The 114515-nt window shown below is 56.9% G+C and carries 103 protein-coding genes, 2 tRNA genes, 1 other RNA gene, 3 pseudogenes and 1 other annotated feature (1 of these 110 running past the window's edge); of the genes and pseudogenes, 75 read left to right on the top strand and 34 right to left on the bottom strand.

What is annotated here, in order from left to right; all coding sequences use genetic code 11:
- From ACESQ2_RS11365 to ACESQ2_RS11350, 4 genes are all read right to left on the bottom strand, one after another.
- A tRNA-Tyr gene (locus tag ACESQ2_RS11365) sits at window positions 1-21 on the bottom strand (it extends 64 nt beyond the left edge of the window).
- A 35-nt stretch (window positions 22-56) separates the two neighbouring features.
- Window positions 57-141 (bottom strand) — tRNA-Tyr (locus ACESQ2_RS11360).
- Window positions 142-297: 156 nt separating this feature from the next.
- Window positions 298-1140: a formyltetrahydrofolate deformylase gene (gene purU / locus ACESQ2_RS11355; RefSeq protein WP_004121732.1), complete on the bottom strand. Its 843-nt coding sequence runs from the start codon at window positions 1138-1140 to the stop codon at window positions 298-300.
- A gap of 42 nt (window positions 1141-1182) precedes the next feature.
- The gene (locus tag ACESQ2_RS11350; RefSeq protein WP_014229741.1) at window positions 1183-1641 is read right to left on the bottom strand and encodes a YchJ family protein; all 459 of its coding nucleotides are present in this window, start codon (window positions 1639-1641) and stop codon (window positions 1183-1185) included.
- A 112-nt stretch (window positions 1642-1753) separates the two neighbouring features.
- Here ACESQ2_RS11350 and rssA point away from each other — a divergent pair, with 112 nt between their 5' ends.
- The 3 genes from rssA (at window position 1754) to galU (ending at window position 4856) form a co-directional block, all read left to right on the top strand.
- Entirely contained in the window at window positions 1754-2662 is a 909-nt protein-coding gene (gene rssA, locus ACESQ2_RS11345) for a patatin-like phospholipase RssA (protein ID WP_025108236.1), read from the top strand.
- Window positions 2663-2742: 80 nt separating this feature from the next.
- On the top strand, window positions 2743-3756 hold the full coding sequence (gene rssB / locus ACESQ2_RS11340; protein WP_025108235.1) for a two-component system response regulator RssB: 1014 nt from the start codon (window positions 2743-2745) through the stop codon (window positions 3754-3756).
- Window positions 3757-3953: 197 nt separating this feature from the next.
- Complete coding sequence (gene galU / locus ACESQ2_RS11335) at window positions 3954-4856, top strand: UTP--glucose-1-phosphate uridylyltransferase GalU (protein WP_004851836.1); 903 nt, start codon at window positions 3954-3956, stop codon at window positions 4854-4856.
- 134 nt (window positions 4857-4990) lie between these two features.
- Here galU and hns read toward each other — a convergent pair whose 3' ends face one another.
- Window positions 4991-5398: a histone-like nucleoid-structuring protein H-NS gene (gene hns / locus ACESQ2_RS11330; protein WP_004121719.1), complete on the bottom strand. Its 408-nt coding sequence runs from the start codon at window positions 5396-5398 to the stop codon at window positions 4991-4993.
- 557 nt (window positions 5399-5955) lie between these two features.
- On the opposite strand from hns, the gene tdk reads away from it, so the two are divergent.
- Entirely contained in the window at window positions 5956-6573 is a 618-nt protein-coding gene (gene tdk / locus ACESQ2_RS11325; protein WP_014229739.1) for a thymidine kinase, read from the top strand.
- Between the two features lie 177 nt (window positions 6574-6750).
- Here tdk and adhE read toward each other — a convergent pair whose 3' ends face one another.
- Complete coding sequence (adhE, locus tag ACESQ2_RS11320; RefSeq protein ID WP_004132197.1) at window positions 6751-9426, bottom strand: bifunctional acetaldehyde-CoA/alcohol dehydrogenase; 2676 nt, start codon at window positions 9424-9426, stop codon at window positions 6751-6753.
- A 480-nt stretch (window positions 9427-9906) separates the two neighbouring features.
- On the opposite strand from adhE, the gene ACESQ2_RS11315 reads away from it, so the two are divergent.
- The 7 genes from ACESQ2_RS11315 to ACESQ2_RS11285 all read left to right on the top strand — a co-directional run bounded on the left by ACESQ2_RS11315 (window position 9907) and on the right by ACESQ2_RS11285 (window position 17771).
- Window positions 9907-10554: a YchE family NAAT transporter gene (locus ACESQ2_RS11315; protein WP_004851832.1), complete on the top strand. Its 648-nt coding sequence runs from the start codon at window positions 9907-9909 to the stop codon at window positions 10552-10554.
- Window positions 10555-11299: 745 nt separating this feature from the next.
- Window positions 11300-12931, top strand: coding sequence for an oligopeptide ABC transporter substrate-binding protein OppA (gene oppA, locus ACESQ2_RS11310; protein WP_025108232.1), 1632 nt, complete (start codon window positions 11300-11302; stop codon window positions 12929-12931).
- 88 nt (window positions 12932-13019) lie between these two features.
- Complete coding sequence (oppB, locus tag ACESQ2_RS11305; RefSeq protein WP_004851825.1) at window positions 13020-13940, top strand: oligopeptide ABC transporter permease OppB; 921 nt, start codon at window positions 13020-13022, stop codon at window positions 13938-13940.
- A 14-nt stretch (window positions 13941-13954) separates the two neighbouring features.
- Window positions 13955-14863, top strand: a complete 909-nt coding sequence (gene oppC / locus ACESQ2_RS11300; RefSeq protein WP_004121697.1) for an oligopeptide ABC transporter permease OppC — start codon at window positions 13955-13957, stop codon at window positions 14861-14863.
- A gap of 11 nt (window positions 14864-14874) precedes the next feature.
- The gene (locus ACESQ2_RS11295; protein WP_004851823.1) at window positions 14875-15888 is read left to right on the top strand and encodes an ABC transporter ATP-binding protein; all 1014 of its coding nucleotides are present in this window, start codon (window positions 14875-14877) and stop codon (window positions 15886-15888) included.
- A complete protein-coding gene (gene oppF / locus ACESQ2_RS11290) occupies window positions 15885-16889 on the top strand; it encodes a murein tripeptide/oligopeptide ABC transporter ATP-binding protein OppF (RefSeq protein ID WP_004851821.1) in 1005 nt (334 codons plus the stop codon). Before ACESQ2_RS11295 ends, oppF begins: the two co-directional genes overlap by 4 nt.
- Before the next feature lie 45 nt (window positions 16890-16934).
- Entirely contained in the window at window positions 16935-17771 is an 837-nt protein-coding gene (locus tag ACESQ2_RS11285) for an ion transporter (protein ID WP_032720585.1), read from the top strand.
- Between the two features lie 70 nt (window positions 17772-17841).
- Here ACESQ2_RS11285 and ACESQ2_RS11280 read toward each other — a convergent pair whose 3' ends face one another.
- Both ACESQ2_RS11280 and cls read right to left on the bottom strand, forming a co-directional pair.
- On the bottom strand, window positions 17842-18171 hold the full coding sequence (locus ACESQ2_RS11280; RefSeq protein WP_004103097.1) for an HI1450 family dsDNA-mimic protein: 330 nt from the start codon (window positions 18169-18171) through the stop codon (window positions 17842-17844).
- Between the two features lie 34 nt (window positions 18172-18205).
- Window positions 18206-19666, bottom strand: a complete 1461-nt coding sequence (gene cls, locus ACESQ2_RS11275) for a cardiolipin synthase (RefSeq protein WP_009653730.1) — start codon at window positions 19664-19666, stop codon at window positions 18206-18208.
- A 143-nt stretch (window positions 19667-19809) separates the two neighbouring features.
- Between cls and ACESQ2_RS11270 the strand changes: the two genes are divergently transcribed.
- Together ACESQ2_RS11270 and ACESQ2_RS11265 are read left to right on the top strand one after the other, a co-directional pair.
- The gene (locus tag ACESQ2_RS11270; protein WP_004851815.1) at window positions 19810-19983 is read left to right on the top strand and encodes a YciY family protein; all 174 of its coding nucleotides are present in this window, start codon (window positions 19810-19812) and stop codon (window positions 19981-19983) included.
- A gap of 282 nt (window positions 19984-20265) precedes the next feature.
- Window positions 20266-21366, top strand: a complete 1101-nt coding sequence (locus ACESQ2_RS11265) for an NADH:flavin oxidoreductase/NADH oxidase (RefSeq protein WP_046877619.1) — start codon at window positions 20266-20268, stop codon at window positions 21364-21366.
- Between the two features lie 211 nt (window positions 21367-21577).
- Here the strand turns inward: ACESQ2_RS11265 and ACESQ2_RS11260 are convergent, their stop codons facing one another.
- The gene (locus ACESQ2_RS11260) at window positions 21578-21874 is read right to left on the bottom strand and encodes a YciI family protein (RefSeq protein ID WP_004103089.1); all 297 of its coding nucleotides are present in this window, start codon (window positions 21872-21874) and stop codon (window positions 21578-21580) included.
- Between the two features lie 211 nt (window positions 21875-22085).
- On the opposite strand from ACESQ2_RS11260, the gene tonB reads away from it, so the two are divergent.
- Entirely contained in the window at window positions 22086-22823 is a 738-nt protein-coding gene (tonB, locus tag ACESQ2_RS11255) for a TonB system transport protein TonB (protein WP_038424648.1), read from the top strand.
- A 19-nt stretch (window positions 22824-22842) separates the two neighbouring features.
- Here the strand turns inward: tonB and ACESQ2_RS11250 are convergent, their stop codons facing one another.
- From ACESQ2_RS11250 to pfkB, 3 genes are all read right to left on the bottom strand, one after another.
- The gene (locus ACESQ2_RS11250) at window positions 22843-23715 is read right to left on the bottom strand and encodes a fructosamine kinase family protein (protein WP_004851808.1); all 873 of its coding nucleotides are present in this window, start codon (window positions 23713-23715) and stop codon (window positions 22843-22845) included.
- Window positions 23716-23821: 106 nt separating this feature from the next.
- Window positions 23822-24106, bottom strand: coding sequence for a type V toxin-antitoxin system endoribonuclease antitoxin GhoS (gene ghoS / locus ACESQ2_RS11245; RefSeq protein ID WP_009653733.1), 285 nt, complete (start codon window positions 24104-24106; stop codon window positions 23822-23824).
- 94 nt (window positions 24107-24200) lie between these two features.
- The gene (pfkB, locus tag ACESQ2_RS11240) at window positions 24201-25130 is read right to left on the bottom strand and encodes a 6-phosphofructokinase II (RefSeq protein WP_014229733.1); all 930 of its coding nucleotides are present in this window, start codon (window positions 25128-25130) and stop codon (window positions 24201-24203) included.
- A 289-nt stretch (window positions 25131-25419) separates the two neighbouring features.
- Here pfkB and ACESQ2_RS11235 point away from each other — a divergent pair, with 289 nt between their 5' ends.
- Window positions 25420-26178, top strand: coding sequence for a YdiY family protein (locus tag ACESQ2_RS11235; protein WP_004851801.1), 759 nt, complete (start codon window positions 25420-25422; stop codon window positions 26176-26178).
- A gap of 270 nt (window positions 26179-26448) precedes the next feature.
- On the top strand, window positions 26449-26682 hold the full coding sequence (locus tag ACESQ2_RS11230; protein WP_004851800.1) for a hypothetical protein: 234 nt from the start codon (window positions 26449-26451) through the stop codon (window positions 26680-26682).
- 20 nt (window positions 26683-26702) lie between these two features.
- On the opposite strand, the gene ACESQ2_RS11225 is transcribed toward ACESQ2_RS11230, so the two are convergent.
- The gene (locus tag ACESQ2_RS11225) at window positions 26703-26900 is read right to left on the bottom strand and encodes a hypothetical protein (RefSeq protein WP_071889107.1); all 198 of its coding nucleotides are present in this window, start codon (window positions 26898-26900) and stop codon (window positions 26703-26705) included.
- Between the two features lie 229 nt (window positions 26901-27129).
- Here ACESQ2_RS11225 and thrS point away from each other — a divergent pair, with 229 nt between their 5' ends.
- The 9 genes from thrS to btuC all read left to right on the top strand — a co-directional run bounded on the left by thrS (window position 27130) and on the right by btuC (window position 35480).
- Window positions 27130-29058, top strand: coding sequence for a threonine--tRNA ligase (gene thrS / locus ACESQ2_RS11220; protein WP_004102966.1), 1929 nt, complete (start codon window positions 27130-27132; stop codon window positions 29056-29058).
- Window positions 29059-29061: 3 nt separating this feature from the next.
- Window positions 29062-29604 (top strand): translation initiation factor IF-3, encoded by a 543-nt coding sequence (infC, locus tag ACESQ2_RS11215; RefSeq protein WP_052746887.1) that lies wholly within the window; start codon window positions 29062-29064, stop codon window positions 29602-29604.
- A gap of 96 nt (window positions 29605-29700) precedes the next feature.
- Complete coding sequence (gene rpmI / locus ACESQ2_RS11210) at window positions 29701-29898, top strand: 50S ribosomal protein L35 (protein ID WP_001124225.1); 198 nt, start codon at window positions 29701-29703, stop codon at window positions 29896-29898.
- Window positions 29899-29948: 50 nt separating this feature from the next.
- Complete coding sequence (gene rplT / locus ACESQ2_RS11205) at window positions 29949-30305, top strand: 50S ribosomal protein L20 (protein ID WP_004102963.1); 357 nt, start codon at window positions 29949-29951, stop codon at window positions 30303-30305.
- Window positions 30306-30423: 118 nt separating this feature from the next.
- Window positions 30424-30549 (top strand) — a sequence feature (Phe leader region).
- Entirely contained in the window at window positions 30429-30473 is a 45-nt protein-coding gene (gene pheM / locus ACESQ2_RS11200; RefSeq protein WP_001386830.1) for a pheST operon leader peptide PheM, read from the top strand. (Overlaps the previous feature by 45 nt.)
- Before the next feature lie 153 nt (window positions 30550-30702).
- The gene (gene pheS / locus ACESQ2_RS11195; RefSeq protein WP_004851795.1) at window positions 30703-31686 is read left to right on the top strand and encodes a phenylalanine--tRNA ligase subunit alpha; all 984 of its coding nucleotides are present in this window, start codon (window positions 30703-30705) and stop codon (window positions 31684-31686) included.
- A 15-nt stretch (window positions 31687-31701) separates the two neighbouring features.
- Entirely contained in the window at window positions 31702-34089 is a 2388-nt protein-coding gene (gene pheT, locus ACESQ2_RS11190; RefSeq protein WP_046877616.1) for a phenylalanine--tRNA ligase subunit beta, read from the top strand.
- A 4-nt stretch (window positions 34090-34093) separates the two neighbouring features.
- Window positions 34094-34393, top strand: coding sequence for an integration host factor subunit alpha (ihfA, locus tag ACESQ2_RS11185; protein ID WP_004851790.1), 300 nt, complete (start codon window positions 34094-34096; stop codon window positions 34391-34393).
- A gap of 100 nt (window positions 34394-34493) precedes the next feature.
- Window positions 34494-35480, top strand: a complete 987-nt coding sequence (gene btuC, locus ACESQ2_RS11180) for a vitamin B12 ABC transporter permease BtuC (protein ID WP_009653750.1) — start codon at window positions 34494-34496, stop codon at window positions 35478-35480.
- A 26-nt stretch (window positions 35481-35506) separates the two neighbouring features.
- Here the strand turns inward: btuC and ACESQ2_RS11175 are convergent, their stop codons facing one another.
- Entirely contained in the window at window positions 35507-36307 is an 801-nt protein-coding gene (locus tag ACESQ2_RS11175) for a MetQ/NlpA family ABC transporter substrate-binding protein (RefSeq protein WP_014229729.1), read from the bottom strand.
- A 224-nt stretch (window positions 36308-36531) separates the two neighbouring features.
- Here ACESQ2_RS11175 and ACESQ2_RS11170 point away from each other — a divergent pair, with 224 nt between their 5' ends.
- The 4 genes from ACESQ2_RS11170 (at window position 36532) to selO (ending at window position 39982) form a co-directional block, all read left to right on the top strand.
- Complete coding sequence (locus tag ACESQ2_RS11170; RefSeq protein ID WP_025108225.1) at window positions 36532-37083, top strand: glutathione peroxidase; 552 nt, start codon at window positions 36532-36534, stop codon at window positions 37081-37083.
- Complete coding sequence (gene btuD, locus ACESQ2_RS11165; protein WP_373170459.1) at window positions 37083-37832, top strand: vitamin B12 ABC transporter ATP-binding protein BtuD; 750 nt, start codon at window positions 37083-37085, stop codon at window positions 37830-37832. The genes ACESQ2_RS11170 and btuD overlap by 1 nt, the downstream gene beginning before the upstream one ends.
- 81 nt (window positions 37833-37913) lie before the next feature.
- Window positions 37914-38378, top strand: a complete 465-nt coding sequence (locus tag ACESQ2_RS11160; protein ID WP_004134084.1) for an NlpC/P60 family protein — start codon at window positions 37914-37916, stop codon at window positions 38376-38378.
- A 161-nt stretch (window positions 38379-38539) separates the two neighbouring features.
- Window positions 38540-39982: a protein adenylyltransferase SelO gene (gene selO, locus ACESQ2_RS11155; RefSeq protein WP_368762968.1), complete on the top strand. Its 1443-nt coding sequence runs from the start codon at window positions 38540-38542 to the stop codon at window positions 39980-39982.
- Between the two features lie 34 nt (window positions 39983-40016).
- On the opposite strand, the gene hemP is transcribed toward selO, so the two are convergent.
- The 3 genes from hemP to ACESQ2_RS11140 form a co-directional block, all read right to left on the bottom strand.
- Window positions 40017-40196 (bottom strand): hemin uptake protein HemP, encoded by a 180-nt coding sequence (gene hemP / locus ACESQ2_RS11150; protein ID WP_160741222.1) that lies wholly within the window; start codon window positions 40194-40196, stop codon window positions 40017-40019.
- 165 nt (window positions 40197-40361) lie between these two features.
- Window positions 40362-41408, bottom strand: a complete 1047-nt coding sequence (gene aroH, locus ACESQ2_RS11145; RefSeq protein WP_025108222.1) for a 3-deoxy-7-phosphoheptulonate synthase AroH — start codon at window positions 41406-41408, stop codon at window positions 40362-40364.
- A 153-nt stretch (window positions 41409-41561) separates the two neighbouring features.
- Window positions 41562-42395, bottom strand: coding sequence for a pyruvate, water dikinase regulatory protein (locus ACESQ2_RS11140; RefSeq protein WP_004851771.1), 834 nt, complete (start codon window positions 42393-42395; stop codon window positions 41562-41564).
- Window positions 42396-42737: 342 nt separating this feature from the next.
- On the opposite strand from ACESQ2_RS11140, the gene ppsA reads away from it, so the two are divergent.
- Window positions 42738-45116, top strand: a complete 2379-nt coding sequence (gene ppsA, locus ACESQ2_RS11135) for a phosphoenolpyruvate synthase (protein ID WP_373170456.1) — start codon at window positions 42738-42740, stop codon at window positions 45114-45116.
- Window positions 45117-45199: 83 nt separating this feature from the next.
- On the opposite strand, the gene rprA is transcribed toward ppsA, so the two are convergent.
- An RNA gene (gene rprA, locus ACESQ2_RS11130) (antisense sRNA RprA) lies at window positions 45200-45307 on the bottom strand.
- A gap of 212 nt (window positions 45308-45519) precedes the next feature.
- On the bottom strand, window positions 45520-46641 hold the full coding sequence (ydiK, locus tag ACESQ2_RS11125; protein ID WP_032749896.1) for an AI-2E family transporter YdiK: 1122 nt from the start codon (window positions 46639-46641) through the stop codon (window positions 45520-45522).
- A gap of 203 nt (window positions 46642-46844) precedes the next feature.
- Between ydiK and ACESQ2_RS11120 the strand changes: the two genes are divergently transcribed.
- The 3 genes from ACESQ2_RS11120 (at window position 46845) to ACESQ2_RS11110 (ending at window position 50847) form a co-directional block, all read left to right on the top strand.
- Entirely contained in the window at window positions 46845-49901 is a 3057-nt protein-coding gene (locus ACESQ2_RS11120; RefSeq protein WP_257198948.1) for an FAD-binding and (Fe-S)-binding domain-containing protein, read from the top strand.
- Window positions 49898-50308 carry a 1,4-dihydroxy-2-naphthoyl-CoA hydrolase gene (gene menI, locus ACESQ2_RS11115; protein ID WP_032749885.1) on the top strand — a complete coding sequence of 137 codons (411 nt, stop codon included), beginning with the start codon at window positions 49898-49900 and terminating at the stop codon, window positions 50306-50308. The genes ACESQ2_RS11120 and menI overlap by 4 nt, the downstream gene beginning before the upstream one ends.
- Before the next feature lie 290 nt (window positions 50309-50598).
- Window positions 50599-50847 (top strand): GlsB/YeaQ/YmgE family stress response membrane protein, encoded by a 249-nt coding sequence (locus ACESQ2_RS11110; protein ID WP_004102935.1) that lies wholly within the window; start codon window positions 50599-50601, stop codon window positions 50845-50847.
- 534 nt (window positions 50848-51381) lie between these two features.
- Here the strand turns inward: ACESQ2_RS11110 and ACESQ2_RS11105 are convergent.
- Window positions 51382-52011 (bottom strand): helix-turn-helix domain-containing protein, encoded by a 630-nt coding sequence (locus ACESQ2_RS11105; protein ID WP_025108218.1) that lies wholly within the window; start codon window positions 52009-52011, stop codon window positions 51382-51384.
- 78 nt (window positions 52012-52089) lie between these two features.
- Window positions 52090-52749: a helix-turn-helix domain-containing protein gene (locus ACESQ2_RS11100; protein WP_373170450.1), complete on the bottom strand. Its 660-nt coding sequence runs from the start codon at window positions 52747-52749 to the stop codon at window positions 52090-52092.
- 433 nt (window positions 52750-53182) lie between these two features.
- On the opposite strand from ACESQ2_RS11100, the gene ACESQ2_RS11095 reads away from it, so the two are divergent.
- The 12 genes from ACESQ2_RS11095 (at window position 53183) to ACESQ2_RS11040 (ending at window position 65566) form a co-directional block, all read left to right on the top strand.
- Window positions 53183-53713: a fimbrial protein gene (locus ACESQ2_RS11095; RefSeq protein ID WP_049069685.1), complete on the top strand. Its 531-nt coding sequence runs from the start codon at window positions 53183-53185 to the stop codon at window positions 53711-53713.
- A 57-nt stretch (window positions 53714-53770) separates the two neighbouring features.
- A complete protein-coding gene (locus ACESQ2_RS11090) occupies window positions 53771-54448 on the top strand; it encodes a molecular chaperone (RefSeq protein ID WP_046877609.1) in 678 nt (225 codons plus the stop codon).
- A gap of 43 nt (window positions 54449-54491) precedes the next feature.
- Window positions 54492-57035, top strand: a complete 2544-nt coding sequence (locus ACESQ2_RS11085; RefSeq protein ID WP_049069686.1) for a fimbria/pilus outer membrane usher protein — start codon at window positions 54492-54494, stop codon at window positions 57033-57035.
- A gap of 2 nt (window positions 57036-57037) precedes the next feature.
- Entirely contained in the window at window positions 57038-57985 is a 948-nt protein-coding gene (locus ACESQ2_RS11080; RefSeq protein WP_224260758.1) for a fimbrial protein, read from the top strand.
- Between the two features lie 11 nt (window positions 57986-57996).
- Window positions 57997-58509, top strand: coding sequence for a fimbrial protein (locus ACESQ2_RS11075; protein ID WP_025108212.1), 513 nt, complete (start codon window positions 57997-57999; stop codon window positions 58507-58509).
- 444 nt (window positions 58510-58953) lie between these two features.
- Entirely contained in the window at window positions 58954-59331 is a 378-nt protein-coding gene (gene sufA / locus ACESQ2_RS11070) for a Fe-S cluster assembly scaffold SufA (RefSeq protein WP_046877605.1), read from the top strand.
- Between the two features lie 2 nt (window positions 59332-59333).
- A complete protein-coding gene (sufB, locus tag ACESQ2_RS11065) occupies window positions 59334-60821 on the top strand; it encodes a Fe-S cluster assembly protein SufB (protein WP_004851745.1) in 1488 nt (495 codons plus the stop codon).
- Window positions 60822-60837: 16 nt separating this feature from the next.
- Window positions 60838-61584, top strand: a complete 747-nt coding sequence (sufC, locus tag ACESQ2_RS11060; protein WP_004851743.1) for a Fe-S cluster assembly ATPase SufC — start codon at window positions 60838-60840, stop codon at window positions 61582-61584.
- Complete coding sequence (gene sufD, locus ACESQ2_RS11055; protein WP_373170443.1) at window positions 61559-62833, top strand: Fe-S cluster assembly protein SufD; 1275 nt, start codon at window positions 61559-61561, stop codon at window positions 62831-62833. Before sufC ends, sufD begins: the two co-directional genes overlap by 26 nt.
- Window positions 62830-64050 (top strand): cysteine desulfurase SufS, encoded by a 1221-nt coding sequence (sufS, locus tag ACESQ2_RS11050; protein ID WP_048262473.1) that lies wholly within the window; start codon window positions 62830-62832, stop codon window positions 64048-64050. The genes sufD and sufS overlap by 4 nt, the downstream gene beginning before the upstream one ends.
- 11 nt (window positions 64051-64061) lie before the next feature.
- Window positions 64062-64478: a cysteine desulfuration protein SufE gene (sufE, locus tag ACESQ2_RS11045; RefSeq protein WP_004851737.1), complete on the top strand. Its 417-nt coding sequence runs from the start codon at window positions 64062-64064 to the stop codon at window positions 64476-64478.
- A gap of 101 nt (window positions 64479-64579) precedes the next feature.
- Window positions 64580-65566 carry a L,D-transpeptidase family protein gene (locus tag ACESQ2_RS11040; protein WP_004851735.1) on the top strand — a complete coding sequence of 329 codons (987 nt, stop codon included), beginning with the start codon at window positions 64580-64582 and terminating at the stop codon, window positions 65564-65566.
- 64 nt (window positions 65567-65630) lie between these two features.
- Here the strand turns inward: ACESQ2_RS11040 and lpp are convergent, their stop codons facing one another.
- On the bottom strand, window positions 65631-65867 hold the full coding sequence (lpp, locus tag ACESQ2_RS11035) for a murein lipoprotein Lpp (protein ID WP_003029373.1): 237 nt from the start codon (window positions 65865-65867) through the stop codon (window positions 65631-65633).
- Window positions 65868-66179: 312 nt separating this feature from the next.
- Window positions 66180-67592, bottom strand: a complete 1413-nt coding sequence (pykF, locus tag ACESQ2_RS11030) for a pyruvate kinase PykF (protein WP_004119183.1) — start codon at window positions 67590-67592, stop codon at window positions 66180-66182.
- Window positions 67593-68101: 509 nt separating this feature from the next.
- Between pykF and fumD the strand changes: the two genes are divergently transcribed.
- Entirely contained in the window at window positions 68102-68314 is a 213-nt protein-coding gene (fumD, locus tag ACESQ2_RS11025) for a fumarate hydratase FumD (protein WP_004851729.1), read from the top strand.
- Window positions 68315-68340: 26 nt separating this feature from the next.
- Here fumD and ACESQ2_RS11020 read toward each other — a convergent pair whose 3' ends face one another.
- Window positions 68341-68979 (bottom strand): TetR/AcrR family transcriptional regulator, encoded by a 639-nt coding sequence (locus tag ACESQ2_RS11020; protein ID WP_014229708.1) that lies wholly within the window; start codon window positions 68977-68979, stop codon window positions 68341-68343.
- Window positions 68980-69105: 126 nt separating this feature from the next.
- Between ACESQ2_RS11020 and ACESQ2_RS11015 the strand changes: the two genes are divergently transcribed.
- The 4 genes from ACESQ2_RS11015 (at window position 69106) to ACESQ2_RS11000 (ending at window position 74026) form a co-directional block, all read left to right on the top strand.
- Window positions 69106-70959, top strand: coding sequence for a bifunctional sugar phosphate isomerase/epimerase/4-hydroxyphenylpyruvate dioxygenase family protein (locus tag ACESQ2_RS11015; RefSeq protein WP_373170430.1), 1854 nt, complete (start codon window positions 69106-69108; stop codon window positions 70957-70959).
- Window positions 70960-71038: 79 nt separating this feature from the next.
- Entirely contained in the window at window positions 71039-72358 is a 1320-nt protein-coding gene (locus ACESQ2_RS11010) for an MFS transporter (protein WP_004851724.1), read from the top strand.
- 31 nt (window positions 72359-72389) lie between these two features.
- Window positions 72390-73226 (top strand): shikimate dehydrogenase, encoded by an 837-nt coding sequence (locus ACESQ2_RS11005; protein WP_286116056.1) that lies wholly within the window; start codon window positions 72390-72392, stop codon window positions 73224-73226.
- A 59-nt stretch (window positions 73227-73285) separates the two neighbouring features.
- Window positions 73286-74026, top strand: a complete 741-nt coding sequence (locus ACESQ2_RS11000) for a substrate-binding domain-containing protein (protein ID WP_046878601.1) — start codon at window positions 73286-73288, stop codon at window positions 74024-74026.
- Here the strand turns inward: ACESQ2_RS11000 and ACESQ2_RS10995 are convergent.
- The 4 genes from ACESQ2_RS10995 to ACESQ2_RS10980 form a co-directional block, all read right to left on the bottom strand.
- On the bottom strand, window positions 74010-74759 hold the full coding sequence (locus tag ACESQ2_RS10995) for an ABC transporter ATP-binding protein (protein WP_046878602.1): 750 nt from the start codon (window positions 74757-74759) through the stop codon (window positions 74010-74012). The two genes, ACESQ2_RS11000 and ACESQ2_RS10995, sit on opposite strands and share 17 nt — an antisense overlap.
- Window positions 74759-75763: an iron ABC transporter permease gene (locus ACESQ2_RS10990; RefSeq protein ID WP_286116060.1), complete on the bottom strand. Its 1005-nt coding sequence runs from the start codon at window positions 75761-75763 to the stop codon at window positions 74759-74761. Before ACESQ2_RS10990 ends, ACESQ2_RS10995 begins: the two co-directional genes overlap by 1 nt.
- The gene (locus ACESQ2_RS10985) at window positions 75756-76814 is read right to left on the bottom strand and encodes an ABC transporter substrate-binding protein (RefSeq protein WP_373170426.1); all 1059 of its coding nucleotides are present in this window, start codon (window positions 76812-76814) and stop codon (window positions 75756-75758) included. Before ACESQ2_RS10985 ends, ACESQ2_RS10990 begins: the two co-directional genes overlap by 8 nt.
- Window positions 76815-76911: 97 nt before the next feature.
- Window positions 76912-77718, bottom strand: a complete 807-nt coding sequence (locus ACESQ2_RS10980; RefSeq protein ID WP_224260751.1) for a DNA-binding transcriptional regulator — start codon at window positions 77716-77718, stop codon at window positions 76912-76914.
- A 190-nt stretch (window positions 77719-77908) separates the two neighbouring features.
- Between ACESQ2_RS10980 and ACESQ2_RS10975 the strand changes: the two genes are divergently transcribed.
- The 9 genes and pseudogenes from ACESQ2_RS10975 (at window position 77909) to ACESQ2_RS10935 (ending at window position 87828) form a co-directional block, all read left to right on the top strand.
- On the top strand, window positions 77909-79573 hold the full coding sequence (locus ACESQ2_RS10975; protein ID WP_032720598.1) for a bifunctional 3-(3-hydroxy-phenyl)propionate/3-hydroxycinnamic acid hydroxylase: 1665 nt from the start codon (window positions 77909-77911) through the stop codon (window positions 79571-79573).
- Window position 79574: 1 nt separating this feature from the next.
- Window positions 79575-80519, top strand: a complete 945-nt coding sequence (gene mhpB, locus ACESQ2_RS10970; protein ID WP_004851708.1) for a 2,3-dihydroxyphenylpropionate/2,3-dihydroxicinnamic acid 1,2-dioxygenase — start codon at window positions 79575-79577, stop codon at window positions 80517-80519.
- A gap of 17 nt (window positions 80520-80536) precedes the next feature.
- On the top strand, window positions 80537-81403 hold the full coding sequence (mhpC, locus tag ACESQ2_RS10965; protein ID WP_046878606.1) for a 2-hydroxy-6-oxonona-2,4-dienedioate hydrolase: 867 nt from the start codon (window positions 80537-80539) through the stop codon (window positions 81401-81403).
- Window positions 81404-81412: 9 nt separating this feature from the next.
- Window positions 81413-82219 (top strand): 2-keto-4-pentenoate hydratase, encoded by an 807-nt coding sequence (mhpD, locus tag ACESQ2_RS10960; RefSeq protein ID WP_014229697.1) that lies wholly within the window; start codon window positions 81413-81415, stop codon window positions 82217-82219.
- Complete coding sequence (gene mhpF, locus ACESQ2_RS10955) at window positions 82212-83162, top strand: acetaldehyde dehydrogenase (RefSeq protein WP_025108198.1); 951 nt, start codon at window positions 82212-82214, stop codon at window positions 83160-83162. Before mhpD ends, mhpF begins: the two co-directional genes overlap by 8 nt.
- Window positions 83159-84173, top strand: a pseudogene (mhpE, locus tag ACESQ2_RS10950) (4-hydroxy-2-oxovalerate aldolase). Before mhpF ends, mhpE begins: the two are co-directional and overlap by 4 nt.
- Window positions 84174-84247: 74 nt before the next feature.
- Window positions 84248-85444: a 3-(3-hydroxy-phenyl)propionate transporter MhpT gene (gene mhpT, locus ACESQ2_RS10945; protein ID WP_025108197.1), complete on the top strand. Its 1197-nt coding sequence runs from the start codon at window positions 84248-84250 to the stop codon at window positions 85442-85444.
- Window positions 85445-85606: 162 nt separating this feature from the next.
- Window positions 85607-86344, top strand: a complete 738-nt coding sequence (locus tag ACESQ2_RS10940) for a polyphenol oxidase family protein (protein WP_014229693.1) — start codon at window positions 85607-85609, stop codon at window positions 86342-86344.
- A gap of 80 nt (window positions 86345-86424) precedes the next feature.
- Window positions 86425-87828: a DUF1996 domain-containing protein gene (locus tag ACESQ2_RS10935; protein ID WP_224260749.1), complete on the top strand. Its 1404-nt coding sequence runs from the start codon at window positions 86425-86427 to the stop codon at window positions 87826-87828.
- Window positions 87829-88025: 197 nt separating this feature from the next.
- On the opposite strand, the gene ACESQ2_RS10930 is transcribed toward ACESQ2_RS10935, so the two are convergent.
- Window positions 88026-89606: a rhodanese homology domain-containing protein gene (locus tag ACESQ2_RS10930; protein ID WP_373170421.1), complete on the bottom strand. Its 1581-nt coding sequence runs from the start codon at window positions 89604-89606 to the stop codon at window positions 88026-88028.
- A 1-nt stretch (window position 89607) separates the two neighbouring features.
- Window positions 89608-90204, bottom strand: coding sequence for a cysteine dioxygenase (locus ACESQ2_RS10925; RefSeq protein ID WP_049069698.1), 597 nt, complete (start codon window positions 90202-90204; stop codon window positions 89608-89610).
- A 254-nt stretch (window positions 90205-90458) separates the two neighbouring features.
- Here ACESQ2_RS10925 and ACESQ2_RS10920 point away from each other — a divergent pair, with 254 nt between their 5' ends.
- The 7 genes and pseudogenes from ACESQ2_RS10920 to ACESQ2_RS10890 all read left to right on the top strand — a co-directional run bounded on the left by ACESQ2_RS10920 (window position 90459) and on the right by ACESQ2_RS10890 (window position 97494).
- Window positions 90459-91352 carry a LysR family transcriptional regulator gene (locus tag ACESQ2_RS10920; protein ID WP_032694743.1) on the top strand — a complete coding sequence of 298 codons (894 nt, stop codon included), beginning with the start codon at window positions 90459-90461 and terminating at the stop codon, window positions 91350-91352.
- A gap of 145 nt (window positions 91353-91497) precedes the next feature.
- Window positions 91498-92602: pseudogene (locus ACESQ2_RS10915) on the top strand (LLM class flavin-dependent oxidoreductase).
- 34 nt (window positions 92603-92636) lie between these two features.
- Complete coding sequence (locus tag ACESQ2_RS10910; protein WP_049071118.1) at window positions 92637-93725, top strand: acyl-CoA dehydrogenase family protein; 1089 nt, start codon at window positions 92637-92639, stop codon at window positions 93723-93725.
- Window positions 93726-93736: 11 nt separating this feature from the next.
- The gene (locus ACESQ2_RS10905; protein WP_025108190.1) at window positions 93737-94711 is read left to right on the top strand and encodes an ABC transporter substrate-binding protein; all 975 of its coding nucleotides are present in this window, start codon (window positions 93737-93739) and stop codon (window positions 94709-94711) included.
- A complete protein-coding gene (locus ACESQ2_RS10900) occupies window positions 94708-95736 on the top strand; it encodes an ABC transporter substrate-binding protein (RefSeq protein WP_086544272.1) in 1029 nt (342 codons plus the stop codon). Before ACESQ2_RS10905 ends, ACESQ2_RS10900 begins: the two co-directional genes overlap by 4 nt.
- Window positions 95717-96712, top strand: coding sequence for an ABC transporter permease (locus ACESQ2_RS10895; protein WP_049071109.1), 996 nt, complete (start codon window positions 95717-95719; stop codon window positions 96710-96712). Before ACESQ2_RS10900 ends, ACESQ2_RS10895 begins: the two co-directional genes overlap by 20 nt.
- Window positions 96706-97494 carry an ABC transporter ATP-binding protein gene (locus tag ACESQ2_RS10890; RefSeq protein WP_064378105.1) on the top strand — a complete coding sequence of 263 codons (789 nt, stop codon included), beginning with the start codon at window positions 96706-96708 and terminating at the stop codon, window positions 97492-97494. Before ACESQ2_RS10895 ends, ACESQ2_RS10890 begins: the two co-directional genes overlap by 7 nt.
- 145 nt (window positions 97495-97639) lie before the next feature.
- Here ACESQ2_RS10890 and ACESQ2_RS10885 read toward each other — a convergent pair whose 3' ends face one another.
- Window positions 97640-99712: a TonB-dependent siderophore receptor gene (locus tag ACESQ2_RS10885; RefSeq protein ID WP_102076007.1), complete on the bottom strand. Its 2073-nt coding sequence runs from the start codon at window positions 99710-99712 to the stop codon at window positions 97640-97642.
- Between the two features lie 506 nt (window positions 99713-100218).
- Between ACESQ2_RS10885 and ACESQ2_RS10880 the strand changes: the two genes are divergently transcribed.
- From ACESQ2_RS10880 to ACESQ2_RS10845, 8 genes and pseudogenes are all read left to right on the top strand, one after another.
- Complete coding sequence (locus ACESQ2_RS10880) at window positions 100219-101040, top strand: ABC transporter ATP-binding protein (protein ID WP_014229681.1); 822 nt, start codon at window positions 100219-100221, stop codon at window positions 101038-101040.
- Window positions 101037-102062, top strand: coding sequence for a FecCD family ABC transporter permease (locus ACESQ2_RS10875; protein ID WP_373170416.1), 1026 nt, complete (start codon window positions 101037-101039; stop codon window positions 102060-102062). The genes ACESQ2_RS10880 and ACESQ2_RS10875 overlap by 4 nt, the downstream gene beginning before the upstream one ends.
- Entirely contained in the window at window positions 102059-103099 is a 1041-nt protein-coding gene (locus ACESQ2_RS10870; protein WP_373170414.1) for a FecCD family ABC transporter permease, read from the top strand. Before ACESQ2_RS10875 ends, ACESQ2_RS10870 begins: the two co-directional genes overlap by 4 nt.
- Window positions 103090-104063, top strand: a pseudogene (locus ACESQ2_RS10865) (iron-siderophore ABC transporter substrate-binding protein); the annotation flags it as partial. The gene ACESQ2_RS10870 and the pseudogene ACESQ2_RS10865, both read left to right, overlap by 10 nt.
- The gene (locus ACESQ2_RS10860; protein WP_014838722.1) at window positions 104060-104959 is read left to right on the top strand and encodes a MurR/RpiR family transcriptional regulator; all 900 of its coding nucleotides are present in this window, start codon (window positions 104060-104062) and stop codon (window positions 104957-104959) included. The pseudogene ACESQ2_RS10865 and the gene ACESQ2_RS10860, both read left to right, overlap by 4 nt.
- A 95-nt stretch (window positions 104960-105054) precedes the next feature.
- On the top strand, window positions 105055-105822 hold the full coding sequence (locus ACESQ2_RS10855; protein ID WP_004851663.1) for a basic amino acid ABC transporter substrate-binding protein: 768 nt from the start codon (window positions 105055-105057) through the stop codon (window positions 105820-105822).
- A gap of 65 nt (window positions 105823-105887) precedes the next feature.
- A complete protein-coding gene (locus ACESQ2_RS10850) occupies window positions 105888-106655 on the top strand; it encodes an amino acid ABC transporter permease (protein WP_004102832.1) in 768 nt (255 codons plus the stop codon).
- Entirely contained in the window at window positions 106639-107361 is a 723-nt protein-coding gene (locus tag ACESQ2_RS10845) for an amino acid ABC transporter ATP-binding protein (RefSeq protein WP_042946213.1), read from the top strand. The genes ACESQ2_RS10850 and ACESQ2_RS10845 overlap by 17 nt, the downstream gene beginning before the upstream one ends.
- Before the next feature lie 100 nt (window positions 107362-107461).
- Here ACESQ2_RS10845 and ACESQ2_RS10840 read toward each other — a convergent pair whose 3' ends face one another.
- Window positions 107462-108667 carry an MFS transporter gene (locus ACESQ2_RS10840; RefSeq protein ID WP_049076259.1) on the bottom strand — a complete coding sequence of 402 codons (1206 nt, stop codon included), beginning with the start codon at window positions 108665-108667 and terminating at the stop codon, window positions 107462-107464.
- A gap of 282 nt (window positions 108668-108949) precedes the next feature.
- Here ACESQ2_RS10840 and ACESQ2_RS10835 point away from each other — a divergent pair, with 282 nt between their 5' ends.
- Complete coding sequence (locus ACESQ2_RS10835) at window positions 108950-110101, top strand: M20 aminoacylase family protein (RefSeq protein WP_032749828.1); 1152 nt, start codon at window positions 108950-108952, stop codon at window positions 110099-110101.
- Between the two features lie 271 nt (window positions 110102-110372).
- Here the strand turns inward: ACESQ2_RS10835 and fdhF are convergent, their stop codons facing one another.
- Together fdhF and ACESQ2_RS10825 are read right to left on the bottom strand one after the other, a co-directional pair.
- Window positions 110373-112523 (bottom strand): formate dehydrogenase subunit alpha, encoded by a 2151-nt coding sequence (gene fdhF / locus ACESQ2_RS10830; RefSeq protein ID WP_004851653.1) that lies wholly within the window; start codon window positions 112521-112523, stop codon window positions 110373-110375.
- A 237-nt stretch (window positions 112524-112760) separates the two neighbouring features.
- A complete protein-coding gene (locus ACESQ2_RS10825; protein ID WP_042945327.1) occupies window positions 112761-113843 on the bottom strand; it encodes a malate/lactate/ureidoglycolate dehydrogenase in 1083 nt (360 codons plus the stop codon).
- Between the last annotated feature and the right edge of the window lie 672 nt (window positions 113844-114515).

Raw genomic sequence — 114515 nt, 5'->3', positions numbered from 1 at the left:
TGGCCGCTCGGGAACCCCACCAGGGGTAATTCAAATTTTGAGGTCAAGCTGAGAGATGGTGGTGGGGGAAGGATTCGAACCTTCGAAGTCGATGACGGCAGATTTACAGTCTGCTCCCTTTGGCCGCTCGGGAACCCCACCACGGGGTAATGCTATTTACTGGCCTGCTTCCTGCTGGAAGCGGGGCGCATCATATCAAATGAGACGCCCCTGTAAAGCATTCCTTTAGGGAAATGAAGCTGTTTGCCTGCTTTTTATCCGTAAAGGTGCAAAGCTAATCAATTCATTTCCCTGAGATTAAAGAATAATCGTCCGGTTACCGTAAACAAATACCCGCTGAGCAAGAACCTGATACAGCGCACGGCTCAGAACGTTTTTTTCGACGTCGCGGCCAGCGCGCATCATATCTTCCGCGGTGTAGGTATGATCGACGTGAATGACGTCCTGCATAATGATTGGGCCTTCATCCAGATTATCGTTCACGTAGTGTGCGGTGGCGCCAATAATCTTCACCCCGCGGTCATAGGCCTGGTGATACGGACGCGCGCCGATAAAAGCCGGCAGGAATGAGTGATGAATATTAATAATTTTATTCGGGAAACGAGAGACAAACTCTGGGGTCAACACCCGCATGTATTTCGCCAGCACAACGTAATCCGGCTCAAGGGCGGCGATCGCGTCGCCCATCTGTTTATCATGCTCTTCGCGAGTTAAACCCTCATGGCTCACCAGCTGGAAGGGGATATCAAACCGTTCAACCAGCGAGCGCAGCGTTTCGTGATTGCCGATGACGGCGGCGATTTCTACGTCCAGGCCGCCGTAGTTAGCTTTCATCAGCAGATCGCCGAGGCAGTGCGCCTCTTTGGTGACCAGAATGACGACCCTGCGGCGCCCTGCTGGATTGAGTTCACGAATTGAACCTTCCGGCAGCGCGCTGTCGAGGTCTGCCAGCAGGATTGAATCATTGAAAATACCCTCGAGCTCGGTGCGCATAAAGAAGCGGCCGGTTCGGTGGTCAACAAACTCATTGTTCTGCACGATATTCAGTTCGTGCTTGTAGCAGATATTAGTGATACGCGCGATGAGGCCTTTCTGATCAGGGCAAATAGTGCGCAGTACTTTACGTTGTTGTGAATGCATCGCGGGGAAAATCCTGTAGTGTTTGCTATTTCTGCTGCTGGTTTACTGACCGCAGCATTTTTTAAATTTTTTACCTGAACCGCAAGGGCAGGGATCGTTACGACCGATTAGCGGTCGCGTGCCGTCAATATAATACCACTGTCCGTTTTCTTTTAAGAATCGGGATCGTTCAATAATGGCTCCGGAGCGGTTATCGTCAGCGTAACGAGCGATAAAGCTGACAAAGCCTTCATCCGGGTTCTTGCCCGTCTCGGCGGCAAAGACGGTGAGACCCTGCCACTGTGTGCGGGTAAAACCGTTTTCCAGGTCTGCGCGAAACTGCTGCGCTTGACAGGAGGGGTGCCAGGTTTTAATCAGATAGTCGGCGTCTTTCATAACAAACGCGCTATAGCGGGAGCGCATCAGCTGTGACGGATCTGGCGCCAGCTGCGCGCCAGCCAGATAAGGCTGACAACATGAGCTATACTCCAGAGCGCTGCCACAGGGGCATAATGGCGACAAAACGGCCTCCACAGGAAAAAGAAAGACGGCGCTACGCCGCCAAAGCGCATTATGTTAACTGAGGTATGGCGATGATGCCATGCCCGGAGTGGAAGGATATGTTTCGGTACTCATGAGAAAGCTTAAAATTGGCCTGGCGTTAGGGGCTGGCGCCGCTCGCGGCTGGTCGCATATCGGTGTGATTAATGCCTTACGGCGGACGGGTATCGACGTCGATGTTATCGCAGGGTGCTCCATTGGCTCGCTGGTCGGAGCGGCGTACGCCTGCAATCGGCTTCCGGCCCTGGAGAAATGGGTATGCTCCTTTAGCAACTGGGACGTACTGAAGTTAATGGATCTCTCCTGGCAACGGGGTGGCCTGCTGCGGGGCGAGCGCGTGTTTAGTCAATACCGCAAACTCATGCCCGTCAGCGAGATCGAGCGCTGCGAACGTCCTTTCGCGGCGGTCACAACGAATTTAAGCACCGGTCGTGAACTGTGGTTTACGGAAGGGGATCTGCATCTGGCGATCCGTGCGTCCTGCAGTATGCCCGGTTTGATGGCGCCGGTGATGCATAATGGCTACTGGCTGGTGGATGGCGCGGTGGTTAACCCCGTGCCGGTGTCTCTGGCTCGCGCCATGGGCGCGGATATCGTCATTGCCGTTGATTTGCAGCACGATGCGCATCTGATGCAGCAGGATTTGCTGTCAATGGAGGTGCCTCGTCCGGAGAGCGAGGAAGATTTTTCGTGGCATTCACGGCTGCGCACGCGCCTGGCGCGTATGACGTCACGTCGGGCGACGAGGGCGCCAACGGCGATGGAAATCATGTCGACGTCAATTCAGGTTCTGGAAAATCGCCTCAAGCGAAATCGTATGGCGGGCGACCCGCCTGATATCCTGATTCAGCCCTTTTGCCCACAAATCTCCACGCTTGATTTCCACCGGGCCGGCGAAGCTATCGCCGCCGGACATCTGGCAGTGGAAAAGAAAATGGATGAACTATTACCTTTAGTGCGTACCCCCGTGGAGCGCATTTGATGCATACTTAAGTAAATTCTGACAGGCGGTAGCGTGAATATCATGCCACTATTAAATTATCGTCAGTCAGGGGAGAGATCATGACGCAGCCATTGGCGGGAAAACAGATTCTGATAGTTGAAGACGAACCCGTTTTCCGCTCTCTTATGCACACCTGGTTAGCTTCACTTGGTGCGACCATCGTACAGGCGGAAGATGGTATAGATGCACTGCAAAAAATGGCGGAGTCAAAACCTGATTTGATGATTTGCGATATCTCCATGCCGCGAATGAACGGACTGCAGCTGGTAGAACATGTACGTAACCAGGGCGAGCAGTTGCCGATTCTGATGATTTCAGCGACGGAAAACATGGCGGACATCGCCAAAGCGTTGCGCCTGGGCGTTCAGGATATCCTGCTCAAACCGGTTAAAGATTTCGATCGCCTGCGAGAAACCGTGTATGCCTGCCTCTATCCCAATATGTTTAATTCGCGTGTCGAAGAAGAAGAGCGCCTGTTTGAGGACTGGGATGCGCTGGTAAGCGATCCTAGCGCGGCGTCGAGGCTGCTTCAGGAGCTCCAGCCGCCGGTGCAGCAGGAGATGTCGCGTTGCCGTATTCACTATCGCCAGCTTGTCTCTGTCGATAAGCCAGGGCTCGTGCTCGATATTGCGCCGCTATCAGAAAACGATCTGGCGTTTTATTGTCTGGATGTCACACGAGCAGGTGATAATGGCGTTCTGGCGGCCCTATTGCTGCGCGCGCTGTTTAATGGGTTACTGCAGGAGCAGCTCGCTCATCAGGGGCAGCGTTTGCCGGAGATGGGCAGTCTGCTAAAACAGGTTAACCAATTGCTGCGGCAGGCAAACTTACCCGGGCAATTCCCATTATTGGTAGGGTATTACCACAGCGGTTTGAAAAATTTAATTTTAGTCTCCGCGGGTTTGAATGGCACCTTGAATACGGGAGAACATCAAATTCAGATTAGTAATGGCGTTCCGTTAGGCACTTTAGGTAATGCATACCTCAACCAAATTAGTCAACGCTGCGCATCATGGCAGTGCCAAATTTGGGGGGCTGGCGGACGTTTACGCCTGATGTTGACCACGGAGTGAACAATCGTGCTTATTTTTAGGCTCGTGGGATTACCACGCGATCTTTTGTGGTGGTACTATCGCCGGGTTTAATGCGTAAAATTCCTAATTCGAAGATATCTAATCCTTTTCGGAACAGCTTTGACTGAGCAGGCTGATATACTCGATACCATATTATTAACGAGAAGTTTAAAAAACGAACAGTCCAGGAGATTTCAATGGCTGCGCTTAATTCAAAAGTAAGAAAAGCTGTCATCCCGGTTGCGGGATTAGGCACCAGGATGTTGCCCGCTACTAAGGCTATTCCGAAAGAAATGCTGCCGCTGGTAGATAAGCCATTAATTCAATATGTTGTTAACGAATGTATTGCCGCCGGGATTACTGAAATTGTTCTGGTTACGCACTCTTCGAAAAACTCGATTGAAAACCATTTCGATACCAGTTTTGAACTGGAAGCGATGCTGGAAAAACGCGTAAAACGCCAGCTGCTGGAAGAAGTCCAATCTATTTGTCCGCCGCACGTGACTATTATGCAGGTCCGTCAGGGGCTGGCTAAAGGTCTGGGCCACGCTGTGCTGTGCGCGCACCCGGTAGTGGGTGATGAGCCGGTCGCGGTTATTTTACCGGACGTTATCCTTGATGAATATGAATCCGATCTGTCTCGCGACAACCTGGCCGAAATGATCGCTCGTTTCGATGAGACCGGCGCAAGCCAGATCATGGTTGAACCGGTTGCTGACGTTACCGCATACGGCGTTGTCGATTGCAAAGGCCTGGCCCTGCAGCCGGGTGAGAGCGTACCGATGGTTGGTGTCGTCGAGAAACCGAAAGCGGACGTAGCGCCTTCTAATCTGGCGGTTGTCGGTCGTTACGTGCTGAGCGCGGATATTTGGCCACTGCTGGCGAAAACCCCTCCGGGAGCCGGCGATGAGATTCAGCTGACCGACGCCATCGATATGCTGATCGAAAAAGAAACGGTAGAAGCCTATCATATGAAAGGCAAGAGCCACGATTGCGGTAATAAGCTGGGTTATATGCAGGCTTTTGTTGAATATGGCGTACGCCACAAGTCCCTGGGCGCTGAATTTAAAGCCTGGCTGGATAAAGCCGTAGCGAAGTAATCGTACGCGGTAGAATGCGAAACCGGGAGCGAGATTCGTTTCCCGGTTTTTTTATGCCCGCCCGGAACCGGTCCCGAATAACGGATAAAAAAAATCCCGCCGCAGCGGGATTTTTAAACGGACACGATAGCTTATTACAGCAGGAAATCGTCCAGAGATTTACCTTGCTCATCCATCGCTTTCTTGATCACTGCCGGAGTACGACCCTGACCAGTCCAGGTTTTAGTTTCGCCATTTTCGTCAACGTAGCTGTATTTAGCCGGACGTGCAGCGCGCTTGGTTTTAGTTCCCGCTTTAACTGCCGCCATGGTGCTCAGCAGTTCATTAGGATCAATACCGTCAGCGATCAGCATTTCACGGTATTGCTGCAGTTTACGAGTGCGTTCTTCAATTTCCGCAGCCGCAGCGCTTTCTTCTTCACGACGTTCGTTAACGACAACTTCTAATTTTTCCAGCATTTCTTCGAGCGTTTCAAGGGTGCATTCTCTTGCCTGCGCACGAAGAGTACGGATGTTGTTCAAAATTTTAAGTGCTTCGCTCATTGTAGTAATCTCAAACTTATATTGTGGGGTGGTTTGTTGGACTAATAATAGAGCGATAAATTCAGATGTGCAATAGGGGAGAATGTAAGGAAGTCAAAATAACTTGTTATTTGTCTCGGGAATTAATTCATTTAACTTAAATTTTATGTGCGGGTTCACATCTTTTTCGCTTATAGGATGATGGAGAGGATAAGCTAAAACCCTGAGATAGTATGCTTTTTCCGATGCGCGGTGGGAAAAATTATACTTTGCATGGATAAATATCATTGTGGGTATTAGCGCAGCAGCGACGATGATGTTTAATATAAAACACTTGTCCAGGGTGGTTATAGCTATCCGAAAAATGGCAGATAAGCACAAAAGGGCAATAGTGGCGCCTGCGTGGCCGCCTGGGTCGTACGAATAGCAGGCATTACCATTCAATTAACAGGCTTAATCTTTCAGGTCTCCGCCGAGTGAGCGTTCCCGACAATACCCACACGGCGAGGGCTGATAGCGCGTGAATATATGATACAATTTTACTGCTAAAAAACACATTGATTGGGGTTACGCGGCCGATGGCACAACTTTATTTCTACTATTCAGCAATGAATGCAGGCAAGTCCACCGCTCTGTTGCAGTCATCATACAATTACCAGGAGCGAGGGATGCGCACGGTGGTTTATACGGCAGAGATTGATGACCGCTTTGGTTCCGGGAAAGTGAGTTCAAGGATCGGTCTCTCATCGCCGGCGCGGTTGTATAATACCCAAACTGCCTTATTTGCCGACATTGCAGACGAACATAAGCGTCAACCCATCCACTGCGTATTAGTTGATGAGAGCCAGTTCTTAACGCGGGAACAGGTGCGCGAGCTGTCTGAGGTGGTGGACCAGCTCGATATTCCCGTATTGTGCTATGGATTGCGGACAGATTTTCGCGGCGAACTATTTACGGGCAGTCAATATTTGCTCGCGTGGTCCGATAAGCTGGTTGAATTAAAAACTATCTGTTTCTGCGGCCGTAAGGCGAGTATGGTTTTGCGTCTCGATCAGGAAGGGCGGCCGTACAATGAGGGGGAACAGGTGGTGATTGGCGGTAATGAGCGCTATGTATCCGTATGCCGTAAACATTATAAAGAGGCGCTGAGCGAAGGCTCTCTGACCGCTGTGCAGAACAAACAGCGCAGCTGCTAATACCCACCCTTTAAATCGTCTCAGGCGCTTTTACAGCGCCTTTTTTCATTTGCTAAGCCTTTGGCCCTTGATGATACGTTTCGGCTGTCTGAGGCGTTTTGTCGGCTGCTGAACGACAGAGACAAAAAGCCCCATCAAAAGATGGGGCTCAGCGTCACTGACTTTACGGCTGTGGAATTAAGCGGATTTTTTCGCTTTCTTCTCAGCTTTAGCCGGCGCGGCTTCTTTTTTCTCTTCCACGCCGCCTTCAACGTAATTACGTCCGTAGAAGGTATCCAGCAGAATCTGCTTCAGCTCGGCGATCAGCGGGTAGCGCGGGTTAGCGCCGGTGCACTGGTCGTCAAATGCGTCTTCAGACAGCTTGTCAACATGGGCCAGGAAGTCGGCTTCCTGCACGCCAGCTTCGCGGATAGACTTAGGAATACCCAGCTCAGCTTTGATTTCGTCCAACCAGCCAAGCAGTTTTTCGATTTTCGCTGCGGTGCGGTCACCCGGTGCAGTCAGACCCAGATGGTCCGCGATTTCAGCGTAGCGACGACGTGCCTGCGGGCGGTCGTACTGGCTGAATGCTGTCTGTTTAGTCGGGTTGTCGTTCGCGTTATAGCGAATAACGTTGCTGATCAGCAGGGCGTTCGCCAGACCGTGAGGAATGTGGAACTGAGAGCCCAGCTTGTGCGCCATTGAGTGACATACCCCGAGGAAGGCGTTCGCAAACGCGATACCGGCGATGGTCGCAGCACTGTGCACACGCTCACGCGCTACCGGGTTCTTAGAACCTTCGTGGTAGGACGCTGGCAGGTTTTCTTTCAGCAGTTTCAGAGCCTGCAGCGCCTGGCCGTCAGAGAACTCGGAAGCCAGTACGGAAACGTAAGCTTCCAGGGCATGAGTCACCGCATCCAGACCACCGAAAGCACACAGTGACTTCGGCATTTCCATGACCAGGTTGGCATCAACAATCGCCATATCCGGAGTCAGGGCATAGTCTGCCAGCGGGTATTTCTGACCGGTTGCGTCATCAGTAACAACGGCGAACGGCGTAACTTCAGAACCGGTACCGGAAGTCGTGGTGATGGCGACCATCTTGGCTTTCACGCCCATTTTCGGGAACTTGTAGATACGTTTACGGATATCCATAAAGCGCAGCGCCAGTTCTTCGAAGTGGGTTTCCGGGTGCTCGTACATAACCCACATGATTTTCGCCGCATCCATCGGGGAACCGCCGCCCAGCGCGATAATCACGTCTGGTTTGAAGGAGTTCGCCAGCTCAGCGCCTTTACGGACGATGGTCAGCGTCGGGTCAGCTTCTACTTCAAAGAAAACTTCAGTTTCAACGCCAGCCGCTTTCAGCACAGAGGTGATCTGGTCAGCATAGCCGTTGTTGAACAGGAAGCGGTCGGTCACGATCAGCGCGCGTTTGTGACCATCAGTAATCACTTCATCCAGCGCGATTGGCAGTGAGCCACGACGGAAGTAGATAGATTTCGGAAGTTTGTGCCACAACATGTTTTCAGCTCGCTTAGCAACGGTTTTCTTGTTGATCAGGTGCTTAGGACCAACGTTTTCAGAGATGGAGTTACCACCCCATGAACCACAACCCAGAGTCAGGGAAGGTGCGAGTTTGAAGTTATACAGGTCACCGATACCACCCTGAGAAGCAGGGGTGTTGATCAGGATACGTGCGGTTTTCATCAGCTGACCGAAGTAAGCAACGCGTTCTGGCTGGTTGTCCTGGTCGGTATACAGGCAAGAGGTATGACCGATACCGCCCATTGCCACCAGTTTTTCAGCTTTATCAACCGCGTCTTCGAAGTTCTTCGCACGGTACATTGCCAGCGTCGGAGACAGTTTTTCGTGGGCAAACGGTTCGCTTTCATCAACGTCGGTGACTTCACCAATCAGAATTTTGGTGGAAACAGGGACGGTGAAGCCAGCCAGTTCAGCGATTTTATACGCCGGTTGACCTACGATCGCGGCGTTCAGGGCGCCGTTTTTCAGGATGATATTCTGAACAGCCTTCAGCTCCTGGCCCTGCAGCAGATAGCCGCCGTGGCTGGAGAAACGTTCGCGAACGGCATCGTATACGGAATCCACAACCACAACGGATTGCTCAGAAGCACAGATAACGCCGTTATCGAAGGTTTTAGACATCAGGACGGAAGCAACGGCACGCTTGATATCAGCCGTTTCGTCGATAACAACAGGCGTGTTACCTGCGCCTACGCCGATGGCAGGTTTACCGGAGCTGTACGCCGCTTTAACCATGCCCGGACCGCCGGTCGCAAGGATCAGGTTGATATCCGGATGGTGCATCAGCGCATTTGACAGTTCAACGGAAGGCTGGTCAATCCAACCAATCAGATCTTTCGGCGCACCGGCTGCGATAGCTGCCTGCAGTACGATATCAGCCGCTTTGTTGGTCGCATCTTTAGCACGCGGATGCGGAGAGAAGATGATGGCGTTACGGGTCTTCAGGCTAATCAGAGATTTAAAGATAGCGGTTGAAGTTGGGTTAGTGGTCGGGACGATACCGCAGATAATACCAATCGGCTCAGCGATGGTGATGGTACCGAAGGTGTCATCTTCAGACAGGACACCGCAGGTCTTTTCATCTTTATAGGCGTTATAAATGTATTCGGAAGCAAAGTGGTTTTTGATCACTTTATCTTCGACGATGCCCATGCCGGATTCGGCAACGGCCATCTTGGCGAGAGGGATTCGAGCATCTGCAGCGGCCAGAGCGGCGGCGCGGAAGATTTTGTCTACTTGTTCTTGAGTGAAACTGGCATATTCACGCTGGGCTTTTTTTACGCGCTCGACGAGTGCGTTAAGTTCAGCGACATTAGTAACAGCCATAATGCTCTCCTGATAATGTTAAACTTTTTTAGTGAATCAGTAGCTCGATTCGACAGTATAGACAGTGTGTTAACGGCTTGCATTTAAATGTTAACGTAAAGAATTTTGTGCTTCTGACTTCACCGATTGACTAAAAAAGCTTTTGTTTTTTCTTTCAGGTACCGCTGCTTTGCCTCCTCTTCTGTGTGTAAACAAGGTTACTCACTTCTGAGTACAATTTATGTGATCTAAATCAATAATCAGCCAAGCTGATACCTTTCAGCAGTTCATTTTTTGACCTGTTTGATCAAGTGTAATGATACGGTATGCTAATTAAGGACTTAAATAGCATTGCAGAAACAAATAACTAACATCCGAGCTTAAATTATGCACTTATGCGTCAACAGGGATGAATTATGCTTTCAAACAGCGTATCTTCTCGCGGATATTTTATGCTGGTAACTGTCAACAGCCATTTTTAATGATGCTGCGGAGCACCCTGTGATTCAATCATTGTTTGATTTTTCAGCCTACTTTAAATTTTTCATTGGGCTATTTGCGCTGGTAAACCCGGTTGGCATTATCCCGGTTTTTATCAGTATGACCAGCTACCAGACGGCGGCGGTGCGTAATAAAACCAATCTGACAGCCAACCTGTCGGTCGCCATCATCTTGCTCACGTCGCTGTTTTTAGGCGATGCGATCCTCCAGATCTTCGGTATTTCCATTGACTCCTTCCGTATTGCGGGTGGGATTCTGGTGGTCACCATCGCCATGTCGATGATCAGCGGCAAGCTCGGCGAGGATAAACAGAACAAGCAAGAAAAATCAGAAACGGCCATTCGTGAAAGTATCGGCGTCGTGCCGCTGGCGCTGCCCCTGATGGCGGGACCCGGGGCCATCAGTTCAACCATTGTCTGGGGCACGCGTTACCATAGCATCGCCCATTTTGTGGGATTTTCAGTTGCGATTGCGCTTTTCGCGCTGTGCTGCTGGGGCATTTTCCGTATGGCCCCCTGGCTGGTTCGCCTGCTTGGGCAAACAGGCATTAACGTGATTACCCGTATTATGGGGCTGTTGCTGATGGCTCTCGGCATCGAGTTCATCGTTACCGGAATAAAGGCGCTCTTTCCTGGCCTTGTGAATTAACCTGTGTTGCCGCGCGGAACAACGTGTTCCGCGTTTGCGCATTATCAGCAAAACATATCAAAAAAAGTGATTTATCGACCTGCAATACTATTTTCTAATGTTTTGATATTGTTATTTATTATCAATAAGTTATCCATTTCATTTGCCACGAGCGCGGCCTTTTACCCACATTAATCACTGTTATTTTCCTCACACCATTCTCTGGTGCTTGCCGTCTGATAATCGAAATGATATTAGTAATTTCACTCATGAAGCAGATGAATGTGCTAAATAATAAGCGATTGTTAATTTTTCGTACAAAAAAGCATCTATTCGGCGATGCAGGGCACATAGCGCGAGACATTTATACTAATTGATTGATAAATAGAATATTAATCATTTTTGGCATGCGCGAGGGGTGATAAATCTTCGCCGCCAGAAGGCCACAAAAGAGAATCCGGTAACATATTTGCAAATTGCATTGGCGGACAATAAAGCGTTTTGGTACTTTCCGGCGTGATCTTTAGCGGAATATGTACGCAAATGAGAATTTTTATTATATAGCCCATCGGGACTAGATCGCCCCCGGACAGGGGGGCAAGAATCGACGTCAAGACTGCCGTTTGAGCGGTCGTAATAAATAAGTCGGTGATAGCAAGCAGTACTCTCTGACAGCAGCATAAACTCCTGCACTGTTCAGAATCCAGAAAAGAGAAAACAGGCTGGTTAAATAGCCAGTAATTATAATGATTGGAGTAACAAACACATGACCATCATCACGAAAAAAAGCCTGGTTGCCGCAGGAGTCCTCTCTGCGTTAATGACCATCAACGCCGCCGTTGCGGCAGATGTACCGGCAGGGGTACAGCTGGCGGACAAACAAACGCTGGTACGTAACAATGGCTCCGAAGTGCAGTCTCTCGATCCGCACAAAATTGAAGGCGTGCCGGAGTCCAATATTAACCGCGATTTGTTTGAAGGGCTGCTGGTGAGCGACCTCGACGGCCATCCGGTCGCGGGCGTTGCGGAAAAATGGGACAACAAAGATTTTAAAGTCTGGACCTTCCATCTGCGTAAAGATGCAAAGTGGTCCGACGGCACGCCGGTCACGGCACAAGATTTCGTTTATAGCTGGCAGCGTCTGGCGGATCCGAAAACCGCGTCTCCTTATGCAAGCTATCTGCAGTATGGCCATTTAGCCAACGTTGATGACATTATCGCCGGGAAAAAACCCGCGACCGATCTGGGCGTAAAAGCGCTGGACGATCATACCTTTGAAGTGACCCTCAGCGAGCCGGTGCCGTATTTCTACAAACTGCTCGTTCACCCATCCGTTTCACCCGTACCTAAATCCGCTATTGAGAAATTTGGTGACAAATGGACCCAGCCGGCCAATATCGTCAGCAATGGTGCGTATAAATTAAAAGATTGGGTTGTTAACGAACGCATTGTTCTGGAGCGTAATACCAACTACTGGGATAACGCCAAAACCGTGATTAATCAGGTCACCTTCCTGCCGATTTCTTCTGAAGTCACCGACGTCAACCGCTACCGCAGCGGCGAAATCGATATGACCTATAACAACATGCCGATCGAACTGTTCCAGAAACTGAAAAAAGAGATCCCGAAAGAAGTTCACGTCGATCCGTATCTGTGCACTTATTATTACGAAATCAATAACCAGAAGGCGCCGTTTACCGACGTTCGCGTGCGTACTGCGCTGAAGATGGCGCTGGATCGCGACATTATTGTCAATAAAGTGAAGAATCAGGGCGACCTGCCAGCCTACAGCTATACGCCGCCGTACACCGATGGCATGAAGCTGATTGAGCCTGAATGGTTCAAGTGGTCGCAGGAAAAACGTAATGAAGAAGCGAAAAAATTGCTGACCGAAGCTGGCTATAGCGCTGATAAGCCGCTTACTTTCAATCTGCTCTATAACACGTCCGATCTGCACAAAAAACTGGCTATCGCGGTGGCGTCTATCTGGAAGAAAAACCTCGGCGTAAACGTGAAGCTGGAAAATCAGGAATGGAAAACCTTCCTCGATAATCGCCATCAGGGCACCTTTGATGTTGCGCGCGCCGGCTGGTGTGCGGACTACAACGAACCGACCTCCTTCCTTAATACGATGCTGAGCGACAGCTCAAACAATACCTCGCATTATAAGAGCCCGGCTTTCGACAAGATTATCGCTGAAACGCTGAAAACCAGCGATGACGCGAAACGCGCGGACCTTTACGCGCAATCTGAGCAGCAGCTGGATAAAGACTCCGTCATCGTACCGGTCTTCTATTATGTCAACGCCCGTTTGGTTAAACCGTGGGTCGGTGGCTATACCGGCAAAGATCCGCTGGATAATACGTATACAAGAAATATGTACATTGTGAAGCACTAATGGCAATACGTGGGGCAGGCGTTACCGCTTGCCTCACAGTGTCTTATTTCATCGCACTATTGAAGGCACACGCCAGAAGGTACGGGCAATGTTAAAATTTATCTTACGTCGCTGTCTGGAAGCGATTCCGACGCTATTTATTCTTATTACTATCTCTTTCTTCATGATGCGTCTTGCGCCGGGAAGCCCCTTTACCGGTGAACGCACGCTGCCGCCAGAAGTCATGGCGAATATTGAAGCAAAATACCATTTAAATGACCCCATCATGACCCAGTACTTCAATTATCTGAAGCAGCTGGCGCACGGTGATTTCGGTCCTTCCTTTAAATATAAAGATTACTCGGTCAACGATCTGGTGGCGTCCAGCTTCCCGGTGTCCGCTAAATTAGGCTTCGCCGCATTTTTTCTCGCGGTGGTGCTTGGCGTGAGTGCCGGGGTGATTGCGGCATTGAAGCAAAATACGAAATGGGACTTTGCCGTAATGGGGGTGGCAATGACCGGGGTTGTGATACCGAGTTTCGTGGTCGCGCCCTTACTGGTCATGATATTTGCCATTACGCTGCACTGGCTGCCGGGCGGCGGATGGAACGGTGGGGCGCTGCAATATATGATTTTGCCTATGGTGGCTCTGTCCCTGGCCTATATCGCCAGTATCGCGCGTATTACCCGCGGCTCGATGATCGAAGTGCTGCACTCTAACTTCATTCGCACCGCCCGGGCAAAAGGCTTACCGATGCGCCGCATTATTCTGCGTCACGCGTTAAAGCCCGCGCTGCTGCCGGTGCTTTCCTATATGGGACCCGCGTTTGTCGGCATTATTACCGGCTCGATGGTCATTGAAACCATTTATGGCCTGCCGGGAATTGGTCAACTGTTCGTCAACGGCGCGCTGAACCGCGACTACTCGCTGGTACTCAGTCTGACCATTCTGGTTGGCGCATTGACCATTCTTTTTAATGCGATCGTTGACGTGCTGTATGCCGTTATCGATCCGAAGATCCGTTACTAACGCTGGGGTTCGCCATGATGTTAAGTAAGAAAAACAACGAGGCGCTGGAAAACTTCAGTGAAAAGCTGGAAGTCGAGGGGCGCAGCCTCTGGCAGGACGCCCGCCGCCGCTTTATGCATAACCGCGCTGCGGTTGCCAGCCTGATTGTGCTGGTGATCATCGCGCTCTTTGTCACCATCGCGCCGATGGTATCGCAGTTTTCCTATTACGATACCGACTGGGGCATGATGTCCAGCGCCCCCGATATGGAGTCCGGACACTACTTTGGGACCGACTCTTCGGGCCGCGACCTGCTGGTGCGGGTGGCGATCGGCGGACGTATCTCGCTGATGGTCGGCGTGGCTGCAGCGCTGGTGGCGGTGATTCTGGGGACGCTTTACGGGTCGCTTTCCGGCTATCTGGGCGGCAAGGTGGATTCAGTGATGATGCGCCTGCTGGAAATCCTCAACTCCTTTCCGTTTATGTTCTTCGTCATCCTGCTGGTGACCTTCTTTGGCCAGAATATCCTGCTGATTTTCGTTGCCATTGGGATGGTCTCCTGGCTGGATATGGCGCGTATCGTTCGCGGTCAGACCCTAAGCCTGAAGCGAAAAGAGTTTATTGAAGCCGCGCAGGTCGGCGGCGTTTCAACCGGCAATATCGTTATCCGCCATATCGTGCCTAACGTGCTTGGCGTGGTCGTGGTGTACGCCTCCCTGCTGGTCCCGAGCATGATTCTGTTTGAATCCTTCTTAAGCTTCCTCGGCCTGGGTACCCAGGAGCCGTTAAGTAGCTGGGGCGCGCTGCTCAGCGATGGCGCGAACTCAATGGAAGTATCGCCGTGGCTGCTGCTGTTTCCTGCCGGTTTTCTGGTGGTAACGCTGTTTTGTTTTAACTTTATCGGCGATGGCCTGCGTGATGCCCTCGACCCGAAAGACCGCTAAGGAGCGCCGACATGAGTACGATGGAAACGGCGAAAGCGCCGCAGGCAGCACAACAATCCGGATTGCTTCTGGATGTGAAAGATCTCCGCGTCACCTTTGCAACTCCCGATGGTGATGTGACTGCGGTCAACGATCTCAATTTTAATCTACGGGCGGGGGAAACCTTAGGCATCGTAGGCGAGTCCGGTTCCGGTAAGTCGCAAACCGCTTTTGCGCTGATGGGCCTGCTGGCCGCCAACGGCCGTATCGGGGGGTCAGCGACCTTTAACGGGAAGCAGATCCTTAACCTCCCGGAGCGCGAGCTGAATAAGCTGCGCGCCGAGCAGATCTCAATGATTTTTCAGGATCCGATGACGTCGCTTAATCCGTATATGCGGGTAGGCGAACAGCTGATGGAAGTCCTGATGCTGCATAAAGCGCTGAGCAAAGCCGAAGCCTTTGAAGAGTCGGTGAAAATGCTGGATGCGGTCAAAATGCCCGAGGCGCGCAAACGGATGAAAATGTATCCGCACGAGTTTTCCGGCGGGATGCGCCAGCGCGTCATGATTGCGATGGCGCTGCTGTGCCGGCCTAAGCTGCTGATTGCCGATGAGCCGACAACGGCGCTGGACGTGACCGTGCAGGCGCAAATAATGACATTGCTTAATGAGCTCAAGCGCGAGTTCAATACAGCGATCATTATGATTACCCACGATCTCGGCGTCGTCGCCGGGATCTGCGATAAGGTGCTGGTGATGTACGCCGGACGCACGATGGAATATGGTCAGGCGCGCGACGTCTTTTACCATCCCTCTCATCCTTATTCTATTGGCCTGCTCAATGCGGTCCCGCGCCTGGATGCGGAAGGCGACGCCCTGTTAACGATTCCGGGCAATCCGCCGAACCTGCTGCGTCTGCCGAAAGGCTGTCCATTCCAGCCGCGTTGCCCGCACGCGATGGAGATTTGCAACAGCGCTCCGCCTCTGGAGGAGTTTGCGCCGGGCCGCCTGCGCGCCTGCTTTCAACCGGTGGGGGATTTGCTATGAACGCCGTAACGGAACAAAGAAAAGTCCTGCTCGAAATCGCCGATCTGAAAGTGCACTTTGATATTAAAGACGGCAAACAGTGGTTCTGGCAGCCGTCGAAAACGCTGAAAGCGGTAGATGGCGTAACGCTGCGTCTGTATGAAGGGGAAACGCTGGGCGTGGTCGGGGAGTCCGGATGCGGAAAATCAACCTTCGCGCGCGCTATCATCGGTCTGGTGAAGGCCACCGATGGTAAAGTCGCCTGGTTAGGTAGAGATTTGCTGGGGATGAAGGCCGACGAATGGCGCGACGTGCGCAGCGATATTCAGATGATCTTTCAGGATCCGCTGGCGTCGCTAAATCCGCGCATGACTATCGGGGAAATCATCGCCGAGCCGCTGCGCACCTATCATCCCAAAATGCCGCGTCAGGAAGTTCGCGATCGCGTTAAGGCGATGATGATGAAAGTGGGGCTGCTGCCGAACCTGATTAACCGCTATCCGCATGAATTCTCCGGCGGCCAGTGCCAGCGTATCGGTATTGCCCGTGCGCTAATTCTTGAACCGAAGCTCATTATCTGCGATGAGCCGGTGTCAGCGCTGGACGTGTCGATTCAGGCGCAGGTAGTGAATCTGCTGCAGCAGCTGCAGCGGGAAATGGGACTGTCGCTGATTTTTATCGCCCACGATCTGGCGGTCGTGAAGCATATCTCCGATCGCGTGCTGGTGATGTATCTTGGCCATGCCGTGGAGCTCGGCACCTATGATGAGGTGTATCATAATCCGCTGCATCCCTATACCAAAGCGCTGATGTCGGCGGTGCCGGTTCCGGACCCTGATAAGGAAAAGAATAAAACGATCCAGCTTCTGGAGGGGGAATTGCCATCGCCGATTAACCCGCCGTCGGGATGCGTATTCCGCACCAGATGCCCGATTGCCGGGCCGGAGTGCGCTAAGACGCGACCGGTGCTGGAGGGCAGTTTCCGCCATGCGGTTTCCTGCCTGAAGGTGGACCCGTTATAATCTCAGGGGCTGACGTTAGTCAGCCCTTTTTTTAGCGAGGTTAACGTGGCTTTTCATATTCATGCCGCTCGTCTGCGGCTGTATCATTTACTCTTCGATCAAAACCGACGATCCGGTCGGCATTTCGAGGGACTTTGCGGCGTATTTGCCCTGCTTAGCGTGCTGGTGATATTTATCGAGTCCGGGCTCGGAACGCAATATCATCTGACCTTAGACGAATGGCATATTTTCGTCTGGCTCGAACTTGTCGTGACGGCGGTTTTTACCTTTGAGTATTTTCTGCGCATTATCAGCTGGCCGAATCCGCTAAAGTATATTTTCAGCTTCTGGGGCATTATTGACCTGGCCACCATTTTACCGCTTTACGTTATGTGGCTGTGGCCCGAGATCAGTATTGAGTACGTGTTTGCCTGGCGGGCCATGCGCGCTATTCGCGCGTTGCGTATCCTTAAGCTGCTGCGCTTTATGCCGTCGTTGAATATTTTCTGGGCCGCTATCGTCAGCGCTCGCCACCAGCTGATCCTGTTCTATTCTTTTGTTGCCATCGTCATGGTGATCTTTGGCTCCCTGATGTATCTGGTTGAGGGGCCGAGATACGGTTTTACTACGCTGAACGCGTCGGTTTACTGGGCGATAGTGACGATAACCACGGTAGGGTATGGCGATATTACGCCGCATACGCCGCTGGGGCGAATTTTAGCCTCCATTCTTATCTTAATTGGCTACTCGATTATTGCGATCCCCACCGGCTTAATTACCAGCCATATGACCACCGCATTTCAGAGTCGCCGGACTCAGCGCCAGTGCCCGCATTGCCAGCATAACGTTCATGAAAAAGACGCTCGCTACTGCAACGCCTGCGGCAGCGAACTGCCTGAATAACTAAAAAAGCCTGCCCAGGTTAACTCAGGCAGGCTCTTCTTTTATATAAGCTATTTGCTTAAGAAAGAGCTTATTCGCGCCACAGGATATGACAGAGCTTGTGGTCTTTTTCACGACACAGCAGCACGCGCGCAAAAATATCGTTAATTTCGCCGCCATCTTCATCGGCCAGACCAATGACCACTTCAGCGAAGAAGTCAGGGTTGAGATCAAAATCGACGTGCTCTTCCCAGTCAGGCGCCGGATCGAAGAGCTCGGCGCCGCCGCGTTCTTCAAACTGCAGGTTGAACAGAATGACATCCGCCGGATCGAGGTTGTCGACGGCGAGTTCGAGGAAAATGTCGTAAGCCTGTTCAAGCGTTTCGTCTTCGGTCAGGCGATTGTTTAAATCCATATCCATGATTGCTACCCATTAAACATCTGATTGGCACGTTTTACAGCAACGGACTGAAGAAGTAAAACAGTCGCTCGGCGATCCGCTGCCACAGCGGACGTTTTAACCACAGCCTGGCGTCCAGCAGGCGCGAGCGGGAGATGTAATCGTCCTGCACCGCAGCCAGATCGCTGCCAAATCCGGCATCGTCAATCACCAGCGTAATCTCGAAGTTGAGCCACAGGCTGCGCATATCGAGGTTAACGGTGCCCACAAGGCTAAGTTCGCCGTCAACCAGCACGCTCTTAGTATGCAGCAGACCGCCTTCAAACTGGTAAATCTTTACCCCGGCAGCCAGCAGCTCGGTAAAGAAGGCGCGACTGGCCCAGCCCACCAGCAGAGAATCGTTTTTGCGCGGCAGGATGATGCTGACATCGACGCCGCGCTGGGCGGCGGTACAGATGGCATGCAAAAGGTCGTCGCTGGGCACAAAGTAGGGGGTCGTCATGATCAAATGCTCTTTGGCCGCGTAGGCGGCAGTGAGCAGAGCCTGATGGATCAAATCTTCCGGAAAACCCGGACCCGAGGCGATAGTGTGAATTGTGTGCCCGCTGGCCTCTTCGAACGGCATAATGTTCGCATCCGGCGGCGGCGGTAAGATACGTTTGCCGGTTTCAATCTCCCAGTCGCAGGAGTAGACAATGCCCATCGCTGTCGCTACCGGACCTTCCATTCGCGCCATCAGATCGATCCACTGGCCAACGCCGGAGTCCTGCTTAAAGAAACGCGGGTCGACCAGATTCATACTGCCGGTATAGGCAATATAGTTATCGATCATGACCATTTTACGATGCTGACGCAGGTCCATACGGCGCAGAAAGACGCGCATCAGGTTGACCTTCAGGGCTTCGACGACTTCAATGCCGGCATTACGCATCATGGCGGCCCAGGGACTACGGAAAAACGCCACGCTCCCCGCGGAGTCGAGCATCAGCCGGCAGTGTACGCCGCGCCTTGCCGCCGCCATCAATGACTCGGCGACCTGATCGGCCATGCCGCCGGGCTGCCAGATATAGAACACCATCTCAATATTGTGACGAGCGAGCTGGATATCGCGGATGAGCGCCTGCATGACGTCGTCGGATTCGGTGAGCAGCTGGAGCTGATTGCCTTTGACGCCGCCAATGCCCTGCCGACGTTCGCAGAGCTTGAACAAGGATTCCGCGACCGGACTATTCTCCTCGGCAAAGATATGCTTGCAGGCTTTGAGGTCTTTTAACCACTTGGCCGTTGAGGGCCACATGGCCCGCGCGCGTTCGGCGCGGCGTTTACCCAGATGCAGTTCGCCAAACGAGAGATAGGCGATAATGCCCACCAGGGGAAGAATATAAATGACAAGCAGCCATGCCATCGCTGACGGGACCGCGCGCCTTTTCATTAATATCCGTAATGTTACACCGGCGATAAGTAGCCAGTAACCGAGTATAACCAGCCAGTTCACCACCGTGTAAAAGGTTGTCATAGATGAAAAATCCTTTTGAATGACTTGATGACATGAGTTTACGCATCATCATCCATCTGGCAAATAAAAACGCAGCGAAAGCGTTGGTTAGCCAGATTCATCGGTCTATAATGCAGGCTGTTTTTACTTGTAGAGTAGTTGCAATGAAGCGTAGTAGAACGGAAGTAGGGCGCTGGCGCATGCTTCGGCAGGTGAGTCGCCGTAAAGCACGCTGGCTGGAAGGCCAGTCACGTCGTAATATGCGCATCCTCTCCATCAGAAAGGAGCTGGTTAAACGGCAACGTCACTCTCTGCTGTTCACCTTCTCTGAATGTTGAGAGTCGAAACAAAAGGCACCGCTCGCGGTGCCTCTGTTTTATCAGCGTTTCGTTCTTAGCATACATTCTTAGACTGTCATCTCTCTTTCTTCTGCCGGCGAAACCCGGTTTCTCACAGGCTCCTGCGTTATTGTTTGCATCAGCAGCGGCGGGCAGGAAGTCGCATCGCGCCATACCTCATAAGACTGGCCCAACGCGTATAAACGCAAAAAACGGGAAGTGCCATGCATCAACACATGCTACTTATAATGTCCGTAAGGCTTCTATTATTGAGAGGTATCTATGAGTCAACTTTTTAGTCCGGTGCGAATCGGTAAGCTGGAACTTGAGAACCGTATTGTCATTGCGCCAATGTGCCAGTACTCCGCCGACAATGGCAAGGCCACGGCATGGCATCGTATCCATCTCGGACAACTGGCCTTTTCCGGCGCGGGCTTACTGATTATCGAAGCCAGCGCTGTAGAGCCCGCCGGACGCATTACCCCGGCTGATCTGGGCTTATGGAATGACGAAACGGAAGCCGCATTACGCACCGTGCTGAACGATATCCGCCAGTACGCTTCAATCCCCATCGGTATCCAGCTGGGCCATGCCGGACGAAAAGCCTCTTCCGCAGCCCCCTGGCTGGGGGGACACCAGCTGGCGCATGATTCTGGCGGATGGGACACGGTTGCGCCATCAGCGCTGGCCTATGGTGAAGGTGAACGACCTCCGGTTGAACTTACTCAGGACCACATGAAACGCATCAAGCAGTCATTCGTAGACAGCGCCAGACGCGCTGAGCGGATGGGTATTGAATTGATTGAACTGCATGCCGCGCATGGTTACCTGTTGCACCAGTTCCTTTCACCGCTCAGTAACCCGCGTACCGACGAATACGGCGGCTCGCTGGAGAACCGTTTGCGTTTTCCGCTCGAGATATTCCGGGCCATCCGTGAGGCTGTCAGTCAGGACATCGCGGTGGGCGTCCGACTTTCAGCAACAGACTGGGTGGATGGCGGCTGGGATAACGCACAATCGATTATCTTCAGCCAGCAGCTTGAGGCGCTTGGCTGCGACTATATTCATGTTTCCAGCGGCGGGCTGTCGCCTCATCAGGCAATTCAGGTGGGGCCCGGCTATCAGCTGCCGTTCGCGCGTGAAATCCGCGAGAAGGTGAATATCCCGGTGATCGGTGTGGGTCTGGTGACGGAAGCGCAGCAGGCGGAAGAGGCGCTACAAAATGGCGACGCCGACCTCATCGCCATTGCCCGCGCCGTGCTCTACAATCCGCACTGGCCATGGCATGCCGCGGCAGCGCTGGGCGCTCAGGTGAGCGTTCCGCCGCAGTATCTTCGCTCAGAGCCGCATGGTCTTAAGGGAACGCTGAAGTCCAACAGGTAATTAACCATAGAAAGTCGGCGGTGCTGATGCACTGCCGGCAAATGGCTATCATCAGGGCGCGTCCTAAAGAGAACGGAATGCAGAACCGGGGAAGTGGAGAGACATAAGGATGGCGACCATTCCGTACTCGCGTACTTAGAAACGTCCTCTAATGAACGATCGCCATAGATTAAATTTTAACCGCATTCTTATTGCTTAAGCATTTTATAGGCTAAAACACCTTTTTATACGGTTTCACCGAGACTTTCTGATAAACCCCTGCGGCGATATAGGGATCGTCATTGGCCCATGATTGCGCCGCTTCCAGCGATTCAAATTCCGCAATGACCGTTGAGCCGGTGAAGCCCGCCGCGCCGGGTTCATTACTGTCTACGGCAGGCATTGGGCCGGCGGTCAGTAAACGACCTTCATCATGTAATAATTGCAAACGCGCCAGATGGGCGGGACGTACCGATGTCCGTTTTTCCAGAGAGTCGGCGATATCTTCAGCGTAGATAACGTAAAGCACGGCATGGCTCCTTATCAATAAATTGGCGAATCACGTTAAGTGAAACCGTCGTTGACTGCAATGCAAAGATGATCACGATCCCCAGAATGCCACGTCCCGGGGGCTTTTTGTCAGAAAACAGGGCAAATTTTGATACAAGCCAACAACCCTAGTTGAATATGATTGCTATTTGCATTTAAAATCGGGGCATCATTTTTCAACAGAAACGACTATGAGCGCAATGACCTTTGATTTACCTCGCCGCTTTCCGTGGCCTACGCTACTGTCTGTGGTTATCCACGGCAGTGTTATCGCGGGGTTGCTCTATACTTCGGTACATCAGGTTATTGAACGGCCGGCACCCTCACAGCCCATTGAAATCACTATGGTGGCCCCGGCAGATCTGGAACCGCCTCAGGCGGCTCAGCCGGTCGTTGAGCCCGTTGTTGAACCGGAGCCAGAACCGGAACCGGAAGTGATGCCTGAACCGCCAAAAGAGGCGCCGGTTGTTATCCATAAACCAAAGCCTAAACCGAAGCCAAAGCCTAAACCGAAGCCGGAAAAAAAGGTCGAACAACCGAAGCGTGATGTAAAACCGGCGGAAACGCGCCCGGCCTCGCCGTTTGAAAATACAAATACGGCGCCGGCGCGCACCGCGCCGAGCACCTCAGCCGCGACCGCTAAACCCACCGTGACGGCGCCTTCCGGGCCGCGGGCGCTAAGCCGCGGAGAGCCGAGCTATCCGGCTCGTGCCCAGGCGCTGCGTATTGAAGGAAACGTGCGGGTTAAGTTTGACGTCACGCCGGACGGGCGCGTGGACAACGTGCAGATCCTCTCCGCCCAGCCTGCCAATATGTTTGAGCGTGAAGTGAAAAACGCTTTACGTAAATGGCGCTATGAACCGGGTAAACCGGGAACCGGCATTACCATGACCATTCAGTTCCGTCTGAAAGGCGTACAAATTAGCTAATCCTCAAAAACAAGGCCCCTTAAGGGGCCTTATCCATGAACACCTCATCAAGCGCTTTCTGCGCCGTCACCAGATGCTGTCCGCCAAACAGAATCGCCCGATTCAGCAGCGTATAGAGCTGGTAGATGGGCTGCCGCTCGAGAAAGCCGGACGGCAGCGGCGATACGGACTGATAGCCGTCATAGATTTGCGGCGGCTGTTCCGGATGCAGCGGGAGCATTGCCAAATCGCATTCGCGATCGCCCCAGTAGCAGGCGGGGTCGAAAATATAGGGCCCGTTTGGCCCGAGCGCGCAGTTACCGGACCATAAGTCACCGTGAAGCAGCGATGGCTGCGGCTGATGACTGCTCAGCCGTTGCTGAACAATATCAACAAGATGATCGATATCACCAAAATGCAGGCCTTTCTCGGCGGCGAGTTCTAGCTGCCAGCCGATGCGCTGTTCGGCAAAGAACGTGGACCAGCGACGCTGCCAGGCGTTCGGCTGGGGAGTGGTGGAGAGATCGTTATCAAAATCCAGACCAAACTGCGGTTGATCGCTCCATTGATGTAAATGGGCGATTTGCTGGCCTAACAGGAAAGCGTTGTGCGCATCCAGCGGGCGAGGAGGGAGGTATTCCATCACCAGAAAGCTGTAATCTCGATCGCTGCCCACGGCAAAAACCTGCGGTACGTTCACCGTTTTACTGCGCGACAGCAGTTCAAGCTGGTCTGCCTCGGCCGTGAAGATGGGTAACAGCTCGCGTTCGTCGCATTTTACGAAGTAATCTCGCCCGCCATAGCGTAAATGCCAGGCAGCGTGTATCTCTCCACCGGGTAGTTCGTTTCGCAGTTCGATTTCAGCTGCTTCGGTATGCAAATCGCGTAACAAATTGCTGATAGCTTGCCACATGCCGTCTCTCCCCATGTTTTCCAACATTTCATAAGGTTAGCGCATAAACCCGGCGTAAAACTCGAACTGACGCACAACTGGACGTTTTCCGTTGCGTCAATCGCACTTATTGAGCTTTTAACCACTCGCTGAATGTGACCACGGTGACGTCGACGGGTCTTCCCAGCGCGGTTTCGGCTAAACCTGCGCTTAAGGCGTTGACTTCCTCGGCATTCTGCATAGAAAGCAGGCCGAAGGTGTTGGTGCCGAGCTCGTGGACGTTCCCTTCATCATCGTTTAAGACGAGGGTAAATCCGGCGCGGGTGAGGTGATTACTGAGTTCGTTAATTTCCGTTAACGTCTCTTCGTGAAAACGAACCGTGACGACCCAGGCAATAATTTCGCTACTCATTTTTCACCCCGTTGTTATCCATGGCATTTTTAGCATAGACCATCATGCTGATTTGGCGACTCCCTCTGTCTTCCCAGAGGGAGCGAAGGCGTTATCAACCGCGCAGATAGTTGTAGATTTTTTGCGTATTATCCAGCGAGCAAAGGCGGGTGCCCTGATTGATGGTTGCCGCACTACCCGCCGCAACGCCAAAGCGAACCATATCTTCAAGCGAGGCGTTTTCCGCCAGCCTTAAGGTCATTGCGCCGACCATACTGTCACCGGCGCCGACGGTGCTCTGGCTTTTCATCGGCGGCGGTACCACCTGAACGCTACCCTGGGCATCAACGCCGAGCGCACCCTGGGCGCCGAGGGAGACGACGACGCGCTGGACTTTGCCCGACCGAATGAGCTCCTGCGCCGCAAGACGCACATCATCCGGCTGGCTCAGATCGCGCTGTACCAGCGCGCTAAGCTCTTTCTGGTTCGGCTTAACCAGCTCGATATTGCCGACATCAAGCGCTGCGGCGAGCGCGTCACCGGAACTATCAACAATACAGCGCAATCCATGCTGCTGAGCGTTTTTGACCAGCTGCGTCAGGTTATCGACGCTGATGCCGGGCGGGAGACTTCCGCTAATCACCAGCAGGGAACCCGGGGCGATGGCGAGGACCTTTTCCTCAAGGAGCCGGAGCTCCTCCTTAGTTAACGCTGCGCCCGGCATCACGAAACGATATTGCTCGCCGCTGGCGTTCACATGCACGTGAAGATTCTGCCGCGTCCAGTCATGGGTCTCTACCGTATCGACGGGAACATGTTCATCCGTCAGCAGCGCCGTCAGGTGTTCGCCTGTCGCCCCGCCGACGGGAAAGATGGCTGTGGCGCTGCCGCCAAGAAAAGTGATGGCTCGCGCAACGTTAATTCCGCCGCCGCCGGGTTCAAACACGGGAGCGCTACAGCGCAGTTTGCCTTCCGGGTAAATTTGCGGGGTCTGGGTTGCGCTATCGAGCGAGGGGGCTAACGTGAGCGTATAGATTTTGGTCATCCAGTTTCCTCCATAATACGAATTTAGCTGCTCTGGTTTTAAGCATGGCACTTAAAGGAGGGAAGGGGAAGCGACGCGCCACTTATACAACGCAACCTCTTTTTATCTTTATGAAATAAAAATTGTTTTGAGAAGCGTCTTATACAAAAAATGAAAGAGTAATTGATTGCTAAGTTAACCGTGCTTTTTTATAATTTACTCCCTTTCTTAGGACCGGCTATCCGCGATCCTCGCGAAAGCTCCCGGGACCCTCCAGGTCTCCTTATAGGTTGTACGGACTTAAAATTAAATGAAGCTTTTGAAGACAGTACCCGCAGCGGCGTTGCTCGCGGGAGGGCTTTTTGCGTCTGCGTGCGCAATGGCCGATGATTCCGTTTTTACTGTCATGGATGACCCATCTTCTGCTAAAAAACCTTTCGAAGGTACTGTTAACGCCGGTTATCTGGCGCAGTCCGGCAATACGAAAAGTTCCTCAATGACCGCCGACTCCACGTTGACCTGGTATGGCAATACCACCGCATGGTCGCTGTGGGGGAATGCCAGCAATACGTCGTCAAACGATCAGCGCTCTTCGGAAAGGTACGCGGTGGGGGGACGTAGCCGTTACAACCTGACTGACCAGAACTATATATTTGGCCAGGCCAGCTGGCTGACGGATCGTTACAATGGTTATCAGCAGCGGGATGTGTTTACCGCAGGTTATGGTCGACAGATTATGAACGGACCGGTGCACAGTCTGCGTTTTGAATTTGGTCCTGGCGTACGCTACGACGAGTATACCGACGGCGATACTGATACTCAGCCGTTGGGCTATGCTTCCGGCACTTACGCCTGGCAGATGACTGATAACGCCAAATTTACGCAAGGTGTTTCGGTATTCGGCGCTGAAGATACGACGCTGAACTCCGAAAGCGCGCTGAACGTTGCCATTAATGCTCACTTTGCCCTCAAGGTCGCCTATAACTTGACGTGGAACTCTGAGCCGCCGTCATCGGCGCCGGAACACACCGATCGCCGTACCACGCTATCTCTCGGTTATAAAATGTAATATTTCAGGCCAGATATTCTGGCCTGATTGTTTTAAATTTGGCAATAAGTGACATTATTATTTTTGGTCTCTCGTTTTGTTTTTTATAAAAAGAAATCGTCTTCATAATTTCCCCACAATTGCTATTTTGCTGACAAATATGCAGTTAATTTGACACGAAAAGATAAATATTGGGTCGGACAAAAATGTGATCTGGATCTATACTGTTGCACACAGGCGGCGATAACGACGCCGTTCTATTTATCTGAAACAAATAAGAGAATGACTATCATGAGAAATAGCAAAATCGCACTCGCGGCCGTGATGCTGTGCACGCTGTCTTTTGGCGCATTTGCCGCCGCTCCCGCACCGCAGCCGGGTAATAACGAGCATACCCAAGTTGGTATCGCCAAAGCTACCGATGTCGAAGCAGGCTCCAACATAGCGCCGGGCTCACAGTCTACCGGGCAGTCAATGAACGATGCTTTTGATGTTCATAAACTTGTCGCCGGCGAATGGTCCTGATATTTCATTGTTCTTGAACATCATCCTTTAATTATTTCGTGAAGCAGCAAACCGGGTAATGCCGTACCGGTTTTGCTTTCCGCACTTTGTGTTAAACATGCATAATTGATGTGAAAGCATAAATATTCTTTATGCGTCATATCGTCCTGCCGCGCTCTTTTGCCGTACGATTCCGCAGCAATTACGCTGGGTTTGTTGCGCCGCGACTTTTTTTCCATCAGCAATAACCATTTAGTCTCATGTGACTTTTATCACGCACTAATGATGTGTAAACTAACCGTCGGTGTTATCAACAGGCGGCTGCAGGTGGGTACGCGTCGGTGAACGAGCGTGCACATATTTTCGCAGAGTGAAGCGGGAACTGGGCCTGAACGTGTTGATAATTATGATTATATTGTTTTGTATGTGCTCTTTCGTGCGGGGCACCACTGCAAATAAGGACATGAAATGCCTGTAATTACGCTTCCTGATGGCAGCCAACGCCATTTTGATCACGCTGTGAGCCCGATGGACGTCGCTCTGGATATTGGCCCCGGTCTGGCGAAAGCCACCATCGCCGGCCGCGTCAACGGCGAGCTGGTTGACGCCTGCGACTTAATTGAAAACGACGCGACGCTCTCTATCATCACCGCGAAAGATGAAGATGGACTTGAGATTATTCGTCACTCCTGTGCGCACCTTTTGGGGCACGCGATTAAACAGCTGTGGCCAAATACCAAGATGGCGATCGGCCCGGTTGTCGACAACGGTTTCTACTATGATGTCGATCTGGACCATACCCTGACCCAGGAAGATATCGACGCGCTCGAAAAACGTATGCACGAGCTCGCCGAGAAAAACTACGACGTCATTAAGAAAAAAGTCAGCTGGCATGAAGCGCGTGAAACCTTCGTGAAGCGCGGCGAGAGCTATAAAGTCTCCATTCTTGATGAAAACATTGCGCATGATGACAAACCCGGTTTGTATCATCATGAAGAGTATGTCGACATGTGCCGTGGGCCGCACGTGCCGAATATGCGTTTCTGTCATCATTTCAAACTGATGAAGACCGCTGGCGCCTACTGGCGCGGCGATAGCAACAATAAAATGCTGCAGCGCATCTACGGAACCGCATGGGCAGATAAAAAAGCCTTAAATGCCTATCTGCAGCGTCTGGAAGAAGCCGCTAAGCGCGATCACCGTAAAATCGGTAAGCAGCTCGACCTGTATCATATGCAGGAAGAGGCGCCGGGCATGGTGTTCTGGCATAACGACGGCTGGACTATCTTCCGCGAACTGGAAACTTTTGTGCGTTCTAAGCTGAAAGAGTACCAGTATCAGGAAGTTAAAGGCCCGTTTATGATGGACCGCGTGCTGTGGGAAAAAACCGGCCACTGGGATAACTATAAAGATGCGATGTTCACCACCTCTTCCGAGAACCGTGAATACTGCATCAAGCCGATGAACTGCCCGGGACACGTGCAGATCTTCAACCAGGGGCTGAAATCCTACCGCGATCTGCCGCTGCGTATGGCTGAATTCGGTAGCTGCCATCGTAATGAGCCGTCAGGCGCGCTGCATGGCCTGATGCGCGTACGTGGCTTTACTCAGGACGATGCCCATATCTTCTGTACTGAAGATCAGGTTCGCGATGAAGTGAACGCCTGTATTCGCATGGTCTACGATATGTACAGCACTTTTGGCTTCGAGAAAATCGTCGTCAAGCTGTCGACTCGTCCGGAAAAACGCATCGGTAGCGATGAGACATGGGATCGTGCTGAAGCGGATCTGGCCGTGGCGCTGGAAGAGAACAACATCCCGTTTGAGTATCAGCTGGGTGAAGGCGCGTTCTACGGTCCGAAAATTGAATTTACCCTGTATGACTGCCTCGATCGTGCATGGCAGTGCGGTACTGTACAGCTGGACTTCTCCCTGCCGCAGCGTTTAAGCGCCTCTTATGTGGGTGAAAATAACGAACGACAGGTACCGGTAATGATTCACCGCGCGATTCTTGGTTCGCTGGAGCGCTTTATTGGCATCCTGACCGAAGAGTTTGCGGGCTTCTTCCCGAGCTGGCTGGCGCCGGTGCAGGTTGTGGTCATGAATATTACTGATTCTCAGGCTGAATACGTTAACGAATTGACGCGTAAACTACAAAATGCCGGCATTCGCGTAAAAGCAGACTTGAGAAATGAGAAGATAGGCTTTAAAATCCGCGAGCACACTTTACGTCGTGTCCCTTACATGTTGGTCTGTGGCGACAAAGAGGTAGAAGCCGGCAAAGTTGCCGTGCGTACCCGTCGTGGCAAAGACTTGGGCAGCCTGGACGTAAATGAAGTTATCGAGAAGCTGCAACAAGAGATTCGCAGCCGCAGTCTAAAACAACTGGAGGAATAAGGTATTAAAGGCGGAAAACGAGTTCAAACGGCACGTCCGAATCGTATTAATGGCGAGATTCGCGCCCTGGAAGTTCGCTTAACTGGTCTGGAAGGCGAAGCTTTGGGTATTGTGAGTCTGAGAGAAGCAATCGAAAAAGCTGAAGAAGCTGGAGTAGATTTAGTTGAAATCAGCCCTAACGCCGAACCGCCAGTTTGTCGTATCATGGACTACGGCAAGTTCCTTTATGAAAAGAGCAAGTCTTCTAAGGAACAGAAGAAAAAGCAAAAAGTTATCCAGGTTAAGGAAATTAAGTTCCGTCCTGGCACCGACGATGGCGATTATCAGGTAAAACTCCGCAGCCTGATTCGCTTTCTGGAAGATGGCGATAAGGCCAAGATCACGCTGCGTTTTCGCGGCCGTGAGATGGCCCACCAACAGATCGGTATGGAAGTGCTTACCCGCGTCCGTGACGATCTGAGTGAACTGGCAGTAGTCGAATCCTTCCCAACGAAGATCGAAGGCCGCCAGATGATCATGGTGCTCGCTCCTAAGAAGAAACAGTAAGGCCTTCAAGTAGCAATGTCTGTGGAGCCTGCGGGTTCCGCAGCCGTTGTTCGCCTATGTTTCGTTTATTAACAATGCGAAGTGGAAGTTATTAAAATGCCAAAAATTAAGACCGTACGCGGTGCTGCTAAGCGCTTCAAAAAAACCGGTAAAGGTGGTTTTAAGCACAAGCACGCTAACCTGCGTCACATTCTGACCAAAAAAGCTACCAAGCGTAAACGTCACCTGCGTCCGAAAGCCATGGTTTCTAAAGGCGATCTGGGCCTGGTCATCGCGTGCCTGCCGTACGCATAAGTCGTTAACCCTTTTAACTTTTTAATTAGAATAGATACAGGAGAGCACATATGGCTCGCGTAAAACGTGGTGTAGTTGCCCGTGCACGTCACAAGAAAATTTTGAAACAAGCTAAAGGCTACTACGGTGCGCGTTCTCGCGTATACCGCGTTGCCTTCCAGGCTGTTATCAAAGCTGGTCAGTACGCTTATCGTGACCGTCGTCAGAAAAAGCGTCAGTTCCGTCAACTGTGGATTGCGCGTATCAACGCAGCAGCACGTCAGAACGGTATTTCTTACAGCAAATTCATCAACGGCCTGAAAAAAGCCTCTGTTGAAATCGACCGTAAGATCCTGGCTGACATCGCCGTATTCGACAAATTAGCGTTCACCGCGCTGGTCGAAAAAGCGAAAGCAGCTCTGGCATAAGCCAGTTGAAAGAGGGAGCTTGTCTCCCTCTTTTCGTTTCAAGACTATCAATACATTGACTTTTATCCGCGTAAGCTTTTCAATATCGATCTTACGTTTTTTAGCAGACAAGGTAATGCAAGCATGAATGCTGCTATTTTCCGCTTCTTTTTTTACTTTAGCACCTGAACTCAGGAGGCTAGCGCGTGAAAGAAGAAACGGAAAACAGCGCCAAAAAGCCTCCCACTGTGGAGGCTTTTTTTGTATCTGAACTGGCTTGTTCTATTTCAAGCTCCAGACGTGTGGATTGACCGGGTCATTCGGGCAAATGGCGAATGACCCGCCGTCTGCGGCTCGAAATAGTGAAAGCAAAATAATAACCATAACCGGTGTCTGCACCGACATAATGAGGAAAACCATGTCACATCTCGCAGAGCTGGTTGCCAGTGCGAAGGCAGCCATTAACGAGGCATCAGATGTTGCTGCGCTGGACAACGTCCGCGTGGAATACCTGGGTAAAAAAGGGCTCCTGACCCTTCAGATGACGACCCTGCGTGAGCTGCCTGCTGAAGAGCGCCCGGCAGCCGGCGCGGTTATCAACGAAGCGAAAGAGCAGGTCCAGCAGGCGCTTAACGCGCGTAAGTCAGATCTTGAAAGCGCCGCTCTTAACGCGCGCCTGGCCTCGGAGACCATCGATGTCTCTCTGCCGGGGCGTCGTATTGAGAACGGTGGCCTGCATCCGGTGACCCGTACCATCGATCGTATTGAAAGTTTCTTCGGTGAGCTCGGCTTTACCGTCGCGACTGGCCCGGAAATCGAAGATGACTACCACAACTTCGATGCGCTGAATATTCCTGGCCACCATCCGGCACGCGCTGACCACGACACTTTCTGGTTTGATGCCACGCGCCTGCTGCGTACGCAAACCTCAGGCGTGCAGATCCGCACCATGGCTAACCAGCAGCCGCCGATCCGCATTATTGCGCCAGGTCGCGTCTATCGTAACGACTACGATCAGACCCACACCCCAATGTTCCATCAGATGGAAGGCCTGATCGTTGATACCAACATCAGCTTTACCAACCTGAAGGGAACGCTGCACGATTTCCTGCGTAACTTCTTTGAAGAAGATCTGCAGATTCGTTTTCGTCCGTCCTATTTCCCGTTCACCGAGCCGTCGGCCGAAGTCGACGTTATGGGGAAAAACGGGAAATGGCTGGAAGTGCTCGGCTGCGGGATGGTGCATCCAAACGTACTGCGCAACGTGGGTATCGATCCGGAAATCTATTCCGGCTTTGCCTTCGGCATGGGTATGGAGCGTCTGACCATGCTGCGCTACGGCGTGACCGACTTACGCGCGTTCTTCGAAAACGATCTGCGTTTCCTCAAACAGTTTAAATAAGGGCAGGACAGAACAATGAAATTCAGTGAACTGTGGTTACGCGAGTGGGTTAACCCAGCTATCGATAGCGAAGCGCTGTCGGACCAGATAACGATGGCCGGCCTTGAGGTTGACGGCGTTGAGCCGGTTGCGGGCAGCTTCAACGGCGTTGTCGTTGGGGAAGTGGTTGAGTGCGCTCAGCACCCTAATGCTGACAAACTGCGCGTCACAAAAATTAACGTCGGCGGCGAACGCCTGCTGGATATCGTCTGCGGCGCGCCAAACTGCCGTCAGGGCCTGAAGGTTGCCGTTGCAACCATCGGTGCCGTACTGCCGGGCGATTTTAAAATTAAAGCGGCAAAGCTGCGCGGCGAGCCGTCGGAAGGCATGCTGTGCTCCTTCTCCGAACTGGGGATCTCCGACGATCACAGCGGTATTATTGAACTGCCCGCCGACGCGCCGCTGGGTACCGATATCCGCGAATACCTGAAGCTCGACGATAACACTATCGAAATCAGCGTCACGCCGAACCGTGCCGACTGCCTGGGTATTATCGGCATTGCCCGCGATGTCGCCGTGCTCAACAAGGCGCCACTGAATGTCCCGGAAATGGCCCCGGTTGCCGCGACCATCGACGACGTTCTGCCAATTCAGGTCGATGCGCCGGAAGCATGCCCGCGCTACCTGGGCCGTGTGGTAAAAGGCATTAATGTCAAAGCGCCGACGCCGTTATGGATGAAAGAGAAGCTGCGCCGCTGCGGCATTCGCTCCATCGATGCCGTGGTTGACGTGACCAACTACGTTCTGCTCGAGCTCGGCCAGCCGATGCACGCCTTCGATAAAGACCGCATTGAAGGCGGAATTATCGTGCGTATGGCGCATGAAGGCGAAACCCTGGTCCTGCTCGACGGCTCCGAGGCTAAGCTGGATACCGATACTCTGGTTATTGCTGACCACCAGAAAGCCCTGGCTATGGGCGGAATTTTCGGCGGCGAGCACTCCGGCGTAAACGATGAAACGCAAAACGTTCTGCTGGAATGCGCGTTCTTCAGCCCGCTGTCCATTACCGGCCGCGCCCGCCGTCATGGTCTGCATACCGATGCTTCCCACCGCTACGAGCGCGGCGTGGACTCCGCGCTGCAGTATCAGGCAATGGAGCGCGCAACCCGCCTGCTGATGGATATTTGCGGCGGTGAAGCGGGCCCGATTATTGACGTGACCAATGAAGCGACTCTGCCGAAGCCTGCGACCATCCGCCTTCGCCGCAGCAAACTGGATCGTCTGATTGGCCATCACATTGAAGATGAGCAGGTTAGCGACATTCTGCGTCGTCTGGGCTGTGAAGTTACCGAAGGCCAGGATGAGTGGCATGCCGTGGCGCCGAGCTGGCGTTTCGACATGGAGATCGAAGAAGACCTGGTCGAAGAGGTTGCCCGCGTCTATGGCTATAACAATATTCCTGACGAACCGGTGCAAGCGGGCCTGATCATGGGCAGCCACCGCGAAGCGGATCTGTCGCTTAAGCGCGTGAAAACGCTGCTCAACGACAAAGGCTATCAGGAAGTGATTACCTACAGCTTTGTTGACCCGAAAGTACAGCAGTGGATCCACGCCGGAGAAGAAGCGCTGATTCTGCCGAGCCCGATCTCCAGCGAAATGTCGGCGATGCGTCTGTCATTGTGGACCGGTCTGCTCGGGACGGTGGTCTACAACCAGAATCGCCAGCAGAGCCGCGTCCGCATCTTTGAGAGCGGCTTACGCTTTGTTCCCGATACGCAGGCCCCGCTGGGTATTCGCCAGGACGTGATGCTGGCTGGCGTCATCTGCGGTAACCGCTATGAAGAACACTGGAACCTGGCAAAAGAAACCGTCGATTTCTATGATTTAAAAGGCGATCTGGAGTCCGTTCTCGACCTCACGGGTAAACTGTCCGACATCGAATTCCGCATCGAAGCCAATAATGCGCTTCATCCGGGCCAGTCGGCGGCGATTTATCTGAAAGGTGAACGTATTGGTTTTATTGGGGTTGTTCATCCCGAGCTGGAACGTAAACTGGATCTGAACGGCCGCACGTTGGTGTTCGAGCTGGAGTGGAACAAGCTTGCAGACCGCGTGGTGCCTCAGGCGCGTGAAGTTTCTCGCTTCCCGGCGAACCGTCGCGACATCGCTGTCGTTGTGGCAGAAAACGTTCCCGCAGCCGATGTTTTAGCCGAGTGTAAGAAAGTTGGCGTAAATCAGGTAGTTGGCGTAAACTTATTTGACGTGTACCGCGGCAAGGGCGTAGCGGAAGGTTTCAAAAGCCTCGCTATCAGCCTTATCCTCCAGGATACCAGCCGTACACTCGAAGAAGAGGAGATTGCCGCTACCGTCGCCAAATGTGTAGAGGCATTGAAAGAGCGATTCCAGGCATCATTGAGGGATTGAACCTATGGCGCTTACAAAAGCTGAAATGTCAGAATATCTGTTTGATAAGCTTGGGCTTAGCAAGCGGGATGCCAAAGAGCTGGTAGAGTTGTTTTTCGAAGAAGTCCGTCGCGCTCTGGAAAACGGAGAGCAGGTAAAACTCTCCGGGTTCGGCAACTTCGATTTGCGAGATAAGAACCAACGCCCGGGCCGTAACCCGAAAACGGGAGAGGATATTCCTATTACAGCCCGGCGTGTGGTGACCTTCAGACCCGGACAGAAGTTAAAAAGCCGTGTCGAAAACGCTTCACCCAGAGAGAAATGATCTGGACTGACTAATCAAAAAGGCCGCTATGCGGCCTTTTTTCTTTTCCTGGCCGAATACCGTAAAATCAATCACATCCTTTTTCTCAACTCAGAAATCTATGCTGACCTTTGCTCAAACTCAACGGCGCCGCAACCGGCGCTGGCTTGCGGTATTAACGTTGCTGCTGCTGGTTACGTCGACCATCAGCCTGTGCGCGGGCGACCAGTGGATTGGCCCCGGTGAATGGTTTAGCGCCAAAGGCGAGCTGTTTATCTGGCAGATTCGTTTGCCGCGCACCCTGGCCGTCCTGCTGGTGGGCGCGGCGCTGGCCCTGTCCGGCGCGATTATGCAGGCTCTGTTTGAAAACCCGCTGGCGGAGCCCGGGCTGCTGGGGGTATCAAACGGCGCTGGGGTTGGCCTGATAGCCGCCGTGTTGCTGGGAAAAGGGCTGCTTCCGGGCTGGGCGCTGGGGCTGTGCGCCATCGCTGGCGCGCTGGTCATTACCTTTATTTTGCTGCGTTTTGCCAGGCGGCATCTCTCGACCAGCCGCCTGCTGCTGGCGGGCGTGGCGCTCGGTATCATATGCAGCGCGCTGATGACCTGGGCGGTCTACTTCTCAACCTCTTTCGATCTCCGCCAGCTGATGTACTGGATGATGGGCGGCTTTGGCGGCGTGGACTGGCAGCAGCTGTGGCTGATGCTGGCCCTGCTGCCGGTGCTGGCCTGGGTGTGCCTGCAATCGCAGCCTCTTAATCTGTTAGCGCTGGGGGAGGTTTCCGCACGCCAGCTGGGGCTGCCGCTGTGGCTATGGCGTAAAGTGCTGGTGGTGGCGACCGGCTGGCTGGTGGGCGTCAGCGTGGCGCTGGCCGGCGCGATCGGCTTTATTGGTCTGGTTATCCCGCATATTCTGCGCTTATGTGGTTTAAGCGATCACCGCGCGCTGCTTCCGGCCTGTTTGTTAGCGGGGGCCAGCGCGCTGCTGGGCGCGGATATTATCGCGCGTCTGGCGCTTTCGGCGGCGGAATTGCCGATTGGCGTGGTCACCGCCACCCTGGGCGCGCCGGTGTTTATCTGGTTATTGCTGAAATCAGGCCGCCCGCAGTGAGGGGCGGCCGTAAGCGGTTGATAGTTTTACCAGCCCTTAATCGCATCGCCTTTGTAGACTTCCGCTGCCTTGTCGGCAACCTGCTGAGTCTGGAAGGCCTCTTTCAGCTCCTGGACTTTTTTGCTGTCTTTATTATCTTCGCGCGCAACAATGGCGTTGACGTACGGCGAGTCCGGGCCTTCCATAAATAGCCCATCGCGGGCAGCCGAGAGACCGGCCTGAGCGGAGAAGTTGGTGTTGATGATCGACAGGGCGACGTTCGGGTCATCAAGCGTACGGGTCAGCTGCGGCGTGTCGACTTCCACGATTTTCAGCTGCTTAGGATTGTCGATAATGTCCAGCGTCGTCGGCAGGTAGCCTGTACCCTCTTTCAGCTTGATTAAACCTTGCGCCTGCAGCAGCAGCAGGCTGCGGCCCAGGGTTGTGGTTTCGTTAGAGATGGAAATCGTCGCGCCGTCAGGCAGTTCGCTGATATTTTTGATTTTCTTCGAGTAGGCGGCGATCGGGAAGACGAAGGTTTTACCGACAATGGCAAACTTATAGCCGCGCTCTTTTGATTGTGCCTCAAGGTAAGGCAGCGTCTGGAAGGCGTTAGCATCGACGTCTTTATTGTTCAGGGCTTCGTTCGGCAGAACGTAATCATTAAATGAGATTACCTCGACGTCGAGGTTGTATTTCTCTTTGGCCACCTGTTCTACGACTTTCCAGATAGCCTCATCCGGCCCGGTATTAATGGCGACTTTAATCTTATTATCTTCATCCGGCGAGCAGGCCGAAAGCAGCGTAACGGAGGCCGCGATTAACACCGCGCTAAACATCTTCTTCATCAATAAAACTCTCTTAAATTAACAATTAACGAAATGCTATTACATCCATCCACCACTGTACACTGAATTGCGCGCTCCCGGTGTTGAGATGAATTCATGTTGTGCTGCCTGTTACATCAAGAGACACTCCCGGGGGATTCAAAGTAGAATGACCCAGTCTGAATCCGCTACAGTAGATAGGGATCACCTGAAGCAGTAACCGGTATATTCACTGAGGGAAGGCTATGCAACACGATATTCTCAATACTGAAGTCACCACCATCGATGGTGAGAAAACAACGCTCACCCCGTGGGCAGGCAAAGTCCTGTTGATTGTCAACGTCGCGTCAAAATGCGGCCTGACGCCGCAGTATGAGCAGCTGGAAGCGCTGCAAAAAGATTTAGAAAGCGAAGGTTTTAGCGTACTGGGCTTTCCGTGCAACCAGTTTCTGGGTCAGGAGCCGGGTAGCGAAGAAGAGATTAAAACGTTCTGTAGCACGACTTACGGCGTGACTTTCCCGATGTTCAGCAAAATTGACGTCAACGGCGAACATCGCGCGCCTCTGTACCAGAAGCTGGTTGAGGCCGCCCCGCAGGCTATCGCCCCGGAAGGCAGCGGTTTTTATGAGCGCATGGCCAGCAAAGGCAGAGCGCCGCTGTACGTGGATGATATTCTGTGGAATTTTGAAAAATTCCTCATCGGCCGCGATGGTCAGGTCATCGGCCGTTTCTCACCGGATATGACGCCGGATGATCCGCAGCTGGTGGCCGCTATTAAAGGAGCTTTAGCCAAATAATGCCGTTTTTGATGCAGCTACAGGATGTAGAAGAGGCGGGGCGGCTGGCGCCGTTTTCAGCCGATATCCGGCCGGGAGAGATCGTTCATCTGGTGGGGCCAAACGGGGCGGGGAAAAGCACGCTGCTGGCGCGTATGGCGGGGCTCTCTACCGGCCCGGGTCAGGTAAAACTGAATGGACGCCCGCTGAATGACTGGCTGGCGCCGGAGCTGGCGCGTCATCGGGCCTATTTAAGCCAACACCAGATGCCGCCTTTCGCCATGCCGGTTTGGCATTATCTGTCGCTGCATCTCCAGGACGACGCGCACAACGGGCTACTGACGACCATCGCGGAGAAGCTGGGCTTAGGCGACAAGCTTGGGCGCCAGGTGAATCACATCTCCGGCGGGGAGTGGCAGCGCGTGCGCCTGGCGGCGGTAATACTGCAGATTCATCGTCAGGCTAACGCGTCCGGACAGTTGCTATTGCTGGATGAACCGATGAACAGCCTGGACGTGGCGCAGCAGGCCGCGCTGGACCGACTGTTAAGCGAACTCTGCGCCTCGGGGATTGCCGTCGTGATGAGCAGCCATGACCTGAATCATACCCTCCGACACGCCCATCGCTCCTGGCTTATCTGCCGGGGGGAGACGATCGCCTGCGGCAGCACCGCCGAGGTATTAAGCAAAGAGAATTTAACCGCCGCCTATGCCATGGACTTCCAGCGGGTCGAAGTGGCGGGTCATCTTATGCTCGTTGCGTCACAGTAGCACGCAGTCAGCTTGCCAGCGAATTGATAAACAAGGTAAATTATCCTGCTATCAGGATAGGGAACAGAGGATTCGTCTGAGATGCGTTTTTGGCTCGTTTTGTGTGTTGCGTTATTTCTGGCGGGTTGTAGCAGCCACCGGGCGCCGCCGCCCAATCCACGGCTTGCTGATTCGATTACCGTTGTTGCTAACCTGAATGAGCAGCTAAGGAACTGGCGGGGAGCGCCGTATCGCTACGGCGGCATGTCGCCGCGCGGCGTTGATTGCTCCGGGTTTGTGCTGATGACCTTCCGCGATAAGTTCGCGTTGCAGCTGCCGCGTGAAACGCGTGAGCAGGCGGAGATCGGCACGAAAATCGATAAGAGCGAACTGCTGCCTGGCGATCTGGTCTTCTTCAAGACCGGTTCCGGAGAGAGCGGTCTGCACGTCGGTATTTACGACACGGATAACCAGTTTATCCACGCCTCCACCAGCCAGGGCGTGACGCGCTCGTCGCTGGATAATGTCTACTGGCATAAAAAATTCTGGCAGGCGCGAAGGATCTAGCCTCGATACGTCAAAGCGTAGCGTGGCGTTTTCTTGCCCGGCGGCGGTAACGCCTTACCGGGCAGCGCCACAACGCCCGTCTTGTCTTTTATCGCAATAACCCATCCATTCCTCCGTGTTAATAATTTGTTGAAAGCACTACACTGAAGGCAGGAGGAACCATGACCCTGTCTTTTACTACCCACTGGCGTGATGAACTGCCGGATTTTTACACCGCTTTAACCCCTACGCCGCTGGAGAATGCGCGGCTTGTCTGGCACAACGCTCCGCTGGCGCGAACGCTGGGCGTTGACGCGTCGTTATTCAGCCCGCAGAAGGGCGCTGGCGTATGGGGCGGCGAAACGCTGCTGCCGGGAATGTCGCCGCTGGCGCAGGTTTACAGCGGCCACCAGTTCGGCGCCTGGGCCGGGCAGCTCGGCGACGGGCGCGGTATTCTGCTCGGCGAACAGCAGCTCGCTGATGGTCGTCGCTTTGACTGGCACCTTAAAGGCGCCGGGCTCACTCCCTATTCGCGAATGGGCGACGGGCGGGCGGTGCTGCGCTCGACGATCCGCGAGGCGCTGGCCTCGGAAGCGATGCATGCGTTGGGCATTCCCACCACCCGCGCGCTGGCGATAGTGGCCAGCGATACGCCGGTATACCGCGAAACCGTCGAGCGCGGGGCAATGCTGATGCGGCTGGCGGAAAGCCACGTTCGTTTCGGCCATTTTGAGCATTTTTACTACCGTCGCGAGCCTCTGAAAGTGCAGCAGCTGGCGGATTACGTGATTCGTCACCACTGGCCGCATCTGCAAAATGAAGCGGATAAGTACCTTTTGTGGTTCAGTGACGTTGTCACCCGAACCGCGGAGATGATTGGCTGCTGGCAAACGGTGGGCTTTGCCCACGGGGTGATGAATACCGACAATATGTCAGTTCTCGGCCTGACGATGGACTACGGTCCGTACGGTTTCCTTGATGATTTCCAGCCTGGCTTTATCTGTAACCACTCCGATTATCAGGGGCGCTACAGCTTTGATAATCAGCCGGCGGTAGGGCTATGGAACCTGCAACGGCTGGCGCAGACGCTCTCGCCGTTTATCAGCGCTGAGGCGCTGAACGGCGCGCTGGATAGTTACCAGCAAGCGCTGCTGACGGCGTATGGCCGCCGCATGCGCGACAAGCTCGGATTGTTTACCCAGCAAAAAGGGGATAACGAACTGCTGGACGGCCTGTTTGCGCTGATGGAACGCGAGGGCAGCGACTATACGCGGACCTTCCGGATGCTCAGCGCCAGCGAGCAGGAGAGCGCCGCCTCGCCGCTACGCGATGAGTTTATCGACCGCGAGACGTTCGATAGCTGGTTTACCGCTTACCGCGCGCGCCTGCGCGATGAACAGGTTGACGATGCGCAAAGGCAGGCGCGGATGCGCAGCGTGAACCCGGCGATCGTGCTGCGTAACTGGCTGGCTCAGCGGGCCATTGAACAGGCGGAGCAGGGGGATATGAGCGAGCTGGAGCGCCTGCATAGCGCACTCTCTCACCCCTTTGCCGATCGGACGGATGAGTATATTCAGCGTCCACCGGACTGGGGAAGGCGTCTTGAAGTAAGCTGTTCCAGCTAGCGTTCGTTATCCCTGCCTTTATCGGCGGGGATAATTATTTGGTCAGGATCAGCTTACCCGAATGGGTCTGACGCAGCAGGTAGCGCTGACCGCGATGTTCAATCACCACCCGTCCCTCGCTGCCTAATAATGTCCGGCTGCTTATCTCTTTGTCCGTCGGAACCGGATACGGGGCATTGTCTGTTGTTTTTTCTGCTGTGGCAGTGTTATCCATACGCGTCATAGCACTAAAAATAAAAATCAAGGCAACAATGATAATCATTATCAATAATGTTGTTTTTCACGCAAGCTTTATTTAGCGGAATACCAGATTTAGCAGGTGTCGGGCCGGTCGATGGCGGAAAATCGCTCCCCACCGCGCGTACGGTGGGGAGGGGAACTACAGGCGGGTGGCGGTGGCGGCGGCTAATTCATCCAGCAGCCGTTCGCTATCGTCCCAGCTCAGGCAGGGATCGGTAATCGATTGTCCCCAGGTCAGCGGCTGGCCCGCGACGACCTTCTGCGTGCCTTCCTGAAGGAAACTCTCGGCCATGATCCCGGCGATGGCGGTCGAGCCGGCGCGGATCTGCTGGCAGATATCGGCGCAAACGTCCAGCTGACGGCGGTGCTGTTTCTGGCAATTGCCGTGGCTAAAATCCACCACCAGCTGTTCCGGCAGGTCGAACTCCGCCAGCGCTTCCCCGGCGGCGGCGATATCGGCGGCGTGGTAATTCGGCTTTTTACCGCCGCGCATAATGATATGGCCGTACGGATTGCCGCTGGTCTGGTAGATGGTCATCTGTCCCTGCTTATCCGGCGACAGGAACATATGGCTGGCGCGGGAAGCGCGGATCGCATCAACGGCGATACGGGTATTGCCATCGGTACCGTTCTTAAAGCCTACCGGGCACGAGAGCGCCGAGGCCATTTCGCGGTGGATCTGGCTCTCGGTCGTACGCGCGCCGATAGCGCCCCAGCTGATCAGGTCGGCAATAAACTGCCCGGTCACCATATCGAGAAACTCGGTGGCGGTCGGTACGCCCAGTTCATTGACCTGCAGCAGCAGGCTACGCGCCAGCTCAAGGCCGTGATTCACCCGATAGCTGCCGTTCAGGTCGGGGTCGGAGATCAGCCCCTTCCAGCCAACCACCGTGCGCGGCTTCTCAAAATAGGTACGCATCACGATTTCCAGCTGCGGCTGGTAACGTTCGCGCATACCCTGCAGGCGGCGCGCATACTCCATCGCCGCATCAATATCGTGAATGGAACAGGGACCGATCACCACCAGCAGGCGGCGATCTTCACCGTTGAGGATTTTCTCGATTCGGCGGCGTGAGGCGGAAACGTGTGCGGCAACGTCGGCAGACACTGGATGCCGCTGAGCCAGTTCCGCAGGCGTTACCAGGCTTTCAATGCGCGCGGTACGCAATTCGTCTGTTTTATTCATTGGGGTCTCAAAATCTGTTTCTTCCGCGGCGAAAATGCCGGGAAGTGATGCGCATCACGATAAACCAATCCCCGCTTATTGCAAGAGCAGGGCATGATCCTGTATAGGGCTCAGGTGATAGCATAAACAAATTTTTAATAATGTACTAGTGTGTTAGTACATTCTGCGGCTTAACCCCATAATATCCATGATTTTGGTGGCGATCTCTTCCACGGAATAGTTGGTGCTGTTCAGGCAAGGTATCTTGTTTTTGCGGTAAAGCGCCTCGACTTCGGTCACTTCCATCCGGCACTGGCGCATGGAAGCATAGCGGCTGTTTTCCCGCCGCTCTTCGCGGATGGCCGCCAGGCGCTCCGGATTGATCGTTAAGCCGAAGAGTTTGTGCTGTAGCGGCTTAAGCGAAGCAGGAAGAATCAGGTTGTCCATATCATCGGCGATAAACGGGTAGTTGGCGGCGCGGATACCGTACTGCATTGCCAGATACAGGCTGGTGGGGGTTTTCCCGCAGCGCGAAACGCCGAGGAGGATCACCTGGGCCTGATCGAGATTACGCAGAGAAATTCCGTCATCGTGGGCAAGGGTGTAGTCGATAGCGGCGATACGCGCGTCGTATTTGTTCAGGTTACCGGGCGTCAGGCCGTGGGTGCGGTGAGCGATTGGCGTCGGATCGAGGCGCAGCTCCTGCTGCAGGGGGGCCACCAGCGCCTGGACGATATCCTGACAAAAGCCTTCGCTTTGTAGGATGATGTCGCGAATTTCCGGCAGCACGATGGAGTAGAACACCAGCGGTCGAATGCCGGTCTGCTGGAAAATCGCGTCAATTTGCTCCTTCACGGCGCGCGCGCGACTAATATTTTCGACAAACGGCAGGGTTACGCTGCTGGTGGCGACCGGGAATTGCGACATGACCGCATGACCCAGAACTTCCGCTGTAATAGCGGTACCGTCGGAAATATAAAATACGTGGCGATCTACAGCACTTTCCATTTTGACCATCCGGTATAATGAGTTTAATTGTCTGAAAGCTGATATTAAATTTAAGCATAACGCTCCAGGCTTTGTCTCATATTTAAAAAATGAAACGCTATTTTTATTTTTAATGAAAAGGTGAGTTCATTTTTCGCAACTGCGTATCTTTTGTATCAAATTTCATCAGATTTCTGAAGAATCATTGGCTTAGCTATATCTGGCAAAGAATCCTAAAAACGAAAAAATAATTTGCTTGAACGATTCACCGTTTCTTTCAGCTGGATAAATATGTCAGGATAAATCTCGTAGTCGATCGTGAATTATTTATCACTGGTATTAAATCACAAAAGGATTGTCTCGATGTCCAACAATGGCTCGTCACCGCTGGTGCTTTGGTATAACCAACTCGGCATGAATGATGTAGACAGGGTTGGGGGCAAAAATGCCTCCCTTGGTGAAATGATTACAAATCTTTCGGGTATGGGCGTGTCCGTACCGAACGGGTTTGCCACCACCGCTGATGCCTTTAATCAGTTTTTGGACCAAAGCGGTGTTAACCAGCGCATTTATGAACTGCTGGATGAAACCGACATTGACGACGTTTCCGCATTAGCGAAAGCGGGCGCACAGATCCGTCAGTGGATCATTGATACGCCGTTCCAGAGCGAACTGGAAAATGCGATTCGCGATGCCTATACCCAGCTGTCCGCCGATGACGCTGAGGCCTCCTTTGCCGTGCGCTCCTCCGCGACGGCGGAAGATATGCCGGACGCCTCCTTCGCCGGTCAGCAGGAGACATTCCTTAACGTGCAGGGCTTTGACGCCGTGCTCGTCGCGGTGAAGCACGTGTTTGCTTCGCTGTTTAACGATCGCGCCATTTCCTACCGCGTGCATCAGGGATACGATCACCGCGGGGTGGCGCTCTCCGCCGGGGTGCAGAGGATGGTGCGCTCCGATCTGGCCTCGTCCGGCGTGATGTTCTCTATCGATACCGAATCCGGTTTTGATCAGGTGGTGTTTATCACCTCCGCCTGGGGGCTCGGCGAGATGGTGGTGCAGGGGGCGGTGAACCCCGATGAGTTCTACGTCCATAAACCCACGCTGGAAGCGGGCCGGCCGGCAATCGTACGCCGCACCATGGGGTCGAAAAAGATCCGCATGGTTTACGCCCCCACTCAGGAGCACGGCAAGCAGGTGCGTATCGAAGACGTGCCGCAGGCGCAGCGCGACGTCTTCTCGTTAACCGACGCGGAAGTGCAGGAGCTGGCGCAGCAAGCGGTTCAAATCGAGAAGCACTACAACCGTCCGATGGATATCGAATGGGCGAAAGACGGCCATACCGGTAAGCTGTTTATCGTGCAGGCGCGTCCGGAGACCGTCCGTTCCCGCGGCCAGGTGATGGAGCGCTATACCCTCCATGCGCAAGGACAGGTTATTTCGGAAGGGCGTGCGATCGGCCATCGTATCGGCGCGGGTCCGGTGAAGGTCATTCACGATATCAGCGAAATGAACCGCATCGAGCCCGGCGACGTGCTGGTGACCGACATGACCGACCCGGACTGGGAGCCGATCATGAAAAAGGCGGCGGCGATCGTCACCAACCGCGGCGGGCGTACCTGTCATGCGGCGATTATCGCGCGTGAGCTGGGGATCCCGGCGGTAGTGGGCTGTGGTAACGCCACCGATCGCATCCAGGAAAACCAGAACGTGACCGTCTCCTGCGCCGAGGGCGATACCGGCTACGTGTATGCCGAAATCCTCGACTTCAGCGTCAAGAGCTCCACCGTTGGCGATATGCCGGATCTGCCGCTGAAGATCATGATGAACGTCGGTAACCCGGACCGCGCCTTCGACTTTGCCTGCCTGCCGAACGAAGGCGTGGGCCTGGCGCGTCTGGAGTTCATCATCAACCGTATGATTGGCGTCCACCCGCGCGCGCTGCTGGAGTTCGACGATCAGGAGCCGGGGCTGCAGAATGAAATCCGCGAGCTGATGAAAGGCTACGACTCGCCGAAAGAGTTCTACGTCGGTCGCCTGACCGAAGGGATCTCCACCCTTGGCGCGGCATTTTTCCCGAAACGGGTGATTGTGCGTCTTTCCGACTTTAAGTCTAACGAATACGCCAACCTGGTCGGCGGCGAACGTTACGAGCCGGAAGAAGAGAACCCGATGCTGGGCTTCCGCGGGGCCGGCCGCTATGTGTCAGAAAGCTTCCGCGACTGCTTCGCGCTGGAGTGTGAAGCGGTTAAGCGGGTGCGTAACGACATGGGCCTGACCAACGTCGAAATCATGGTGCCGTTTGTCCGGACCGTCGCGCAGGCAAAAGCGGTGGTTGAAGAGCTGGAACGCCAGGGCCTCAAGCGCGGCGAAAACGGCCTGAAGCTGATTATGATGTGTGAAATCCCATCGAATGCGCTGCTGGCTGAACAGTTCCTCGAATACTTCGACGGCTTCTCTATTGGTTCTAACGACATGACGCAGCTGGCGCTGGGGCTGGATCGCGACTCCGGCGTGGTCTCCGAGCTGTTCGATGAGCGTAACGACGCGGTGAAAGCGCTGCTGTCGATGGCCATCCGCGCGGCGAAGAAGCAGGGCAAGTACGTCGGTATCTGCGGACAGGGTCCGTCTGACCATGAAGATTTTGCCGCCTGGCTGATGGAAGAGGGGATCGATAGCCTTTCCCTCAACCCGGATACCGTGGTGCAAACCTGGCTCGGCCTGGCGGAGCTGAATAAGTAAGTTCTCGCTAAAACAGGCAACTGGATACTCCCCGTCAGCTCAGCAGTGGCGGGGATTTTTTGTTTTTGGGGAGCAGAAAACGGACAAAAAAAAGCCCATCGTGGGAGATGGGCAAAGACTACACACAGCAATTCGTTGTTTCACTCAGGGGATTTCCATGCTTATAAATCAATGCGTTGATTTATAACCGTGAGCTAATACTAGGCACTGAGGCTTTTTGCGTCGATCGGATTCCTCTCAATAGTTAAATTAAGGTAAAGAATCTGCGAAGCAAATGCGGTTAGCAGGCCGCGGGTGGTGGAATGGCGTGAAAGATAGATTAGGATTTCTTAAGCTTTAAGGCTGCCGCGCCCGACAGCTATAGGGGCAGAGGGGCAAAAGGCGGGTTTCCCCGCCTTTTCACTTACTTATCCTGAGCGGCTCGGGTATTGAGCTCGCTCAGCTCCTCAAGCACCAGGTCGGGGTCCTTCGGCGGCGGCGGCGCTTCGTTAACCCACGCATCGTACAGTCGCCAGGAGACCGCCAGCAGCACCGGACCGATAAACAGCCCAATCATGCCGAACGCCACCAGGCCACCGATAACGCCGGAAAGGATCAGAATCATCGGCAGGTCGGCGCCCATACGAATCAACAGCGGACGGATAAAGTTATCCATGGTGCCGACAACGCAGCTCCAGACCAGCAGTACGGTGCCCCATGTGGTATCACCGCTCCAGTACAGCCAGATAATTGACGGTACCAGCACCAGCAAAGGCCCCAGCTGCACAAGGCAGGTAAAGATCATCACCACGGTGAGCAGCGCGGCGTAAGGCACGCCGCTGACCGCAAGGCCAATACCGCCAAGCACCGCCTGGGCCAGGGCGGTGACGACCACCCCCAGCGCCACGGCGCGAATCGCCTGGCCGGCGAGGATCACCGCCGCATCGCCGCGTTTGGCCGCCAGACGGGTGGCAAAGTGGCGGAACCCATACGCAACCTGTTCGCCTCGCCAGTACAGCAGGGCGCTAAACAGCAGCATGAGTCCGCAGTAGACCAGCAGCTTGCCGATGTGCGCCGCCTGGCCAACAAACCATGTGGTGGTGGTGCCGAGATAGGGGCGAATTTTGACCATAATCGCCGTTCCCCCCATCTCCAGTAAATTGTGCCAGCCGGTATACAGCTTATCGCCAATCAGCGGAACGCTATTTAGCCACGCCAGATCCGGCGGCGTAAAATTACCGCTGGTAATCACTTTTATTAATGGCGTGCTGTTATCCACCAGGCTGTTGACCAGCAGCGCAATAGGGATAACGAACAGTAAAAAGAGCAGCAGCGTCATCACCAGCACCGCCAGCGCGCGCTTGCCGAAAAGCAGGCGCTGCAGGCGCAAAAGCACCGGCCAGGTGGCGATAACCACGGTACCGGCCCAGGCAAATGACAGGATAAATGGCTGAACGACCCACAGGCAGGAAATAATAATCAGGGACAAAAACAGCACCGACAGCAGAACTTGCGGTATGTCCCGGGGCTGATTGGGGTTAATCATGATAAAGTTTTACCTTTGCAGTCGCGTCACAAGGCTGACGCAGCGTAATTCCATGTACTGATAATAATATCAATATCTTCGCGCGCCTGATTTTGCCCTTAATTCTGGCGGGCGCATATGAAAAAAATGTGATAAAAAGTTGTGTGCACTACGCAAACGTTTAATCACTTACAACACAACATAGTCAGGCAGGGTCGAGCGTCATGATCCCACAGATTTCTCAAGCGCCAGGTGTCGTTCAGCTGGTGCTGAATTTTTTGCAGGTACTGGAGCAACAAGGTTTTACCGGCGATACCGCCACCAGCTACGCCGACAGGCTAACGATGGCGACTGATAACAGTGTATATCAACTGTTGCCGGATGCGATTTTATTCCCCCGCTCCACGGCAGACGTCGCTCTGCTGGCAAGACTGGCGGCGGAAGAACGTTTTAAATCACTGATCTTTACCCCGCGCGGGGGCGGTACCGGCACCAACGGCCAGGCGCTCAACGCCGGGATCATCGTCGATATGTCCCGCTATATGAACCGCATTATTGAAATCAACCCCGAAGAAGGGTGGGTGCGGGTGGAAGCCGGGGTCATTAAAGATCAGCTCAATCAGTTCCTTAAACCGTACGGCTACTTTTTTGCGCCGGAACTGTCGACCAGCAACCGCGCCACGCTTGGCGGGATGATCAACACCGATGCTTCCGGGCAGGGCTCGCTGGTCTACGGGAAAACCTCCGATCACGTGCTCGGCGTGCGCTCGGTGCTGATCGGTGGCGACATTCTGGATACGCAGCCGATTCCGGCGGCGCTGGCGGAAACGCTGGGCGCAGAACAGTCGGCGATCGGGCGTATTTACCGCACGGTCTATCAGCGCTGCAAAGCGCAGCGGCAGCTGGTTATCGATAAATTCCCCAAACTTAACCGCTTCCTGACGGGCTACGATTTACGCCACGTCTTTAATGACGAGATGAGCGAATTCGATCTGACCCGCATCCTGACCGGTTCAGAAGGGACGCTGGCGTTTATTACCGAAGCGCGGCTGGATATTACCCGCTTACCGAAAGTACGCCGCCTGGTTAACGTTAAGTACGATTCCTTTAACTCCGCGCTGCGCAACGCGCCGTTTATGGTCGAAGCGAAGGCGCTGTCGGTCGAAACCGTCGACTCAAAAGTGCTTAATCTGGCGCGGGAAGATATTGTCTGGCATTCGGTCAGCGAGCTCATTACCGACGTTGCGGATAAAGAGATGCTGGGGCTGAATATCGTTGAGTTCGCCGGTGATGACGCAGAACTGATCGACGGCCAGGTGACAACCCTGTGCCAGCGCCTGGATGAGCTGATGGCGCGCGGCGAAGCGGGCGTTATCGGCTGGCAGGTTTGCCACGATCTGGACGGCGTTGAGCGCATCTACGCGATGCGGAAAAAAGCCGTCGGCCTGCTGGGGAATGCCAAAGGAGCCGCTAAACCGATACCCTTCGCCGAAGATACCTGCGTGCCGCCGGAGCATCTGGCCGACTATATTGTGGAATTTCGCGCGCTGCTTGACGGTCATGGCCTGAGCTACGGCATGTTTGGCCATGTGGATGCCGGCGTGCTGCACGTGCGGCCGGCGCTGGATATGTGCGATCCGCAGCAAGAGATGCTGATGAAGCGCATCTCCGATGACGTCGTAGCCTTAACCGCCAAGTATGGCGGCCTTCTGTGGGGGGAACACGGGAAAGGCTTCCGCGCCGAATATAGCCCGGCGTTCTTTGGGGCAGAACTGTTTGGCGAGCTGCGCAAGATTAAAGCCGCGTTTGACCCGGATAACCGTCTGAACCCCGGTAAAATATGCCCGCCGGAAGGCGTGGATGCGCCGATGATGAAGGTGGATGCGGTTAAGCGCGGGACCTTCGATCGGCAGATCCCCATTGCCGTGCGCAGCTCGTGGCGCGGCGCGATGGAGTGTAATGGCAACGGTCTGTGCTTCAACTTTGATGCCAAAAGCCCGATGTGTCCGTCGATGAAGGTCAGCAACCACCGTATTCACTCGCCGAAGGGGCGGGCCACGCTGGTGCGAGAATGGCTGCGCCTGCTGGCGGATCGCGGCATCGACCCCAATCAGCTGGAAAAAGATCTGCCGGAAAAACGCGCCAGCCTGCGTACCCTGGTGGAGCGCACCCGCAATAGCTGGCACGCGCGTAAGGGAGAGTACGATTTCTCGCATGAGGTTAAGGAGGCGATGTCCGGCTGTCTGGCCTGTAAAGCCTGCTCGACCCAGTGCCCGATTAAGATCGACGTTCCGGAGTTCCGATCGCGTTTCCTCCAGCTTTACCACAGCCGCTACCTGCGGCCGGTCCGCGATCATCTGGTGGCGGCGGTTGAATCCTACGCGCCGCTGATGGCGCATGCGCCGAAGACGTTCAACTTCTTTATTAATCAGCCGTGGATGCGCAAGCTGTCGGAAAAGCATATCGGTATGGTCGATCTCCCGCTGCTCTCCGTCCCGTCGCTGAAGCAGCAGATGGTCGGCCATCGTTCGGCGAATACCACGCTGGAGCAGCTGGAAGCGCTGAGTGCAGAGCAGAAAGCTAAAAGGGTGCTGGTGGTTCAGGATCCGTTTACCAGCTATTACGATGCGCAGGTGGTTGCCGATTTTGTTCAACTGGTCGAAAAGCTAGGCTACCAGCCGGTGCTGCTGCCGTTTTCGCCAAACGGTAAAGCCCAGCATATTAAGGGCTTCCTGACGCGATTCGCGCGCACCGCGCAGAAAACCGCCGATTTCCTGAACCGGGTGGCCCAGCTCGGCATGCCGATGGTGGGGGTCGATCCGGCGCTGGTGCTCTGCTATCGCGATGAATACAACCAGGTGCTCGGCGACAAGCGCGGCGATTTCCGCGTGATGCTGGTGCATGAGTGGCTGCCGCAGGCGCTGTCGGCAACCGCTGCGCAGGAGCAGGGCGGCGAGTCGTGGTATCTGTTTGGCCACTGTACCGAGGTCACGGCGCTTCCCGCTTCCACTAAACAGTGGGCGGATATCTTTGCGCGTTTTGGCGCGAAGCTGGAAAACGTTAACGTGGGCTGCTGCGGCATGGCCGGTACCTACGGCCATGAAGTGAAGAATCACGCCAACTCGCTGGCTATCTACGCGCTCTCCTGGCAGCAGGCGATGCAGCGCCTGCCGCGTAATCGCTGCCTGGTCACCGGCTACTCCTGTCGTAGCCAGGTGAAGCGTATTGAAGGCAGCGGCGTACGCCATCCGCTGCAGGCGCTACTGGAGATTATGGGATGATTTGGAAACGTCAGAGCACCCTGGAACAGCTGAACGCCATGGGCGACGGGAATATGGTCGGCCTGCTGGATATTCGCTTCGAGGCCCTTACCGATGACGCCATCGAGGCCACCATGCCGGTAGATAGCCGCACCCATCAGCCGTTTGGGCTGCTGCACGGCGGCGCGTCGGTGGTATTAGCGGAAACCTTAGGCTCGGTGGCCGGCTATCTGTGCAGCGAAGGCGAGCAGAAGGTGGTGGGGCTGGAGGTCAATGCTAACCATATCCGTTCGGTGCGCAGCGGGAGGGTTCGCGGCGTGTGCCGCGCGCTGCACGTCGGCTCCCGTCATCAGGTGTGGCAAATCGACATCTCTGATGAACAGGGGCGCCTTTGCTGTTCATCGCGGCTGACGACCGCAGTCATCTAAGTTAGCAAGGGGGGAAATGTCCCCCCTTGCTGCTCTTGTATTCCGCTTCCAGTTTCACTTTTAATAAGAAAAATCCTGGCTTATTGCTGCCTCTCCCGAGGTTTTAATTATTCACGATGCGATACTTCCGCTTGCTGATTATTTGTCCGGTACGCGTTCAGGGCGTAGACCATTATCCCCGTGCTGACAAGTCTATGTATGCTAAATATAATTTTATGAAACATCATTAATATTTATGCTAATCTTTCTATACCAGAGATTTACAAGGTAACAAGAGGACGGAGTTAGCTATGGGTATCATTTCATGGATCATTTTTGGGCTTATTGCCGGTATTTTAGCCAAGTGGATTATGCCGGGGAAAGACGGCGGCGGATTTATCGTTACCGTAATTCTGGGTGTCATCGGTGCAGTTGTCGGGGGTTGGATTAGTACTTTCTTCGGCTTTGGCCGTGTAGACGGTTTTAATTTCGGCAGCTTTGTCGTGGCGGTGATTGGTGCGCTGGTTGTCCTGTTTATCTACAGGAAGATCAGGAGCTAATTCGCTCTTCGCACCAGCAATGCCATAAAGTGAAGAGGCTGCCACCGTTGTTGGCAGCCTTTTTAATATTCGCACCATGCCCGACAGGGCAATATCCCCTCTCTGAACGCTTATCCCGGAATACGCTGGCAGGTCAGGCCGCGCGGAGGAACGGTACGATTTCGATTTGGATCGGGTTCGTAGCGAATAGACTGGCCTGTCCGGCGACGGCGAGGCGTACTGATTTTACGGGGAGAGGAGGTTAATCGAGCAACACGCTAATAATTAACAACACGACCATACACATCGACATGACATCTGTTTCTATATCCATAATTCATTACTACACAGGTTCCCGAACGGTCGCCAGGGCGACATTGCGTAAAAGATGAAGGAAATTTAGCAGCGCATTCTACATGAGCCAGTCAGCAGTGAATAAATCTTTATTTCTGTGAAATGACAATACTTATAATGAAAACGAATAGAATTTGTTGCATGAATGCATTTAGGCGCGCAGGCCGAATAGCGAAAGAGCCGAAAGCCCAATCCGCATAATCAGTACTTCGCAGGAAGTTTGTTGATTTTTATGAGTTTCCCCTCTTCCATTTCGATAAAACCACCGGTTTTCAGCGCCGCCAGAATGCGCATTACGCCGCTGCGGGAAAGCCGGGTTTTCTCTCTGATATATCTTTCAGCCGTCACGCTGTAGCGATAACCCTCCTCTTCCTCCATGAGCTTGATCAGCTGCTGGCGAATCATCTCGTACGCCGTTGGCGTGCCCTGGGGCATAACGTTATGATAGAGGCGGTTATAGACAAACATCAGCTGTTTAGAGAGCAGTCCCCATAGCGCCTTCTCTCTAATGATTTCCTCGACGCGACGGGTTGTGAGTACGCCAATCTGGCACGGCGTGACGGTTTTAAAATAGTCATCAAAGTAAATGTCCGTCAGGTTAGCGAGGCCGAAAAGGGCGGGACTGAGCGCCGTGGAAAGCATCATATTGTCACTTCTTCGGTATATCGCTATCGTCCCCTCCAGAAGGAGATAACACATCCCCTGACCGTTAACCTGAAGATCAAACTGCTCGCCGCGGCCCGTTCGGTACGTCGTGCAGTAGGGCTGCAAATGAGAAATAAATTCCTGTGCGTAAGGGGAGCCGCGGAAGGGTTGATTTGCAGATGGCATAGTCAGAAAATCCTGAAGGAGATCGGACTTATTATAACCTCGCGCGTATCTCTTGCCACTCCGAAGATACATGAACAATCAATACTTTCGCGGCAGGTGGTGGATGTCAATCAGCACTCCGCGCTCCATGGTAATGTATTTACCCGTTCGTAGCTCTGCGAGGATGCGCATAACGCCGCTGCGGGAAAGATAGGTTCGACTTTTGATATAGGCCGCCGCGGTGATACTTTGCCGGATAGCTTCGGGCTCTTGCATTAATTCAACAAGTTGAAAACGAATGATGTCATAGGCTGACATTTGCGATATTTGCGCGCAGTGCTCATAAACCCGCGATGCGGTATAGATCAGCAGCTTTGAAAAATGCTCCCATAAGTTCTGTTGCGCCACTACGCGATTAAACGTTTCCAGCGAAACGGCCGCAATTTCCGATGTTTCCAGTACCCTGACGTAAAGTCGTTCAGAGGAAAACTGGCTACACACGCCGAGAAGAAATGGCGATGACTCAGAATTTAAAACAATCCCGTCTCCGCGACGATGCAGCGCGACGCTGCCCTGGATAAGTAAAAAACACTGACGAACGTTATTATCGTAATAATGGACGATCTCCCCTTTCGAGACTATTCGTCTCTCGGCGTACGGCAGGACATTATCAATTAATTTCTCAATGTGCTTAAAGGGTTTTATCTCAAGTACTTCCACTGGTTCGTTGCCGAATTCAGGAATAATTCTCGTATTCATAAGATACCTCACTAACTTATGCGATCGTTTTTTGATCGATGTTGGGAATTATCTTAAAAAACAGCATATCAGGGAATATATACGCCGGGTCTAATAATAGACTCGGATAGGTTATGGTTATAATTTATTGATTTTATTGATTTTGCCTCGCCAGTCCAAAAGTAGACCGAGGCCTGTGTGATTAAGTAATTTCTTAATTTGAATGTTTTATTTTTGTTAATTTTGAGTCTACATTTAGACCGCGAAATAGATTGTGCGCTGAAAAAATGTTGTATAAATTTTGTCTCGTCGGCAGGGGTAATCCGGTTTTAATAAAATGAAACGGTGGTGTGATATATACCACTGATTCCCGGCAATATATTAAAGTAATGGCAAAATGCGTTTATTAAATATTTTGCCTGAATGTAAATAAAGTAAAACAGGATGTGTCGTTATGAAAAAGAAAATTGTTATTGCGATGCTTGCAGCAGGTTCTGCATTATCAATGACTCAGGCTTTCGCAGCAGCGGGTACCGTTAATTTTAATGGCAATATTTTGGATGCCGCTTGCGACATCGATGTGGCGTCAAAGGACCAGGTGGTCGTTTTGGGTGATTATTATAAAACTGAATTTCCGGTAGCCGGTTCGAGAACCGCCGCGACGAAATTCGATATTATTTTGAAGAACTGTCCGGTGACGGTTACCAATGCCAAAGTCCGCTTTGATGGCACGCCTGATTTAAGCAACGCCAGCCTGCTGGCCATTGACTCATCGGTCGCTGGCGCAGCCTCCGGTGTCGCGATTAATCTGATGACGGCGGATAAAGCCGATCTGCCTCTGCACGGCAGCAACGGTTACTCCTACCCGCTCACCAGCACCGCTGATAATACGCTGAATTTCTATGCTCAGTATGTGTCGACCACTGCGACGGTGGTTGCCGGCCCAGCTAACTCGGTCGCGAACTTCTCAGTGGTTTACAACTAAGTTTCTGCAGTAATCAGTAGGGGGCCGGCCCGGCCCCTTTGTTTTAAGAGGTATTAAATGCGTTTTATCAGAACAATTGGCCTGGCGATAACAATGTTAACGCTGGTGCAGGCAACCGCCACTGCCGGGGTGATTATTGGCGGCACGCGGATCATTTTCGATGGTGCAAAAAAAGAAGCGTCAATCAGCGTTAATAATCCTGATGCGACGCCTTATTTAATTCAGTCATGGATAGATGAGCAGGAAGGTGGTTCTGGTAAAGCGCCTTTTATTATTACGCCACCGATGTATCGCCTCGATAGCGGACAAAAAAATATTGAGCGAATTGTCGCGACAGGTTCACTGCCTCAGGCCAAAGAAAGTTTATTCTGGATAAATATTAAAGCGATTCCCTCGGCATCAAAGCAGATGAACTCCCTGCAAATTGCCGTAAAAACGCGCATCAAGCTAATTTATCGTCCCGTTACGCTTCGTGCCTCAACGCCGGAGGAACAGGCGAATAAACTCACCTGGCAAAGAAGCGGCAATGAACTTCAGGTTAATAACCCAACGCCTTACGTCATTAATTTCAATGAAATTACCGTGGGCGGAAAAATGCTTGCCCAGGTGACCTACGTCATGCCGGGTTCGACCACCCGGTTCCGCTTGCCGGACGGGGCCTCCGGCAATGCCCTGACCTTTAAAATTATTAATGACTACGGCAGCCCCGGTCCGTCGCATCAAGCCAGTTTGTAATCCCTGAGTAAATGGCAAGCCCAGCGTTAAATAGGTAATAGCGATGACAATAAAAAATAATAAGTTGCGACCTGCTCGTCTGGCTACGCTTATCGCCATAGTGTTGACCGGTTTCTCTCCGGAACTGTATGCCAGTGATTCGTTTAATACGGCCCTGGTAGAGCTGGATAATCCCGGCGTGGGCAAAGCGGATTTATCGGCTTTTGAATCGGGCTCTCAGGCGCCGGGAACATACCATGTGGATATTATTCTTGATGACCAGTTAATGGACACCCGGGATATTCCTTTTTCGATGGCAAAGACCGGGGGCGGTAATGAGGTATTGCAGCCCTGTCTGAGCGTGGAACAATTAAAACAGTGGGGAGTGAAAACCGAACTTTTTCCCCAGCTGTCGGTAGAAAATAGTGATTGCGCCAATCTCCAGGCTATTCCGCAAGCCAGCGCTGATTTTCAGTTTGGCGCCCAGCGGCTGGTTATCAGCATTCCCCAGGCGGCGATCGACCTGCCGGCCAGGGGCTATGTACCGCCGGAAATGTGGGATGAGGGGATTACTGCGGCATTGCTCAATTATAGCCTGAGCGGGGCGAACACCTGGACGAAAACGGGCCAGCGCGCCGGGAGCGACAGTCAGTATGCGAATCTGCGTCCGGGGATCAATATTGGACCGTGGCGTTTTCGCAACTATACCACCTGGTCACGAGAGTCCTCCGGCCAGGATAAATGGGATACCGTTTATACCTACGCGCAGCGGGCCATTATTCCGCTGAAAGCCCAGCTTACCGTTGGCGACAGCTCCGCGCCTGCCGACGTGTTCGACAGTATGCCGTTTCGCGGCGGCCAGCTGGCATCCGATGACGACATGCTGCCGGATTCTCTTAAGGGCTATGCGCCCGTGGTACGCGGCATCGCCCGAACCAATGCGCAGGTCGTGGTGCGCCAGAACGGCTACCAGATCTACCAAAGCTACGTTGCGCCGGGCGCCTTTGAAATTACGGATATGTATCCTACCGGTGGGGCAGGCGATCTCGACGTGACGATTAAAGAAGCCGATGGCAGCGAACAGCACTTCACGCTGCCCTACGCCTCGCTGCCGGTACTGCAGCGGGAAGGCCGATTCAAATACGCCATCACCGGCGGGCAGTATCGTTCATATAACAGCAGCGTGGATAAAACCCCTTTCGGGCAGGCGACTGCCATTTATGGCCTGCGTCATGGCATAACCCTCTATGGCGGCCTGCAGGAGTCAAGCAAATATCAGTCGCTGGCATTCGGCGTGGGTAAAAATATGGGGGCGTTAGGTGCTATCTCCACGGACGTCACGCAGGCCTGGTCAACGCCGGATAAAACGGAAAAATCACAAGGCCAATCCTGGCGAGCGCGATACAGCAAAAACTTCATCGATACCGGGACCAACTTTTCCATTGCGGGATACCGCTATTCCACCAGCGGCTATTACGGGATGCAGGAAGTGCTGGATTCATATGGAGACAGCAGCGCGCTGCAGGACCGCAGGCGTAACCGCGCGGAGTTGACGATGAGCCAGACGCTGAGTCGCGAACTGGGGTCGCTGACTCTCAGCGCGGCGAGGGAAGACTACTGGAACTCCGCCAGGTCGATGGCTTCATGGAGCGTCGGATACAACAACTACTGGCGCAATATCAGCTACGGCCTGACCTGGACATACAGCAAAAATGGTAGCGCGACGTCAAACGACGGCGGCAGCGCGAAAAACAGCGCCCACGACCAGCTGCTGGCGTTTAACGTCAGCATTCCGTTGGATAAATTCCTCCCGCAAACGTGGGCCAGCTATAGCATGAACGCCAGCAAGAATGGCGGAACGACGCATAATATCGGCATGAATGGCGTCGCGCTGGAGAACAACTCGCTGAACTGGAACGTCCAGCAGGGTTACGGCACGGATGGCGTGGGTTACATCGGCAATATGAACGGTGACTATAAAGGGACGTACGGCGAAGTGACGGCGGGCTATAGCTACGACAAAAACAGCGATCGGCTTAACTATGGTCTGCAGGGGGGCGTTATCGCCCACGCCGATGGTATCACGCTTTCCCAACCGCTCGGTGAAACCAATGCCCTGATAAAAGCCCCCGGCGCACACGGCGTGAATATTCGCAACCAACCCGGCGCGCGCACGGACTACCGGGGATATACGGTCGTCAGCAATCTTTCCGTCTACCGAAAAAACGACCTGACGCTCGATCCGCAAAATATGCCTGAGGACGTAGAGCTGGAGATAAACACCGACACGGTCACCCCGACGCGAGGCGCGGTGGTGCGCGCCGATTATCTTTCTAAAGTGGGTCGCAGGGTCCTGATGACCTTAACCGACAATGACCGCTTCGTGCCGTTTGGGGCGGTGGTGACGCTTGCGGATGATAATAAGAGCAGCTTTATCGTTGGCGATCGCGGCCAGGTTTTTTTAAGCGGAATGCGCGAGCAGGGGGCGATCGTCGTCACGTGGGGCCGCCAGTCCAGCCAACAGTGCCGTGCTGATTTCAGCCTGCCGAAACAATCAACCTACGCTGGAATAACAGAAGTTAGCGCCAGTTGTCACCAGGAACGTTAAACATGAGATTGATTTACTCTGTTATTTTGCTCGGCTTGATCGCCGGATGGAATAGCGCGCGTGCCGGAACCTGCACCACCATTACCCCGCAGATCTCCACTCTGTCCGTGGGAACGATTACCGTACCGCGTGATGCGCCGGTCGGGACCGTTATTTTTTCTCAGAATGCGACGAAAACCACCTCCTATTTAACCGGTTGTACTAATCCGTTAATGCTTGGATTCAGCATGCGGTATCTTGGTGGGACTCCGAGCAGCTACGGTAATCATGTTTACACTACCAATGTTGATGGTATTGGTATTCGCTTCTCTTCCGGGAATTACTTTGAAAACCCGAGCAATACATTTTCCTATGAGGCGCAGGCCTCATACGTGGAGTGGTGGGGCGGCAGAATTGAGCTCGTGGTTACCGGCCAGGTATCATCAGGGGCATTAACGCCGGGAACGATCGGGGTGGTGACGCTCCAGGGCAGCGACGGCGTCTACCGTGATGGCCTGACCGCAACGCTGACCGATGGGACAATCAACGCCCTGGCCTGCAGTATCACTACGCCTCAGTTGAACTTCATCATTGGCGATATTCCCGCTTCAACGTTCGGCTCGACGGTGGGCACCACGCCCGCTGGCGCGCAGAATACGCAAAATCTGGGGTTAAGCTGCAGCGCCGGCACCAATATCACCGTTTCGCTGAGCGGCGTACAAAATCCAGATAGCGCCAATACCAGCGTAATGGCATTAACGGGGCAGGGCAGCGCCGGGACGGCAAAAGGCGTCGGCGTGCAGCTTTTATATAATGGCGCGCCGTTGGCCATCAATAGCCCGCTGTTATTAAAACGGTCATCGGGCGGGCAAGAAACGCTGCCGTTGACGGCCCGTTATTATCAGACCTTAACTTCCGTTGAGTCAGGCTCGGCAAATGCGACCGCCACGCTTAATTTGACGTACCAGTAACGGGTGAAAAAATGAAAATACGCCATAAAAAATTGCTTATTCTGACGCTGCTGTGCTGGAACGTTTTTTCTGCCGACAGCGTGACGATGGGGGTGACGGGAAATATTGTCGCCTCGCCCTGTATATTCAATGGGGGAAACAGCAACCTCGATGTCAATCTGGGCGATATTCAGGCAACCAACATGGCCACGCCCGGGTCATCCTCCGACCCTGTGGCCTTTAATTTGCTGTTTACCAACTGTCCGGCGGGAACGCGCAGCGTAACGGCCTCCTTCACCGGCACTCCCGATCCGCTTGCCGGTCCTGACTATTATCTGAATAGCGGTACGGCAACCAACGTGGCGGTAGCGATGAGTGAAGCGGGCAGCGGCGCGCTAAAGGGAACGGGTTCCAGCATCACCCACAATATCGCGGCTGACAGAACCGCAACCCTGGCTATGCAGGCCTCGGTAAAATCGGTGTCAGGCGGTGCGACGCCCGGAAGCGTCAGTGCCGTTGTGGTCATGACGCTGCAGTACAATTAAATGGGCATCCGTTTAGCGATACGCGGTAGCGCCTTGATCGCCGCCATGGCGCTGCCCTTTTGATTTTCGTGGTTATCGCGGTCTTTTTGCCTCATGACCGGGAAAAATAACGTCCGCCATTTCTTCTTTTTACCCGCAGGACGTGATTGTGACTCTTTTGCCCTTCACGGCGGGTTCTGTGCAACGCAAATTCGCTATCTCAAAAATAGGTATTTCCGATGCATATTTTAACTTTCCTGCAATTTCTACCTTTCTGTCACTGAAATGCATTATTAATCAATGCGTTGAACAATTTATTCCATCTCCGATATCTCTTCTGTCAGGGTCTATGCTTATAAAAAGCACTGAATGGGGAAATACCCCTTCTCTGCATGGGTTGAAGTGATAATCATTATCACTAACATAGCGATATGGCCCGATGGCGTCAACCTATGAGGTAGAGCGATGAATTCACATGCAGGAACTTTCAATCCCGAAGATTTTAGCTGGCGTGGGCTGGCCATGACCCCAGCCGCCGCCGCCCATATTCGCGATCTGGTCCGCAAACAGCCGGATATGCAGGGGCTGCGGCTTGGCGTTAAAACCAGCGGCTGCGCCGGTTTTGGCTACGTTCTTGAGCTAATTGCTGAACCGGCGAAAGACGATCTGTTATTTGAGCGCGATGGCGCGAAGCTGTGGGCGCCGCTGCAGGCGATGCCGTTTATCGACGGCACCGAGCTCGATTACGTTCGCGAAGGCTTAAATCAAATCTTCAAATTTCATAACCCTAAAGCCCAGCACGAATGCGGCTGCGGCGAAAGTTTTGGCGTTCAGGCGGAGTAACTATGTCTCGTAATACTGAAGCAACTGACGATGTCAAAACCTGGAGCGGCGGGCCACTCAACTATAAAGAGGGCTTTTTCACTCAGCTACGGACCGATGAGCTGGCGAAAGGCATAAATGAAGAGGTGGTCAGGGCGATTTCTGCGCGCCGCAATGAGCCAGAATGGATGCTGGAGTTTCGTCTGAACGCGTTTAAGGCCTGGCAGGCGATGGAAGAGCCGCACTGGCTGAAGGCGCACTACGACAAGCTGAACTATCAGGATTACAGCTATTATTCAGCCCCCTCCTGCGGCAACTGCGATGATACCTGCGCCTCTGAGCCCGGCGCGCTGCAGCAAACGGGGTCCAGCGCGTTTCTGACCAGCGAAGTCGAAGAGGCGTTTAACCTTCTCGGCGTGCCGGTGCGGGAAGGACGGGAAGTGGCCGTCGACGCCATTTTTGACTCGGTTTCGGTGGCGACCACCTATCGCGAAAAGCTGGCGGAACAGGGGATTATTTTCTGTTCCTTCGGCGAAGCGATCCACGATCACCCGGAACTGGTGAAGAAATACCTCGGCACCGTGGTGCCGGGCAACGACAACTTCTTTGCCGCCCTCAACGCGGCGGTGGCGTCCGACGGCACCTTTATCTATGTGCCCAAAGGCGTACGCTGCCCGATGGAGCTGTCGACCTATTTCCGCATCAACGCGGAAAAAACCGGCCAGTTCGAACGCACCATTCTGGTGGCCGACGAAGGCAGCTACGTGAGCTATATCGAAGGCTGTTCGGCGCCGGTACGCGATAGCTACCAGCTGCACGCGGCGGTGGTCGAGGTGATTATTCATAAAGACGCCGAGGTGAAGTACTCCACGGTGCAAAACTGGTTCCCCGGCGACAACAATACCGGCGGGATCCTCAACTTCGTCACCAAGCGCGCCCTGTGCGAAGGCGAGAACAGCAAAATGTCGTGGACCCAGTCGGAAACCGGCTCGGCGATCACCTGGAAGTATCCGAGCTGCATTCTGCGCGGGGATAACTCCATCGGCGAGTTCTTCTCGGTGGCGCTGACCAGCGGCCATCAGCAGGCGGACACCGGCACCAAGATGATCCATATCGGCAAAAACACCCGTTCGACGATTATCTCGAAGGGCATTTCCGCCGGCCACAGCCAGAACAGCTATCGCGGTCTGGTCAAAATCATGCCGACGGCGACCAACGCGCGCAACTTCACCCAGTGTGACTCCATGCTGATTGGCCCGGACAGCGGGGCGCATACCTTCCCGTACGTGGAATGCCGCAACAACAGCGCGCAGCTGGAGCACGAAGCGACCACCTCCCGTATCGGCGAAGATCAGCTGTTCTACTGCCTGCAGCGCGGAATCAGCGAAGACGATGCGATTTCGATGATCGTCAACGGTTTCTGTAAAGACGTCTTCTCAGAGCTGCCGCTGGAGTTTGCCGTAGAAGCGCAAAAATTACTGGCAATTAGCCTTGAACACAGCGTCGGCTGATAACAAAGGAAATAAGATGTTAAGTATAAAAAATTTGCAGGTCGCCGTTGAAGACAAAGCGATCCTGCGCGGGCTGGATCTGGAGGTTCGCCCCGGCGAAGTGCACGCCATTATGGGCCCGAACGGCTCCGGGAAAAGTACGCTCTCCGCTACGCTGGCCGGACGTGAAGACTATGAAGTGACCGGCGGCAGCGTGGCGTTTAAAGGCAAAGATTTACTGGAACTCTCCCCTGAAGATCGCGCCGGTGAAGGCATCTTCATGGCCTTCCAGTATCCGGTGGAAATTCCCGGCGTCAGCAATCAGTTTTTCCTGCAAACCGCGCTCAACGCCGTGCGCAGCTATCGTGGCCAGGAGCAGCTTGACCGTTTTGACTTCCAGGACCTGATGGAAGACAAAATAAAGCTGCTGAAGATGCCGGAGGATCTGCTGACCCGCTCGGTTAACGTCGGCTTCTCCGGCGGCGAGAAAAAACGCAACGATATCCTGCAGATGGCGGTGCTGGAACCGGAGCTGTGCATCCTGGACGAGTCCGATTCCGGGCTGGATATCGACGCGCTGAAGATTGTCTCTGACGGCGTCAACTCCCTGCGCGACGGCAAACGCTCGTTTATTATCGTCACCCACTATCAGCGCATTCTCGATTATATCAAGCCGGATTACGTCCACGTGCTGTACCAGGGGCGAATCGTCAAATCCGGCGATTTTACTCTGGTCAAACAACTGGAGGAGCAGGGCTATGGCTGGCTTACCGAACAGCAGTAACGCGCTGCAGCAGTGGCACCATCTGTTTGAGTCCCAAAGCGGGCAGCGCAGCCCGCAGGCGTATCAGCACCTGCAACAGCTGCTGCGCCTGGGGTTGCCGACGCGTAAACACGAAAACTGGAAATATACCCCGCTGGACGCGCTACTGAATCAGACCTTTGTCGCCGCTCAGCCGCAGACGCTGACGGCGGCCCGGCGCGACGAACTGGCGCTAACGGTAGAGGCATGGCGGCTGGTGTTTGTCGACGGTCAGTTTAGCGCGAGCCTGAGCGACGATCTGGCCGCCAGCGGCTATGACGTGCAGGTGGATAACGAGCGTCAGCAGCTGCCTGACGCCGTTCAGCCCGAAGCCTTTCTGCATTTGACCGAAAGCCTGGCGTCTACCGTTACCCATATTCGGGTCAGGCGCAACCAGCGCCCGGATAAACCGCTGCTGATTATGCACCTGACGCGCGGGCTGGCGAGCGATGAAATGAACACCGCCCACTATCGCCACCATCTGGCGCTGGAGAGCGGCGCGCAGGCGACCATCATCGAACACTATCTGAGCCTTAACGATGAGCGCCACTTTACCGGCGCAAGGCTGACGATGACCGTGGCGGATAACGCCCACCTGCAGCACATCAAGCTGGCGTTTGAGAACGCGCAAAGCTACCACTTTGCCCATAACGACCTGGCGCTCGGGCGCGACGCCTCCGCTTTCAGCAGCAGTTTTCTGCTCGGTAGCTCGGTGCTGCGCCACCACACCAGCACGCAGTTGAAGGGGGAAAACAGCACCCTGCGGATTAACACGCTAGCGATGCCGGTCAACGGCGAAGTCTGCGACAGTCGCACCTGGCTCGATCATCAGGTCGGGTACTGTAACAGCCGCCAGCTGCATAAAACCATCGTCAACGATAAAGGGCGGGCGGTGTTTAATGGCCTGATTAACGTCGCGCAGCATGCGATCAAAACCGACGGCCAGATGACCAACAACAACCTGCTGCTGGGCCGCTTATCCGAAGTGGATACCAAACCGCAGCTGGAGATTTACGCTGACGACGTGAAGTGCAGCCACGGCGCGACCATCGGGCGTATTGATGACGAACAGCTGTTTTATCTGCGCTCGCGCGGCATTACGCAGCAGGCGGCGCAGCAGATGATTCTTTACGCCTTTGCCGCGGAGCTCACGGAAGCGATCGACGATGAGGCGCTCAGGCAGCAGATACTGGCGCGTATTGGCCAGCGTTTGCCGGGAGGTAAGGCATGACATTTTCTGTGGAACGCGTGCGCGCGGATTTCCCGCTTCTCAATCGCGAGGTTAATGGCCAGCCGCTGGCCTACCTCGACAGCGCCGCCAGCGCGCAGAAGCCGGAAGCGGTGATTAACGCCGAGGCGGAATTTTACCGCCACGGCTATGCGGCGGTGCATCGCGGCATTCATACCCTCAGCGCGGAAGCCACGGCGAGCATGGAGCAGGTGCGCCAGCGGGCGGCGACGTTCCTCAACGCCCGCTCGGCGGAGGAACTGGTGTTTGTTCGCGGCACCACGGAAGGCATTAACCTCGTGGCGAACAGCTGGGGAAACGCCAACGTCGGCGCGGGCGACAACATCATCGTCAGCGCGATGGAGCATCACGCCAATATCGTGCCGTGGCAGATGCTGTGCGCCAGAGCGGGGGCGCAGCTGCGGGTGATCCCGCTGAACCAGGACGGTACGCTGCAGCTGGATGCGATCCCCGGCCTGTTTGACGAGCGCACCCGCCTGCTGGCCATTACCCAGGTATCGAACGTGCTGGGAACCGAAAATCCCATCGCCGCTCTGACGGCGTTGGCCCATCAGCACGGCGCCAAAGTGCTGGTGGACGGCGCGCAGGCGGTGATGCACCATCCGGTGGACGTGCAGGCGCTGGAGTGCGACTTTTACGCCTTCTCCGCCCACAAGCTGTACGGTCCCACCGGCATCGGCGTGCTCTACGTCAAGCAGGACATTTTGCAGGAGATGGCGCCGTGGGAAGGGGGCGGGTCGATGATCGCCACGGTCAGCCTGACGGAAGGCACGACCTGGGCAAAAGCGCCGTGGCGCTTCGAGGCGGGAACGCCGAATACCGGCGGCATCATCGGGCTGGGCGCGGCGCTGGATTACGTCAGCGCGCTGGGGCTGACGCACATCGCGGAATATGAACAGACCCTGATGCGCTACGCGCTGCAGGCGCTGGAGAACGTGGCGGATTTAACCCTTTACGGCCCGCAAGATCGCCTGGGAGCGATCGCCTTTAATCTCGGCAAACATCATGCTTATGATGTCGGCAGCTTCCTCGATAACTACGGTATTGCGGTGCGGACCGGGCACCACTGCGCCATGCCGCTGATGGCGTTCTACGGCGTGCCGGCCATGTGTCGGGCATCGCTGGCGATGTACAATACGACGGAGGAGGTGGACCGACTGGTAGCGGGGCTACAGCGGATCCACAAATTATTAAGCTAAAGGAAGCAACTATGGCGGCGTTACCGGACAGAGACAAACTGCTGCGCAACTTTAGCCGTTGTGCGAACTGGGAAGAGAAGTATCTCTATATTATTGAACTGGGTCAGCGCCTGGCGCCGCTGAGCCCGGAGGAACACACCGCGCAGAACATCATTCAGGGCTGCCAGAGCCAGGTGTGGATCGTGATGACGCAGGAGCAGAGCGGCGCGATTGCGCTTCGCGGCGACAGCGATGCGGCCATCGTCAAAGGCCTTATCGCGGTGGTGTTTATCCTCTATGACCAGATGACGGCCAAAGATATCACCGCGTTTGACGTGCGTCCGTGGTTTGAAAAAATGGCCCTGACGCAGCACCTTACCCCCTCGCGGTCGCAAGGACTGGAAGCCATGATCCGCGCAATTCGCGCGAAAGCAGCAAATCTTAGCTAGAATAAAACAGTAGATTTCATTCTGTTATGCACGACGGGAGGCTCGCCTCCCGTCGTGCATAACAGGCCTGGCGTTTTATCAGCGAAAGAAGGAATCTCAGTATGAAACGCGCTTCTCTTATCACCATTGCCCTTCTGAGCGCCCTCAGCGCGTCCCACGCCGCCTGGGCCGTTGATTATCCCCTTCCTCCTGCCAACAGTCGTCTGATTGGTGAGAACCAGTTCTGGACGGTACAGGAGGGTGACCGCAACCTGCAGGCGATTGCCCGTCGTTTTGATACGGCGGCGATGCTGATCCTTGAAGCGAACGATACCATTGCGCCGGTGCAGCCTAAACCGGGTACTCAGGTGCTGATACCTTCGCAGATGCTGCTGCCGGACGTGCCGCGCGAGGGCATCGTCGTCAACCTGGCCGAGCTGCGCCTGTACTACTTCCCGCCGGGCGTCAATCAGGTGCAGGTCTATCCCCTGGGGATTGGTCAGCAGGGGCTGGAGACGCCGGAGATGACGACCCGCATAGGGCAGAAAATCCCGAACCCCACCTGGACGCCGACGGCGGGCATCCGCGCCCGTTCGCTGGAGAAGGGGATTAAACTGCCGCCGGTCGTGCCCGCAGGGCCGAATAACCCGCTAGGCCGCTATGCGCTCCGTCTGGCGTACGGTAACGGTGAATATCTGATTCATGGCACCAGCGCGCCGGACAGCGTGGGTCTGCGCGTCAGCTCCGGCTGTATGCGCATGAACGCGGCGGATATCCAGTCTTTATTCAATCAGGTGAAAAGCGGGACGCCGGTACGGATTATCAACCAGCCGGTCAAGTTCGCCGTGGAGCCGGACGGTAAGCGCTATGTTGAAGTTCATCGCCCGTTGACGCCGGATGAGGCCAGCAATGCGCAGACCATGGCCTATACGCTTCCGGCGGAGTTTCATCAATTCTCGGGGGATAAAGCGGTTGATGAGGCGCAGCTTAAACGCGCGCTGACCCGGCGGGCAGGATATCCGGTGGTGGTATCGGCTAGCGGAAGCACCGCGTCGAGCCTGTCGGTACAGAATAATACGCCGGTGGATGAAGCGAAAAGGGTGCAGTAGGCGGGAAAAGGTAACGCAAAAAAAATGGCGCACAATGTGCGCCATTTTTATTACACAGATACTATTACTTGCGGTATTTAGTAGCTGCGTTGTCCAGACGCTGGTTAGCGCGAGCTGCGTCATCTTTAGCAGCCTGAACGTCGGAACGCATTGCGTTCACGTCGTTGCTCAGCTGGTCAACTTTAGCGTTCAGAGTCTGAACGTCAGAAGACAGCTGATCGATTTTAGCATTGCTGGAGCAACCAGCCAGCAGAGTAGAACCCAGGATTACCGCGCCCAGTACCAGTTTAGTACGATTCATTATTAATACCCTCTAGATTGAGTTAATCTCCATGTAGCGTTACAAGTATTACACAAACTTTTTTGTGATGAGAATATTTTTTTACCTGAATGCACTTATTTTTGATCGTTCGCTCAAAGAAGCATCGAAATCATCACGTAACTTTAAAAAGGCGAGTGAAAACAGCGCGCTTCCATCGGATTCATCTTAGATAATCTCGCATTAAATAGTAAATTCCGATTTGCATTTTTATTAATAGCGGCTAGTGCCAGAATAAAAAAAAGCGCCCCGAAGAGGCGCTTTTAAAGGAAATACTAATTAACCTGTAAATTATTACAGCACGTGCACGGAAGCGGTATTGGTGGTTCCGCTCGGGACCAACGCGCCGGAGACCATAACTACCACGTCGCCTTTACGCGCCAGGCCGCTCTGCAGCGCCAGCTCTTTACCCTGGATATAGAAGGCATCGGTAGAAGAGATATCTTCAACCAGCTGCGCCACAACGCCTTTGCTCAGCACCAGCTGACGCGCGGTCGTTTCATTGGTGGTCAGCGCCAGGATGGTAGCATCCGGGAAGTATTTACGTACGGCGCGCGCGGATTTACCGCCCTGGGTTGCCACAACGATCAGCGGCGCTTCCAGTTTTTCAGCCGTTTCAACCGCACCGCGGCAAACTGCTTCGGTGATGCGCAGCTTACGGTTGTCGTTGTTGTATTCAAGACGGCTGGTCATCACGCGGTCGGTACGCTCGCAGATGGTCGCCATGATGGTGACCGCTTCCAGCGGGTATTTACCTTTTGCGGATTCGCCGGACAGCATAACTGCGTCGGTGCCGTCGAGGATGGCGTTAGCCACGTCGCCTGCTTCCGCACGGGTCGGACGCGGGTTTTTGATCATAGAATCCAGCATCTGAGTCGCGGTGATAACGACTTTACGCGCGCGGATACATTTTTCGATCATCATCTTCTGCGCGAAGATCACTTCTTCAACCGGGATTTCAACGCCCAGGTCGCCACGCGCAACCATGATGCCGTCAGAGGCTTCGAGGATCTCGTCGAAGTTGTTCAGGCCTTCCTGGTTTTCAATTTTGGAGATGATCTGGATCTTCTCGCCGCCGTGGGCTTTCAGGTGTTCACGGATTTCAACGACGTCAGAACGCTTACGGATAAAGGAGGCCGCAACAAAGTCAACGCCCTGTTCGCAACCGAAGATCAGGTCCTGCTTGTCTTTTTCGGCCAGCGCCGGCAGAGCGATAGACACGCCCGGCAGGTTAACGCCTTTGTTCTCGCCAAGGTCGCCGTTGTTCAGCACTTTACAAACAACTTTGTTGCCTTCGATAGCGGTGACTTCCATACCGATCAGACCATCGTCAACCAGTACGGTGTTGCCGACGCTCAGGTCGCTGGTGAAACCTTCATAGGTCACCGCAACGATTTCGTTATTACCGACAACGGATTTGTCGGTGGTGAAGGTAAAGGTCTGGCCCGCTTTCAGAGAAACGTCGTTGCCGCCTTCCAGCTTAATGGTACGGATTTCCGGACCTTTGGTATCCAGAAGGATTGCCGCTTTCTTACCGGTTTTACTCATCACATTGCGCAGGTTCTGGATGCGCTGACCGTGTTCCGCGTAGTCACCGTGAGAGAAGTTCAGACGCATAACGTTCATGCCAGCGTCCAGCATTTTGGTCAACATCTCTTCGGATTCGGTTTTCGGACCGATGGTGCAAACAATTTTGGTCTTTTTCATGACAGTTTAATCTTTAAGTTGTGAAGGATAGGGATGGGGAATCTGACTCTGTGGGCGCACTGCCGCAGAGTTAAACCTGTATTACGAAAGTTGCTATGCCACGCTCTAAGGATAGGTGACAACAAAAGAGCGTGCAGAAGAATGTGTGCTGGCGGTTCAGCCCATGAAAAGAGGCAACGTGTTATGCGTTTAGTCATGCAATCCAATGCGCTGAAACCATTCAATAAGAATTTGTTGGGCATTATACGTTGCCAAATCCAAAAAAGAAAATGAAAACCATGTTTCATTTCTATAGTTATATACTTAACAAAATGCAAACTAATCCTACGCTTATGCGCAACACATTTTTTCATCACCTGACAAGATAAAGAGAGCGGAAACGCGGGTTTATTCACAAGTTTGTCAGGGAAAAGCGGTCTCTGAGGCGCAAACGCGGAGCTGGTTTGATTTACTCAGGAAATATATCAATAATGATTTGATTGATAATGAAAAATTGAGAGTGAAATAGAATGGGAAACACAGCCAAAGATGAGGCGCTGTATCAGGAAATGTGCCGCGTAGTGGGCAAAGTCGTGCTGGAGATGCGCGACCTGGGTCAGGAGCCAAAGCATATCGTTATCGCCGGCGTGGTGCGTACCGCCCTGGCGAACCCGAAAATCAAACGTTCCGCGCTGACGCAGGAAGCGATGGAGAAGGTGGTCCATGCGCTTTCCGGAAACTAGCCGCCGCCGGGCGCTTCCCGCGCGCTTCAGGAAATGACAAAGCGAATAACCGCCTTGACGGCAATATCGCAGTGGTGGGCGACCATCGCTTCATCATCAATAGCCGGCATCGGATCGTCCAGGTAGAGGCTGCTGAACGTATAAAAGTTTGATACCTGGTAGAAGCTAAAGCTGCTGATCAATCGATGCACATCGCGCGCTTCCAGCCCTGCCTGAAACACCCCTTGCTGCTGCCCGCGCTGAAGAATATCTTCCAGGATCGACAGGGCGGTGCGGTTCAGCGGTTTCAGCTGACCTGAACTTTTCAGCCATTTCCCGCGCTGCATGTTTTCCATACAGATCACCCGCATATAGTCAGCGTGCGTGGCGTGATAGCGCACGCTCCACTTCACCAGCTGCACCAGCGCCTCTACCGGCGGTACGTTTTCCAGCCCGAGCTGCTGCTCGGTTTCGCGGATCCTCGCGTAGACGTGCTGCAGCACGGCCTGATAAAGCAGCTCTTTGGTCTTGAAGTAGTAGACCACCATGCGTTTGGTGGTCTGCGCTTCGGTGGCGATTTGCTCCATCCGCGCGCCCGACAGTCCATGCTCGGCGAAAACGGTAATGGCGGCGGCGAAGATCCGCTCTTTCAGAGACTGCGCTTCATCATGAGCAACGACGGACATAACGGCTCCTTTTCTTGAGATGCAAAAAATACACATATTGATCACAATTTTGCAACCAATCATGGCGCATTTGAACCAAATGATACATATTCAGGTCACTAAGTCAGCTAATGACCCGAGGACTCTATGTTGCGTTCCATCGCCACCGTCTCGATCTCCGGTACCTTACCCGAAAAGCTCCATGCCATCGCAGCGGCGGGCTATCAGGGCGTCGAGATCTTCGAAAACGATCTGCTCTATTATACCGGTACGCCGGCCGATATCCGCCACCTGGCGGCAGATTTAGGGCTAAAAATCACGCTTTTTCAACCATTTCGTGATTTTGAAGGCGCCAGCCGCGCCCAGTTCGCCGCCAACATGGAACGCGCCAGGCGCAAATTTGCGCTTATGCACGAGCTGGGCTGCGACACCCTGCTGCTGTGCAGCAACGTTCAGCCGGACTGTTCCGCCGACGTCGAGCTGCAGGTCGCCGACTTACGCGCCCTTGCTGCGCTGGCGGAGCGGGAACGCATCACGATTGGCTACGAGGCGCTGGCCTGGGGCACCCACGTCAACCGCTGGCATCAGGCGTGGGCGCGGGTCAAAAGCGTCGATAGCCCGGCGCTGGGCATCGTGCTCGACAGTTTCCACGTGCTGGCGCGCGGCGATACGCTGGCGCAGCTGGCGGATGTGCCGCTGGAAAAAATCACCTTTGTACAGATGGCCGACGCGCCGCTGATGAAAATGGATATTCTCGAATGGAGCCGCCACTTCCGCTGTTTTCCCGGCCAGGGGCAGCTGCCGCTGGTGGAGTTTGCCTGCGATCTTACCCGCCGCGGCTACTGTGGCCCCTGGTCGCTGGAGATCTTTAACGACAGCTTCCGCGCATCGCCAAACGGCGCGACGGCGAAAGATGGCTATCGCTCGCTGCTGTGGCTGGAAGAGCAGGTCCGTCAGCGGCTGCCGGAAAGCCGGGCGCCGCTGTTTTCCCCCGCTGAACTGCCCCTCTACGCCGGGCTGGAGTTTATCGAGTTTGCCGCCACGCCAGCGCAGGCGGGCGAACTCGGACACAGGCTGACGCAGCTCGGCTTTGCCGAAGAGGGGACGCATCGCTCAAAACGCGTCGCCCTCTGGCGCAACGGCGGGGCGAGGGTGGTGGTTAACGCCCAGCCGCATAGCTGGGCCGATCATTTTCACCAGCGTCACGGGGTTTCCCTCTGCGCCATGGCGCTGCGCGTCAGCCAGAGCGCGGCGATCGTGGAACGGGCCCGCGCCTTAGGCTACGCCACCTGGCAGGGCGATGCCGGGCCGAACGAAAGCCCCATCCCGGCGGTTTGCGCCCCGGACGGCAGCCTTATTTATCTGATTGAGATGGGGGACGATATCTACACCCGCGATTTTTATCTGCGCAAAGAAGTCACGCCGCGCGACGATTATCGGGGTATCGATCACCTGGCACTCGGCATGGAAGCGGACAGCCGCGATAACTGGATTATCTTTTTCCGCACCGTATTCGGCTTTACGCTCGAACATGAGCAGACCCTGCCCGATCCTTACGGGCTGGTGCGCAGCCTGGCGGTGCGCAGTCCGCAGGGCGACATTCGTCTCGCGCTCAATATTTCGCAAAGCCGCGCCACGCAAATTGCCCGTTCGGTAGCCTGTTATCAGGGAGCAGGTTTACAGCACGCGGCGTTTGCCTGCCACGATTTACCCTCCACGCTCGCGAGCCTGGCTCCGGTTGCGGTCAACGCGCTGCCGATCCCGGCGAACTACTATGAAGATCTGTTGGCCCGTTTTGGCGAGGATGTTCAGGTCAACCTGCTGAAGAATCATCAAATTCTTTACGATCGTGACGGAAGCGGCGGTGAATTCCTGCACCTATATACCCGCCCGTTTTCTGCCGGACGCTTTTTCTTTGAACTGACCGAGCGGCGCAACGGTTACGCACTTTATGGTGCTGTAAATGCAGCTGTACGCTTGTCAGCAATGCAGTACACCTAGTAATGTAGCAAATGGTTCACAACCCAACGTCGCAAACACAATAACAACATCCGGCTGTACCCTATGACAGGAAACGACTATGAACTCTTATAGCCATAATCACACGACGGCGGCCGCCGCGTCCGGCGCGCGGCCTTCCCGGCGGCGTATCGGTATCCTTGCGCTGCTGGCGGTCGGCACCATGATCAACTATCTCGACCGCACGGTGCTGGGGATTGCCGCGCCGCAGCTGACCGCAGAGCTGGGTATTGATGCCGCGATGATGGGCATCGTATTCTCCGCCTTTGCCTGGACCTACGCGCTGGCGCAGATCCCCGGCGGCATCTTTCTTGACCGCTTCGGTAATAAAGTCACCTATTTTCTGGCGCTGACCCTGTGGTCGCTATTCACCATGTTCCACGGCCTGGCGGTCGGCCTGAAAACCCTGCTGCTGTGCCGTTTTGGCCTCGGCGTCAGCGAAGCCCCCTGTTTCCCGGTGAACAGCCGGGTGGTGAGCGCCTGGTTCCCGCAGCAGGAGCGCGCCAAGGCGACGGCGGTCTATACCGTCGGCGAATATCTCGGGCTGGCCTGTTTTGCGCCGCTGCTGTTCTGGATAATGGGCAGCTTTGGCTGGCGCGCGCTGTTTATTAGCGTCGGCGCCGCCGGCGTGATGTTCGCGCTGGTGTGGTGGCGCTGCTATCGCGAGCCGCATGAGGATAAACACCTCAATCAGCTGGAGCGCGAGCACATCGTCAACGGCGGCGGAATGTCCACCGGCGCAGAGCAGCATACCGCCTTTAGCTGGCCGCTGATCCGCCAGCTGCTGGCGAAACGGCAGATTCTCGGCGCCAGCATCGGGCAGTTTGCCGGTAATACGGTGCTGGTCTTCTTCCTGACCTGGTTTCCAACCTATCTGGCCACCGAGCGCCATATGCCGTGGATTAAGGTCGGCTTCTTCGCCATCATGCCGTTTCTGGCGGCGGCGGGCGGCGTGATGTTCGGCGGCTGGGTCTCCGATAAGCTGCTGAAGGCCACCGGCTCGGCGAACCTCGGGCGTAAGCTGCCGATCATTGCCGGTCTGCTGATGGCGAGCACCATTATCTCCGCCAACTGGCTGACCAGCGATCTGGCGGTAATTCTGGTGATGTCGTTCGCCTTTTTTGGTCAGGGGATGGTCGGGCTGGGCTGGACTTTAATCTCCGACATCGCGCCGAAAGGCCTTGGCGGTCTGACCGGCGGCCTGTTTAACTTCTGCGCTAACCTCGCCGGGATCCTGACGCCGCTGATTATCGGTTTCATTGTTGCCGCCTCCGGCAACTTCTTTTACGCGCTGATTTATATCGGCGGCGCAGCGCTGCTGGGCGTGGCGGCTTATGTCTTTATTCTGGGCGATGTCAAGCGTATCGAACTTTCGCAGTAACGTGATGCAGTCGTTGTTAAAGGAGCAGGGAATGGTGATTAGTGGAAATACGCGGCTGATAGCGCATCTTGGCTATCCGACCGCGAAGTTTAAAGCGCCGATGATTTACAACCCGTGGTTGGTTCATCAGCAGGTTGACGCCAAAGTGGTGCCGATGGGCGTCAAGCCTGAGGATTACGCCGCCTTTGTGCCGATGCTGTTTAAGATGACCAATATTATTGGCGCGCTGGTCACCATGCCGCACAAAATCGCCACCTGCGGGCTGGTGCAGCATCTTAGCCCAACGGCGGCGATAGCGGGCGCCTGTAACGCGATCCGTCCCGAAGCCGACGGCACGCTGAGCGGCGATATGTTTGATGGCGAAGGCTTTGTCCTCGGTATCACGCGTAAAGGTTTCCAGACGCGAGGGGCGCGGGCGCTGGTGGTGGGCAGCGGCGGCGTCGGCTCGGCCATTGCCGCATCGCTGGCGGCGGCGAGCGTCAGCGCCCTGACGCTGTACGATATCTGTTCGCAGACGGCGGAAGCGCTGGCCGGGCGTCTGCTTGAGCACTATCCTCGGCTGGACATTACGCTGATGCAGCGCGATCCGCAGGGGCACGATCTGGTGGTTAACGCCACGCCGCTGGGGATGAAAGAGGGCGATCCGCTGCCGCTGGACCCGCAGCGCCTGACGCCGGGCACCTTTGTCGGTGAAGTGGTTATGGCCCAGGAGTTCACTCCGCTACTGCAGGCGGCGCAGGCGGCGGGCTGCCCCATTCAGCGCGGCACCGACATGCTGTTTGAAATGATCCCGGCCTATCTGCGCTTCTTTAACCTGCCGGTGGCAACGCCGGAACAGCTGCGCGAACTGGCGGAAATTCGCTACTGAAATGGCCTGAACCTGCGTTATTATAGCGCTGTATTTATGACTATATAGCGATGGTTCTTATGACTCCCTCCCTAACGCTGCTGGCGGCGGGAAGCCTGAAAAGCGCTTTCATTCCGCTGCTGGCGCGCTTTCAGCAACAGACCGGCATCCCGGTCGAGGTCCATTTTGGTCCGGCAGGGCTGCTGCGCGAGCGCATTGAGGGCGGAGAGCCGTGCTCGGTGTTCGCCTCGGCCAATAGCCAACATCCGCAGGCGCTGCGTCAGGCCGGGCTGGCCGGGGCGTGCTATCTGTTCGCCCGGAATCAGCTGATGCTGACCGCCCGCCGCGGCGCAACAACCGAGACGCGGGAGTGGCTGGCGCTGCTCAGCGACCCGGACTTACGCCTGGCAACCTCAACGCCGGGCTGCGACCCTTCAGGCGACTACACCTGGCAGCTTTTCTCCCACATTGAAGAGCGCTGTCCCGGCGTCGGTGCCGCCATCATGGCGCGCGCGCGGCCGCTGGTAGGCGGCCGAGACTCGCTGCCGGTGCCGGCGGGAGAAATCGCCGGGGCGTGGCTGATCCGTGAAAACTTAACCGACCTGTTTATCGGCTATGCTCACTATGCCGCGCAGATGGCGGCGTGCAGCGATCTGCGCACGCTGCTTATTCCGCCGGCGTGGAATGTTCGCTGCGACTACCTGCTGGCGCAGATTGAACAGAGCGCCGGGGCGCAGCGGCTGTGCCGCTTTATCCTCGGCGCGGAGGGGCAGCGCTTACTGAAAAACGCCGGTTTTTTGCCTATCAACGACGAATCGTAAACTGCGGAGCCAGCAGCGGCAGCGCCGACCCGGGAGGATGGACTTTGCGTACCGCTAAACCATACGCGCGCTGAAGATTCGCTTCCGTCAGCACGGCGGCTGATTCTCCCGCCAGCCATTCACCGTCGGGCAGCAGCAGCAAGGTCTGGTTCGCCACCTGCAGGGCGTGGGTCGGATCGTGCGTGGTAAACAGCACCGTCCGCTTCTGGCGATGGGCCAGGTCGCTGATGAGCTGCAGCACCAGCTGCTGGTTGGCCAGATCCAGCGCCGAGCAGGGTTCATCCAGCAGGATATTCTGGCTGGCGCCCACCAGCGCCCTGGCGATAAGCACCAACTGCTGCTGGCCGCCGGACAGCGCGCAAAACACCTTGTCGGCCAGCACCGCGATCCCCAGCTGCGCCAGCGCCTTCTGCACCTCACGTTCGTCTTCCGCTGTTGGCTGAGCGAACAGATTAACGTGGCGCGCCCGTCCCATCAGCACCACGTCGCGCACCTGCCAGCCAAAAGCCGGGCGAAAATACTGCGGCACGATGGCGAGACCGCCCGCGCAGGTAAATTCACCGCCGATCGGCGTCAGTACCCCGGTCAGGGTATCGAGCAGAGTGCTTTTGCCGCGGCCGTTAGCGCCGAGCACCGCCCAGATATCGCCGGAACGGCACTGCAGGTTCAGAGGGGCGAACAGCGGTCGGCTATGGCCGTAGAGCAGGTTGCTTAACTGTAGGGAAAGGGCCATCAGCGCGCGCCTGTGCGTCGCGACTGCACCAGCAGCCAGGTGAACAGCGGCGCGCCAAGCAGCGCGGTGATGATTCCAATGGGGATTTCGGCCTGGATCAGCGTGCGGGCGAGGTCATCGACGACGATCATAAAACCGCCGCCGAGCCAGAAGGCGGTAGGGAGAAGACGCCGGTGGTCGGCGCCGGCCAGCAGCCGCGCCAGATGCGGGATCACCAGCCCGACCCACGCGATGCTGCCGCTGACCGCCACCTGAGCGGCGACCAGCACCGCGCAGCACACCAGTACCCCGCGACGCAGCCCGGTCACCGCAACCCCCAGACCGCGGGCATCTTTCTCCTCCAGCGCCAGCAGGTTAATCCGCCAGCGGAGCTTAAACAGCACCATCGCGGCGCAGGCTACCGGTAGCGCCATCAGCAGGACTTTGTGCCAGCTGGCGGTGGCGAAGCTGCCGAGCAGCCAGAAAACAATATTCGGCAGCGTCTCTTCGCTATCGGCCAGGTACTGCATCAGGCTCACCAGGGCGGCAAAAAAGCCGCTGAGGATAATGCCTGAGAGGATCAGCACCAGGGTGCTTTCGCGCCCCTGCAGCGCGGCTATCAGATAGACCAGCATCAGCGCGGCAAGGCCGAAGAGAAAGGTCGAGGCCATCATCAGCGCGGCGTTCAGCCCCAGCAGAATCGCCAGCGTCCCGCCGAAGGCGGAACCGGAGGTGACGCCGATGATATGCGGGTCCACCAGCGGATTCTGGAACACGCCCTGTAAGGTGGCCCCGCACAGCCCCAGCGCGCCGCCGGCCAGCAGCGCCATCACGATCCTCGGCAGCCGCACCGACCACATCACCTGGCCGGCGACGCCGTCGAGGGGAGAAAGATGCGCCAGCTGGCGAAAAACTTCCGCCAGGCTTAACGGATACTGCCCGAGGCAGAGTGAAGCGATTGCAATCACGATCGTCACCAGCGCGAGGGTACATTGCAGCAGGGCCGGATGACGATGACTACGCATCCGGCGTCCACTTCACGCGGTAGAAACGCTGATAGTACTCCCGCGCCTTCGCCTCGACATCGACGCTGTTGTAGCGTGAGGGGTAGAGTTTTTTCGCCATCCACAGCTCGCCGATCGCCAGCGCCTCCGGCATCGGGTAGCCCCAGGCCTTGGCGTATTCCGGCATCAGCCACACGCGGTGATTTTTGACCGCGTCAATGCTCTGCCACTGCGGGTCGTTTTGTATCTGTTTGACCACCTCCGGGTAGCGGTCCTGCACGAAAATCACCTGCGGATCCCACTGCAGCACCTGCTCCAGCGAGACCTGGCGCGCGCCCTTTACGCTGGCGGCGGCAACGTTCAGCGCCCCGGCGTGCTTCATCATCAGGCCGGTGTATTTGCCCGAGCCGTAGGTGTTGAGGTCCGGATTGGCCATATATACCCGCACCCGCTCGTTTTGCGGAATATCGGCAACCGGCGCGTTAGCCAGCCTGCGCGCGCTGAAGGTGTATTGAATCAGCGCTTCGGCCTGAGCCTGACGCCCGACCACTTCGCCAATCAGGCGGATCCCCTGTTTCAGCCCCTCGTTATAGGCCTGCTCTTCATCGGCCATCATCGGGTTCATTTTGTTTTTCTCACCCGCGGCATCCTGGCGCAGAGAGACCGCCACCACCGGGATCCCGGCGCCCTGGATCTGCTGGATCATCGCCTGCGGCGCGTAGTTGGCAACGAACACCACCTGGGGATGCAGCGCCAGCAGGCTCTCGATATTGACCTGCGTCAGATCGCCCGGCATCGGTAGTGTCTCAATAGCCGGCATAAAGCGCGCAAACTGCGGGCCAAGCTGCTTTTTCCAGCTGCTCATGACGCCGACGACGTCTTCAGCGGCGTTAAGCTGCACCAGCAGGTTTAAGGTCTGATGCTGGAGCACCACGGCGCGGGTGACGTGGTCGGGGAGGGTGACTTCACGACCCAGCTGGTCGGTGAGGGTGCGGTCGGCAAAGGCCTGACTGGTGAACAGGCAGGCGCTTAACAGCGCCATAGCAAAGAAAACGCGCGGATGTCTGGACATGATGGGCTCAGCGGCAAAGGAAGAATCGTTGTATATTAAAATATATAACGAAGCCGGGCGCAATGGCTGGCGGGCTATTTACCCCCTATGGACAAGGTTATTGGTAAAACACCTCTTCATCGGACATCCGTTCTTCTATGCGGGCAGCGACCTTCTGCAGCGAGGCGAGGTACTTTTGCGCCGCCTGGTCAATGGTCATGGCTTTAGCCATATAGACCAGGTTCAGGCAGCCGATAACCCGCTGCTGGCGGCGAATGGGGACGGCAATGGAAGCGATTTTCTCCTCCTGCTGCCAGCCGCGAAAGTTTTCGCCGTAGCCGTTTTGCCGGGTGCGTTCGAGGATGGCGGCCAGTTTTTCCGGCTCGCGCGCCAGCTGATACTCCGCTTCCGGCCGGGCGGCCAGCATCTCAACAATCGGGCTTCGTTCGTGTTCCGGCGCGAAGGCCAGCCAGGTTAATCCCGAAGCGGTCAGCAGCAGCGGCAGGCGGCGGCCGACCATCGCCCGGTGGAAGGAGAGGCGGCTGAAGCGGTGGGTGGTTTCGCGCACCACCATCGCATCGACGTCCAGGGTGGTGATGTCGGTCGGCCATAAAACCTCGCGCAGCAGTTCGCCAAGCAGCGGCGTGGCGAGGGCAGAAATCCAATGTTCGTCACGAAATCCCTCACTTAACTGACGCACTTTAATCGTCAGGCGAAAGCTGTCATCGGAGCGGCTGCGGCGCACGTAACCCTCGTCCTGCAGCGTTTCCAGCAGCCGCCTGACGGTCGTGCGATGCAGGCCGCTAAACTCGGCCAGGGTGCCGACCGTCGCGCCTCCGTCGAATTTATTTAACAAATTTAATAACAATAATCCGCGGCTCAATCCGCGCACCGTTTTGTAATCTGCCGAAGTGTTTTCGTTCATGCGTCCTCTATAAAAATCATTATAAACAACCATGTGCACCTGGTGCACATCCGGTAATGTTTTGATTGTAGCGCAAATCACCGACCCTATACTGACCTCACAATAAAAATAAATTCACATTTATTTAACAAGTTGCCCTGCTGGAGGTTGTGCGGTGACGGCAATTTGTCCGAAGCGTGAGGTTTTGAAAATGACAACATCCAATCCTGATATTCAACCCGCGGTACAGCACAGCGCGCAGGTCGCTATTGCCGGCGCCGGTCCGGTTGGCCTGACCATCGCCAACTACCTCGGGCAGATGGGCGTCAGCGTCGTGCTGATTGAGAAGCTCGAGTCGCTGATCGATTATCCCCGCGCCATCGGTATCGACGATGAGGCGCTGCGGGCGATGCAGGCGGTGGGGCTGGTCGACAACGTGCTGCCGCATACTACGCCGTGGCACGCGATGCGCTTTCTCACCCCGAAAGGGCGCTGCTTTGCCGATATTCAGCCGATGACCGACGAGTTTGGCTGGTCGCGCCGCAATGCGTTTATTCAGCCGCAGGTGGACGCGGTGCTGTATGACGGCCTCAGCCGTTTCCCCCACGTGCGCTGCCTGTTTTCCCGCGAAGTAGAGGCCTTTAGCCAGAATAGTGACGGTGTCACCCTGAACCTCAAAGGCAGCGACGGCGAGCGGGAAACCGTGCGCGCCGACTGGCTGGTGGCCTGCGACGGCGGAGCCAGCTTCATTCGTCGCGCGCTGAATATTCCCTTCGAAGGCAAAACCGCGCCGAATCAATGGATTGTTATTGATATCGCCAACGATCCGCTGGCGACGCCGCACGTCTACCTGTGCTGCGACCCGGTGCGCCCGTACGTCTCCGCCGCGCTGCCGCACGGCGTACGGCGTTTCGAATTTATGGTCATGCCCGGCGAAACTGAAGCCCAGCTCAGCGAGCCGCACAAGATGCGCCAGCTATTGAGCAAGGTGCTGCCGGACCCGGATAACGTCGAGCTGATTCGCCAGCGCGTCTACACCCACAACGCGCGCATCGCCGAACGCTTTCGCGTCGATCGCGTACTGCTGGCGGGCGACGCGGCGCACATCATGCCGGTGTGGCAGGGGCAGGGCTACAACAGCGGTATGCGCGACGCCTTTAACCTGGCCTGGAAGCTGGCGCTGGTGGTGAACGGCAAAGCCGGAGAGGCGCTGCTGGACAGCTACCAGCAGGAGCGGCGCGATCACGCCAAAGCGATGATCGACCTGTCGGTCACCGCCGGCAACGTCCTGGCGCCGCCGAAACGCTGGCACGGCGCGGTGCGCGACGGCGTTTCGTGGCTGCTCAACTATCTGCCGCCGGTTAAACGCTACTTCCTTGAAATGCGTTTCAAGCCGATGCCGCAGTATCGCGACGGCGCGCTGCTGGCGGAAGGCGAAAGTAAAACGTCCCCGGTCGGCAAAATGTTTATCCAGCCGAAAGTGACGCTGGAAAACGGGCAGGTGACGCTGCTCGATGAGGTGATTGGCGCCAGATTCGCCATTATCGCCTGGGGCTGTAATCCGCAGTGGGGGCTCAACGATGAGCAAATAGCCCGCTGGCGCGCGGTCGGGGTGCGCTTTATCCAGGTGGTGCCGGAGGTGCAGATTCATTGCGATCAGGACAACGTGCCCGGCGTTATCCGCGTCGGCGATACGCAAAACCGCCTGAAAAGCTGGTTCGCGCAGCACGATACCGCCATTGCCGTGGTGCGTCCGGACCGCTTCGTCGCCACCGTGGCCATCCCGCAAACCCTGAGCAAAAAGCTCGACGCGCTGGCGAGCAAGATGCAGCTGGCTTCCGCGCAGGCGGCAACAACGATTGAACAGGTGGCCTGATATGAACGCGTATCTTCATTGCCTCTCCCATACCCCGCTGGTGGGCTACGTTGACCCGGAACAGGCGGTGCTGGACGAAGTGAACGGCACCATCGCCGACGCGCGGGCGCGCATTGCCGCCTTCGACCCGGAGCTGGTGGTGCTGTTTGCTCCCGATCACTACAACGGCTTTTTCTACGATGTGATGCCGCCGTTCTGTTTAGGCATCGGGGCGACCGCTATCGGCGACTTCAGCAGCGCCAGCGGCGTTCTGCCGGTGCCGACGGCGCTGGCGGAGGCCTGCGCCCACGCGGTGATGAAAGAGGGCATCGATCTGGCGGTCTCCTACTGCATGCAGGTGGATCACGGCTTTGCGCAACCGCTGGAGTTCCTGCTCGGCGGGCTGGATACCCTGCCGGTTCTGCCGGTGTTTATCAACGGCGTGGCGTCGCCGCTGCCGGGCTTTCAGCGCACCCGCATGCTGGGCGAAGCCATTGGCCGCTTCCTGACCACCCTCAATAAACGGGTATTAATTCTCGGCTCCGGCGGCCTGTCGCATCAGCCGCCGGTACCGGAGCTGGCGAAGGCCGATGCCCATATGCGCGACCGGCTGCTGGGCAGCGGCAGGCAGCTGCCGCCGGACGAGCGTGAACTGCGCCAGCAGCGGGTCATCAGCGCGGCGAAGCAGTTTATCGAGGACCAGAACTCGCTCTATCCGCTCAACCCCGTCTGGGATACCCGCTTTATGAGCCTGCTGGAGCAGGGGCGGCTGGCGGAGCTGGATGCCGTCAGTAACGAAGAGCTGTCGGCAATGGCCGGGAAATCGACGCACGAAATTAAAACCTGGGTGGCCGCCTTTGCCGCGCTATCCGCATTTGGCCGCTGGCGCTGCGAAGGCCGCTATTACCGACCAATCCCCGAGTGGATTGCCGGATTTGGCTCGCTGAGCGCCGCCGCGCAGAACTGAATTAACGGGAGAATATGATGAGCTACCAACCGCAAACCGAAGCCGCCACCAGCCGTTTCCTCAACGTGGAAGAGGGCGGAGAAACATTACGCATCCATTTTAATGACTGCGGTGAGGGCGACGAAACCGTGGTCCTGCTGCACGGCTCCGGCCCCGGGGCTACCGGCTGGGCCAACTTTAGCCGCAATATCGACCCGCTGGTCGAGGCGGGCTACCGGGTCATTCTGCTGGACTGCCCCGGCTGGGGAAAAAGCGATTCTATCGTCAACCGCGGCTCCCGTTCCGACCTGAACGCCAGGGTGCTGAAAAGCGTGATTGACCAGCTGGATATCAGCAAAGTGCATCTGCTGGGCAATTCGATGGGCGGACACAGCGCGGTGGCCTTTACCCTCAGCTGGCCGGAGCGCGTTGGCAAACTGGTGCTGATGGGCGGCGGAACCGGCGGCATGAGCCTGTTTACGCCGATGCCGACGGAAGGCATCAAGCTGCTGAACGGCCTGTACCGTGAGCCGACCATCGAAAACCTGAAAAAGATGATGAACATCTTTGTCTTCGATACCCGCGATCTGACTGACGCGCTGTTTGAAGCGCGCCTCAATAATATGCTGTCGCGCCGGGAGCATCTGGATAATTTCGTCAAAAGCCTGGAAGCCAACCCGAAGCAGTTCCCGGATTTTAGCCCGCGTCTCGGCGAAATCCGCGCGCAGACCCTGATCGTCTGGGGGCGTAACGATCGCTTTGTACCGATGGACGCCGGGCTGCGCCTGCTGGCGGGTATTAACGGTTCCGAACTGCATATCTATCGCGACTGCGGCCACTGGGCGCAGTGGGAGCACGCGGAGAGCTTTAACCAGCTGGTGCTCGATTTTCTGGCGCGTACCTGAGGAGTGCTGATGACAACCTTATCTCTTGAACAACTGGCGCAGCGTCTGCGTGAGGCGGAAAGCCGCGGCCAGGCGATTGAACCGCTGCGCGATGCGCTCGGCGTTGACAACGCGGAAGCGGCCTACGCCATCCAGCGGATGAACGTGCAGCACCACGTGGCGAACGGCCGCCGGGTGGCGGGACGCAAGGTGGGACTGACCCATCCTAAAGTGCAGCAGCAGCTGGGCGTTGACCAGCCGGACTTCGGCACCCTTTTTGCCGACATGTGCTACGGCGATAACGCCGACGTGCCGTTCTCCCGGGTGCTGCAGCCGAAAGTGGAGGCCGAAATCGCCCTGGTGCTGAAACGCGATCTGCCGCATGCCGATACCACCTTTGATGAACTGTACGCCGCCATCGACTGGGTGCTTCCCGCGCTGGAGGTGGTCGGCAGCCGTATTCGCGACTGGTCGATTGGCTTTGTCGATACGGTCGCCGATAACGCCTCCTGCGGCGTTTACGTGCTGGGTAGCCCGGCGCGGCGCCCGGATGGGCTGGATCTGAAAAACTGCGCGATGTGCATGACCCGTAACGAGGAAGAGGTCTCCAGCGGGCGCGGCAGCGAATGTCTTGGCCATCCGCTGAACGCGGCGGTGTGGCTGGCGCGCAAAATGGCCAGCCTCGGCGAGCCGCTGCGGGCGGGGGATATCGTGCTGACCGGGGCGTTAGGCCCGATGGTGGCGATTACCGCCGGCGATCGTTTTGCCGCCCATATCGACGGTTTAGGTTCAGTGGCGGCGACCTTTGTCGCCAAAGAGGAAGAGAGTGATGAGTAAACGTAAAGTCGCCATTATCGGCTCCGGCAATATCGGCACCGATTTAATGATCAAAATTCTGCGCCACGGGCAGCACCTGGAGATGGCGGTAATGGTCGGCATCGACCCTGAGTCCGACGGCCTGGCCCGCGCCCGGCGCATGGGCGTCGCCACCACGCACGAGGGCGTTGGCGGCCTGATGCAGATGGCGGAATTCGCCGATATCGATGTGGTTTTTGACGCCACCAGCGCCGGAGCGCACGTGAAAAACGACGCCGCGCTGCGGGAAGCCAGGCCGGGGATCCGGGTGATCGACCTGACCCCGGCGGCCATCGGCCCGTACTGCGTGCCGGTGGTCAATCTCGAGGCCAATCTGGCCGAAGGCAACGTCAATATGGTGACCTGCGGCGGCCAGGCCACCATCCCGATGGTGGCGGCAGTCTCTCGGGTGGCAAAAGTGCACTATGCGGAGATCGTCGCCTCAATTGCCAGCAAATCCGCCGGGCCGGGGACGCGCGCCAACATTGATGAATTTACCGAAACCACCTCGCAGGCCATTGAGAAAGTGGGCGGCGCGGCGAAAGGCAAAGCGATTATCGTGCTGAATCCGGCGGAGCCGCCGCTGATGATGCGCGACACCGTTTATGTCCTGAGCGAAGCGGCATCGCAGCAGGCGATTGCCGCGTCGATCGCCGAGATGGCGGCGGCGGTGCAGGCCTACGTGCCGGGATATCGCCTGAAGCAGCAGGTGCAGTTTGAGGTCATCCCGGAAGATAAACCGGTAAACCTGCCGGGCGTCGGCCGCTTCTCCGGCCTGAAAACGGCGGTTTATCTCGAGGTCGAAGGGGCGGCGCACTATCTGCCAGCCTACGCGGGTAACCTCGATATTATGACGTCGGCGGCGCTGGCGACGGCGGAAAAAATGGCCCAGGCGATGAACGACGCGGCGGGAGAAGCAGCATGAACGGCAAAAAACTCTATATCTCAGACGTGACCCTGCGCGACGGGATGCACGCGATTCGTCATCAATACTCGCTCGACAATGTGCGCCAGATTGCCCGGGCGCTGGATTGCGCGGGCGTCGATTCGATAGAGGTGGCCCACGGCGACGGCCTGCAGGGTTCCAGCTTTAACTACGGCTTCGGCGCGTACAGCGACCTGCAGTGGATTGAGGCGGCGGCGGAGTCGGTCAGCCAGGCGAAGATCGCCACTTTATTGCTACCCGGCATTGGCACCCTGCACGACCTGAAAAACGCGTATCAGGCCGGGGCGCGGGTGGTGCGCGTGGCGACCCACTGCACCGAGGCGGATGTTTCCGCGCAGCATATCGCCTTCGCCCGCGAGCTGGGCATGGACACCGTCGGCTTCCTGATGATGAGCCATATGACCTCCCCGGAACAGCTGGCGCAGCAGGCGCTGAAGATGGAATCCTACGGCGCCACCTGTATTTACGTGGTGGATTCCGGCGGGGCGATGAACATGAACGATATTCGCGATCGCTTCCGCGCCCTCAAGGCGGTGCTGAAGCCGGAAACCGCCACCGGGATGCACGCGCATCATAACCTCAGTCTCGGCGTGGCCAACTCCATCGCCGCGGTGGAAGAGGGCTGCGACCGTATCGATGCCAGCCTGGCGGGGATGGGCCGGGGCGGGCAACGCGCCGCTGGAGGTGTTTATCGCCGCCGCCGATAAGCTCGGCTGGAATCACGGTACCGATCTGTATGCTCTGATGAACGCCGCCGATGAGCTGGTGCGCCCGCTGCAGGATCGCCCGGTGCGGGTTGACCGCGAAACGCTGGCGCTGGGCTATGCCGGGGTTTACTCCAGCTTTCTGCGCCACAGCGAAGCGGCCGCCGGGCGCTACGGCCTGAGCGCGGTGGATATCCTCGTCGAGCTCGGCAAGCGGCGGATGGTGGGCGGTCAGGAGGATATGATCGTCGACGTCGCGCTGGATCTGCTTAACCGCAGCAAATAAAAGCAACGCGCGGCTGGCAACGTATCAGCCGCCATTCACCTGCTCCGCTTGTCCGGATATCGCAAAGGTACCCTATGACCCAAACAACGACTGCAAGCAATTCGCGCCTGATGTTAACCGTCGGGCTCTGTTTTATGGTGGCCCTGATGGAAGGGCTGGATCTGCAGGCGGCAGGCATCGCCGCCGTAGGCATGGCGCAGGCGTTCGCGCTGGATAAAATGCAGATGGGCTGGATTTTCAGCGCCGGGATCCTCGGCCTGCTGCCCGGCGCGCTGGTGGGCGGCATGCTGGCGGATCGCTATGGCCGCAAGCGAATTCTGCTGGGCTCGGTGCTGCTCTTTGGCCTGTTCTCAATCGCTACCGCGCTGGCGTGGAATTATCCCACGCTGCTGCTGGCCCGGCTGCTGACCGGCGTCGGCCTGGGCGCGGCGCTGCCGAATCTGATTGCCTTAACCTCCGAGGCCGCCGGCCCCCGCTTTCGCGGCAGGGCGGTCAGCCTGATGTACTGCGGCGTCCCCATCGGCGCGGCGCTGGCGGCGGCGCTGGGCTTTTTCGGCCTTGCCGCGGCCTGGCAAACGGTGTTCTGGATCGGCGGTATCGTTCCGCTGCTGCTGGTGCCGCTGCTGCTGCGCTGGCTGCCGGAATCGCCGGTGTTTCAGCGCAGCGCGCGGGGCGTGCCGCTGCGCACGCTCCTCGCGCCGGGCAACGCTACCGCCACGCTGTTGCTGTGGCTGTGCTATTTTTTCACGCTGCTGGTGGTCTATATGCTGATCAACTGGCTGCCGATGCTGCTAGTCGGCCAGGGGTTCAGCCCCAGCGAGGCGGCGGGAGTGATGTTTGTCCTGCAGTTTGGCGCCGCCTGCGGCACGCTGCTGCTGGGGGCGCTGATGGATAAGCTCAGCCCGCTGTGGATGTCGCTGCTGATCTATACCGGCATGCTGGCGTCGCTGCTGGCGCTGGGGACCGCGTCCTCGCTGACCGCAATGCTCTTCTCCGGCTTTGTCGCCGGACTGTTTGCCACCGGCGGCCAGAGCGTGCTTTACGCGCTGGCTCCGCTGTTCTATCGCACCGAAATCCGCGCCACCGGCGTGGGGACGGCGGTGGCGATTGGCCGCCTCGGCGCGATGAGCGGTCCGCTGCTGGCGGGCAAAATGCTGGCGCTGGGCACCGGCACCGTCGGGGTGATGGCTGCGTCCGCTCCCGGCATTCTGCTGGCGGGCGCGGCGGTGTTCTGGCTGATGAGCCGACAAAAACGCACGGCGCTGGCCTGAGCATTTTCGCTGATTCCCGGGGGCGGCGCGGTAAAGCCGCGCCTTGCCCGGACTACCGGATGGGTAGCCCGGCTAAGCGCAGCGCGAGCCCGGGAATCCGCCTTGCGCATCTCGCTACTTTGGCATAGGTTAAATCATCATCCATTGATTCTTCCGAGCATCATGTCTTTTACATCCCGCTTACTGAGCGATATCCCCGGTATCCGCTACGCCTTTCTCGACGTTCATGAAACCGCCGCCTTTCCCTATAGCGAAATGGCGCCGGTTAAACTGGTTCACAGCAATATCGTACATGAGTATCGGGCGCCGCAGGCGGAGCGCCCCCACGCCGATGCGATGTTTACCGCCGTCAGCGGGCAAAAGATGGGCGTGGTGACCGCCGACTGTCTGCCGCTGCTGATGGCGTCGCGCGATGGGCGCTATGTTTGCAGCGTGCACGCAGGCTGGCGCGGCGCGGCCAGCGGGATTATCGAAAATAGCCTCGCGCTGTTTCAGCGTTATCACGTCGACCCGCAAGATCTGGTGGTGGTGAGCGGGCCGCATATTCACCCCTGCTGCTATGAAGTCACCGGCGACTTCTACCAGGCGCTGCTGGCGATGCCCGCCGGCGAGCTGGCAAAACGCCATCGGGAGCAGCTCTTCCTGTCCCATCAGGCGGCGTCGGAGGGGGAGCAGGCGAAAGCGACCGCGGGCGACAATGCGTGGTTCGATCTGCGGGCTTTTGCCCACCTCCTGCTGCGCAGCGCGGGCGTACCGGAGGAAAACATGGAGTGGCTGGGGAGCTGCACCTACTGCACGCCGCAGCGGCTGGGGTCGTTTCGTCGGCGCACGCATTTCCCGGCGCCGAAGTCATTTCAGTACTCATGGATCATGCGCGAGCCTGATGGGGCGGGCCGATGAGACGAAATGATGTTTGATGATGTGTAACATCGGCGGGCGTTTGCTATCTCTGCACTCCTTCAAACAAGGAGGATTGCAAAATGAAATTGAACGCGTTCACTTTAACTCTCGCGCCGCTGCTGGTTGCCGGCGCGTTTTCCGCTCATGCCGGCCCGCAGGCCCACGTGGTCTGCGCTTATCACCATACGTTGGGCGATGACGCCATCATGATGTTCGGCAAACCGAATCAGGCCATGTGGCATGATTTTTTTGGTAATACCCATACCGATGCGGTTTCCACCTATCAGACGCTGCGCGACCAGCCGGAAACCACCTGCGATAACAAGGCCGACGGTTCCGCCTACTGGGTGCCATCGATGAAGCTGCCGGATGGTCAGGTGGTGACGCCGGCGTATCAAAAAACCTACTATCAGACCACCAAAGTGGAACAGTATCCGCTGCACCCGTTCCCGGCGGGTCTCGAACTGCTGGCGGGCGATCACCACGGTTCGGCGCCCAACTCGCGCATCACCTTTTTGTGCGCTAACGGCAAAGGCTACAGCAACAAGGCCGGAGAAGTCTGTGGGCTGCGTAAAGGTGGCGATGCGGTACAGTTTAATATCGGTATTCAGTTCCCCAACTGCTGGGATGGGGTCAATCTCAAACCGGCTCACGGGCACAGTAACGCGGCATACGACGTCAACGGCGCCTGTCCGAGCGACTATCCGGTGAAAATCCCGACGGTGAATATGAATGTGGCCTACGTTCTGCCGCAGATTACATCCCTGGATACCGCGAAGATTCAGCTCTCCCTGGATCCGATCATGGACGGTGAGAAGCGCGAAGAGCGCTGGGGCAGTATCTATACGGCGCACGCGGACTTTATGAACGGCTGGACGGTGGAAGGGGCGCACTATATGACCGAGCGCTGCATGAACAAGGGGATCGACTGCGGCAGCGCGGTGCCGTATCGCTTCACGACGGCGAAGGAGAATGCGCTGGTGGACAGCACCGCGCCGACGGTCGCCCATGCCGCGCCGGAAAACCTGGTGGTCAGCGATAACTGGCAAAACGGCGGGCGCACGCACAATCCGGAAACCATGACGCTGGTGAAATTCCCTATCCCGCCGCTGCCGCAGGATCAGGACGCCTCGCTGTTTAAATATCAGCTGCGGATCTACGGCGGAAAAGTGGAAACCAACGGCGCGGATCAGATCTTTTTCTATCCGGCGAGCAACGACTGGAGCGCGAACAGCGTGACCTGGAATCATCGCCCGCCCTGCAACTACAGCTCGGAGGCGTCGCTGTACCTCAATTCCAAACGCGAATACCGGATGGTGGATGTCGATAAAGCGGTGCGCAAGGCGCTGGCGGAAGGCAAAACCGAGATCTCGTGGTATATCGGCGGCGACCGCCAGGGCAATCGCTACCATTTCGACCCGGCGGACTCACAGCAGGAGCCGATGCTGATGCTGATGGGCTTTAAAAATACCCCGGAGATCTGATTGCGGCCCTTCCCCGGGCGACGGGTTCGCAGACGGTGGTGAACCCGTAGCCCGGGCAAGGCGCTTGCGCCGCCCCCGGGAGCAAAGCGCAGTGCGGCATAATTTCCCGGAGGCGATGCTGCGCATCTGTCCGGGCTACGGTATGGCAGACGGCGGTGAGCCCGTAGCCCCGCTAAGCGCAGCGCGAGCGGGGGACATCACAATACTTTAAACCCGTGCGTGCCATCGCGCTTCAGCTGTTCAACCAGGCCGAACTCCCAGTCGAGGTAGGCCTGCATTGCCGCGGGTGAGTTATCGGTACCTTCATACGGGCGCTGATAGCGATCGCTGCGCGGCGTCGCCAGATGCGTCTCGCCATGCTCCAGCGCCAGCCCGGCGTCAATCCACGCCAGCGTGCCGCCGCTCAGCAGCTGCACTGGTTTACCGGTTAACGCCGCAACCTCAGGCACCGCGTAGCGGGCCAGCAGGCTGCTGCCGCAGGTGACAACGTAACGCTCGGCGGAAGGCAGCACCTCCAGCGCCTGGCGCAGCTGTGAACGCACCAGCCAGTAAGCGCCGGGAATATGCCGGGCGACGTAGTTGGCGCTGGTGGTAAAGTCCAGCACCACGGTTCCCGGCTCCCTCAGCTGTGCCGCCAGCTGCTGCGGGGCAATCACCTCCGCCTGCGGACCCGGCGGTACGCGGCCTGCGGAGGTACCGCGCTCGCTAAAATCTTCCGCGCGCGCATCGCGTAATACCGCCACTTCCCACCCCATCTGCGCCAGCCAGGACGCCGTTATCGGCGCGCGTATCTCGTCATCGGCAATCAGCACAATGCGCGCCCCGCGCACGCTGGCGAAATGGTCGGTTTCCTGCACCAGCTGCCCGCCGGGCGCGCTAACGCTCAGCGGCAGATGACCTGCGGCGTACTCCTCCGGGCTGCGGACGTCGAACAGGTAAGTGGTGCGGGCGGGCTGCCGCAGCCAGCGCTGAAGGGGTGGGCTGTCTATAAAGGCGACGCCGGCGCGCTCCGCCAGCTGCCTCACCGCCGCCGCGCGTTCGGCTGGGGCGCGAAAATCGGCGTCATAACGCCGCTGCTGGCCGCGCTCAAGGTCAAACCCGGCTAAGGTCCAGCCGATGGTGCCGTTGCGCAGCGCGTAGACCGGATTGGGCAAACCGGCATTGAGCAGCGACTGCGTGCCGATAATACTGCGCGTGCGCCCCGCGCAGTTGACGATCACCGTCGCCTGCGATGACGGAATCAGGCCCTCAATGCGCAGCGCCAGCTCCCCGCCGGGTACGCTGATGCTGCCGGGAATATTCATGGTGTGATACTCATCGAAACGGCGCGCGTCGACGACAACCACCTCCTGTTGACCATCGAGCAGCGCCTGCACTTCTCCGGCGCTCAGCGAGGGGGTATGCCGCTCGCTCTCCACCAGCTCGCCGAACGCTTTGCTCGGCGAATTCACATCCTGGAACAGCTCTCCGCCGCTGCGCTGCCACCCCGGCAGGCCGCCTTCCAGCAGGGCGACATCTTCGTAGCCCCAGCTCTGCAGGCGCTCGACGGCCCGCTCCGCCAGACCTTCGCCGCCGTCATAGACGGTAATCGGCGTCGTCAGGCGCGGCACGCGCCGAAAAATATCCAGCTCCAGCTTGCTGAGCGGCAGATTAGCGGCAAACAGCGGATGGCTGCGGGCAAAGTCGGCCTCTTCGCGAACGTCGATCAGCGCCAGCTCGGCGCCGTCCAGCAGCGCCTGGCGCAGCTGGGCGGCCGGGCGATAAGAACAGGTGGGCATATTAATTATCCTTTGAGAGATCCCAGATATTGGGTAAGTGGCGGTTGGAGTAGCCGGAGACAAAAGGTTTGACGAGGCCTTCCGGGGTATAAACCGCTCGCCTGACGCCGCCGATATTGCCGCCGTAAACGTGAATACTGATCGAGACGCTATCCGCGAGGGCGTTGCTCACCCGGTGAATATCGCCGTCGCGGGAAGAGACTTTTTCCACTTCGCCAGGGGAAAGGCGTTCAGCAACGCCGCTGAGCACCGGCTGGCCGCGCTCGTCCAGGCGGTAGCGCTGATTCTCCTCCGCGCCCCGCAGCATGCCGATGGCGCCCCACACCCGATGATCGTGAATCGGCGTCGATTGCCCCGGCCCCCAGACGAAGCTGACAATGGAAAAACGCTGTCCGGAATCGGCATGCAGCAGATACTGCTGATAGTGGTGGGGATGCGGCAGGGTGTACTCCTCCGGCAGCCAGTCATCCTTTTTCACCAGCGCGGCCAGGCGCAGGGCCACGGCGTCGAGCAGGGGCTGTTCATCGGCAAATTCGCGATGCAGGGCATCAAGGTCTTGAATAAACTGGCGTAATTTTTCCACTCGCGGTGCGGTCATGGTCGCTTCCTGTTGTCGGGACTGGTCTTTACGCTAGCAAAGGCGTTAATATAATTAAAATGCAATTTCCGCATATATTAATATGCAAAAATAACATTGATAGCCTACCCATCAAGCGTCATTGGCGTAGACAGTTTGAACACGGCCAGCGCGGAAGAACCGGAGCGTACACGTAGTACGTGAGGATTCTGAGCACTGCCCAGGTTCAAAATGGCAAGCAAAATAGCTCTGATGGGCCAGGCTTTAAGGACGCTATGCGCATCGACGACATTGACGCACTGCTGGCCACCGTGCAGTTCTCCTCGCTTAACCAGGCCGCGGAATATCTCGGTATTACCCAATCGGCGATTACCCGTCGTCTGCAGCGTCTTGAGCAAACCCTCAACGTAACGCTGCTGGAGCGTCAGACCCGGCCGCTCACCCTGACCGCCGCCGGGCACCGGGTTTACGAGCAGTGCCTGAGCATCAAGCGGGAGACCAAAAAGCTGTACGGCCTGCTCGACCCCGAGGCCGAGCCGCACGGTATCCTGCGTCTCGGGGTCCCGCAGAGCGTGGCGGAAATTGCCCTGCAGCCGGCGCTGAGCGCGCTGCGCCAGCAGTTTCCCGCCCTGCGACCGCAGGTGACCTGCGGCTGGAGCGGGCTGCTGCAAAAGCGCCTTGAAAGCGTCGAGCTGGACGGCGTGCTGGCGATGGGGCCGGAACAGCAACGCTTTGCTGAGGGCTACGGCGGGCGCCTGCTGTGCCCGCTGGATATTGTGGTGATTGCGGCTAAAAGCTGGCGTCTTCACGCCGGGGCGCTGCGCGACTGCGCGGAAAAAGGCTGGGTGCTCAATCCCGACGGCTGCGGCCTGCGGGCCGGGCTGATCCGCGAGCTGCAGTCCCAGGGGCTGCGTCTGGCGCTGAATGTCGAGACCGCGGGCGCCCAGCTGCAAATCAGCCTCGTGGCGCAGGGGCTGGGGCTTGGCCTGGTGCCGCGCGCCGCGCTGGCCGCCAGCCCGTGGCGCGATGAGGTGACGGTATTGACGCTGGCGGATTTCCAGCCCGAGGTGCATCTGTGGCTGGTTCACGCGCAGAATCTGGCTAATCTGAGCCAGCCGCTGACTTTTTTCGCCGGCAAAGTCGTTCAGCAGCTAAACGTATCTGGCTGAAACGTATATATAATTTTTATAAATGCTTATCTCGCATATTAAGATATGATAAAAATGCATTTTGTTCATTAAGAGCCCGTGTATAGGGTAATGAAAACGCGCCGCCGCGGCGGCCCACTCATTATCCTGCTACAAGGAGTTCTGCATGAGCATTCAATTTCTCGGCATGATCGGCCACCGCCTGTCGTCGGAAACCATCGCCCCGGTCGGCCCGATTTTTGACCGCGATTACATCGTGCGTTTCGCGCAAACCCACGAGGCCGCCGGGTTTGACCGCCTGCTGGTGGGCCACTGGTCCGATCAACCCGACGGATTCCTGGTGACCGCGCTGGCGGGTCTGTCGACGCAAAAGATCGGCTTCCTGTTGGCTCATCGTCCCGGTTTTGTCTCGCCGACCCTCGCCGCGCGTAAGTTCGCTACCCTTGAACACCTGCTGGGCGGCCGTCTGGCGGTACATATCATCAGCGGCGGCAATGACGCCGAGCAGCGCCGCGACGGTGATTACCTCGATCACGACCAGCGCTATGCGCGTACCGATGCCTTCCTTGAGACCGTCCGCAAGGTGTGGACCGCCGAACAGCCGGTGGATATCGCCAATGACTTTTATCAGGCGGAACAGGCGTGGTCGGCCATTCGCCCGCTGCAAAAACCGCATATCCCTCTCTATTTCGGCGGTTCGTCGGAAGCGGCCATCGCCGTGGCCGGCAAGCACGCCAACGTCTTCGCCCTGTGGGGAGAGTCGCTGGCGCAAACCGCGGAAACCATCCAGCGCGTGCGGGCCGAGGCGGCGAAACATCAGCGCGAAATCGACTTCAGCGTCTCGTTCCGGCCGATTATCGCCGCGACCGAAGCCGAGGCCTGGGAGAAAGCCGAGCATATCCTGCACGTTGCCACCGAGCGGGCGGCGCAGAGCGGAGGCGGTTTCAAAGCCAAGCCCGACAGCGTCGGGGCGCAGCGTCTGCGGGCGACGGCGGCGCAGGGCAAGGTGGTGGATAAACGCCTGTGGACCGGGATCGCGCAGTTGGTAGGCGGCGGCCACAACTCCACCGCGCTGGTGGGCACTCCGGAACAGGTCGCCGACGCGCTGCTCGATTACTACGACCTCGGCGTGCGCAACTTCCTGATCCGCGGATTTGACCCGCTCAACGATGCTCAGGAGTACGGTAAAGCGCTGCTGCCGATCGCCCGCGAAAAAGCCGCCCTGCGCGCCGTGGCGGAGCGCGCCTCGTGATCGGTCAGACAAGCGATGACTGGGCGCGGCGGTTGACGGAGGTACGCCAGCTGATGGCGGAGCAGGCGGCCAGTCTCGACGCCAGCGGCGACTTTCCCCGCGACAATATCGACCGTCTGCGCCAGCGCGGTTTTTTAAGCCTCGCCGTGCCGCAGCAGTACGGCGGGGCAGGTGCCGGCTTAGCCGAGCTTCAGCAGGCCATTGCGGCCATCGCCTGGGGCGAACCGGCGACGGCGCTGATCGTCTGCATGCAGTACCTGCACCATCTGCGGCTGGCGGAGAACGAGAACTGGTCCGAGCCGCTGCGCCAGCGGGTTTTTCACGATGCCGTCGAGCGGGGAGGCTTGATCAACAGCCTGCGCGTGGAGCCGGAACTGGGCTCCCCGGCGCGCGGCGGCCTGCCGCAAACCGTGGCGACCCGCCGCGCGGAAGGGTGGCAGATTAACGGCCATAAAATCTATACCACCGGTATTGAGGGGCTGAGCTGGCTGGCCATCTGGGGCCGCAGCGACGACGCTCCGCCGCTGGTCGGCACCTGGCTGGTGCCCCGCGACAGTGAGGGCATTACCGTGGTGAACAGCTGGGATCACGCCGGAATGCGGGCAACCGGCAGCCACGAAGTGGTGCTGAACAACGTCCGGGTGGCCGCAGAGCACGCGGTGGACGTGTGGCCCGCCGATGCGCCTCCCGCGCCTGATGCGGAACAGTTTCGTCTGTTTGCCAACCGCCATACGGCGCTGCTGGCGGCGATTTACGACAGCATCGCGCGGGCGGCCCGCGACTGGCTGGTAACGTGGCTGGGTTCGCGTATTCCGGGCAGCCTTGGGCAACCCCTTTCCAGCCTGCCGCGGGTGCAGGAAAAAGTCGGCCAGATTGACGGCTGGCTACTGGTCAATCGCACTCTGCTGGAAAAGGCCGCGCAGCTGGGCTTTTCCGCCATTGAGGCGAATCTCGCGAAAGTCACGATTACCGACAACGCCATTCAGGCGGTGAACCTGGCGCTGGAGCTGACCGGCAACCATGGCCTGAGTCGGCAAAATCCTCTGGAACGCCACTATCGCAACGTGCTGTGCGGGCGGGTACATACCCCGCAGAGCGACAGCGCGTGGCTGGCGGCCGGCAAACACGCTTTTCAAAAATAAGGATAATTCATATGCGCAGACTTAATGTTACCGGTTTAGCCGGAGTGGTTATGCTGCTGGCCCTGAGCGGCTATGCGGCGGCTCAGGAGCGAATCACCCTGCGAATCGCCGATCAAAAAGGCGGCATGCGTTCGCAGCTGGAGGCCGCCAACGCCCTGCAGGATCTCCCTTACGAGATTAAATGGGCCGAGTTTCCGGCCGCCGCGCCGCTGGCGGAAGCGCTTAACGCCGGGGCGGTGGATGCGGGGATTATCGGCGATGCGCCGCTGCTGTTCGCGCTGGCTAACGGCGCGCCGGTGAAAGCCATCGCCGTCGATAAAAGCAACCCGGCCGGCACCGCGGTGCTGGTCTCGCCCGGCAGCGCGTTGAAAAGCGCCGCGGATTTAAAAGGCAAACGCATCGCTACCGGTAAAGGGTCGATTGGCCACTTTGTGGCGCTGAAAGCGCTGGAGCAGGCGGGAATTTCGCCGAAAGAGGTGCAGTGGGTGTTTCTCGGTCCGGTGGACGCCAAAGTGGCGCTGCTCAACGGTTCGGTGGACGCCTGGGCGACCTGGGAGCCGTATACCACGCAGCTGGTGAAGACCGCCGAGGGACAGATTCTGGTCAGCGGCAAAGGGCTGCTGCCGGGTAACACTTTCCTGGCGGCAACCGATGATGCCCTTAAGGATCCGCAGAAGCGCGCGGCGCTGCAGGATTACCTAAATCGCCTGGCCGGCGCCGAGCGCTGGGCCTACGCCAATCTCGATAGCTACGGTAAAACGCTGGGGGAAATTATTCGTTTCCCGGCGGATATCGCCCGCGCGCAGTTTGCCAATCGCCAGTCGCAGTGGCTGCGTCTGGACGCGAAGACGGTCGCTCAGCAGCAGTCGACGGCGGACTTTTACCTCGCCAACGGGCTGATCCGCGCAAAGCTGGACGTGACGCCGACGTTTGATAACGGCTTTAGCGTGCCTGCCGCGCAGGCCCATGCGGAGGTGTCGCCATGATGACATCTCGCCGTCGTTTCTTACGCTTGACCGGCAGCCTTGCGCTGGCCGGGGCCTCTCTGCCGCTTTGGGCTCACGATATGGCGGCCATGGCGAGCGGTGAGGAACACCCGGCCCTGCGCCTGGCGCAGCCGTACAAAATCAAGCTGGCGATTAACAAAAGCGCGGTGTGCCTGGCGCCGGTTGCCGTCGCGGAGCAGCAGAAGATCTTCAGTAAATACAATCTCGACGTGGAGTTCGTTAACTTCGGCAACTCGACGGACGTGCTGCTGGAGGCGATTGCCACCGGCAAGGCCGACGCTGGCGTCGGGATGGCGCTGCGCTGGCTGAAGGCGCTGGAGCAGGGCTTCGACGTGAAGCTCACCGCCGGAACCCACGGCGGCTGCCTGAACCTGCTGACGGCGAAAAACTCGCCGTTTGGCGGCCTGGAGAGCCTGAAGGGGCAAACCATCGGCGTCACCGATATGGCCGGGCCGGATAAAAACTTCTTCGCCATCTTGCTTAAGCGCCACGGCATCGATCCGATAAGCGATGTGCAGTGGAAAGTCTATCCGGCAGATTTACTCAGCGTAGCGCTGGATAAACGCGAAATTGCCGCCATCAGCGGCAGCGAACCTTTCAGCTATCGTCTGCTGGACACCGGTAAATATCAGCTTATCGCCAGCAATATGACCGGCGATTACGCTAACCTGAGCTGCTGCGTGCTGGGGGTCAGCGGTAGCCTGGCGCGCGATCATAAACCGGCCGCCGCCGCGCTCACCCAGGCGATTCTTGAGGCGCACAGCTATGCCGCGGCGCACCCGGAGAGCGTGGCGCAATCCTTCCTCGCCCATGCGCTGAATACCAATGAGGCGGAGGTCAGCGGCATTCTCCACGGCCAGGGGCACGGCCATCATGCGGTGGGCGAGGCGTTTGTCAAAGAGCTGACCCAGTACGCCGTGGATCTTCAGCGGGTGCAGGTCATTAAACCGGGAACCGATCCCCATCAGTTTGCGGAGAGCATTTATGTCAACGTTTTCGCCTGAACGGGTGCTGACGCGCCCGGCAAGCGGCAGGCCGCTGTGGAGAGAAGGCTGGCTTGCCGCCGCGCTATGGCTGCTGGGCGGCCTGTTTACCCTGGCCTGGCCCGATGCCGGGCGGCGCTGGCCGTTTAGCGAAGGGTGGGCGCTGGTGCAGTTCACCCTCGGCGGCGGACTGTTGCTGCTGGCGCTGAGCTACCGCTACTGGCGGCAGCGGGGGACTCGCCTGCAGCATGCCGGAAAGTGGCTGGCGCTGCTGCCGCTGCTTTTTGCGCTGTGGGAGGGACTGACGGCCAAGACGGCGTTTCTGCCGGTGCCGTTTTTCGCGCCGCCGCAGGCGCTGATTGAGGTGCTGCACGATGACTGGCCGCGGCTGCTTGATAGCCTTCTGCATTCGCTGGGGCTGCTCGGGCTCGGGGTGCTGCTGGGCACCAGCTGCGGTTTTATCAGCGGGCTGGCGATCGGCTGGTCCCAGCGGATCGGCTACTGGGTGCATCCGGTGTTGCGTCTGCTGGGGCCGGTGCCGTCCACCGCGCTGCTGCCGCTGTGCCTGTTTATCTTCCCCTCCAGCTTCGGCGCCAGCGTGTTTCTGATCGCGCTCAGCACCTGGTTCCCGGTGACCGTGCTGACCTGGTCCGGGGTTATCGGTATCGATAAGGCGTGGTATGACGTGGCGCGAACCCTGGGCGCCAGCCAGCGTTTCCTGATCCTGCGCGTGGCGATCCCCGCCGCGTTACCGAACGTTTTTGTCGGCCTGTTTATGGGGCTTGGCGCATCGTTTTCGGTGCTGATCGTCGCCGAAATGGTCGGCGTGAAATCCGGTATCGGTTTTTATCTCCAGTGGGCGCAGGGCTGGGCGGCCTATCCCAATATGTACGCGGCGCTGCTGGTGATGGCGCTGCTCTGCTCCGGCCTGATTAGCGGGCTGTTTATGGTCCGCGACCGGCTGCTGAGCTGGCAGCGGGGAGGGATGCAATGGTAACTGCGAACGCCACTTCTCAGGCGGCATCGACCGGCGCGGCGGTGTCGATAAGTCATCTGCATCACGCTTTTAGCCTTGGCAAACAGACGGTGCCGGTGCTGGAGAATATCAGCCTGCAGCTGCGGCCCGGAGAGAGCGTCGCGCTGCTCGGTCCTTCGGGCTGCGGTAAATCCACTCTGCTGCGGCTACTGGCGGGACTGGAGCCGCAGCAGGCCGGGCAAATTCAGATTGATGAGGCGGCGATGGGCGGACCGGGGCCCGAAAGGATACTGGTGTTTCAGGATCCGACCCTTTATCCGTGGCTGACGGTGCGGCAAAACGTGCTGCTGGGACCGCAGGCGCAGGGGAAAAAGGGGCTTGTGCCAAAGGCCGATGCGCTGATTTCGCGAATGGGGCTGCAGGCGTTTAGCGAAGCGTGGCCGCGCCAGCTTTCCGGCGGGATGGCGCAGCGTGCGGCGCTGGCCCGGGCGCTGCTGAATGAGCCGCGTCTGCTGCTGCTCGACGAGCCGCTGGGCAAGCTGGATTCCCTTACCCGCATCAGCATGCAGCGGGAGCTGATCGCCCTGTGGCAGCAGCAGGGCTATACCAGCCTGCTGGTTACCCACGATATCGAAGAGGCGCTGCTGCTGTGCGATCGGGTGTTAATCATGTCGCCGCGACCGGGGCGGATTATCGCCGAGTTTGCGCTTCCGCTGACGTATCCCCGCCATCGCGACAATCCGCTGCTGCTGCAGCATCGGCAGGATATTTTGCGCATTCTTGGCCAGGGGGAGGACTGGTAAGGCAAGGCGTTATCCGGGGCGTGCTGATTCTGACCGTTCGGCGGGGATTCCCGGGGGCGGGGCGGTAGGGCCGCTCCTTACCCGGGCTACAGTGTGCTAGCCCGGATAAGGCGCCGCGCGCCGCGATCCGGGACAGGGATGAGGCTTAAAAATCCATCTTCACCGTAAACTGTACTTCCCGCGGATCGCCGATCTGGTTGCCGAGGTTATTGGTGCCGATGGAGGAGGTGTAATAGGTCTTATCGAACAGGTTCTTCACGTTAACCTGCAGGGTCACCGGATATTGCAGCTTCATCTTATAGGCCGCAAACACATCCGCCACCGCATAGCCCTGCAGATAATAATCCGCGCCGTTGGTGCCGGAACGTTTGCTCACCGCGCGACCGCCGCCGCCCACCGTCAGCGTATTGCTGTCGTAGACATTGTGAATGTCGTAGCTCAGGAACAGCGAACCGGTGTGTTTCGGCACGTTCGGCAGCGGTTTGCCTTTGTAATCCGGATCGTCGGTGACCTTCGCATCGGTATAGCCGTAGCTGGCGATAACGCTCAGGTTATCGGTCAGCGACCCGGCCACGTCCACTTCGACGCCGCGGGAGCGCACTTTACCGGCGGTTTTTGCCACAGTCTCATCGCCCACGGATTCCGTGTAGAGGACGTTGCGCTTATCAATATCAAACAGCGCGATATTGGCGGTGACGCCGTTGAACAGATCGAACTTCGCGCCCAGCTCGTAAGACGTCGACTCTTCCGGCGGCAGATTGCCAATATAGCTGGCGATAGAGGACTGCGGCATAAACGACTGCGCCACGTTACCGAACAGGGAGATGGACGGCGTCAGCTTATACACCAGGCCCGCTTTCGGCGTCCATTTCTGGTCGCTGCTGTCGGTATTGACGTTAAACGGGCGGCCCTTGCCGGCGTACTGGGTGTAATACTGATAGCGCACCCCGGCGACGGCAATCCACTTTTCGGTAAGATAGAGCGCGTCCTGGAGGTAGCCCGCGTAGCTCTCCTGCTGAATACGCTGGTCGCTGTCGGATGCCGAAACGCTGGAGCATTTGCCAACAGTGCCGTAGACCGGATTATAGATATTGAAACCCTTGACGTTCTTACAGCGGATCATATCGGTGCGCAGCAGATCGTAATTCTCGTAGGCCAGGCCGGTGAGGATCTCGTTGTAGAAACCGCCAATGACCACGTTGCCCTGTAAATCCGCCCGCGTAGTGTGCATTTTCTGGGTGGAACCGTGGGTGGCATCGACGCGGCGGGTCAGGTTGCCGGTCGCCGAGTCGTAGGCCATGACCCGGGCCTGATCGTCGTTGTAATGATCCTGGCTGTAGCTGTAGTCGAAGCGGGCGGTCCAGGCGTCGCTGAGACGGTATTCGGCATTCAGCTGCGCGAGATCGGAATAACCGTCGGTAATATTAAACGGTTCATCAAAACGCGTTTTGCGATCGACGTTCACCGCATGGCCGGTGTTCAGATCGAAGATGGTGCCGCGATCGAATGGGGTACTGTAGTCACGGTGCGAATATGAGACGTTCACCGTCGCCCGCTCGCCGAACCAGGTCAGGGAGGGGTTAATAAAGCTGCTCTTCTCTTTGCCGAAATTACGCCAGTAATCTTCATGCTGATATTCGCCAATTACCCGATACGCCAGCGGCGTCCCGTCGATGGGGCCGGTGACGTCAAACTGGCCGGTACCGCCGCCAAAGCTGGTGGAGGTGGCGGAGACGGAGCCGCCGAAGCTGCGCTCCGGGCGTTTGGTCACCACGTTGATTAATCCGCCGGGGTCGAGAATACCGTACAGCGTTGAGGCCGGGCCTTTGAGCACTTCGACGCGTTCGGTGGCGGCGGTGAAGCTGCGCGGCAGCACGGTGCGCAGGCCGTTGGTCATGATTGAACCATCGCGGTTAGCGCCGAAGCCGCGGCGGGTGAAGGCATCCTGGGTCCCGCCGAGGGTATTGGTTTGTACCACGTTGGCGACGTTATACAGCGCTTCGTCGAGGTTCGTCGCATGCTGATCCTCGAGCACCTGCTCGCTGACGGTATTGACCACCTGCGGAATATCCAGCATCGGCATGGTAGTCAGCGTGGCGGTCGAGGTATTGACCGGCTGATATCCCTGGGTAGCGCGTTGCCGAGTGCCGTCGGCCACGACCGTTATGGTCTCGTCAGCGGTTTTCTTTGTTTTATCGGCGCTATTAACCGCTGCCAATAATCCCGGTGAGGTGAAAAAAATCAGTGAAAAAAGCGCACGCCCTTTTAATGCCGAATAAGGGACATTGAGTGGAATCATTTTTGTGTCTCGTGAACGAACCTCGCCTTTGCGGAGAGGTAAAGCCAATAAAATCATTGCCCTGAAAAATAAACCTGGCTGTTTTTTACGCCGCAACGCGCGCCAGATATGTAATTGAGAATCATTCAATCATGAAGGCATGTAGTAGTAAACGTTATGTAAGATAAAAAACTGACGAAACAAATAATCAATCAATTAGCGAGGAATGGGCTGGGTGAAAATTTCATACATTATTGTTTTAATTGATTATTAAAGTCGTTTTATGTTGTGCAGATTTTGGTAGTAAACCCGCGCGGCCGGCGCCGTCATAGGGTATTGACTACTACATTCATCCACCGCATGATCAAAAGAGAATGAGATTTATTTTTGTTTGAGTGCGGAACGAGCGGGCCTGGCGCCACGCCGTTGCGGCGCGGGAGCGAGTTATGCCACAGCGGGTGTTGCCTGCAGAGCAGGGGATCGTCCTTGATTCCCTGTCGGCCGGATATGGCCAGACGCTAATTGTCGACAATATTCATCTGACCATCCCCCACGGGAAAATGACGGTACTGGCCGGCGCCAACGGCTCGGGGAAATCGACGCTGCTGTCGACTATCGCCCGGATGCTCAAGCCGCTGGGGGGCTGCGTACGTCTGGACGGCGAGGTGATTCATCAGATGCCGACCCGGGAGGTTTCCCGTCGGCTGGGCATTCTGCCGCAATCGCCGCTGACCCCGGAAGGGCTGACGGTTTTTGAACTGGTTTCGCGCGGGCGCTACCCCTGGCAGGGGCTGATGCGACAATGGTCCGAGGCCGATGAACGGGCGGTAGAAGAGGCGCTGCGGCTCACCGGTACCGCAGAGTTTGCCCACCTGGCGGTTGATAGCCTCTCCGGCGGCCAGCGCCAGCGCTGCTGGATCGCGATGGCTCTCGCCCAGCAAACGGCGACGATTCTGCTGGATGAGCCCACTACCTGGCTCGATCTGCGCTATCAGGTCGACATCCTTGAACTGCTGCAAACCTTAACCCGCGATCACGGCCGCACGGTGGTCACCGTCCTGCACGACCTGAACTTCGCGGTGAACTACGCCGACCTGCTGGTGTTTCTTAAAAAAGGCGCGATCGCCGGGGTGATTAATGAACAGGAAATCTGTACGCCGGAGCTGATCAAAACCGTCTTTGACGTGGACGTGCAGATGTCGCTCAACCCGCAGACCGGTAAGCCCTTTTTTATGCCGTTCCGCGCCCGCGAGGAGAAGGCATTATGAGCGCCTCCGCGCTGCTGCTGCCGCGCCGACAATCCCGCCCCCGGCTGGCGCTGGTACTGCTGAGCCTGCTGCTGCTGGGCGGCTCGCTGGTGCATCTCGGGCTCGGCACGCGCTGGATTGCGCCGCAAACGGTGCTGCAGGCGCTGCTCCATTACGATCCGCGCAATTTTGACCACCGAATTATTGTCGATTTACGCCTGGTACGTCTCGCGGCGGCGCTGCTCACCGGCGCGGCGCTCGGCGTGGCGGGGCTGCTGCTGCAAACCGTGATCCGCAACCCGCTGGGCGAGCCGCATATTCTCGGCCTTAACGCCGGCGCTTCGCTGGCGGTAGTGGCGACATCGGCGCTGGGAATCAGCCTCGGCGGCGTGGCGTTAGCCAGACCGCTCACCGCCGCCTGCGGCGCGGCGCTGCTGTTTGGCGGCGTGATGCTGCTGTCGTCGTCCGGGCGGGGCGGCGTCACGCCGCTGCGCATTACCCTGTGCGGGGTGGCGCTGTCGGCCTTTGCCTCGGCGGTCACCGCGGCGATTCTGATCCTCGATGAACAAACGCTGCTGGCGATGCGCACCTGGCTGGCGGGCGATCTTGCCGGGCTGAACTGGCAAACGCTGCGCGCTGCGCTGCTCCCGGCGCTGGCGGGAGTGACGATCGCGCTGGTCATCGCGCCGCGTCTTAACGTGCTGGCGCTGGGCGATAAGGTCGCGCTGGGGCTGGGGGTAAAGATTGTTCAGACCCGCCTGCTGGGGCTGACCGCCATTGCGCTATTGTGCGGCTCGGCGGTGGCGGTGGCCGGGCCGATCGGCTTTGTCGGGCTGGTGGTCCCTCACGCGGTGCGCCGGCTGATTAGCGAAGATATTCGCCTGGCGCTGCCGCTGGCCGCTCCGGTTGGCGCTCTGGTGCTGCTGCTGGCGGATATCGCCGCTCGTACCCTGGTTGCGCCCCAGGAGCTGGCAACCGGCGCGATGACCGCGCTGGTGGGGGCGCCGGTATTTATTTTTATCGCCGCGAGGTTTTTTAAATGAAAAGCGCCGGCTTTCGGCCGCTGACCTGCGGCCGCTGGCACATTCTGCTGCGCCCTGCGGCGGTAAAAATCGCCGCTGTCGCGCTGCTCGTCATCCTGCTGCTGGCGCTGTTTAGCCTGACCCGCGGCAGCTTCCCGATGCCCTCCGGTACCCTGTTCCGTGCGCTGCTGGGGGCGGATAACGTGGGCGATCAGCAGCGATTTATCCTCTTTGATATCCGCCTGCCGCGGCTGTTTATGGCGCTGCTGTGCGGGGCGATGCTCGGTCTGGCCGGCGCGGCGATGCAGAGCATTACCCGCAACGGCCTGGCGGATCCCGGGCTTATCGGGGTGAAGGAGGGGGCCAGTATTGTCGTTCTGGCGCTGGTGCTGTTCTTCCCGGCGGTGGGCCTGGTCTGGCGGCCGCTGGCGGGAATGCTCGGCGGCGTGCTGGTGGCGCTGCTGGTTCTGGCGCTGGCCCGCGACTGTTCGCGCCCGCGCTTTATTCTCATCGGCATCGGCGTGTCGTGGACGCTGGCGGCGGCGGTGGGCATTTTTATGACCACCGCCGACGTGCGCGATGTACAAACGGCGATGATCTGGCTGGCGGGCAGCCTGCACGCGGCGACCTGGCCGCTGTTGGCCGTCGCCTTCTGCTGGGCGCTGCCCGGGGCGCTGATCCTTTTTTTGACCGCCAGGGCCGCCGATGCGGCGCTGCTCGGCGACCGCACGGCCATCGGTCTCGGCGTACGCCTGCAGCAGCTAACCCTGCTGCGCTTTTTCGCGCCGGTGCTGCTGACCTCCGCCAGCGTTTCCTGCGTCGGAAGCCTCGGCTTCGTTGGCCTGATGGCGCCGCATATGGCGCGGTTTCTGCTGCGCGGCGGCCAGGTGGCGCTGCTCTGCGGCAGCGCGTTGGTTGGCGCGCTGCTGGTGTTAGCCACCGATACAATTGGCCGACTGGCTTTCGCGCCGCTGCAGATCCCTGCAGGGATCGTGATTGCGCTGGTCGGCTGTCCGTTTTTTATCGTTCTGCTCTGGCGTCGCCGTGACGCCCTGTAAATCAAAAAGGATCGCTATGCGTTGGTTCGTTTCTCTGCTGGTGCTGTTGGCGGGCGTCGCCTCGGCCGCCGATACGCAAACCTTTACCGATGATTTGGGTCGTACGGTGACCGTTCCGCTGCACCCGCAGCGCATTGTGTCGCTGCACGATCTGGATATCACCATCCCGCTGATCGAGCTTGGCGTCCCGCCGGTGGCCAGCCACGGGAGGACGCGTCCGGACGGCAGCCACTTTTTACGCGCCAGCGCACAGCTGACCGGCGTTGATTTCGATAACAGCGCGATTCGGTTTATCGGCACGGCGGATATCGATCTCGAAGCGGTGGCCGCCGCGAAACCGGACCTGATTATTACCGAGCCCAGCCGCCACGTTTCGGTGGAGCAGCTGGAGAAGATTGCGCCAACGGTCAGCATCGACCACCTGCAGGGCAGCGCGCCGCGCATCTACCGCAAGCTGGCGCAGCTCACCGGTACCCAGCCGCGGCTCTTAATCCTCGAACGCCGCTATCAGGCGCAGATAGCCCAGCTAAAGGCGATGGTGGATACGCAAAACATCGTAGTCTCGGTGATTCAGGCCAACAACGGCAAGGTTACCGTGCATCACGCCTATCATGCGCTGGGACGCGTGCTGCGCGATGCCGGATTCCGCTTCCCGCCGCTGATTGACAACATCCCCGATGGCCAGCGTATTGACGTCAGCGCCGAGCAGCTGCCGGCGCTGGATGCCGATTTCGTATTTGCCACCTGGCGTTCCGATACCGGCGGCAGGCCGCAGGATGAGCTGCAGGCGATGGAGGGCGTGATGCCCGGCTGGTGCGACTTTATGCGCGCCTGCCGCACCGGGCGCTACATTCTGCTGCCGCGCGAGGAGGTTATCTCTAACTCCTACGCCGCGCTGTCGCTGATGGTCGCCCAGGTACAGTCGCACATTGCCGGTCGTCCTTTGCCCGAGGGGCTGAAATGAAAACGGTGGTCAAAAGAGAGAAGGGGCGGGTTGACCTGTTCGGCGAACGTTTTCGCGCCCGCGCGCATCAGCTGTCGCCGCGTCTGCTGGCGGTGGTGAGCTACATCAACGAAAACCGGGAAGCGGTGCTGGAGCGCACGGCCATGGAAATCGCCGCCGCGACCAATACCTCGGACGCCACGGTGGTGCGCGCCATCCAGGCGCTCGGCTTCGCCGGACTGCGGGAGCTGAAGCAGACCATGGAGCGCTGGTTCGGCCCGTCGGCGACCTCGTCGGAAAAAATGATCTCCACGGTGAGCGCCTTATCCAGCGACGTCAATTCGAGCATCGATTTCGTGCTGGAAGGGCATCAGCGGGCCTGCGAAGTGCTTGCGCGCCCCGACAACCGCGCCGCGGTGGCCCAGGCGGTGGCGCTGCTGACCGACGCGCGCCAGGTGGGGATTTTTGGGATCGGCGCCTCGGGCATTCTGGCGGAGTATACCGCCAGGCTGCTGAGCCGCATCGGCCTGCCTTCGTACGTAATGAACCGCACCGGGTTTAGCCTCGCCGAGCAGCTGATCGGCCTGCAGCGCGGCGACGTGCTGATTATGATGGGGCAGAAGTCGCCGCACCGGGAGGGGATGACGACCCTGCGCGAGGCCCGCCGTCTGGGGATCCCGACGATTTTACTCACCCAGGCGCTGGACTCCCGCTTTAGCCAGGAGGCGCAGGTGGTCATTGAGGTGCCGCGCGGCGGCGATAATGGGCGGGTGCCGCTGCACGGGACGGTGCTGGTTTGCCTGGAGATGATCGTGCTGTCGGTCGCCTCCACCGCGCCGCAAAAAACGGTAAAATCGATGAAGCGGATCAATGAATTGCATCGGGCCATCGGGAAATCCGGCGGTAAACGAAGCTAAACGGCAGATAATTTACCGTCGGGAAGGTTTCCGGTTGCATGCTATGCTGACAGTGTGTATTTTTATGCAAAATTAATGCATAAAACGGAGTTGTCATGGTTAAGAAGTGGATGAAAGCATGCTGCCTGGTGGCGGCGATGATCGGTACCGCCCACGCGGCTCAGCAAACTTACGTGGTGGGATCCGGCGGAACCTATCGCCCGTTTGAGTTCGAGAACAGCCAGAAACAGCTGGAAGGTTTTGATATCGATATCATCAAAGCGATCGCCAAAGCGGAAGGCTTTGATATCAAACTGGTCAATACGCCGTGGGAAGGGATCTTCGCCACCCTCAACACCGGCGACCGCGACATTATTATCTCCGGGATCACTATCACCGATAAGCGTAAGCAGATGGTGGATTTCTCCGCCCCTTATTTCCCGGCCGAGCAGTCCATCGTCGTGCCGGCGGATTCAAAGGTCTCCTCCCTTGAGGCGCTGAAAAACGAGAAAGTCGGCGTGGTGAACTCCAGCACCGGCGATATCGTGGTTTCCGACGTGCTGGGCAAGAACAGTACCGCGATCAAGCGTTTTGATAATACTCCGCTGATGCTGCAGGAGCTGTTTGAAGACGGCGTGAGCGCGGCGGTCGGCGATGTCGGCGTGGTGAAATACTACATCAAGCAGCACCCGGAGAAGCAGTTCAAGCTGGTGCCGGATGCCAAATTTGAGCGCCAGTATTTCGGCATCGCGGTGGCGAAAGGCAACAGCGAGCTGCAGGCGAAGATCAACGCCGGTTTACAGAAAATCATCGCTGACGGCACCTACGCCAAAATCTATAAAACCTGGTTCGACGAGAACGTCCCGACGCTGCCAGCGCAATAATTCGCATTTTTATTTTCATCACGGCTATCGACTCTGGCGATAGCCGTATTTTTTAGGGAAGGGCTATGACGGGATTCCGTTGGGAGATCATTGAGGAGTACGGTCCGCTGTTTATGGACGGTGCCCTGATGACCATTAAATGTACCATTATCTGCGTGATCCTCGGCACCCTGTGGGGGCTGACCCTCGGGCTGGGGCGGATGGCGAAAGCCGAGCACGGGGTATGGAAATACGTTCTGCGTTACCTGGTGCAGTTTCCGGTGCGCTTTTACGTCAGCGCGTTTCGCGGTACGCCGCTGTTCGTGCAAATTATGGTGGTGCACTTCGCGCTGGTGCCGCTGTTTATCAACCCGCGCGACGGACTGCTGGTGACCAGCGGCATGATGAGCGCTGATTTCGCTCGCGAGCTGCGCTCAAACTACGGCGCGTTTCTCTCCTGTATCGTGGCGATTACGCTGAATGCCGGGGCCTACGTGTCGGAGATCTTCCGCGCAGGGATCCAGTCGATCGATAAGGGGCAGATGGAAGCTTCCCGCGCGCTGGGAATGCCGTGGTGGAAAACCATGCGTCAGGTGATTCTGCCGCAGGCGTTTCGCCGCATTCTGCCGCCGCTGGGCAACAACGCTATCGCCATCGTTAAGGACTCCTCGCTGGCGTCGGCCATCGGTCTGGCGGATCTGGCCTACGCCGCGCGCACCGTTTCCGGCGCCTACGCCACCTACTGGGAACCCTACCTGACCATCTCCCTGGTTTACTGGGTTATTACTTTCCTGCTGGCGCAGCTGGTTAACCGTCTGGAAAAGAGGTTTGGCAAAAGTGATTCACATTCATAATTTACACAAGCGCTTCGGCGACAGCCACGTTCTGCGCGGCATCAGCTGCGACATTAAGCCGCAGGAAGTCGTGTGTATTATCGGCCCGTCCGGTTCCGGGAAAAGCACTTTTCTGCGCTGCATGAACGCGCTGGAAACCGTCAGCGAAGGCGAGGTTGAGGTAAACGGCTTCGCTGCCCACGATCGCGCCACCGATCTGAATAAGATGCGGGAAAGCGTCGGCATGGTCTTTCAGCGCTTCAATCTGTTCCCGCACAAAACGGTGCTGGAAAATCTGATTATGGCCCCGATGAGCCTGCGCGGCACGGCGCGCGCGGAGGCGGTGCGTCTGGCGGAAGAGCTGCTGGCGAAGGTCGGGCTGAGCGACAAGCGCGACGCCTGGCCCTCCAGCCTCTCCGGCGGGCAGCAGCAGCGGGTGGCCATCGCGCGCGCGCTGGCGATGAAGCCGTCGATTATGCTGTTTGATGAGCCCACTTCGGCGCTCGATCCTGAGCTGGTGGGCGACGTGCTGGAGGTGATGAAAAACCTCGCCAGCGAAGGGATGACCATGGTAATCGTAACCCACGAGATGGGCTTTGCTCGCGAAGTGGCCGACCGGGTTATCTTTATCGACCAGGGCATTATTCAGGAAGAGGGGAAACCGGCGCAGATCTTTGGCGCGCCGACTAACCCGCGCACCGCCGCGTTTTTGAGTAAAGTGCTGTAATGGCTCCCGGCCCCGGCGCGCGACTGCGCTGCCGGGGAGAAGACCCTGCGCGGGCGATGAGGGCGCTTTCGTTCTGCCGAACCGTGTCTGCCCTTAAGCGTTACCGCGCCGCCTCGCTAATATCATCCATCTCTTCTTCGCGCTCGCGTTCGTCCGCCAGCAGGGCTTTTTCGCTTTTACCCAGGCACTGAATCAGCAGGAACAGCGCGCCGCTGACAAACAGCGTCATCAGCAGACCATCATACCCCGCAACGCTTATCAGCAATCCGCTGACCACCGGCCCGGCGACGCTCCCCGCGGACCAAAAGAATCCCAGCAGGGCGTTGATCATAATCAGCTTCTGCCCGGAGAAGGTCTTCCCGGCGCGGACCAGCGACAGGGTATAGAGCGCCCCCGCCGCGGCGCCGAGAAGCAGACAGCCGACAATCAGCTGGATATGCGACGCCAGCAGGAACGGTAAGGCCAGCAGGGCGAGGCAGAAGACCACCGCGCAGGTCAGATGCACGCGGCGAATACCGAAGCGGTCGGCAATCCAGCCCAGCGGCGCCTGGAATAGGGCATCGCCGGTTAATACCACCGTGACCAGCAGTACCGCCGTCACTTCACTCAGCCCTTTATCCATACCGTAAAGCGGCAGCAGCGCCAGTATGCTGGCATCAAAAAAGGCGAAGCAGAATACGCCGGAAGCCAGTACCGGCAAAAAGGCGCCGAGGCTGCGCCAGCTGGCGCGTTCCGCCAGCCGTTCACGGCTGCCGGAGGGCAAATGGCGGAGCATCAGCAGACAGGCGAGGGTCACCAGCCCGACGAGCAGCAGAGTCCATGATTGATACGCTTCTCCGGCGGAGATCAGCAGCGGCCCCGCCAGCTGACAGCCGGTAAAGGCGGAGGCATAAATGCCGGTCAGGGTTGCCCGATTTTTACCCGCCGCGCCGCCGGTGATCCAGCTTTCGCCAATGACGATAATCACCCCTGACGCCAGGCCGGTCACCAGCCGCGGCAGCAGGAGATGAACCATATCAAACGACAGGCAGGAGGCGATGGTTGCCGCCGCCAGCGCCACCAGGCTGACGGAGAGCAGAAGCCCCATCTCGAAGCGCCGGCACAGCGCGGGCGAGAGGAAGGAGGAGATCATCATCCCCGCTGGCGGTAGCGCGGCCAGCAGGCCGACGTAAACGGTATCAATCTGCTGCTGCGCCAGCTCCAGACTGATTAAGGGCACCGTGTATCCGGTGATAAATCCCACTAATGAAGCCGCCATGATCATCGCCAGCGTGGGGGCAAGACGATTCTGCTCTGGGTTGAACATTTTATTTCCGGTTAAGGAGGTCTGTAGAGTGAATTATTCGGCAAAACGCCAGTATAGCTGCATAATAATTAATCGCACGCCTTATGTCACCGTTGATATGACTACAAAAAAACGCAGTGCAGGCGGGATGCCGCGCAAAGGCGCGTTGGCGCAGGGTTTGGCGGCAGTTGTCAGCGAGCGGGCGAAAGGATATAACCAATAGGCTAGCGGGTTACCTGTAGCCCCAACGTATTGCATAAAACACTCGTTCAGCGCTGAAGCTGTGCAGGAAAGGAGTAAGACATGGCTGTATCCCCTTCACTGATCGCCGAGGCCATTCGCTGGCGACGTGATTTTCATGCTTGCCCTGAGCTGGGGTATCAGGAACAGGAAACCTCCCGCCGGGTCGCTGAACTGCTCGCTTCATTTGGCCTTCAGGTGCATAGCGGTCTGGCGGGCACCGGCGTGGTCGCGACGCTGGAGAACGGCCCGGGTCCGGTAATTGGCCTGCGGGCCGATATGGATGCGCTACCGATCGCCGAGCAGAGCGACGTCGACTATAAATCGCGTAATCCGGGCGTGATGCACGCCTGCGGCCACGACGGCCATAGCGCAATGCTGCTGGCGGCAGCGGCGCATCTGGCGCAAACCCGCCGCTTTCGCGGTACCGTTCACTTTGTTTTCCAGCCCGCTGAGGAGAACCTGGGCGGCGCGCGTAAGATGGTGGAAGAGGGGCTGTTTGCGCGCTTCCCGATGGATGCCATTTACGCGCTGCACAACTGGCCGGGTATGCCGCTGGGCCAGGTGGCGATCGGCAGCGGGGCGATGATGGCCTCTCTCGATGCGTTTGAAATCACCCTGACCGGCAAGAGCTGCCATGCGGCGATGCCGGAGCGCGGGGCGGACCCGATTGTCGCCGCGGCGCAGCTGATTATGGCGCTGCAAACCATTCCGTCGCGCCGCCTGTCGCCGCAGGAATCCACGGTGGTAAGCATTACCCAGATTTCCGGCGGGGAGGCGATCAACGTGCTGCCGGATAAAGTGGTGCTGCGCGGAACCTTCCGCTGTCTGAATAACCAGGTGCGTGAGCGGGTCAGGGGGCTGATTGAAAGCTATGTCGCCGCCCAGCCGCAGGTATCAGACGTGGAAGGCAAAATCGCCTGGTATCCCGGTTATCCCGTCACCACCAACCACCCGGCTGAAGCGCAAAAGGTTCGCGAGGTGGCGACCGCGCTGCTGGGGGAATCGGCGGTGAGCTGGAACGGCAATCCCTCTATGGCCTCGGAAGATTTTGCCTGCATGCTGGAGGCCTGCCCGGGCGCCTATTTCTGGATTGGCACCGATGGCGAGACGGCGTCAAAGCCGCTACATAACGCCGGATATGATTTTAACGATGCGCTGATCCCGCACGGCGTGGCGCTGTGGACGGCGCTGGTGGAGAAACTGTTGGCGTAAGAGACCGATCCCGGAGGCGATGCTGCGCATCTGTCCGGGCTACCGGCCCGCAGACGGCACTGAACCTGTAGCCCGGGCAAGGCGCGTTGCGCGCCGCCCCCGGGAACAGAGCGCAGAGTAGCTGAATTTCCCGGAGGCGATGCTGCGCATCTGTCCGGGCTACCGATCCGCAGATGGCGGTGAATCTGTAGCCCGGGCAAGGCGCGTTGAGCGCAGCCCCCGGGAGCAAAAGTGGATATGGAGGGAGACGCGTGCATCTCCCTGCGTTGTTTTACACGTTCACCGCCGCTTTCAGGCGGGCTTTCATCTCACTATAGCTTGTCCAGGCATACTGCTCGGCCCAGCGCTGATCCGCGATAGCCTCCACCTTCACCGCGCAGTATTTGGTTTCCGGCGTTTTCGAGATCGGGTCGAGATTATCCTGCGTTAGCTCATTACAGGCGCCGACCCACCATTGATAGGTCATATACACCGCGCCTTCGTTAATGCGATCGCTGATATCGGCGCGGGTAATCACCTTACCGCGCCGCGAGCTGACCCACACCAGCTGCTGGTCGGCGATACCGAGGCGCTGCGCGTCGGCGCGATTGATTTGCACCCGGCCCGGCTCATCGGCAAGCGATTGCAGGGCCGCGCAGTTGCCGGTCATCGAACGACACGAGTAGTGGCCGACTTCGCGCACGGTACAGAGCACCAGCGGATACGCTTCATCCGGCGTCTCGGCAGGCGCGCGCCACGGGGCGGCGAACAGCTGGCCTTTGCCGGTTGGCGTATCGAAGAGGTTATCTTTATACAACCACGGCGTACCGGGGTGATCCAGCGTCGGGCACGGCCACTGGACGTGGTTCATATCGCCCATTTTCTCGTAGGTGACGCCATAGAACAGCGGACAAAGCTCGCGCATTTCGTCCCAGATCTGCTGGTTGTTATCGTAATGCATCGGGTAGCCCATTTCGCTGGCCAGCAGGCTGATGATTTCCCAGTCGCGCTTAACATTACCGGTGGCGATAATCGCCTGCTCGAAGCGCTGGAAGCCGCGGTCGGCGCAGGTAAAGACGCCGCCGTGTTCGCCCCATGAGGTGGCGGGTAGCAGCACATCGGCGATTTCGGCGGTTTTGGTCATAAAGATATCCTGCACTACCACAAAATCGAGCGCCTCAATCCCCTTACGCACCAGGCCTAAATCGGCTTCGGTTTGCAGGGGATCTTCACCCATGATGTAGTAGGCTTTAATTTCGCCAGCCAGCGCTTTGTGCGGCACTTCGGTGATCCGGGTGCCGACCTGGTCGTCCATGACAGCCGGGTTAACGCCCCATGCTTTGGCAAACTTATCGCGAACGCTGGCGTCGGTGACGTCCTGGTAGCCGGGGAACATATTCGGCAGGACGCCCATATCGCAGGCGCCCTGGACGTTGTTTTGTCCGCGTACCGGCCCCACGCCGACGTTGGCGCGTCCGAGGTTACCGGTTAACAGCGCCAGGCTTGCCAGCCCTCTGACGACGTCCACCGCCTGGCCGAACTGGGTGACGCCCATGCCCCACATAATGGTGGCGGAAGGCGCGGCGGCAAACATGCGCATCGCCTGGCGAATTTCAGCGGCCGGCACGCCGACGATCCCTTCGACGGCTTCAGGGGAATAGTCTTTCACCGTTTCGCGATAGGCGTCCAGCCCCTCGGTAAAGCGGTCGACGTAGTCGTGGTTATACAGATCCTCTTCCAGTAGCACGTGGGCGAAGGCGTTGACCAGCGCCATATTGCTGCCGTTATTGAGCTGCAGATGGCGATCGGCGATGCGGGCGGTTTCGATACGGCGCGGGTCGCAGACGATGATTTTCGCCCCGTTTTCGCGAGCTTTAATCACCCGGCGGGCGACGATAGGGTGGGAGTCGGCGCAGTTATAGCCAAAGACCAGCAGGCATTTCGAGTTTTCGATATCGCTAATCGAGTTGCTCATCGCACCGTTACCGAGCGCCAGCTGAAGCCCGGCTACCGACGGGCCGTGGCAGACGCGGGCGCAGCAGTCGACGTTATTGGTGTGGAGCACGCCGCGGGCGAATTTCTGCATCACATAGTTGGTTTCATTCCCGGTACCGCGCGATGAACCGGTAGTCATAATGGCGCGCGGGCCGTGCTTCTCCTTTATTTCACGCAGTTTTTTCGCCGTATAGCGGATAGCTTCCTCCCAGCTGACCGGGGTGAACTTACCGCCTTTCTGATAGCGAATCATCGGCTGCTGCAGACGCGGCGTCAGTAGCTGGGTGTCGTTGAGAAAATCCCAGCCGTAATAGCCTTTCAGGCACAGCTGATTTTGGTTGGTGACGCCATCAGCGGCTTCGGCACGGAGAATTTTATTGTTTTCGACGACCAGCTTAAGTTTGCAACCGGCCCCGCAATAAGGGCAAACGCTCGTGATTTTTTTCATCAGTAACAGACCTGTTAACAGAGAATAAACAACAATGGACAGGCCGGGCCCGGCCCGCCTTTGTCAGGGCGTCATGAGCCAGCGCACCGGCAAATGACGGGAGCGTTATGCATACGCTGTGCCAAAACTTAACTTATTGAATTTGTATAGAATAGTTGATCAGGCAGGGCGGGGCGGCGGTGATGTCGACACTAATGACGATGACATGACGCCCGTTCGGGCGTCATCGAGGAAAAATCAGGCCAGCTTCTGGCGCAGCTGCGCGAGGGTGTCGGCGGGTAAACCGACTTCTTCGGCGGCGGCGCAAATCGCCTGCCAGCTTCCGGCGTCCAGCGGTATCCCCTGCGCCAGACGCTGCTGGCGGTTAGCCTCTTCCCACTCGCCCGGGGCCAGAATCGGCGCGTCCGGGTCGTGCGGCGACCGTTTACACCAGTCGATAAACGCTTCGGTCTCGCGCTGCATATCCGGCGCATCGAACGCTTCCGGGCTGAGAATAATGGTGGTCATGCAGTTGAAGATAGCGTCCACGCTGCCCTGCAGCGTCTCCTGATGCGAGGTTTTACCGCCGGATACCGCGCCGCCGATAATTTCGCACAGCGTCGCCAGCGCGTAGCCTTTGTGTTCTGCAAAGGTCAGCAGCGCCCCCAGCGGCGACGTCTGCATCACTGCCGGGTCGGTTGTGGGGACGCCGTGAGCGTCGATCAGCGACCCCGCCGGTACCGGGACGCCTTTATGCCAGGCGACGCGGGTTTTACCGAAGGCGATGGCGCTGGTGGCGTAATCCAGCAGCAGCGGCGGATGGCCGGCGCGCGGGAACACCACGCACAGCGGGTTAGTACCGAAGCGGCTGTCTTTCCCACGGAACGGGGCGACCATCACGTTGCCAACGACGTTAACGAAATGGATAGAGATCATTCCGGCGGCCGCGCACTGTTCCGCCCAGTAGCCGATGCGGCCAATATGGTGCGCATTGCGCAGCGCCACGGCGGCCATACCGTGCTCTCTGGCTTTCTTAATGCCGATCTGCATGGCTTCATGGGCCACCACCTGGCCGAAGCCGCCGTTGCCGTCCAGCGTGACCACCGCGCCCGCGTCCTTCATCACGCTGGCGTGGCGATTGAGCTGGAGATAACCCTGCGCGTGGGAGCGTACGTAGCTTGGGATCATGCCGACGCCGTGGGAATCGTGCCCGGCCAGGTTAGCGGCAATCAGGTGGTCGGCGATAAGCGATGCTTCGGTGAGGGAGCTTCCCATATGGGTGAAAAGGGTTTTAACAAATTGATGCAGATCCGTGGCCTGGAAGCGATGTCCTGTTTGCACTGATTCTCTCCTGTGATTGGGTTGCGAATTCTTGTTTTAGTGTGTTTGCATTTCCATGCTGCGCTGAGCCACGGAGAAGATCAAGGTTTTGAATCTGTGGCGGTAAAGAGAAGAGCTGAGGGGAAAGTGCAGCGTTGAGGCCGGGCAGTCTGGTAATGATATGAGGGATCATTAACGCTGAATGTTCTCTCTGGCGACTTGTCTGGGATGGCTCACCGTAGAAAGACGCTGTCTCTCTCTGTCCACGGGGAAGGCGCAAGGAAGGTTATAGGGCATGATATGAGTGAGAGGTATTATTGTAAGCTCTGTTTTAATATATCCGCTGAATGAAATGCCGCTATTTCTTTTACGCTCAGCGCGAATCTATACGTGTCCGGTTTAACCATCGATACCGGATATCTGACAAGTATTATTTGTAAGTTTTATATTAATCCTGTCAGCCATTAATTATAACCATATTCATTCCCGGAACTGGAGTTTTTCATGTTCTGTGAAGAGTAAATAATAATTTATTTCTTACGCTCCTGTTCGCGCGCGTTTCAGCATCCGGAACGACCAGTATTTGCGTTACATATTGATTTGCATCAATCAACGCTGCCTATTCAGATATGAATTTAATTCACATTCCTCTGTCAGGTATACATCCTGCCTTTATTGTAAGAAAAGAGTTGT

This window comes from Klebsiella sp. Q11 (genome assembly GCF_964241505.1).
Taxonomy (GTDB): Bacteria; Pseudomonadota; Gammaproteobacteria; order Enterobacterales; family Enterobacteriaceae; genus Klebsiella; species Klebsiella michiganensis.
This window is presented reverse-complemented; position numbering and strand designations above follow the sequence as displayed.

Excerpts from the sequence above, each read along its gene's own strand:
- menI (WP_032749885.1), top strand. The coding sequence starts at position 49,898 with ATGATTTGGAAACGTCAGAGCACCCTGGAACAGCTGAACGCCATGGGC.
- ACESQ2_RS10855 (WP_004851663.1), top strand. The coding sequence starts at position 105,055 with ATGGTTAAGAAGTGGATGAAAGCATGCTGCCTGGTGGCGGCGATGATC.
- ACESQ2_RS11040 (WP_004851735.1), top strand. The coding sequence starts at position 64,580 with ATGAAACGCGCTTCTCTTATCACCATTGCCCTTCTGAGCGCCCTCAGC.
- lpp (WP_003029373.1), bottom strand. The coding sequence starts at position 65,867 with ATGAATCGTACTAAACTGGTACTGGGCGCGGTAATCCTGGGTTCTACT.
- ACESQ2_RS11010 (WP_004851724.1), top strand. The coding sequence starts at position 71,039 with ATGAACTCTTATAGCCATAATCACACGACGGCGGCCGCCGCGTCCGGC.
- sufB (WP_004851745.1), top strand. The coding sequence starts at position 59,334 with ATGTCTCGTAATACTGAAGCAACTGACGATGTCAAAACCTGGAGCGGC.
- ACESQ2_RS11005 (WP_286116056.1), top strand. The coding sequence starts at position 72,390 with ATGGTGATTAGTGGAAATACGCGGCTGATAGCGCATCTTGGCTATCCG.
- sufC (WP_004851743.1), top strand. The coding sequence starts at position 60,838 with ATGTTAAGTATAAAAAATTTGCAGGTCGCCGTTGAAGACAAAGCGATC.
- ACESQ2_RS10995 (WP_046878602.1), bottom strand. The coding sequence starts at position 74,759 with ATGGCCCTTTCCCTACAGTTAAGCAACCTGCTCTACGGCCATAGCCGA.
- ACESQ2_RS10935 (WP_224260749.1), top strand. The coding sequence starts at position 86,425 with ATGAAATTGAACGCGTTCACTTTAACTCTCGCGCCGCTGCTGGTTGCC.
- ACESQ2_RS11120 (WP_257198948.1), top strand. The coding sequence starts at position 46,845 with ATGATCCCACAGATTTCTCAAGCGCCAGGTGTCGTTCAGCTGGTGCTG.
- sufS (WP_048262473.1), top strand. The coding sequence starts at position 62,830 with ATGACATTTTCTGTGGAACGCGTGCGCGCGGATTTCCCGCTTCTCAAT.
- ACESQ2_RS10930 (WP_373170421.1), bottom strand. The coding sequence starts at position 89,606 with ATGCCCACCTGTTCTTATCGCCCGGCCGCCCAGCTGCGCCAGGCGCTG.
- ACESQ2_RS10840 (WP_049076259.1), bottom strand. The coding sequence starts at position 108,667 with ATGTTCAACCCAGAGCAGAATCGTCTTGCCCCCACGCTGGCGATGATC.
- ACESQ2_RS11170 (WP_025108225.1), top strand. The coding sequence starts at position 36,532 with ATGCAACACGATATTCTCAATACTGAAGTCACCACCATCGATGGTGAG.
- ACESQ2_RS10835 (WP_032749828.1), top strand. The coding sequence starts at position 108,950 with ATGGCTGTATCCCCTTCACTGATCGCCGAGGCCATTCGCTGGCGACGT.
- ACESQ2_RS11230 (WP_004851800.1), top strand. The coding sequence starts at position 26,449 with ATGAGAAATAGCAAAATCGCACTCGCGGCCGTGATGCTGTGCACGCTG.
- ACESQ2_RS11295 (WP_004851823.1), top strand. The coding sequence starts at position 14,875 with ATGAGTACGATGGAAACGGCGAAAGCGCCGCAGGCAGCACAACAATCC.
- ACESQ2_RS11020 (WP_014229708.1), bottom strand. The coding sequence starts at position 68,979 with ATGTCCGTCGTTGCTCATGATGAAGCGCAGTCTCTGAAAGAGCGGATC.
- ACESQ2_RS11250 (WP_004851808.1), bottom strand. The coding sequence starts at position 23,715 with ATGTGGCAAGCTATCAGCAATTTGTTACGCGATTTGCATACCGAAGCA.
- ACESQ2_RS10900 (WP_086544272.1), top strand. The coding sequence starts at position 94,708 with ATGATGACATCTCGCCGTCGTTTCTTACGCTTGACCGGCAGCCTTGCG.
- ACESQ2_RS10870 (WP_373170414.1), top strand. The coding sequence starts at position 102,059 with ATGAAAAGCGCCGGCTTTCGGCCGCTGACCTGCGGCCGCTGGCACATT.
- tonB (WP_038424648.1), top strand. The coding sequence starts at position 22,086 with ATGAGCGCAATGACCTTTGATTTACCTCGCCGCTTTCCGTGGCCTACG.
- ACESQ2_RS10985 (WP_373170426.1), bottom strand. The coding sequence starts at position 76,814 with ATGTCCAGACATCCGCGCGTTTTCTTTGCTATGGCGCTGTTAAGCGCC.
- ACESQ2_RS11235 (WP_004851801.1), top strand. The coding sequence starts at position 25,420 with ATGAAGCTTTTGAAGACAGTACCCGCAGCGGCGTTGCTCGCGGGAGGG.
- ACESQ2_RS11105 (WP_025108218.1), bottom strand. The coding sequence starts at position 52,011 with ATGCCATCTGCAAATCAACCCTTCCGCGGCTCCCCTTACGCACAGGAA.
- oppC (WP_004121697.1), top strand. The coding sequence starts at position 13,955 with ATGATGTTAAGTAAGAAAAACAACGAGGCGCTGGAAAACTTCAGTGAA.
- ACESQ2_RS10975 (WP_032720598.1), top strand. The coding sequence starts at position 77,909 with ATGACAACATCCAATCCTGATATTCAACCCGCGGTACAGCACAGCGCG.
- hns (WP_004121719.1), bottom strand. The coding sequence starts at position 5,398 with ATGAGCGAAGCACTTAAAATTTTGAACAACATCCGTACTCTTCGTGCG.
- aroH (WP_025108222.1), bottom strand. The coding sequence starts at position 41,408 with ATGAATAAAACAGACGAATTGCGTACCGCGCGCATTGAAAGCCTGGTA.
- galU (WP_004851836.1), top strand. The coding sequence starts at position 3,954 with ATGGCTGCGCTTAATTCAAAAGTAAGAAAAGCTGTCATCCCGGTTGCG.
- ACESQ2_RS11265 (WP_046877619.1), top strand. The coding sequence starts at position 20,266 with ATGAGTCAACTTTTTAGTCCGGTGCGAATCGGTAAGCTGGAACTTGAG.
- ihfA (WP_004851790.1), top strand. The coding sequence starts at position 34,094 with ATGGCGCTTACAAAAGCTGAAATGTCAGAATATCTGTTTGATAAGCTT.
- mhpD (WP_014229697.1), top strand. The coding sequence starts at position 81,413 with ATGACAACCTTATCTCTTGAACAACTGGCGCAGCGTCTGCGTGAGGCG.
- rpmI (WP_001124225.1), top strand. The coding sequence starts at position 29,701 with ATGCCAAAAATTAAGACCGTACGCGGTGCTGCTAAGCGCTTCAAAAAA.
- ACESQ2_RS11095 (WP_049069685.1), top strand. The coding sequence starts at position 53,183 with ATGAAAAAGAAAATTGTTATTGCGATGCTTGCAGCAGGTTCTGCATTA.
- sufD (WP_373170443.1), top strand. The coding sequence starts at position 61,559 with ATGGCTGGCTTACCGAACAGCAGTAACGCGCTGCAGCAGTGGCACCAT.
- oppB (WP_004851825.1), top strand. The coding sequence starts at position 13,020 with ATGTTAAAATTTATCTTACGTCGCTGTCTGGAAGCGATTCCGACGCTA.
- ACESQ2_RS11175 (WP_014229729.1), bottom strand. The coding sequence starts at position 36,307 with ATGAAGAAGATGTTTAGCGCGGTGTTAATCGCGGCCTCCGTTACGCTG.
- ACESQ2_RS11015 (WP_373170430.1), top strand. The coding sequence starts at position 69,106 with ATGTTGCGTTCCATCGCCACCGTCTCGATCTCCGGTACCTTACCCGAA.
- ACESQ2_RS11280 (WP_004103097.1), bottom strand. The coding sequence starts at position 18,171 with ATGGATATGGATTTAAACAATCGCCTGACCGAAGACGAAACGCTTGAA.
- sufE (WP_004851737.1), top strand. The coding sequence starts at position 64,062 with ATGGCGGCGTTACCGGACAGAGACAAACTGCTGCGCAACTTTAGCCGT.
- ACESQ2_RS10850 (WP_004102832.1), top strand. The coding sequence starts at position 105,888 with ATGACGGGATTCCGTTGGGAGATCATTGAGGAGTACGGTCCGCTGTTT.
- ACESQ2_RS10980 (WP_224260751.1), bottom strand. The coding sequence starts at position 77,718 with ATGAACGAAAACACTTCGGCAGATTACAAAACGGTGCGCGGATTGAGC.
- pheT (WP_046877616.1), top strand. The coding sequence starts at position 31,702 with ATGAAATTCAGTGAACTGTGGTTACGCGAGTGGGTTAACCCAGCTATC.
- thrS (WP_004102966.1), top strand. The coding sequence starts at position 27,130 with ATGCCTGTAATTACGCTTCCTGATGGCAGCCAACGCCATTTTGATCAC.
- ACESQ2_RS10860 (WP_014838722.1), top strand. The coding sequence starts at position 104,060 with ATGAAAACGGTGGTCAAAAGAGAGAAGGGGCGGGTTGACCTGTTCGGC.
- adhE (WP_004132197.1), bottom strand. The coding sequence starts at position 9,426 with ATGGCTGTTACTAATGTCGCTGAACTTAACGCACTCGTCGAGCGCGTA.
- rplT (WP_004102963.1), top strand. The coding sequence starts at position 29,949 with ATGGCTCGCGTAAAACGTGGTGTAGTTGCCCGTGCACGTCACAAGAAA.
- pheS (WP_004851795.1), top strand. The coding sequence starts at position 30,703 with ATGTCACATCTCGCAGAGCTGGTTGCCAGTGCGAAGGCAGCCATTAAC.
- hemP (WP_160741222.1), bottom strand. The coding sequence starts at position 40,196 with ATGGATAACACTGCCACAGCAGAAAAAACAACAGACAATGCCCCGTAT.
- rssB (WP_025108235.1), top strand. The coding sequence starts at position 2,743 with ATGACGCAGCCATTGGCGGGAAAACAGATTCTGATAGTTGAAGACGAA.
- ACESQ2_RS10925 (WP_049069698.1), bottom strand. The coding sequence starts at position 90,204 with ATGACCGCACCGCGAGTGGAAAAATTACGCCAGTTTATTCAAGACCTT.
- ACESQ2_RS11270 (WP_004851815.1), top strand. The coding sequence starts at position 19,810 with ATGAAGCGTAGTAGAACGGAAGTAGGGCGCTGGCGCATGCTTCGGCAG.
- ACESQ2_RS11075 (WP_025108212.1), top strand. The coding sequence starts at position 57,997 with ATGAAAATACGCCATAAAAAATTGCTTATTCTGACGCTGCTGTGCTGG.
- ACESQ2_RS10920 (WP_032694743.1), top strand. The coding sequence starts at position 90,459 with ATGCGCATCGACGACATTGACGCACTGCTGGCCACCGTGCAGTTCTCC.
- purU (WP_004121732.1), bottom strand. The coding sequence starts at position 1,140 with ATGCATTCACAACAACGTAAAGTACTGCGCACTATTTGCCCTGATCAG.
- sufA (WP_046877605.1), top strand. The coding sequence starts at position 58,954 with ATGAATTCACATGCAGGAACTTTCAATCCCGAAGATTTTAGCTGGCGT.
- cls (WP_009653730.1), bottom strand. The coding sequence starts at position 19,666 with ATGACAACCTTTTACACGGTGGTGAACTGGCTGGTTATACTCGGTTAC.
- ydiK (WP_032749896.1), bottom strand. The coding sequence starts at position 46,641 with ATGATTAACCCCAATCAGCCCCGGGACATACCGCAAGTTCTGCTGTCG.
- ACESQ2_RS10990 (WP_286116060.1), bottom strand. The coding sequence starts at position 75,763 with ATGCGTAGTCATCGTCATCCGGCCCTGCTGCAATGTACCCTCGCGCTG.
- pfkB (WP_014229733.1), bottom strand. The coding sequence starts at position 25,130 with ATGACCAAAATCTATACGCTCACGTTAGCCCCCTCGCTCGATAGCGCA.
- fdhF (WP_004851653.1), bottom strand. The coding sequence starts at position 112,523 with ATGAAAAAAATCACGAGCGTTTGCCCTTATTGCGGGGCCGGTTGCAAA.
- mhpC (WP_046878606.1), top strand. The coding sequence starts at position 80,537 with ATGAGCTACCAACCGCAAACCGAAGCCGCCACCAGCCGTTTCCTCAAC.
- btuC (WP_009653750.1), top strand. The coding sequence starts at position 34,494 with ATGCTGACCTTTGCTCAAACTCAACGGCGCCGCAACCGGCGCTGGCTT.
- ACESQ2_RS11225 (WP_071889107.1), bottom strand. The coding sequence starts at position 26,900 with ATGGAAAAAAAGTCGCGGCGCAACAAACCCAGCGTAATTGCTGCGGAA.
- ACESQ2_RS11160 (WP_004134084.1), top strand. The coding sequence starts at position 37,914 with ATGCGTTTTTGGCTCGTTTTGTGTGTTGCGTTATTTCTGGCGGGTTGT.
- ACESQ2_RS10880 (WP_014229681.1), top strand. The coding sequence starts at position 100,219 with ATGCCACAGCGGGTGTTGCCTGCAGAGCAGGGGATCGTCCTTGATTCC.
- btuD (WP_373170459.1), top strand. The coding sequence starts at position 37,083 with ATGCCGTTTTTGATGCAGCTACAGGATGTAGAAGAGGCGGGGCGGCTG.
- ACESQ2_RS11090 (WP_046877609.1), top strand. The coding sequence starts at position 53,771 with ATGCGTTTTATCAGAACAATTGGCCTGGCGATAACAATGTTAACGCTG.
- ACESQ2_RS11000 (WP_046878601.1), top strand. The coding sequence starts at position 73,286 with ATGACTCCCTCCCTAACGCTGCTGGCGGCGGGAAGCCTGAAAAGCGCT.
- rssA (WP_025108236.1), top strand. The coding sequence starts at position 1,754 with ATGAGAAAGCTTAAAATTGGCCTGGCGTTAGGGGCTGGCGCCGCTCGC.
- tdk (WP_014229739.1), top strand. The coding sequence starts at position 5,956 with ATGGCACAACTTTATTTCTACTATTCAGCAATGAATGCAGGCAAGTCC.
- ACESQ2_RS10895 (WP_049071109.1), top strand. The coding sequence starts at position 95,717 with ATGTCAACGTTTTCGCCTGAACGGGTGCTGACGCGCCCGGCAAGCGGC.
- mhpB (WP_004851708.1), top strand. The coding sequence starts at position 79,575 with ATGAACGCGTATCTTCATTGCCTCTCCCATACCCCGCTGGTGGGCTAC.
- ppsA (WP_373170456.1), top strand. The coding sequence starts at position 42,738 with ATGTCCAACAATGGCTCGTCACCGCTGGTGCTTTGGTATAACCAACTC.
- ACESQ2_RS10905 (WP_025108190.1), top strand. The coding sequence starts at position 93,737 with ATGCGCAGACTTAATGTTACCGGTTTAGCCGGAGTGGTTATGCTGCTG.
- ACESQ2_RS11140 (WP_004851771.1), bottom strand. The coding sequence starts at position 42,395 with ATGGAAAGTGCTGTAGATCGCCACGTATTTTATATTTCCGACGGTACC.
- ACESQ2_RS10910 (WP_049071118.1), top strand. The coding sequence starts at position 92,637 with ATGGCGGAGCAGGCGGCCAGTCTCGACGCCAGCGGCGACTTTCCCCGC.
- ghoS (WP_009653733.1), bottom strand. The coding sequence starts at position 24,106 with ATGAGTAGCGAAATTATTGCCTGGGTCGTCACGGTTCGTTTTCACGAA.
- mhpT (WP_025108197.1), top strand. The coding sequence starts at position 84,248 with ATGACCCAAACAACGACTGCAAGCAATTCGCGCCTGATGTTAACCGTC.
- ACESQ2_RS10890 (WP_064378105.1), top strand. The coding sequence starts at position 96,706 with ATGGTAACTGCGAACGCCACTTCTCAGGCGGCATCGACCGGCGCGGCG.
- ACESQ2_RS11100 (WP_373170450.1), bottom strand. The coding sequence starts at position 52,749 with ATGAATACGAGAATTATTCCTGAATTCGGCAACGAACCAGTGGAAGTA.
- ACESQ2_RS11085 (WP_049069686.1), top strand. The coding sequence starts at position 54,492 with ATGACAATAAAAAATAATAAGTTGCGACCTGCTCGTCTGGCTACGCTT.
- mhpF (WP_025108198.1), top strand. The coding sequence starts at position 82,212 with ATGAGTAAACGTAAAGTCGCCATTATCGGCTCCGGCAATATCGGCACC.
- oppF (WP_004851821.1), top strand. The coding sequence starts at position 15,885 with ATGAACGCCGTAACGGAACAAAGAAAAGTCCTGCTCGAAATCGCCGAT.
- ACESQ2_RS11080 (WP_224260758.1), top strand. The coding sequence starts at position 57,038 with ATGAGATTGATTTACTCTGTTATTTTGCTCGGCTTGATCGCCGGATGG.
- pykF (WP_004119183.1), bottom strand. The coding sequence starts at position 67,592 with ATGAAAAAGACCAAAATTGTTTGCACCATCGGTCCGAAAACCGAATCC.
- oppA (WP_025108232.1), top strand. The coding sequence starts at position 11,300 with ATGACCATCATCACGAAAAAAAGCCTGGTTGCCGCAGGAGTCCTCTCT.
- fumD (WP_004851729.1), top strand. The coding sequence starts at position 68,102 with ATGGGAAACACAGCCAAAGATGAGGCGCTGTATCAGGAAATGTGCCGC.
- selO (WP_368762968.1), top strand. The coding sequence starts at position 38,540 with ATGACCCTGTCTTTTACTACCCACTGGCGTGATGAACTGCCGGATTTT.
- ACESQ2_RS10940 (WP_014229693.1), top strand. The coding sequence starts at position 85,607 with ATGTCTTTTACATCCCGCTTACTGAGCGATATCCCCGGTATCCGCTAC.
- ACESQ2_RS10875 (WP_373170416.1), top strand. The coding sequence starts at position 101,037 with ATGAGCGCCTCCGCGCTGCTGCTGCCGCGCCGACAATCCCGCCCCCGG.
- ACESQ2_RS11110 (WP_004102935.1), top strand. The coding sequence starts at position 50,599 with ATGGGTATCATTTCATGGATCATTTTTGGGCTTATTGCCGGTATTTTA.